This window comes from Pseudofrankia saprophytica, from assembly GCF_000235425.2.
Taxonomy (GTDB): Bacteria; Actinomycetota; Actinomycetes; order Frankiales; family Frankiaceae; genus Pseudofrankia; species Pseudofrankia saprophytica.
Window position 1 is genome coordinate 1342254 of record NZ_KI912267.1, and the last position, 115343, is coordinate 1457596.

The following is a 115343-nucleotide window of genomic DNA, read 5'->3' on the forward strand; positions in this document are numbered from 1 at the left end:
AATGCCTCTTCCCACTGCCCTAACTCCGACAGCCAAATTCCACGGTTGTTCAACGCGCCGGCGAGGCCAGACTGAAACATGGCCGGGTTGGCAGCGAACAGCTCGCGGTAGATCACTACAGATTCCTCGGTTGCGGTCAGCGCCTCCTTTCGTTTCCCAGCGTGAGACAGATGTGTGCCAAGGTTATTAAGCGAACCGGCGAGGTCGGATTGAAACGCGGCTGGGTTCGTGGCGACCAGCCCTCGGTAGATCTCTACAGATTCTTCGGTAGCGGTGAGCGCTTGGTCCCGTCGTCCCACATCGGATAGCCAGGCGCCAAGGTTGTTAAGCGTGCGGGCGAGGTGGTGGCTGAAGACAGCCGGCCTAGTGGCGGCCAGCCGGCGATATATCTCTACAACTTCTTCAACAGTGGCCACCGCCTTCTCACGCAGTCCCAGAGCCGACAACCGGGCGCCGAGGTTCCCCAAAATGCGGACCAGATCCGCTTCGAAGACGGCTGGGGCGGCAATGGCCAGCCTGCGGTAGATCTCCGCAGCGTCCTCAGCGGCGGTTAGTGCCTCGTCCCACCGTCCTATGTCCGAAAGTGCAATTCCTAGGTTGTCAAGGGAAATGCCGAGGTCGGGCTCGAAAGCGGCTTGGTTAGCCATAGCCAGCCGGCGACGGATTTCCACGGCCTCTTCTGCGGCAGCCAACGCCTCCTCCCGCTGCCCCAAATCAGACAGCTTGACACCCAAGTTGTTCAGCGAGCCAGCGAGGTCGGGTTCGAATGCGGCAGGGTTGTCGACGGCCAGCCTGCGGTAGATCTCCTCAGCGCTTTTGATAGCGGCCAGTGCGTCACCCCGGAGCCCTAGATCCGATAGTCCGATTCCGAGGTTGTTCAGCGAACTGGCTAGTTCGGATTCAAATGCGACAGGGTTAGCCGCGGCTAGCCGGCGCCACGTCTGCACCGCTTCTTCAGCAGCGGCCAGCGCCTCCTCTCGCCGACCCACAGCTGACAACCGAGCACCAAGGCTTCTCACCGCGCGGGCGAGGTGCGGTTCGAACACGGCAGGGTTAGCCGTAGCTAGCCGGCGCCACGTCTGCACCGCTTCTTCAGCAGCTGCTAGCGCCTCCTCTCGACGCCCGACGCCCGACAGCCCGATTCCGAGGCTACTTAGCGCATGGGCGAGGCGCGGTTCGAACGTGATCGAATTCGTCTCAGCAAGCCCGCGACAGATATATACGGTCTCTTCTATTGCGGCCAGTGATTCTTCCCGCCGCCCGGCACGCTGGAGCCGCCAAGCGACCTTTTCGAATAAGGGCACGCGCCCGGCCGGGTCGGCAGTTGTGGACAAACGATAGGAATGCAGACGCGTGGCGACAGCGGCAATACCTACATCAAGATCAACGTCCGGATAATCAGGAAAAAAACGCTCCAGCGCCACAAGCACGTCAGAACCAATTTTATCCCAAGTCGCCAAGGTAGTAAGTGCGGGGCCGCCTGCCAGTATTGCCAGGTTGGGGTTGTCTCGTAGAAGGGTATTGAGGTGCTCACCGACATGCGGCCAGCGTTTCGCAGCCTCCACGAGGACCGTTAACCCGCGGCCTAGCCACACCGGGCCGGGTTCGACGGACCCGGCTTGCAACAGCTGGGACAACGCTGACAACGCCCACGGATCTGAATACTCAGTGCTGGATTCGCCAGGCATTAGCAATGCGAGAAAATCTTCTCCCAGACGATCCGGATATAGCGGTTCCAGTACCAAAGATTGATCTGCTGGCGGATAGCAAACCGCATGATCTGCTAGAATTTGCCCCGCAGTTTCCGGCGATGAAACTATGCCGACCTGGCTAAGAACACCTACCGCGATGGTGTACGGTAGTGGACGTGTCACTGTTGCGGTGAAAACCGTGCGCCCCAGCACTTGCGGAGTGGTCAATACTCGCTGCTCGTGCTTGTCGTGAAGACGTTGCCAATGGTCCCGTTCTCGACGAAGCATATACCCAGACAGTCCAGCGGAATTATCGGGAATACTGCTTCGAGTATGCAGCGCATCGACTGCAGACAACGCCGCCATATGCACAGTTAGCACCAGCCCGTAGGCTTCGTCATTCAAGCCTGCCGGGGGCTGAACTTTCGATCTTTCCACTCCGAGTAGCTCGGCAAACCGGTCAGCCGCGGCGTTGAACAGGTCCGTCCGATTTGACTCAGAGGTCGCAATTGGTCCGAGTCGCTGATCCGATACCGCTACGTCCTGATCTTCGAGACGGTGCGCCAACGACTGCCACCACCCGCCAGCCGGCCGAGCTAGAAGCAACACTCGCACGGGAACGTCAGCAAGCATCAGCCGGTCTTGCATCAGAGCGCATAGATCAAGCAGCGGCCAACGCTCGGCATAGTCGACCAGGAGCAAAAGACCGTTGGCACCTGACAGCTCCGCCCGTTCGCCTACGAGCGTTGGCTTCTGCCTGCCCGTCCAGACGGCCCAGCCCACGGCAGCTGACTCCATGGCAAACTGTGCCGCCAACCTACTCTTCCCTTGACCCCCAGGACCGTGCAGAAGGCGTACTGCGATGTGTGCGCTGTCGTCTCTCCAAGCGGCCAGCGCCTCACGGTCTCCCGCCCTGCCGGCGAAAGGAACCAGCCGGTAGCGGACTGACAACAGCTGGCTTGGTGCAGCCGATGTAGGTGGCGACGGTGGTACCAGCGGGAAGCGCGCCAGCTCATACCCAGGCTCACGGTTGTAAAAATGCTGTTCTCGTGCCACATATAGATCACGGCCCGCGATATTGACCTGATCGCCAGATAACATCAAGCTTCCCGCTTCTCAGGCTTCAGGTCGATCTCCGTGGAAGATCTGAGCGCCTCGTTGTACTGCGTACACATCGCGGCCTGCCGTGTTGTTCTGTACCCAGGACTGATTGTCAACTGGTAGTGCCGTCTGGGTCCGCTCCACCCATGCTCGAAGCTCCTCGGCTGCCTCAGGGAACTCTGCAAGCAGATCCGCCAATCGTACCTGCCACACCGGTACCAACTCAGCCCGCAACCGCTCTCGCTCGACCCCAGACACAGCCTCCAGCGCTGCGGCATCCTCATCCAACCACTCGCCAGCCAGTTCCTCACGGCGCCGGCCCAATCGGCCGAACAGTTTCACTGCCCCATCTCTTGCAGACTCCCACGCATCCGTCGCGGCGGCGGCTACTAGCGCTCCACTCCCGGATGCTGCCAACGGAACGATCCACTCTGCTACCATCGCGACCCCCGTTGTTGACGAACCTCACCAGGCGCCACAGATCTACCACATCACAAGCCGAGGTGGTACGCCGCTCGCAGTGCGGTGTGCCGCCTCGGTGCCGGAGCGGCTTGGCTGCAAGCAACCGGACGGCCCGGTCGGTGTCAGGGCTGCGATCTGCACCGACGAACCGTGTCGAAGATCGATGCACCAAGGCATCTAGGATCTCATGAGCCGCTGGCCGATTGGACTTGAGGCCCATTAGGTGACAGCCAGTCTGACGGGCGAGCCCGCGGACGACGGGGGAAACCATGGACATCACCGAAAGATCGAAATCAAACTGCGGAGCAGAAGATTCGTGTCCGGGCCGGCGCGCGCTATCGGTATCGGATCCGAGGTGGCACAGCCGTCGGGTGCATGCGCGCTACTGAACCCAAGCGTGTAGCCGAGCCGGCGGACGTCTCTGGACGATGGCGGACGTCGTCGGAATCGCGGGGCTGATCTCGCCGACCGTATGGACAGCTGTGGACGTCGGTGGACGACTCGCCCTCTCCTCTTAGCCGCGATTTTAGGACGAGTAGCTGTGCCGTTTCCGTTCCTCGGCGCTGGCGCGCCTGCGGTACGGGTCGACTTGCCCACGGAGATCTTGTCGACTGGCCGTAGGTGGTACAGAGTCGGAGGTCGATGGCGATCATGCCCCGCGTTGGCCGCAGCTCCGGCCGATGGCAGCCAGGTTGGCAGCCAAGCCGGCAGGTGGCAGCGGACGAGTGTGGACGCCTACGGAACCCGGCGCCCGTCAGACCTGGACCAACGGACGTCGGTGGACGGATACAGACGAGTACTCGGGAATCTCATAATCCTCCGGTCGTGGGTTCGAGCCCCACCCGCCCCACCGCGATTCCCGTTCTGGCAGGTCAACGGGCCGAAGTGGATCAGACTGCGTCTTTGGCTGCTTCTGGCAGCCACCGCCCTGGCCTTGGCTTCAAGGGTCTATCTGATCCATGACCAGGCAATACGCGAGTCCTGAGTCCCGGACAGCGCTGGCACAGCGGGGTAGTCGTAAAGATCGCCAAGGACCGCTTCGAACGTCAAGTCGACCCTGACGGAGTGCTCCCACCGAGGAGGACCCTCGGCGTTTTGCCTCCGCCCGCCGCGAGCCACGCGCAAGTCCGCCCAAGCCGGCGCCGCTGGCGGGACGAAGCACGGCGCCGTGCTCGCCGCCATGGAGGAAGGGCGTGAGGCGGTGGCCGCCGTGGTCATATCGTTGCTGCTGGGTGTATTTCGATGGTGACTCTAACGAGGGAGGGACGGCCAGGTGACTCGCCGACGATCTGACGCGGCAGGCGCCTGATCGGCCGCCCGCACATACGGTATTAGGCGACCGCGCCAGCGATCCGATCATTGTGGTAGGCGAGACTCTCGTCGGAAATATAGTGGCCGGCAGCTGGGCGAATGCTCGCACGGTCGAGGCGTATAGCGCCATAGTCGCACAGGGCATGGTGATTCGGACAGAGTACGATGATATTCGAAGCGATATCCGGGCCATTGTGCTTCCCGCCGAGCGGGATAATGTGGTGCGCCTCGGAGTATGTCTGAGACGGCGATACCCAGAGCGCTTCACCGCACAACTGGCACCGGTCCCTGTGCAGTAGTTTTACTTCACGGGCGAGTGGCGTATCGCGCAGGACCCGGTAGGTCAATTGTTTCGCGCGCACTGGCACGAGGTTCCCAACCAGAAGATCGATCCGAAGGTCGACGGCGGCGGGTGTCTCAGTGACAGCCGACCGTAGGCCCCACACACCGCGCCCAAGACCTTGCACTGAGAAGAACAGATCCTCATGGTGCTTGAAGCCGGCCGAGTCAGACGACCGATCCTCCACGACCCGTCGAACAACATCTTTCCAGGTCCGCGGCAGATTCGGCCGCAGCTTGGCCACCTCCGCGTAGATGTCGCTGTACGTGCCCGATCCGCCGAGCCTCTCCAAGGCAGTCACGATGTCTTCAGCCCACGTCGCCACACGACCACGCTAGCGATGCCCTCCCGTGCGCCTCGCGGCGGCATGGAGGCCAACGTGGCCGCCCGGCTGCCCCGCATTGCGGCCATCTCGACCGAAAGAGGCAAGGCCCGCTGCCAGCCAGTCAGCAGAGGAGGCGCTGGACGGCGGCAGACACCGGGAGACTGCCATCCCCGCCTCCGTCTGCCCAACTACGCCAGGACCGCCTATGGAGCGCGACGACAGTCGCACCAATAATCGCGATCTACGCCTAGATCCGCGATCTCCATCACATGTCTCGCACTTCGCCTACCTCCGTACAGCGGAGTATTCGACGCTCCACGGTCGCGCGCGACCTGCATCGATCCAGCTCAGCACACCGCATAGCCGGATAGTCCTCATAATCCTCCGGTCGTGGGTTCGAGCCCCACCCGCCCCACAGGCCCCCGACCTGCATGTTCTCATCAGGGCACGGGGCTTCGCATAGAACGAAAAGGCCTTCGGAGGCCGTTCCGGGTACGAACCGGGTACGTTGCGACTGCAACTACCTTGAGCCCCTCCGCTGCCAGCTACGTTGCGTAGCCGCCATGCTGGTGCGGAGCCCGCCGCCGACATCGCTGTCCGGGCACGACCTATCCCGTATCCACATGGAACGAGGACGCGCGGGGTTTTCTACGTAGGAGTTTTCCGGCGCGCCACGCCGGTCACAGGCCGAGGTCGGGTCCGTCGAGTTCTGGCCCATCGTGGTCGGGGGGCGGGTCGTGGTCGAGTTCGTCCCAGCCGGCGGGACGGCGGGTGCGTGGAACGATTCTGGCGGCGGCTTCCGCGGCTTCCCGCCTGGTTTCCTCGAACAGGGTGGTGTAGACGTCGCCGGTGATCTGGATCGAGGAGTGGCCGAGCAGGTCGGAGACGGCCTTCATGTCGCGGGTGGCGCGATAGACGATGCTGGCCGCGTGATGACGCAGGTCGTGTAGCCGTGTCGGTGGCAGGGGGCGGTTGTCGAGCGCGACCTGGATCGCGGCGGCGGGCATGCGGTGGCGGCCTGCCAGGTAGTCGACACTCCAGCCTCGGTCGAGATGTTCGCGGCGGATCGTGGTGTAGCGGGCGACGAGACGGTCGAAACGCTGGCTGACCCCGTCCGGGCTCAACGCGCGGCCGTCGGGATGGGTGAACACCCGGCCGCTGTCGATCCATCTGTCGCCGGCAGTGGCGCGTTCCGCCGCCTGGCGGTGCCTCCAGATCCGCAGCACCCTGACCGTCACGTGGTCGAGGGTGACCAGCCGATCGCTGGCCTCGCTCTTGGTTTCGTCGTACTCGTCGTCCTCCTCAAGGCCCTCCCCGCCGGTGTCCGGGTCGTTCTCCAGGATGTAGGCACTGCCGGCCGCCAGGTCGACCTCCGCCCAGCCCAGCGCGACAGCCTCACCACGGCGCAGGCCACGCTGGGAGATGAGGTGCCACAGCGCGTAGAGCCGGTCGTCGGCGACGAAGTCCAGGAACGCCCCTGTCTGCGCCGGCGTCCACACCATCACCTTCGACGGGCGCCGGCCGCTGTGTTCCCACGCCGCGACCCGCGGCGCGGTCCACAACAACGCACGCTGGCGACGGGGCCTGGGCCGCTCGGCGTACTGCGCCGGGTTCGCCCGCAACGGCACATTCGGGCGGCGCACACCCGCGTTCAGCGCGCTCATCGCGGTCGCGTGCACCAGCTTGATCGCCGCCGCGCTGAGCGGACGGCGATACTGCGGCCTGTCCCTACGGACCTCCAGCAATCGCGCGAGCAGGAACGACGGCCGCTGACCCTTCAGATCACGACCGATCAGACGCATCGCCTTGTACAGCTCATCGAAATGGTCGTCCCGCAGCTCCGTCAGCCGCAGGTATCCCAGGCCGGGCTTCAGGTAGAGCCTGATGTGGTTCTCATAGCCGCGGCGGGTGGTCGGCTTCAGGCTCGTCTTGCTCGCGATCCACCAGTCGAGGTATTCACCGAAGGTCTGATCCTTGCCATCGACGCTCGGCCTACCCAGATTGAGCCCGCTCAGCGAATCCGCCAACGCTTGCCCAGCCTCGGTCTCTGTCCGGAAAGGACCGCCACCGGCCGTGCGCCGCCGGCCGTCAGGCCTGGCGGGATGTCGTGCCGGTACCACCAGCCCCCATGATCGGAACGGGTGGATTTCGGGCCGCTCTTCCCGAGCTCCTTACCGGTGACCGGGTCGGTGCAGTGACACCGCTTGAAAACCGTACCCTTCACCGGACAACACCCCGCGTCACCCAGGTCCGGACGGGCCACTGACTCGAGCCTCGACGACCCGGGCGTGACCGGTCGAAGAAAGACCGGTCGGTCGTGATGAAAGAAGAGGTCATAACCGGCACGCTCAACACCGGAGACATCGCGACAGCCATCGTCACAGCCCTCGCCATTGCCATCCTCGCAAGCCACGTCTTCGCCAGCCATCGCTCTCACGGCGACGGCGCACACGTCACCGCCCCATCGCCGGAGGCCGAGACCAGGTTCCGCGAGGTCGCGCACCTGGAGGCCCCGCCCGAGCACCGCGCCGAGGCCAGGAACAACAGCTCTCGAGCACGCGGTTGCCCGCCGTGCTTCGACCGGACGGCGCAACGTGCAGGACGATCAGATGCATGGCTGTACCGAGATCCGGTGTCAACGCGATCGACGTCGGCGGGGCCCCGATGCTTCTCACCGTGACCGGTGGTGGCGACGCGATCCATCTCGCTCGCACCGCCGACTCGTCGTCACCCGGCCAAAGCGCGGTCCCCGACTTCTACTTCGACACGTCACGACGGTGGGACTCGACCGCGGTCGCCAACTACACCGCGGCCGAGCTCCTGGCGCCCCGCTGGGCCGAGACAACGCTGTGCGGCAGGGTCTGGGCTGTCATGGCCGGCGGGGAGGGCGGGCCGCTGCGTGAGGATGGCGAGGTCGCGTTCGCACCTACCTGCCGCCGCTGCCTCACGCTGATCGACCGCTACTACCCGAAGCCCCCCGCAGACCCCAGGTTCTCACTGGTCGCACAGCTCGCGGCCGATGTCGTCTGCGAACAGGGATTCGCGGAGGTACGCGGCGTTCCAGGCGACCAGCAGACGGAACTGCGGAAGGAGATCCGGAAACTGGTACGCGACAGAACCGGTCACACCACCAAGACGTTCTGCCGGGACAGCACCGTCTACATAGAATGCCGCGAAGTGTACAGCCAACACGCCGCAGAACACGCCCGCGCCGGGGCCGAAGCCATCAGCGAGTATCTTGCCGCTGACGGCGAACCCCGCCCACGAAGGCCCGCCGACTGGGTTGTCTCCTGGGAAACCTGGAACGTCGACTGAACCGACCAAGGTCGGCGGGCAGGGTCAGATGCGAGCGCCCTTTTCCAGGTTGCAGCGGCGGCAGAGGAGCTGGAGGTTGTTGACACTGGTCGCGCCGCCGAGGCTGTGAGGGATGACGTGGTCGAATTCCAGGTACTCGGTCGCGTGGCACTGCGCGCAGGCGCCGCCGTCTCGTTGCCAGACGGCGGCCTTGACGTCGGGTGGGATCGAGCGGGTGTCTCTTTGGCCTGGGGCGAGGACGAGGCGTTTGGCGACCCGGAGCGTGCCCGCGAGTACGGCGGCGGCGTACTCCGGGTCGGACAGCAGATAGATACCGCCGCTGCGGGTGGACGTCGAGATATCGACCCCGCCGCGGCTCGGTGTGACCGCGAGGATCTTCGCCCAGGCCGTTTCGGAGCCGCCGGTGCCTGGCGAGATGCAACGCAGCTTCTTGTTCGAGGCGACGAGTCGGCCGGGGGTCTGGCGTGGACCGGAGGCGAGATGGCGGACGTGGGTCGCGGGCATGTCCAGGTGCAGGATCTCGTCCATCTCCAGGTGTAGGGACGGGTTCTGGATCCGGGGCAGGTCGCCTTCCAGGCAGGCCGAGAGCGCCCGGCCCCGTTCGAGCCGGGCGCGCATCCGGTCCACGGCCTTGTCGTGGATGTTCAGGACGGTGACGGCGGCGTGGAAGGCGGCCAGCTCGTGCTGTTCGATGACGCCGTCGGCGAAGGCGAACGCGACAACACGTTCCAGGTGAGCCAGGCCCGCCTTCCGGACGACGTCCTGGGCGCGGCTTTCGGGCACTCGTTGGAATCGCAGCTCTGTCCACAGCCGGTCCAGCGCCGGCCGGGACGCGCCCTCCCGCGCGAGCACGTCGGCGAGCTGGTACTGCCATTGCGCCAGTACTCCGCGGATACGGGCCTCGCAGTCCGCGCACCGCGCCGTGCCCAACCCAAGCCGCTTGCGCTTGGTCGCGCCGCAGCCGCCGCAGGTGGATTCGGTCTCCCGCCATGTCGGCGCGTGGTGCTCGGTCCAGCTGGTGCCGTCCCACCAACGCAGCGCCGCCGGGTCCGCCGGGTCGGGATACCAGTCAGCTCGCGACCCCGCGGCCGGGGCTGGGACGGCCGGCCGGCTGCGCCCGACCGGGCTTGGGGCGGCCGTGTCCTGTGGCGCGGGGTCGGGTTCGTCGTCGACCTGGATGCCGTAGCTGGTGGCGAGGCCCGCGAGGCCGCTGTCCCAGCCCTGCCCGCCCGCCCGGAACTTCCACCCGCCGCCGCGTCGGTAGAGCTCACCGAACACCATCGTGGTCACCGGCTGCGCCCGGTTCGGCGCGAAATGAGCCAGTAAGCCGCCTGGCTCAGCCAGGATGTTGACCCGCAGCTCGGAGATCTCAAGGAAGGCACCGGTGTCGACCGACCCGGCGAGCACGATCGTCTCAATGTCGGGTTCGACGTCAGGCAGAGAGGCCGTGAACGAACCGGCGCTGACCCGGACAGCGCCGGACGGGTGAACGGGCTGGTTGAAGAAGACCAAGTCCGCGTCAGAGCGCACCTTGCCGGTACCGGCCACCAGGACCGCGCACACGTCGATCTCCGGCCCGTCGCGCCGTTCCAGTTCCAGCCGCACCGGCCGAGTCGGCACCTCCATGTTCGCGCCGGCGCTCAGGCTCAGGGCAACGGCCATCGGAACTCCCCCAGTTCTCGGTTGCTCGGCGTCCGCCACCCGCGATACGCCGTCGGCAGTATGCAACCCCCGGGCGGGAATCCGAAACCTGCCCGTCATTCTGCCGAACCGCGGATGTCCTCCCGGCCAGCCCCCGGTCGGCAGGCAGCAAGAAGCGGGATGGGATTCGAGGTTGACCTTCCCAGCGAGCCAGTCGTCGAGGTACTGCGCGACTGTCAGGCTGGCGGTATCCCAACCCGGAGCCCAGCGTTCAGCGCCGCGAGGGAATCCATCAGAGGTCATCCCCGACGACGTCGTGGTGGCATCGCCGAGGCCATCGTGACCGGCATCCGGCCAGCCATCGAGGGCACACGGTCCTCCGACCGCGCATCGCGATGATCACAGGCGACCCGTGGCCGGACGTCGCCGGTCGCGGTGCCGCACGAGAGTCACGAGATCCTCAGGCCGGTCGCCGGGTTGACCGGGGTTATACAGCGATCATCCAGCTCTAGATCATTGCGTCAGATGGCTGCTTTCTGGCCCGTGGGTAGGGCGAGGGCGGGCAGGCGCTCGCCGAGATCCCGGACGGCTGGTAGGCGGGTCCAGTCCGGGTTGGCCGTCAGCCGGCGGTAGATCTCCCGGGCGCGGGTGGTCGTGCGGGGGTGGTCGTTGCCGGCCGCTGCGTGCAGCGCGTGCTCGACGGCGCCTGCGGCCTGTTCCGGGTCCGGCACCGGACGCCGGATGAAGGCACGTGCGAGGGCGAGGTGGGTTCCGGCGAGTTGGACGTACCGGCCTGTCTGTCGCAGGAGGGTGAGGGAGTTCCGGCCGTGGGGTTCGGCTTCGTCGCCGCGGTGGAGGTAGCCGAGGGTGACGGCGCTGAAGGCCTCGTAGGTTTCTTCGTCGCCGGGCTCGGGGCCTGGTAGCGGCGGTCCGGTCCAGATGTTGTCGCGCATGGTCCGCAGTGCGGTGAGTGCGCCGTCGGCGTCGCCGGTCTGCGCGAGTGCGCGGGCCAGTGAGCTGGCCAGCGTCGGCACGATGTAGGAGTGCGCTCCGGGCTGGGCCCGGCGGGCGATGTCCGCGGCGGTTGTGAACTCGCCGGCGAAGAAGGCCAGTGCCGAGCGGATCACGGCGACTGATCCGGTCAGCAGGCTGTCTCGGGCGGCCTCGGCGTGCTGGCCAGCCAGTACGAGGAACGTCAGCGCCGTTTGGTCGTCACCCATGTCGAAGGCCAGATGGCCGCGGTAGAAGGCGTACTGACCGGCGACGAGTTCCAGGTCGGTGCGGGTGGGGCCGGTGACGCGGCTGTCCAGGAGGGCTTCGGCGGTGGTCCAGGCCTGTTCGATTGGGGCGACCAGGTCGGCGTGCGGGGTGGTGGCGTAGCGGGTCGTCAGTTGGTGGATGCCATGTTGGAGTTGGGCGAGGGTGAGCGGGTCGGGTGTCGAAGCGGCGATCGCGCGGGAGATACGGGCTGCCTGACTGACCGGCCCGAGCGCGGTCGCGGACGTGGTGAGCAGCAGGCCGGTGGCCAGCAGGTCGCGGCGGTCCACGAGAGTCACCACCTCCTCGTCGGCGCAGAGATCTCCATCGTCGCTCCCGCCGGCGGGCGTGGTCCGCGAATCGGGCAGGCCCGCCGGATCCAGGAGATGTCCGCTGGGCGGCGCGAGCAGGGCTACGGCGGGGCTGTCGAACATGGCTTCGAGGACGCGGCAGGACGCGGGGTGTGGGAGTGAGGGCAGGCGGCCGGCGACCCAGCGGGTTGCCTGGCGGTGGCTGATGGCGTGGTCGCGGCGGTCGGGGCCGGAGCAGCGGCCGGCACGGTTGAACTGGCGGACGAACTCCTCCACGGTCCAGTGCCGTTCGGTGAGTAGGTGGGCGAGCAGGGTTCGGGGGACGGTGGCCGAGGGCATGGGGCGCCTCCCACATGGGCGGGTCGAACCGGGCAACCCTCACGATCCGCACCAGCTGGCGCGTTGTCACGGCACCACAGCGCGCCGTGTCGAGACGTCGGTGAGAAGTCCACCGGACGGCATCCGAACGGCACCGGCGCGTCCCGCCGGTGGCGTGCTGATGACCTGGTCGCAGCCGTCTCGGGCAGGGCGGCGGCGTGTCTTCATGGGTCGTGGAGGTGTCGCTGGGAACGACGATTCGGCACGGTGATCGTGGCGAGCGCGGGCCCGACTGGCGGCCACCCCATGCGGCCAGTCAGACCCGCCCACGCGACGGTCGGAGGCCCCGATGCACGTGTTGATCGATATTGACGGTGGGCCGGGTTTCCTGGACGCCGTCGATCTGAAGCCGTTCCCGTTGTCTGCCAGGCCCGGGGTGGTGCTCGACCGGCCGGGCGGAGCGGGCCCGGTATTCGTGGCGTCGCATCCGTTCCCGCCGGAAAGCGCGGCCCGGTCGCTGGCCGCGATGCGCGGGGAACGGGTGCTGGTCTGCTGCCCGTCGCCTGTCTCGCCGGCGCTGACCCGGCTGGCCCTAGCCGTCGGCCGCATCCTCGCCGCCACGCGCGAGGCCGGCGCGCACGGCCCACTGCCGGTGGTGCTCTGCCCGATCCGGCCGCACTGCGCCTGGCAGTCCAGTGGGGTCGCCGTGCCGCACCTGGTATCGGTCGTGACCGACGAGGCGGTGCAACTGCGGGTCACCTGGGAGATCACCGATCACGACCGGATCCTCGGCTGGCTTGCTGGCGCGACCCCGGTAAGTGCGCCGTCCACGGCGGTCGCGGCGTGACGCCGATACAGACGGTCCCTGCCGACCGCCGATCGGCAGGGGCAACGCCGATGGCGACGCCTCCGCCTAGCACTGCCGCCGCTGGCCGAGGTGGTGGGAGGACTGGGCCGCGGTCGCTCGGGCGCTCAACATGCGGATGGCGCTGCGTCGGACGGGCCAGCGCCAGCTCGCCGAGGTGTCGGGGATCTCGGTGGCGACGATCCGGCTCCTCCAACGCGGCGCGGGCGGGCGTCGGGCCCGTGACGAGACCTTGGCCGCGCTGTCGCGGGCGCTCGACTGGCCCGCCGAGCAGTTGGTTCTCGTCCTGCTCGGCGGCGGGCCCGCTGAGGACGACCGCGCACGGCCACGGGCCGTTCGCACCGGGATCCGCCCACGGGGCCGGGCTCACCAGTCGAAGACGCGTCGATCAATAGCAGGCGGCGTGGTGGATGCGTGGCAGCCCGGCGGTCGCGTCAGCGATCGGCGGGCTCTGGCCGCCGTCGCCGAGGACCTGGCCGACGTCGCCGACCTGCTCGGCGAGGTGCTGGGCCGGCTGGCCGTCGCCACCGCCGAACAGCCGCAGGCAGACCGGCCGTGAGGAGGAACGACGTGTCCGACAGTGCGGACGAGGAACATCTTTTCGGTGTCGTCAACTTCGCCGATCCACAGCGTGCGACAGCATTGGGAGTGCATCTGCCCTTCGAATCGCCAGCGGCGGGCCATGCCTACGCGCGCCGGCACGGCCTGACGAACAGCCTCGTCAGCCCACTGGCATTCGACACCGACACGCCCGACAGCGGCGACGGCGACGGCGACGGCGACGGCCACCTCGTAGCCGCTGGCCACGGCGAGCTCGAGCGGGCAGGCGGCCCTCTGCCAGTCGTTCCCACGGGCGGCTCGAGCAGGGTACGGCTGACCGTGGACGGCGACGTCGAGGTCACATTTGCCCCCGGCGACGACGTGGCCCAGCTGACCGCTGCCCTCGCGGGTTTGCCCGCTGGGCTGCGCTTCACGGAGGCCTACGGTGACGTGGAGATCTTCCTGCGCTTTCGTCCCCTCCACCCGGCCAGGCTCAAGTAGCCAGGCGAGAACCACCACTCCGATGGGCGCGGCCGCGGCGGACCTGAGCTCTGGAGCATGTTCCGAACGGGGCGGGCGACGATGCCGCCGATGCCCGCACGCCGACCCTCGTCTGGCCCGTGCCCCGCGCGGTGACGCTCGCGAGGTCATCAGTGATGCACGAAGTCGCCACCTAGACCGGCGATGTCATGCGCGATGTCGCCTGCGATGTCCTCCGCGAGGGCTTCAGCATCTACAGGGGTCCGCTCTGGGTCGGATAATTGCTGGCCCTTGCGAGCCGGACGAGGAAGTAACCGGTGCGGAGTGACGGGGGCGGTCGCTGGAACCGAGCACCGGCAGCGCGGGTCGACGCCGGCCGTCTACACCTACGTCTAGGTCGATGGGCGGAGTAGGGCGGGGAGTTCGGTCAGGGAGTTGATGCGCCAGTCTGCGGCGTCGAGGACGGTAGGGTCGTCGGCCCACAGATGGCCGGCGGGGCCGCGACGGATGTGCGCGGTCCGCATCCCTGCTTTGCGGGCAGGGAGGATGTCCTTGTCTCGCTGGTCGCCGACGTAGACGATGTCCGGTCGGGCGGCGGGAGCGAACTGGGCGACGCGGTCGAAGAACGCCTGGTCGGGTTTGGCTGCGCCCCATTCACCCGAGGTGGCGATCGCGTCGGCCGGGAGGTTGAGGGCTCGCAGCAGCCGCGCGACCTTGGCGGTCTGATTACCGACGATCCCGACCCACAGGCCGCGTGTTCGCAGTTCGGTGAGGGCGGGGCGGACGTCGGGGTAGAGGTCGGTGTCCTCGATCGTCTCGCCGAGTCCGGCGTCCTCGCGTCGCTGCCGTTCGGTGGCGAGGTCGAAGCCGGGACGGAAGTACTGGAAGGTCTCGGCGTTGTTGCGACCGGCCGCGGTGACGGCACCGAGCACCGCCGAGAAGGTGTGCCGCGGGACACCGAGCCAGTCCGCCCACGCGCCGTACTCCCGGGTGTCGTCCAGCAGCGTCTCCCCGACGTCGAACACCACCGCCACAACCATGATCCACTCCCGTCTTGGCAGTGCCGTCATGGATGACCGTAGCCAGCAGGACGGTGGCAGACCCGGACACGGCGCTGTGATGAGCCAGCGATGCACGGCCCATCAGCCTCCACCCACCGACGCCTCGCGCGGGGATCGCTCGCAATACCGACCGCGATGCATGAGGGCGCCGTACAACCTGGCGATGTCGCGCGTGGTGTCGCTCGCAATGTCATCGGTGGTGCCCGAAAGCGCCGTCTCGATCGGCGATGTCGTACGCGATGACGTTCGCGATGTCCTCCGCGATGACCGCACTCGCGACCATCGGCGCTTCGGCGCCCGCTGGGCCCCGCCTCGCCTGGGCCGAACGGGCGGCACCGGCGTGGCGCGGGAGGGGACATCGCACCGCCGAACCCCGCCTCGGCCCGGCGACGCTTGCCGCCGGAACCGGTCGAGATTCGGCCAGGCAGGGCAGCGGCGCGAACGGCGCGCTCAACCGCGCCGCGCCGACCGCGCCCGCCGGCGCGGACCGCAGCACGGCATCGCCCGCCGCCGTGGCCCCAGCCGCAGACACCGCAGCCGAGTCCACGCAGACAAACACCAGCCGGGACCGACGCGCGGTGGTGAACGCCCACCGGCAAGACCGGCGACGGCCCGGATGGGCATCGGCCACCACACCGCGTTCGACGAGCCGAGGCTCGGGTTCGGCAGGAACCGCGCCTGCATCGGCGCGGAACGGCGGCAGCGCATAGACGTAGGACCGCCGAGTCCAAGGGCGCGACGGCAAACATGGCGCTGTGGGCCGCGCCGCCAAGCTCGCCGCACTCCTTGGACGCGCCGCCGCGCACCGAACCGGCCACATCATCCGCGCCGAGCGCGCCCATCGCGCCGTCGGCCGCGGCGCGCACCGCGCCGCCACGCGCCGTGTCTCCGCGCCAAGCGCTGCTCCGCCGCGCCGAACACACGGCCGAAGCCGCACAACGCGCCGCCACCCTCGCCTACTCCGCGCGCTCCTCGCCCCCTTTGCGCCTGCCCAGCGGGCTGAACCGGCACCAGTTGGCATGCGCGGGACGCTCCGCCCCTGGCCGACGCGGGGATGAGACTCGTGCACCTGAAAACCGCACGGGACCGTCAAACCAGCCACGCCGTCCTCGCCACCATCGAATCCACCAACGACCTCGCCGCGCTGCGCGGCACCGACTCGAGGGATTGGTAGCCGCGCGGTGGAACGAGGCCTACCGCTGTAGCGGCCCACAGGTATGCCACTCAAGGAGCGCTACACAGTCGACATGTAGGCAGCCGAATATTCACGCAGCCAACACAATCATGAACTCGCTTCTAATCGTTAGATTTGATTCAGGCCTCCACCAGAGAGTCACTCGCGGGAGCGGCTCCCCCTCAACGACCTACCTGCTGACCAGCCAACGGCCGACCGAACCTGACCCGCACGGGACGGCACGTACAACCCCACCCGGGTCACCGCCATACCCTCCGGCACCTATGGGGGTGGCGGCTCCGCCGCCACCCCCAAGGACCCTCAGCCACAGCACCTGCGGACGCCCCGGTCACAGCTCGACGTCTATGCGGCAACCATGTCAACCCGCCGCCTACTGAACGACACGCCAAGACCCGAATGTCCCGGTCCCGTCCGGTCTATCCGACCTACAGTGCGAGTTCCACATGCGAGTTTTTCTTGGAATCCGTTGAGCCGCTCAAACATCCTCCACATCGACTCGTTCCGCCGCTTCTAGCAAGTGCAGAGGAAGTTTCGAACTGGCCGCCAGCACCTCGATACCGAGGAGGCGCCCATTCTCGTCAAAGTCAAGATTAATCATTCCCCCGACTTTGACAGGATCACAGGGATACATATGCGCCACCCTCTGGCGCTCTTGCGGCTCAACGAGGTAGACGTATGCCGCATTCGCCTTTTGATCGTACGTAACTCGGACATCCACCATGGTCAGCGCTCCCCCTGGAGGCGATTTACATATGCTTGTTCGACGTCAGTCATCACGGTGTTGATGTTCCCATCAATCGTCTTGGCGACAAACACCTTGGAGTTTGGATCATAGTACCCAAGCTTCCACTGACCTTCGTGACGGTACGAGAACGGCTCTTTCCCAAGAACGGCCGAAGCATCCTCCGCCGAAACCCCGCGTTCCTCCAGACGCTGTAGGGCATGACCCGTGAATTCATCAGCCGGGCCCGCGACGTTAGGACGCGGAATGACTGGCTCACCCCAGTTACAGTAGCAGTCGGCTGCATGAGTAAGATCGCCGCACGCGTTGTGAACGAGGATCTCGTCGTTGCCGACGTGGTAGGTGTGGATCTCGTGGACGCTGAGGTTGTAGGCCAGCCCGTCGTGGGCGGTGATCGGTTGTAGCCCGGTGACGGCCACGACTCGGTCGTTGGCTTGGAGGACGTTCTCACCTGGGGCAAGTTCGCTGGCTGGTTCGAATCGCTGGTCGTCTGCGGACCAGTATGGGTGGTCCTCGGTGGTAGTCAGGACTGTGCCGTCGGCGAGGTCGAGGTCGGTGAGTTGATCGTGGTGGATCCAAATGTGGGTTACCGTTTCGGGTTTCTGTTCCCCGGTCTCTGGGTCGGTGGCGAGGACCTTGTCTCCGACCTGGATCTGGTCGATGGGTTTGGTGGTGCCGTCGGCCATCAGCACGGGGGTCGCACCGGCGAAGCTGCAGGCGTGTACGAGGTCATCGCCGACCCTGGCGGCGGCGCCTTCACCCGCGCGTGCGGCGGCGGCACCACCTTCCCCGCCCCTTATGAGAAGTTTTCCTGCTGCTGCAAGATCTTGCCCGACCCCTACCCCGCCGGCTCCGGGAATCGGCACCAGCACCGACGCCGCGATGACAGCTCCGCACTGGAGGGCGCCGTGGCAGTCCTTGTCTGACCATGCCTTGTAGTACTTGCTGAAGTGGTTGGGGTCCTGGTCGTCGCAGTGTCCGTACTTGCCGAAGTCGCAGGTGCCCCAGCCCAGGTCGAAAAGCCATGTCGGCAGGTCGTACTCACGTAGGCATTGGTTGGAGCCGGCATAGGTGCCGCAGACCTGGCGGTTGCCGGAGGCGGCGGGGGCGGTGCCGAGGGTCTTGGCGTACTGGTCCAGTTGCGCGGGTGTGGTCGTGTTGGAGGCGGCCGTGGCGCGTTGCTGCTGGTCCCATTGCTCGGTGAGCTTGACCGTGTCCAGTACCGTTGCCGTGTTTGCGCGGACGGCAGCGGCGGCGCTTTGTTCCCGGTCCCATTGTTCGGTCAGCCGGACCGTGTCGAGCACCGCCAGCTTTGCCGCGTTCATGGCGTTGTAGGCGTTGACGCCGGCGATCCACTTCTGGTCGCCGTCCTGGCCGAGGGCGATCATCTCGTCGTAGGCCTTGGGCGGCAGGCCCGGGTACTTGGCCATGTAGGCGTTCTTGTAGGCGACCGCGGCCGCGATCCCGGCCCAGAGTTCGGCATCCGCGCGTGACTGCTGTACCGCCTGCTTCTGTGCCGCGGCCTGTTCTTTCTGCTTGTTGTCGATTTTCGCCGACATGACAGCCATCTGCTGAGCGGCGACCTTGGGATCGGATACCAGGCCGGTGGGGTCGCTGTTGGTGAGCGGGTTCGCGGCGGCGTAGGTGTAGCGGTTGTCGGCGGCGGTGCCGGTCCAGGGCAGGGGGAACGTGTCCCGTGACAGGAATGTGGCGGTGGTCGGGTCGTACCAGCGGGCCTGGGCGGCGACGAGGTGGGTGTCGGGGTCGGTCCAGTTGCCCTGGAAGCCGACCTGTAGGTCGGTGCTGACCGGGCCCTGGGGTGTGCCGAACGGGTCGTAGCTTCGGCTTTCGGTCACCGACGCTCCGTCAGTCGTGAATGCAGCCGCCACATCCCCGTGGGCGTTCTCCAACGTCACCCAGTCACCGGAACCGGTACCAGCACCGATCAACGCACCATCCGGGCCCCGCGCGAACGCCGATGTCCCGTCGGTCGAGGGTTCCTTCTCGACGCCGTTGTAGAGGAAGTTGTACGCACCGCCATGGGTGCGGGTCGCGATCCGGTCGAGGCCGTCGTAGGTGTAGGACGTCGTTGTGGTCCCGACGGTGTGCGAGACCAGCCGGTCGAACGCGTCGAATACTGTCGTCGTCACGTTCGCCCCGGCGGTCTTGGTGGTCAGGGTGCCGCGCGCTGTGTAGGCGTAGGTCGTGGAGCCGTTGGAGACGAGCCGGTTGCGGGCGTCGTAGGTCGCGGACGTCCCGCCGGCGGAGATACGGTTCCCAGCCCCGTCCCAGCCATATGCCGTGGTGGCGCTGGCCTGGTTGGTCCAGGACGTCAGCCGGTTGGCCCAGTCATAGCCATAGCTCTGCGTCCCGGCCCCGGCGACCCCGGGCCCGCTGATCGTGGTCGAGGTCAGGTTGTCGTTGTCGTCGTAGCCGTAGCTCTGCGTCCGCAGGGTGCCCGACGGGCCGGTCAGGGTGTCGGAGGTGATCCGGCCGAGCTGGTCGTAGTCGAAGGTACGGATCGCCCCGGTACCGCCGTGGTAGTCCACCGACGTGAGCTGGCCCGCGTCGTCGTAGTCGTAGACCCGGGTACCACTCGTCGCCCCGCCATCGACCGCCGACAGCAGGCCGCGGGCGTCGTAGTCGTAGTTGCTCCAGGTCGAGCCGTCGGCCCGCTGGGAGAGTCGGCCGTCCTCGTCGTAGGTGAACGACGACCCACCCAGGTCACCCCAGCTGTCCTGGAGCAGGCCGCGGTCGTTGTAGGAGAACTCCTCGTCACCGGCCGCCGACCCGACCGAGGTCAGGTTGCCGGCCAGGTCGTAGCCCATCGACCGGGCCGCACCAGTCACCCCACTGCCCGAACCCGTCTCCAAGGTGAGCCGGCCGAGTTCGTCATAGGTGGCGGAGCGGGTGACGCCACCCGGCTCGGCCAGGGTGACGGGTAGGCCGCCGCTGTCGTAGGTGGCCTGCCAGGTCCGGTCGGCCAGGTTCGGGTAGGCCGGAGTCGACGGTTCGATCGTCTTCTCGGGCAGGCCCAGTGCGTTGAACGTGTAGACGGTCGGATGGCCGTTGCCGTCGGTCAGCCGGGTCCGGTTACCCGCGGCGTCATAGCCCGCGCTGGTCGTGATCGACACTCCGGATGACGCCGGAACCGTGATCGTGCGTGGCTGGTTGAGTGCATCGAACGTGAAGGTGCTGGTGTGGCCGTTCGGGTCGGTCTGCGAGGTGAGGTTGCCGGCCTCGTCGTAGCCGAACCCGGTCGTGCGCAGCTCGGTGTCGGTGTCCGAGTAGTCCGCGGTGCCAGTCAGCCGGCCAGCCCGGTCATAGGTCGAGCGGGCCTGGCGGCCCAGCGGGTCGGTCGTCTCCATGAGCCGGCCGGCGTCGTCGTAGCCGTAGCTGGTCGTCTTGCCGGCCTCGTCGGTCGTCTCGACCAGATCGCCGACGTTGTTGTAGGCCGACACCACCGACGCGCCGCTGCCGAAGTTCGACGGACGCAGAACCCGGGTGACCTCACCGGCGTCGTCATGGTCGTAGTAGGTCGTGAACGCGGCGAGCGGGCTGCGCTCGGTGGTAGACGAGGCCCAGCGCCGGTCCAGGTCGTCGTAGGCATAGATCGTCCACGCGCCGTTCTGGTCGACCGTGTCCAGGAGGTTCCCGGTGTCGTCGTAGACCATCCGCGTCACACCGGCATCGGGCGCCCCGGTGACCTGTGGGTCGGTGACCGCGACCGGGCGGTTGCGCCTGTCGTAGGTGGTGGTCGTCGTCTGGCCACGCAGGTCGGTGTGGGTCAGGACGTTGCCCTTGGCGTCGTATGTCCACGACTCGGTCGGCACGATCGGCGACCCGCCGGGTGGGGTGTAGGACGGGTGAGTGGTCTCGGTGGCATGGCCGAGCTCGTCGTAGGCGGTGGTGGTCACCTCGCCGCGGGCGTCGCGGGTGTCGGTCACCTCGCCGAACGTGTTGTAGCCCACGGCACTGGTCGGGTTCTCGTCGGACGCGGCGCCGCCGTTCTCCTCAACCGCCACCTCGGGATACGTCGTCTCCGACACCCGGCCAGCCGGGTCCGCCAGGTAGCTCGTCGTGAACGCCGGATCCGGCGAGCCGAGCGGGTCATGGCCACGCGGGTCGGTGACACCGGTCAGGACGCCGCGCTGGTCGCGGCTGTAGTTCGTCGTGAACGCGTCCGGGCCGTCGCCGTGAACTGTCGACCAGGCCACGCGGTTCGCGTCGTCGTAGCCGATCTCGGCGGCCGTCGCCTCGTTCTCGCCGGTACCGGTCGTCGTCGCGGCCAGGTTGCCGTTGGCGTCGTAGCCATAGGAGGTCCAGCGGTTGACGCCGCCCTCGTCCTGGGCGACCCGGTTGGGCAGGCCGTCGGGGTTGTAGTACGTCTTGGTCCAGCGCTGCCAGTTGGCGGTGCCGGTGTCGGTCTCGTGGCCGGTGCCGTCGTAGTAGTGGACCTCGAGGGTGATGTCGCGGGTGTCGGTGTCGGACAGTTCGCCGATGGTGAAGTCCGGGTTGTGGTAGCCCTTGAGGATCTTCTGGTGGAGCAGGCCGTCGTGGAAGTAGACCAGCTCGGTTGTACGGCCGAGGGTGTCGGTGACGGCGGCGAGCCGGCCGGCCGGGTCGTAGGCCCGTGACTCCAGCAGCACGTCACGAGGCGAGGAGCCCGCGACCGGGTCGTCGACGAAGTCCTTCAACGTCGTCGTCGCAAGCTGGTCGCGGGGGGTGTAGGTGAACTCGGTGACGGCGCCGTTCGGGTCGGTGGACGAGGCGACGTTGCCGTTGCCGTCGTAGGTGACCGTGCTGGTCGCCTCCACGTCCGTGCCCGCCGCCACGGTCGTGGCTACCCGCCGGTTGGCGTCGTCATAGTCGAACGTCGTCGTGCGCGCCTCGTCGCCGCCGGTGGCGTCAGAAAGGACGGTCTCGGTGATGTTGCCGTTCGTGTCGAAGCTGTTCGTCGTCACCCGGGTGTGGGTGACCGACGTGATCGGGTTGGTCACGCCGGGCTCGGTCGTCGTCGCGACGGCGCCCAGCTCCGAGTAGGTGTAGGTGGTCGTCAGCCCGCCGGGGTAGGTGTCGGAGATCTCCGTCGACGTGAGACGTCGTCCGAGTTCGTCGTAGGTGTATTCGTGTGTGAGGCCGACCGGGTCGGTGTCGCCGCGCAGGTCGCCCTTCGAGTCGTAGGCGTATGTCGTCGTCTTGCCGGCCGCGTCGGTACTGGTGGCGAGCATGCCCGCGGGCATGGTCTCGCCGCCGACCGCCGCCTCGGCACCCGTCGTGTAGGTCGCGGTGGTGGTGCGGCCGGAGGGGAAGTCGTCGGTAGACGGCGCGGTGGTGGTCACCAGCTGGCCGTGGCTGTCGTACTCGTAGGTGGTGAGGTAGGTGTCGTCGTCGGGGGCGGCGGAGTTGCCGTTGCGGTAGGCGATGACCTGGTCGGTGCGTGGGTCGCCGGGTGGGCCCTCGAAGTAGTCCCAGTACTCGCTGACGGTCCAGTCGTCCGCCCGTGGGGTCCGCTTGGCGAGGACGTTGCCGTGGTCGTCGTAGTCCTGCTCGACCGTGTGGTTGTTCTCGTCGACGGTCTCGGTGAGGTAGCCGTCGTCGTTGTAGGTGTAGCGCTGCGAGCCGGCGTAGTCGGTGCGGGTGACCAGCTGGCCCCAGGCGGAGTACTCCCAGACGGTGCTGTCGCCGTTCGGGCTGATCGTGCGCACCAGGGTCGTCGGGTCGGACTGCAGCTCCTGGAACCGGGTGCGGTCGCCCTCGCCGTTCTCGCTCCAGGCGACGGTGCCGTTCGGGTTGTAGCCGATCTTCGCGGTGATGTTGCCCTCAGGCAGGGTGATCTCGGTGAGCCGGCCGTCGTCGTTGTAGTCGTACTCGGTCGGATCCGGGCTCTGCGGGCCGGTGACGGTCTCCAGATTGTTGCCGTCGTAGGTGTAGGTCCAGCTCAGCGGGCCGGAGTGTGCCGCGACCGACGGGGTCTCGACCGTCTCGACGTGCCGGCCGTCACCCGTCCAGGTGAATTCCAGTGACCGGTGCGTCGTCTGGTTCGTCGCCGAGGTGAGCTGCGCGCTGGTGTTGTAGGCGTACTCGACCCGGTTGCCCACCGGGTCCGTCGTCGAGACCAGCCGGCCGTCGGAGCGGAACGCCGAGGACAGGCCGCCCTTCTGCGTCAGCGTCGTCGCCGCCGAGACGGTGACGTCGTCGATCCGGCCCACCCCGCCGGCGGACTCGGCGAACGGGCCGGCCCGGCCGCCGTAGAGCAGGGCGGGGTCGTCGGCGGTCATGATCTCGGTGCCGTTGCGGTACACCCGGATCGACGTCCCAGCGGTGACGATCTTCATGGTGTCGGCGGCGGTGCAGCACTGGCCGGTGGCGTCGGAGACGACGGAGTCGACTCCCTCGACCGTCTTGACCAGCAGCCACTGGTTCGTCGACGGGCTGGCCTTCAGGCGCCAGTAGTTGTCCTCGTCCACGGCCCGGAACGCCAGGCCCAGGCCGTTCTGGGCGACCGGCATCATGAACGTGAAAGTCCCGTCGGGAGCGGCACCGATCGTGCTCATCGTCCGGCCGGACGCCGACACGGCACGGGCCCGGTTGGTGTCGGTGCCCCAGGTGCCGCCGCTGTCGACCCAGCCCTCGCCGTCGTCGGTCGAGCCCAGCCCGGAGGTGGAGTTCGGGTTGGTGAAGCTGTCCCGGTGCTGGTCAGGGGTGATCACCAGCGAGTCGACACGGCCCGCACCGGTGGCGACACCGAACAGGCCAGCTCTCGTCGCCGTAGCCACGTAGCTGTCAGTCACCGTGCCGACCACTCGGTCGTTCCGGTAGACCGCGATGGTGTTGCCGGACATCCGCACGCCATAGGTGTCGCCCGGGTCGCAGCACGCCCCTGTGTACGTCGCGACCACCGAAGGGAAACCGAAGCTGCGTTTCGCCAGGACAAGGGCGTTCGTCGACGGCTGGACGTACAACATCCACATGTTGTCGACGTCCTGCACCCGGAACGACACCCCGAGGTAGTCCTGGGCGACCGGCGCGGAGAACTGGACCGTTCCATCCGACGGCGCCGGCATGACCGCGACGCTGCGCGAAAAACCACCGGCGGTCGTCAGGTAGGCCTCGCCGTCCTGGACACCCCACGTGCCGGCGAGGATCTCCCAGCTCTCGCCGGTGTCGGTCGCGCCGAGCACGCTCGTCGAGTTCGGGACGGTGAACGACGCGATCCTGGGCTTCGAGGCCTGCAGGAACGCGTACTGGCCGCGCGGCGAGTCATAGGTGCCATCCCCGCCCCGGCCGAACACGTTGCGCTGGCCGTCGCCGTAGCGGACCTGCATGTCACCCGCGCCCTTCGGCACCGGGGTGACCGCGGTGTCGAATGACGACGTCCAGCCGACGCCGAAGATCCCATCGGCCGGGTCGGAACTGTTGTAGGTGCGGGTCACTTCCATGCTGGGACCGGCGCCCTTGATCACGGCGTCGGTCACCGACGCCGTGTAGTTCTGCGTCATCGGATGCACCTGTGCCACCGACGGCACATACGGGTTCCAGCCGAAGTCCCCGGCGTCGCCGTTGTAGTTCACCGGCTCGAACGCGAGCGGCTGCGTCCACGGACTGGTGTGCGTGCCATCCTTGACCTGGCCGCGCCAGTAGTAGACGTGCCCCCAGGCCAGCGCGTCCCTGGGCGGTGACCAGCTGTTCGACGCCTGCCAGCCCGACGTCCAACAGGTACCCGAGTTCGCGTCCGTCCCCGTGCACAGCTGGAACTGGTAGCTCATCGGGCTCGGGCCGCTGTCGGGGTCGACCCCGCTCAGGGTCAGCGGCGGCCGCAGCGACGCCACCGCCGTGCCCGACTCGGGCGACACCGCGGCGACGTACGGCGTCTGGTTGGTCGGGCTCGCCAGCGGGAGCTCGGTCGAGGCCATCGGCACGCCCTGGCCCGAGAACCAGGACGTCCCGGACTCCTCCATGTCCCACCGGATGTGATATGTCCCGGCGGACAGGCCGGTCAGGCTGACCGACGCGGTGAGGTCGATCTGCTCACCCGGATCCACGTCGGTCGGGATCGTCGTCTGCAGGCCCTGGTGGACGACCTCGGTCGTGTCCGAGCTGTTGTAGATGTGGTACGAGAGCTTGAAGTTCCCGTTCGCCGGCCAGGTGAACTGCCCACTGTTCGTCACCCGCACCACCACCTGCCCGGGGCCCGACGTCGTCGGCTGCGAAAGCCACGTCGGCGTGCCCGACGGGTAGCCGTAGGTCGCGCCATACGGCGTCCAGTCGATGTCGAGACGGGGCCGCAGGTCACTGCTCGGGACGGCCGGGTTGCAGGCACAGTCCGTCGACGCGAACTCCTTCAGCCAGCTCCCGGTGCTGTCCGACGTCACGATCGCCAGGCCGAAGTTCTGGTCCGGGTCGTGCGTCCAGGTGTTGGCCAACTTCCGCAGCCGCTGGTCGCCGCTGCCGATGAGCTCCTCGCCGTTCTTGCAGATCAGCCAGCCGGCATCGTGCGCGAACGACTTCGTCGCGACCTCGTCGCCGATCACCGCCCCCGGCCAGGTCATCGACGTGCCCCACCACGGCGCCTTCACCTCACGCAGCGACACCGGGTGCGCGATACAGCCACTCGCCGACGCCGTGTTGACCAGCCGTACCTTCGCGTCGACCACCGTCGCGTTCGCCAGCGCCGGGTCGTTCGGGAAACGCAGATAGCCGTGCAGGACGTCACCCGAGGCGACGCCGGCGCGGATCACGTCCGACGACGAGTAGTTCGTCGTCGGGTTCGCGCTCGACACGTAGGTGTCCTCGACGTCCGCGGTCACCTGGGTCAGCGTCGGGTCCACCCGCACCGGGAACACCCGGTCCTTCGCCGCCAGCCACCCGGTGTCGAGGTCCATCCGCAGCGCCGGCCGCCCGTCCGCCGTGGTCGTCAGGCTGTAGGCCACGCCGTCGGAGGTCGCTGCCATCCCGTCCGACGACGGCCGGCCGTCCGTCATGTAGCCGGCCGGGATGACCGCCCGGACCTTCTCGGCCCTGTCGACGAGGACGACCTGCCGGCCATCGACCTTCGCGGTCAGCCCGGTCAGCGCCAGCGGGTAGACCCAGCTCGTCGGCGCCGCCGCCGAGCCCAAGACCAGCACCTCCTTGAGGCCGCCGGCGGTCGGCACGAGCTCGAGGTCGGCGTCCTGCGCGATCCCGGCGTAGGTCGCCGTCGAACCGTCCACCTTCGCCTCGACCGGCCGCGCACCCTCGACGCCGAACGCGACCGACGTCCCGTCACCGAGGTCGAGCCGGCCCAGCGCCGCGTCGTCGGCGCGCGCCGCGACCTCGGTCGACGTCTGGGTCGAGCGCGCCCGCAGCCTGCCCTTGTCCCCCACCACCAGCGCCGTGTCGACACCGACCCAATCACCCTTGGCGTTCTTGAACCGGCTCGCGCCACCCAACGCCACCTCGGTCGTGTAGGTCCCGTCCCGGTTACGGAACACCTCCGCATCGGCCGTCCGCAGCGACGGCACCTCCACCCGCCCTGCCCGCGCCCCCGTCGCCGGATCCGCCGCCGGCCGCTCGGGAACCACCAGCGTCGTGTCCCCGAACCTCGCCTCCCGCGGCGCGGACCCGACCGCCGCCACCTCGGCCGCCGTCGGCGGCTTCGGCACGAACGGCTGCGCATGTAGAGGCTTCGGCTGCGTTCCGGTCGTTGGCACCGTGCCTGGTAGCTCCGTTACCTGGCTTCGGCCGCTCACCGGGCCGCCCCTGGCTCCGGCGTCCGCCTCGTTGGCTGGCACCAGATGCTCGCGGTCGGCCGCGCTTCCCGAGGTCGACTCCGGCAGCTTCACGTCGCTGTCGAGGAACGGGTTCTGCTCCGAGATCGGCACCAGGTTCGGATGCGTCACCCGGTCCAGGACCACGAGCGCGACACCGGTCATGACCAGTACGGGAACGAGCAGCAACGCCACCCGGCGCAGCCACCGAGGCTGCCGCGCCAGACGGCGGCCAAACGACAGAGAGCGACGCGGGGAATGGTGCCGGCCGGTCATCACAACTCCGAACGCGTACAGGGAACAGGCACGAGCCACGCAGAACACGACCGATAGGCAGGGCCACAGCCCCACGGTCATACGCATCCGGTCCGATCAAGGTGACCTCGCCGAAGGCAGGCGGAATAGGCACGGCAGGCCCGCCGAACTACGCGCACCACGAAGTACGGATCGCGGGAGAGCCTGGCCGCACCGGCCACGGGGCATCCGGATGCGACAACACCTGCCACCGGCAGGCGATAAAAGCCGACGACAACGTCGGCGACCTGCCCGGACACCAGCCAACGAACGGCCGACGATATGCAGGGCAGCGCAGATCAGCTAAGGGGACGGCGGAGGTAACGACGAGAGGCCGGCACAGCGCCGTGCACAGCAAGAACCCCCACCAGCGCCCCGGATGAATCCAGAGAGACCAGCAGGAGAACGACAGCCACACCCACGCGACCGAAGCCACGCGGGCGGTGCGCCGGGAAGCATCGCACGCTTCACAGCACACTCACAAGTAGTTCCCATACATCCCTGTAGAGGATCAACATCGGCAGCCAGGAACCCTGCCACCTCAAAGGAACCAGGTGCGCGGCTACCACCCACAGAGGCAGTCAGTCAACGGCAGGAATAACTAGTCCGATCACTGATTGCCTCCAGGTTTCGTTACGGAGAGCGAGCGTCGCTACTCAGCGAAACATCGGACCGGACGCACACAGAAAGAGACACCGCACTCACGGCCGAGTGCGGGATTTCTCGCCAACCGCTGGTCAGACCGTCGACGGTCTGCCATAGTGGCTCACCGATCCCAGAAGTCCTCGCGCCACGAGCGCCATAACCCGGATACGCCCATCCCGAGAACCCGCCAGACATGGCTGGGTAGACAAGGCTGCCCGAACCCGTTCAGCCCGCGAAGCCCCACGGTCGTCAGGCCCCATCGACCGCCCGGCCATACCGCATAGCGCCCTGACAACGCGCCCGGCCATTCCGCCCGCCGGGCACTTCGGCCTGCCTACCAGCCGCCGCAGCACACTGCCAGGCGACAGACGAGACCATAAGAGCCTTCACGCCGGCGAAGCCGGACCAGTCACCGTCCACCGCCGGAACGGCCACCTCACGGCCTTTGCGGCCGGCAATGCCACGCCGCCGCCGCGAGGACGTGGTCTGCATCCATCGGAGACAGGAAGGAGCTGACGCGGGTGAGCCAGCACGACAGCCACCTCGCCGGGACAGACGAGCCAGCCCTCTCCCCGCCGTCAGCTCCCGAACACGCAGCACCGCCCACGACCCCCGCACCGCCGGCCGTGCCAGACGATGCTGTCCGCGACCCGCAGCCCTCAGCCACCAAGGCCACCAGCCCCACCGCGGACACCGCGGACACCGCCGACCCCAACGCCGCCTCCGCCGCCAGCATCAAGGACAGCCACGGCGCAAACCCCATAGACACCGGCCCCCAGATACCGGACGCCGACGAGGCTCCACCCCGTCGACAGCGAGGCCGGCACCGCCGCCGCCAGTCACGGACACGCACGACCGGCCTGCTGCACGCCGTCGGCCTGCCCGCCCTCGGGATCCCGGCCCTCCTCATCGCGCTGCTGTCCGGCGCCGACGCCCCCCTCGGCATCGGCAGCCACAGCACCTCGACCGCGCCACCCACCGCCAACAGCGGCTACATCCTGCCGCCACTGGGTTCAGGTGCCCTACCGGTGAGCCTCACGACCGCGGACGGCGCCGACGCGACCAGTCAGGTCCCCACGGACAACCTCGCCACCGCCGCCGCCTCCCCCGGCATCACCGGCGGCCTGATCCGGCTCACCGCCACCGAACGCCAGATCCCCGCCCGCGTCCTGACCGCCTACCAACAAGCCGCCAGCACCCTCACCACCGAACAGACCGGCTGCCACCTGCGCTGGCAACTCCTCGCCGGCATCGGCAAGATCGAAACCAACCACGCCACCGGCCGCACCATCACCCCAGAAGGCACCATCACCCCCGCCATCGTCGGCCCCCGCCTCGACGGCGCAAGCGGCTTCGCCCGCATCCGCGACACCGACCACGGCACCCTCGACCACGACACCACCTACGACCGCGCCGTCGGCCCGATGCAGTTCCTCCCCACCACCTGGACCAGCAGCGGCCGCGACGCCAACCACGACAACACCAAGAACCCGAACAACATCGACGACGCCACCCTCGCCGCCGGCAGCTACCTCTGCGCCTACCACCGCGACCTGTCCAACCCCACCGACCTCTACGCCGCGATCTACGCCTACAACCCCTCCGACACCTACGTCCGCGCCGTCCTCGCCTGGACCACCGGCTACACCAACACCACCCCGATAACCACTCCCACGCCGGTCACCACGCCCGCCCCGACGCCAACCCCGATCCCGACCGCACCGACCACCACCACCGACCCGACGCCCTTCCCGATCATCAACCTGACGCCACGAACTACCCCGGCAGCCACATCCGCCGAACCCACCGCGACGACGTCCACCTGCGCGCCGATCAGCCTGACAACCACCAGCCTCACCGCGACGACAGGCGCCACCACCCTCGACATCACCGGCCGCTACACCACCGCCACCGGCGCAGGGCCGACCGTCATCCACGCCGACGCCCGCGACACCACCGGCCACACCCTCACCACCACCGACACCACCCTCCCCACCACCCCACCGACCAGCCCTACCCTGCTCACCCGCCTCCCCCTCGACCACCTCACCACCCCCGGCCAGACCACCACCATCACCGTCACCCTCACCACCACCCCGACCGGCTGCCCAACCCAAACCCTGGTCGCCCTGACCGTCACCGGCATCACCCGCCCAGGCACCCCTGCCTCGCCAACCCCCATCCTCAGCAGCCCAGCAGCACGCACACCGACCAGCCCAAGCCCCGAAACTCCGACCTCGACCCCGACGACGCCATGACCACCACCCTGCTGGCCCCTTTCTCGCCGGTCGTCCGCGACGCCCGCGGACCGCAGGTCTCACGGTGAAATGAAGATCTTTCAGCTTGGCTCGATGCAACACCACCCATCCGATCGGGTCCTCGCCGCCACGAGAGCAGTCACCCGGCAGCACCGTCGAATCTCCTCGCGCCGAACCGTCGAGCGCGTGATTGGCTGCCCATGTGGCTGCGTCCGACGTTGATGTGCCGGCGAACTGGCACGGCGGATTCTACGAACTCGCGATCAACCTTGGACCACCCGACGACGCCCGCCTCGAACACGCCCTGACCGCGACGTGGGCAGCAGCAGGAGTGGTCGGCTGTCTCGCACCGGACGGAGACGCGGAGCATCGTCCGGCGCCGTGCACGTTGGAGGGGCTGGAGAGGTTCGGCCACCTCCACGGCGTGGTGAGGCTTCCCGACGGCGGCGCCACCGTGTGCGGCGCCATCGCGATCCGCGAGGACGACGGCGACGACTGGCTCGACTTCTATATCCCACTGGGCGCGCTCGCCGACCACGACCCGAGAGTCGGAGGATTCCCCTTCGGGGACGACGGCGGCGACGTCTCACGCGCCTGGCGCGAGCCGATCGACGCCTGGCTGGCCGACGTCGGGGCATCCGTCCACGAAAGCGTCCGCTACCGCTATGCGGTGATCGGGTTCGAGGCCGCAGGGCTGTCACTCCAGGAGGTCGCTGGCGGGCCCGACCGGTACTTCCACGTCCTGCACGACACCAGCGAAGGCCTTGAACGACTTCCCGTCACCCGGTGGGACTTCGGTATGCCGCCGTAAAACCTGAAGATCGACTTCGGGCGACGTGGATGTCTCGGCGTCGGTGTTGGCCGAGTGGATGATGGATGTGATGACCATCGACCGGCGGACACGTGCGTTTGACGCTCTACACGGGCTGGCTCTCGGGGATGCGCTGGGGTCGCAGTTCTTCGTACCTGCCCACCGTGACGCCCTGTCGCGACGCGGTCTTCCGCCCGGTCCGTGGCAGTGGACCGACGACACCGAGATGGCCTGCTCCATCGTCGCCGTACTGCAGCGGTGTGGCCGCATTGATCAGGACGTGTTGGCGGCGAGCTTCGCCGAGCATCACGACTTCGACCGTGGCTATGGCCCGGGGATGAACCGGCTGCTGCGGCTGATCCGGCACGGCGGCGCCTGGCGGGAACTCGCCGTCGGGCTGTTCGACGGCCAGGGCTCCTGGGGCAACGGCGCCGCCATGCGCGTCGCCCCACTCGGTGCCTGGTTCGGCGACGACCCGGCCGAGGCGGCGGCACAGGCGGCGCTGTCAGCAGAGGTCACGCACGCCCATCCGGAGGGCGTGGCCGGCGCGGTCGCCGTCGCGGTCGCCGCCGCACTGGCCACCCGCCCCGGCACACCCGAACCGCGGACCTTTCTCGACGAGGTCCTCAGCTACGTTCCGCCCGGCCGGGTGCGGCATGGTGTCTGGGCCGCGCGCGGTCTGGCGCATGTTCCGCACGCGCAGATCGCGGTCCGCGAGCTGGGCAACGGGCGGCACACCAGCGCGCAGGACACGGTGCCCTTCGCGCTGTGGGCCGCCGCCCGCCACCTCACCGACTACGAACAGGCCTTCTGGACAACCGCCGCCACCGGCGGCGACGTCGACACCACCTGCGCGATCGTCGGCGGAATCGTCGGAGCGCACCTCGGGGTCCAAGGCCTGCCTGGCGATTGGCGCACGACCATCGAGCCGCTTCCGGACTGGACCGATGTCGCCAGCGTCTCCGCTGGCAGGGAAGACGACCAGTAGCCCCTGCGCCGCCGCCGGTGCACGGGTGAAGGAACGAATCGGCGGGGGCGTCCGGGGCCGCCATCGGACCGGCTCGGTGTCATCGGCCAGCAGACACGGCGACCCGCGGAAATCAGCGACAGCAGGTGATTCCGCCATCGGCCACGACCATGACGCTATGTGACGTTGATTCATCACCGGATGTGCGAGAGAGCTGAAAATGGAACGGAGCCGTTGACCTGAAATTCCCAGACTTGGGAGCAGGGGCACATACGTCTCTGCCCGCGGAGCCGGCGCAGGCGCGTCAGCGGGGCCAGGCGACCGCGTTGGCACCGGTTTCGCGGCTGATGCTGGAGCCGGTGTCGGTCCAGGTTCCGAACTTCTCGCGGTGTAGGTGGGCGAAGAAGTAGCACATGGCTTCGCACTCGGCGTCGAGGATCGCCATTTTGGGGTTGGTCGTCACAACGTCGTAGAAGGCGCGGCCGAGGGCGACGATGTAGCCGCGGCAGTAGAGGAAGCCGTCGTCGGAGCCGTCGGTGACCTCGTGGATGTCCGCCCGGTCGATTTCGTGGAGCTTGCGTTCGAGGACCCGGTCGAGGGCGACCAGGTCCTCGCTCGGCAGGGCTTCGGAGAGGCTGCGGAGCGCGTCGAGGAACGGGTCCAGACAGTCGTCGATCGCGTAAGGGTCCGCGAGTTCGTCGTCGTTCGGGTCGCGCTCGATCAGCGCGTGGCGCAGGGCCAGTGGTTCGGGGCCGAGGCTGGTCCAGGCCGTCTCGATCAGCGCCCAGAACCTGGCCTCGTCGGCCGCGGTCGGCAGGATCCCCTGGGCGCTCGGCGGCTCCGTCATGAGCCGGATCGTAGCGAGCCGGGCGACGGACACGGGGGCTGTCGCCGGAGACGACGGAACAGGCGATCAAAGCGCTACAGGCGGCGCGCCGGGCACCCGGTTTCGAGTGGCAGCCGTCGTTGTGAGAGACGCGGACGTTGGTGCGTGTAGCGTGCCAGAATTCGATTCGGGTGCCTGGCCTGCGGTTTCGCTGTTTGACCAGGCGGCGCGGTGGTATTCGATGATCACGCCCCCGAGGATCTTGCAGCGCCGGACGGAGCCGTCGACGAACCACTTGGTGCATCACCCGTCCGCCGACGTTGCCGTCAACTACTGCCGTCAAGACCCAAGGACGCCCCGCCGGAACGTACTCCGGCGGGGCTTCTCCACGTTCACCAATAAAATCACACGGTCAAGTATGAAGATACTCAAGGAGGTCGACGAACGACGCTATTTATGCCGAACTCCACGAACCAACAAAGAAGTATTCGATTTGTAGATCCGCCCTGGAATCTGAGAGGCCGACAGCTTCTGTCATCGACAGTAGATTGTGCACACACCTCACGAAAGAATGCACATCCGAGCGAAGCAAATGGTCTAGGCCGCGGATCACGATCGCAACTGGAGCCTCGTCGCCTGACATTTGCAGATCCCAAATGCGATCGCTATATGCAGCCCAACTTCCCGCCCCGAGTTCGGAGAAATGAAGCCTCTTGGTGAGTTCCTTCAGGAGCTCTTCCTCAGGATTTCCCGCATCTCGTGGAAGATCCACGTAGACCAGACGGAAGCCTAGCCTAACAACGGTCTCGACCAGGATTTTCTCGTCATGCCCATCCACAAAGAAAGGCTTAGACCTCAACCATGGCAGGTTAGCCACCATGTCGACCCACAACTTCGGCGCTTTTGGCGTTTCAGCATCCACACTGCGGCCCTCGGATTTGAACGAATCCATCTTTGTAGTGTCCTGTATACCAGATTTCACCCTGACCCTCGAACACAGTCGACCGCTTTCCGGCCGATGGCTCCCAGGCATAGTCGGCAGGATATCCGTCTCGACATAGCAGTTTGGGTGACGCCGCCGACAGAGTCCCGTTCTCATCATCGACCTAATCACATTCTCGGCGTAAGGATGGAGATCCTCAGGAGCACCGCCGAGATTCACGTGCCCCGTAAAGTTCACCTTAATTATGCACCAAGACCGGCGTACCACGTTCACCATCCAGCCCGGCCCCGGCAGATAGGGAAAGCAGGACGCCGCCCCTCAATGTGCCGCGGGGTCGGCTATTCAGATCCTTACGGAAGGTGGCTGCCGCCGGAGTCGGGGCGGCGCTCGACCGGTGCCAAACCGGTGACGAACTGCGGCGCAGCCGACGGCACGAGCCGTCACCAACCGACACAAACAGCGATCACACCAGCCGAGCCGCGCACCCGATTGCCAACCGCCGCAGCACAAAACGGCTGTGAACGGCATCCCACGTCAGCCGACGACAGTAGCCCAGCCGGCCGGAAAAGAAGACTCATAATCCTCCGGTCGTGGGTTCGAGTCCAATGCCACTTGATTAGCGGGATGGTCGTGTTGTCAATTTCAACACACCAATAGACTGTCCAGGTTAGGGCAACCCGGGCTGGTCATTTGTCGAAGATGGACAACGCGCTCCGTCGGCGCGTTGATCCTGGTCCTCGTAGAATGGGTGGTGTGGCGCGTCTTTCGGAGACCTTTGAACTACCTGCGGTCGCTGGCGATCGGTTGACAGATCGGATTTCGATCGGTGTTCTCGCGCGGGTCGTTCCACGGGATGTCGTCGACGAGGTTCTCGCCGAGACGCGTCGGTTGGAACAGCGGACGAGGTCGCTGCCGGCGAGGGTCGTCGTCTATTTCACGATGGCGATGTGCCTGTTCTTCGAGGACGACCGCGAAGAAGTGATACGCCGACTCGTCGGAACCTTGCGGTGGCTGGGCTCGTGGAAGACGGAGTGGAAGATCCCGACGACAGGGGCGATCTCCCAGGCCCGGGTACGGCTGGGCGCGGAGCCAGTGAAACTGCTGTTCGAGCGGGTCGCGGTACCGGTCGCCGGGCTGGGCACGAAAGGTGCATGGCTCGGGTCGCGGCGGCTGATGGCCATCGATGGTTTCCAACTCGACGTCGCCGACACCGCCGAGAACGCCGAGGAGTTCGGCCGGTCCACGAACGGGCCGAAAGCGGCGGCATTCCCGCAGGCCATGGTCGTCGCGCTCGCCGAATGCGGCACCCACACGATCGTGGGCGCCGCGATCGGAGGCTGCCTCGGCGACGAGCGGTCACTCGCCGCACCCCTGCTGGATACCTGCGAGCCGGGGATACTGCTGACGACCGACGAAGCCTTCTATGGCTTCGACCTGTGGCGCCGCTTCGCGGCGACCGGCGCGGACCTGCTCTGGCGGGTCAACTCGCTGCTGACCCTGCCCGTCATCAAAGCCCTTCCCAACGGCTCCTACCTGTCGCTGCTGATCGACCCGAAAATCCCCGTCGCCAAACGAGGCCCACTGATAGCAGCTGCCCGCGCCGGCAACCCGCCACCTACCAGCACAGCGCTACCAGTCCGAGTCATCGAATACTCGATAGCAGACTCCGACACCCGCGGACCAAGTGAACTGATATGCCTGATCAGCACTGTCATCGACCACACCGACACCGCCGCGATCGAACTCGCCACCGCCTACCACGAACGCTGGGAAATCGAGAACATCTTCGACGAGACCAAAACCCACCAGCGAGGCGACAAACGCACCCTACGATCCAAGAAACCCGAGCTCGTGAAACAGGAAATCTGGGCGCTCCTGCTCACCCACTACGCCATACGCACCCTCATGACCCAAGCCGCCGACGAAGCCGATGCCGACCCCGACCGGCTCTCCTTCATGAGAACACTGCGCATCATCCGCCGCCAGGTCACCGACTAGGCGGACTTCCCCCCTGACCGACACGCCCACGCACTCCACCAGACCTACCTGGAAATCCGCGAACGCCTCACCCCCACCCGCCGCCACCGCAGCTACCCACGCGCCGTCAGACGAACCCGATACAACGGCTACCGCACCAAACGCCCAACCGACGTCGAGACCCGGTTCGCCACCCCACCCAAGATCATCCTTGCGCGGGCAGCTTAACTAAGCGGCATTGGGTTCGAGCCCCACCCGCCCCACACTCACTTCTGATGTTCCCGCAGGGTCAACGAGGTCGATGTGGATCAGCCTCGTCGGCCGGCGACCGGCTCGGGCAGCTCGATCGGCAACGAGTCTCCGCCGATATCGTCGAATCTTGCATATTTCGTTATCAGGCAAGATGCGGGCATCTCATCCGGACAGTGCTCCTACAGCAGGGGATCAGCAAGATCGAGAAGGTCTCAGACACCTACCTCGATCACAACCTCCTCCCGCAGCGCTTGGTCATCCTCGGGCATTCCACTCCTGCGCTGCATGGCAGGCACTGCTTCCTGTCACGCCTACCCTGGTCCCCGTCGGTCGGTGTATGGATTCCTCAGAGTCATCGGGGTGCGCGCGATGTCGAGCGCGAACTGAGGGAAGCGGGGGCCTGCCGTGTAGTAGCGGGCCCGGGTCCGGCCGACCGGTACCAGGACGTTAGCCGTGGTGAGGTCGCGGAGGTCACGTTGTGCCTGCTGCAGGCTCAGGCCTTCGGCGTGCTCGTAGCGTGAGCGCCGGACGCGTCCGGCCATGGCGACGTCGTGGAGGGCGGTCACCACTCGCTCGTCCAGGCCGTTGCCGCCAGCGAACTCCGAGAGCGCGCGCCATACCTGTCCGGAGCGGTCGAGCCGGCCTTGAACTGTCTGGGCCTGCTGGTGGTAGGCAGTCAGATTGAAGCCGACCCAGCTGGCGACGTCCTGGTCGGGAACGTACGTCGGGCCCCGATCGGCCAGTTCACGATAGTAATCCCAGGTGTTGCCGGGGCGGCCGAGCCACGCCTCGATAGACGAGAACTCCGGCGCGAGGACACCTTCCCGGGCGATCATCAGCGTCTGGAGCGAACGGGACATCCGGCCGTTCCCGTCAACCCAAGGGTGGATCGACACAAGGTGTAGATGTGCCATAGCCGCCCGTACGAGCAGGTGGGTGTCATCCTCGGTGTCGAGCCAGTCGACGAGCTCCTCCATGAGGGTCGGGACGTCGTTGGCGTCGGGGGCGGTGTAGGCCGCGATGCTTGGATCGCGGGCGTCCGTGACGTAGACGGGACCCCGGCGCCATTGTCCGGCCGGCTTGCGGGCGATATGACGATGGCCCTGCAACATCCAGTGCAGCGCGTTGAAGAGACCCTTGCTGTAGGCGAAGTCTTGGGCATCGTGGAGCGTCTGGATGTAGGTCATCATCCGCTGGTAGGCGAGGGTTTCTTCACGGTTTTCGTCTGAGACCTCGACGTCTCTCTCGCCATCTATCAAGTCCTCGACATCGACTGTGGACACCTTGAAACCCTCGATGGAGTTCGAGGCCGCGACCGCATCGGCGGTCAGGAACTTCCGGAGCCCAGCGGTCCATTTCGCCGGTGTGGCCTGGATTTGGTGCCTCAGCGCCTGCCGCATGGCGTCGATCTCGTCGAGCGCGCGCTCGTCGGCAGGCGCGAGCGACGGCGTGGGGTAGAGCATGCACAGATGATATGTTGACGCAGTCATCACGTCAAAAGATCGCTACCGTTCGAGTCAGACCGGCCGGCGGATCTAGGGCGCACGTCGGACGCAACCTGGGCCTGCGGCCCGCTCTGGCCCGCCAGGTGACCTGTCCAGCATGTGACGCCCACCATGTTGATCACTCAGACGGGCTGTCGACCAATCGCGATACAGAGGAGTATTCGACGCTCCACAGTCACGCGGCGGCAATGAGGGACGAACGGCTCACACCGCCGCGAGCAACCGAATGACCTGATCACAAGAAGATCTACGATCACGATCACCCGACTCGGCTCAACGCAACATTCCCCCGCCGCTGGCCCCGACCACCGGGCGCGCCCTGCGCACACACAGGGCGATGCGCCCACGCGGGAACTATCTACTCCGCCCCGGCGACCCGCCCGGCTCCCGCCACCAGTGGGAGACGTGGTTCCGCGCCGCACGCACCGCGATCACCCACACGGCGATCATGATGCCCGGCGCCCCCGACCGAGCCGGCGATCGACACCGCCTCCGTACATGCCAGCTGCCACTGCCGACATCCAGCCGGCCAACCACCTCAACGAGCCCCTCAACGACCACCGCCCCACCAGGGACGAGACCAGCGTCCACCGAACCACGATCCAGCGATCGTCACCTCATCTCGACGGTCCAGTCCACCGCCACCAGTCCTCGGAGGCGTGATCAGCGACCACCACCGCGCCGCCTGACCCGGCGGCGCGGTTGTCTGCCCAACTCGATCGCTGTGACCTTTTGCGTCTCCACTCCGAACTGGAAAACGACTCATCGCAGGTCAGGTAGGTTGCTGCGCATGCCCGACCTCGCACCCGCCTCGCCTGCCGACGCGTATGCGGCCCTGCTGGAGGGCAACGCGCGGTTTGTGCATGGGGAACGGCTGCATCCCAATCAGGACGCCGACCGCCGATCAGCGGTGGTGCCACGGCAACGCCCGTTCGCGGTGCTGTTCGGATGTTCCGACTCCAGACTCGCCGCCGAGATCATCTTTGACCGGGGGCTGGGCGACCTGTTCGTGGTCCGTACCGCCGGCCATGTCGCGGGACCCGAGGTGCTGGGCAGCATCGAGTACGGCGTCCACGTGCTGGGGGCACCGCTGGTCGTCGTCCTTGGTCATGACTCGTGCGGCGCCGTCACCGCCGCATCCGAGGCTGACCGGGACGGGGTCGCACCGGCTGGCTATATCGGAGACGTGGTGGAGCGGGTCATGCCCAGCATCCTGTGGGCGCGCGCGGCAGGATGCACCGACATCGACCAGTTCGTCGAGGCGCACATACGCCGGACGGTCGACGGACTGGTGGGACGGTCGGCCCTCCTGGCGACCGAGGTCGCGGCAGGCCGGTGCGCGATCGTCGGGCTGTCCTACCGCCTGGCGGACGGCACCGTCAGCGTCGTGTCCGGTAAGGGGCCTCTCCCCCAGGTGGTCCGGTGATCCACACGAGTGCCCCGATCCGCGCGGATGACCGAGCGCCCTGACGGCGGGAGCGGTGTCTGCTGGCCGCGCCGGGCGCAGACCGGACAGCCTTGGATGCTGTGAACAGGGTCTGACCGGGCATGTCGACGATCGCGACGCCGCCCGGCCGTGCCGCCGCAGCCCGGCCGACAGAGGGTTCGCCGACGAGACATAGTGCGCCACGAGGCGCTTGGCCGTATCCCGGCTCAGCTGGAAGGGGACTCGAAGGGAGGTCCCTGGGTCCGATGGCTCACCCCGACCGGAGGCACCAGCGTGACCCATGGCGCTCCCGAAGGAGCACCAGACGGCGCAGGTGTACTCAACGTGTCGATCCGCGGGTCCGCATGAACAGACTTCCGCCGAGCGCCGCGAACCAGGCGGCCAGGACGATCTGGCTGCAGGTCACCGCCGCGACCGAGAACAGCCACGGGTAGGCGGCCACCAGCTGGAGGATGCCCGCGATGACGCCCAGCACGCCCAGGGCTGCGCCCCTCTCGCGGTCACGGATCATCGCGACTCCGATGGTGAGGCCGGCGACCATCAGGATGAGACTCACCGCGTGGGCTCCCCCCGCCCAGGTGGTGACGACGAGTGCCAGGGCTGATGGATCGCCGGCGACGTCCATGCCGTAGGCGGGATAGACAAGCCGGCCGTACACGACGCCGAAGACCACGCTCACCGGGGTGGTCAGTGCGATCAGCGCGACTCCCACAGCAATCCCCGGCCGACGGCGAGCGCCCATACCCTGCCACGCCCCGACCACACCCACGGCGAGCAGCGCCGCGCCGATGACGAGGCATTCGTCAACCAGGGCGAGCGTCAGATGATGGGACTCGGTCCACATCGACAGCTCCTCGGCTGTCGAAGGTGGCCATGCCGTGGCCTGGAGCACGGCCGCCGCGCCGGCGAGGAGCCCCGAGAGGACCAGCGCGAATCCGGAAATACGGAGGATACCTTTCTCTGGCGCAGAAGCCTTGCCGATGAATCCACGGTCAGGTTGTGGTTCGACTCGCTCAGCATGAGCCGCCGACATCCGTCTTGCCGATGATGGAATGTCAATCACGACCTTGCGACTCCTTTCCTGAATTGCGGCTCTCCCGGTGCCAAAGGTGCTGCCCACGCACAGGTCCACCTCGGCCGCCCGGCTCGCAGCGGATCGCCGAACGCGCGCGAAAGACCTCGACAAACGAGCCGAGGGCCTGCCGTGCAAGAATCCTCGCTCGCGCTTTGCGGCAGATCTGGTGAGCCAGGCCGATCCTTTGGCCATGCTGAAGGCCGCGACGCGCCAGCCGTCGCATGGTCAAGATTTCCGGCCGGTCATGAACGCCCGCGCACCCGCACCGCTCCCACCGACGCCGTCTTCCCTGGTCGCCGCCGGAGACAGGCTGAAACCGTGGGTCGGGGCTCGATGACAAGTTGTCGACAGCCATGGCGGCTTGGTCCGGAGCCTCATCAACACCCATCACCCGGGTCCCGGCCTCCGTCACGCCGACGCCGATCTCCTGCACGACGCCTCGGGAGCCCCCGACCGCGACCCGGCAACCAGCAAGACCCCCTCAGGCATGCCTCACTCATGGAACTAACAGTACCGTACTTGGTATTGATGGTACCGTACATGGTACTGCCCTGCTAGGGTGGGCTCATGCCACGGCCGCGCATGAACGACCGGGAGATGGAGCGACGGATGCTCGATGCCGCCGTCGCGCTCGTGCACGAACAAGGCATCTCCACCGGCCTGGAGGGGATTGCGTTCGACGAAGTCGTCCGACGGGCGGAAGTCTCGCGGACGTCCGCATATCGCAGGTGGCCCAAGCGCGACCAGTTCTACGGCGAAGCACTCCTGAGGCTGGCAAGCGGCACCATCCTCCCCGCACCAGAGACGAGCGTCACCGGTCCTGCGGCCAAGGTCGTGGTGGACTATGCCCACCGGCTGAATTCCCCTCAGGAGCGCCGCAACCTCGTGGTCGAGCTGCTCCGCGTGTCCATCGGCAAGGACTACGAGGTGGTCAGTACGGCTCCTGAGTGGCGGACCTTCACCAGCCTGCTGGCAAGCCACCAGCGCATCAGTAACGAAGATGTACGCGAAGCGGTCGCCGCCGAGCTGGTCGCCACGGAACGTCGCGCCGTCGAGGTACGAGCCCGAGCGTATGCGTTGTTCACCGCACTACTCGGATACCGCCTCGCCCCACCGCTGGCTGGACCCGACGGATTCGAACTCATGAGTCGCGCGGCCGGAGCCACCATGACGGGTCTGCTCACAAAGCTCAATCTCAGCGATCCCGACGGTCAGGTTCCGCGGCGTATGCGAGCCTTCGGAAGCACCGAGTACGCGGAATGGACGCCCGCCGTATACATAATCACCTCGACCGTCCTCGGTTACATCGAACCCGATCCCGGGATCGAATGGAGTCCGGCCCGAGTCGACGATCTGCTGACCGCCATCACGGGTTTCACCTCGCAGGCCTGACGTCATGGGCAGGATCGGTGTGCGGGGCGTGGCTGACCACGGCCCGGTCGAAGCTGTCGATCCGGCTCCAGGCCAGCAGGGTCTCGAGCTCCTCGCGGTACTCGGCCACCAGGTCGTCGCCGTCGGCGGCGAGCAGCGGGGACAGCAGCTCGGCCATCCGCGCGGCGACCGCGTAGGTCGACGAAAGCCTGCCACCACTGCCCACGCGGCAGGGACCAACCACGCCCGAACTCAGCCGACCGCAATCATGACCGTCTGAGGACCCTTCAGCGGATCGGGTCGAACCACCCTTCATGACAGCACCGAGGCGCGACATGATGTCCGACACATTTGGACTCCCGTGAGTAGCCGGGAGGGATTGCGTGAACCTGCCGATTCACACGGCTCCCGTCGTCCCGTCGTCCACGATCACGACTTGCGGAGCCTCCAGCGGTCGAAGAGCCCCGGGTAGAGCCTCGCGATCCTGCCCAAGGCTCGCCCATTCCGGCTCCACCTGCCGCAGGGTTGATCTCCTTCGCGAGCTCGACACTCGTACCCGAGGAGGATGCAAGAGGCGTGTTCGGACGAGCCACGCCTCGTGTCGGCCCGGCAGTACACGATGCGGGTTCCACCCGGATGGAGCTCCAACCCCCCGCGCTTGGCCAGACGCCGCGGGACCGCGTCACGCACATGACGCGCTTCGGTCTCGCCGGCCGAGAAGACCGCCGCCGAGCGAGACCGACTCCGAGACCAGCCGCAGGAACGCCAGCAGCCCGGCGCCGTTCGCGTCCGCCGTCCTCGCGGCCAGCGCCCACTCAGCCTCCTGACTGTCCCAGAGCTGGGGCCGCGGCTCCTTACGCGGCGGCTTCACCAAGTGCCCGCGGGACCTGCCATGACGGGAGCTGACTTTCCCGGAATCCGTGGTCGTGCGACCGGGTAACCGGGCAGAATGAGTTGGCAACGGAGTATCCCGGGACTCGGGAAGTGACTTCAACGATCCCGACCATGCCGGCCGGCCCCGTTGCCTGTGCAGGCACCCATCTTCCGTCACGGTCCGTCACCCTGACCGGAGGCAGTTCGCCACCATCACATCAGCCCGGCCATCACACCCTGTCACTGAAATCGGGTCGCGGTCTATGCCGCCGCGCGCATCAACCTCTCCCGGCCATCCTCGCGAAGATCACATGAAGCGCTCTGACTTGCGATTATGGCTCCTTCCTCAACCCTGTGCGCCTCCTTGGAGCAGCCCGCGACCCCCATGACTCCAGGAGTGCCCGACGCCGCACCTCAGGAAAACGAGAGCGGTCCGTGATCACCATTCACAACCAGGAGACAGGCCAAGACGCGATGAATGGCGAGCAGATCCTCACCGTGCACGAAGCTGCGCGCTCCTGGCAGCCGAACAGGAACGCTGCCGAAGCCCTGGCGCACACCGTCGAATGGCTAACCTACTTCCAGGTCTACACGCCCCGAGCTGAGAGGTACGCCACACTTTCAGCCTGGGTGTACCCTCTGGCCCCGCTGCCGGAGTTGGAACTCGCTTGCGACATCAGCAGCTTCTTTCGGATCTACGACGACTTCACGGACGACCTGGCGGCGGATATCAGCCGCATCAACGTGATCAGCGCGGAGCTCACCGGGATTCTGTACGGGAGACCCCCGAAGTCCCACATGGGGATGATCTTCAGTGATCTGTGGACCCGGCAGATCATCAGTTCGCCGGACCAGTGGGTGGCTCGGGCCAGCGAGCACTGGGAATGGTATTTCAACACGCAGGCCACGTACGCGGCGATGCGGGACCGGCGGCTGGACACGACGGTCGAAGAGTACTTGGAACTACGCCAGGGAAACGGCGCGGTGCCGCTGTGCCTGGTGCTCGGCGAGAAGGTGAACTTCACCTACCTGGCGCCGTACATCCACCACTGCACACAGTTGCGACTGCTGCGCAAGTTGGCCAGCGACATCATCGTGTACTGCAACGACGTCTACTCGTCGGTCCGCGACGCGAAGCGTGACGACCCGCGCAACCTGATCACGATCATCCGCGACCAGGACGGCTGCGACTGGCAGGAGGCGAGAGCCCGCTGCGAGCGGGAGATGCGAACGCTCGACGAGTCGATGCACACCACAAAGCAGCGCCTTGACACGGCCTGCGACGTGCTGCAGTTCACCGACGCGGAACGCGCCCAGGCCCGGATGGGAGCGCGGATCGTCGACGACTGGAACTGGGGTTACCAGGCGTGGGCCGCCGCCAACGAGCTGCTGATGGACACGGATCCGCCGCGCGAGGAGATCTCTCGCATGCTCACCTCACCGCGGGCGGCCTAGAGGGCCCAAGGATGTGCGAAAATGATCTTCTTTCGCGCATCCGGGCGGCCGCTGTACCCAGAGTCACTGATAGGTGCGTCGGAAACAAAAGAGTGGCGCCCGGGAATCGCTCCCGAGCGCCACTGAGCGGTACGTCAGCCGACCGCGAAGACCCTAGCGCCGACGGCGGAACAGGCCGACCAGCGCGGCCCAGAAGCCACCGCGGGTGTCCGACTCGGCCTGCGCTTCGGCCTCGGCCACCGCCGCCAGCGCGTCCTTGGCGGCACTCGGCTCGACCGGGGCGGAGGCCGCCGGGGCGGCTGGCGCAGACCGCAGGGCCAGGCGGCGCTGCGGGGCGAACGTGACCGGGAGCGCGTCAAGGTGCCGGGACCAGGTCGAGGCGGTCCAGGTCAACTGGTCCTCCGGCACCGCGAGGTGCAGGTCGGGCAACCGGTTGAGCAACACGTCGACGCCGGTGTCGGTGATGGCGCGGGCGATCTCCTGCCCCGAGCACTCGTGCGGGCCCCGGCTGAACGCCAGATGCGAGCGGTTGCCGTGCATCGGCGCGCCGGGATCCGGGCGGATCTCCGGATCCGCGTTGCCCGCCGCGATGCCGAGCAGCAGCATGTCGCCCTCGCGAATCTCCTTGTCGGCGAAATGCATGTCGTGCGTGGCGAACCGCGCCGGGCAGACCAGCAGCGGCGGATCGTCCCACAGCATCTGCTCGACCGCGTCCGGCAGCGTCATGAGCCCACCGGTGAGCGACGCGCGGAAGCGGGGGTCGGTCAGCACCATCCGCAGCGTGTTCGAGACCAGGTTCGTCGTGGTCTCGTAGCCCAGCACGATCACCACGCGCAGGTGGTTGAGCACCTCCTCGTCGGTCAGCCCCGAGGGGTGCTGGATGAACCAGGACGCCAGGTCGTGCGCGGGGGTTTTGCGCCGCGCCTGGGTCAGCGACTGCAGGGTGCTGATGATGTACTGGTTGTGCGCGTACGCCTCCTCGCCACCGCTGACCATGCCGACGATGGCTTCGACCAGTTTCCGGCCGTACCCCTCGCTCAGGCCGACCAACCGGCTCAGCACGAGCATCGGAAGGTGCGCGGCGAACTGGGTCACCAGGTCCGCGCGGCCGTCCTCGACGAAGCCGTCGATCAGCTGGTTCGCGTAGCGCTGCACGTGCCGCCGGGTGCCGCCCCGGTCGAACCTGGTCAGGCACTCGTTGACCGCGGCGCGCAGCCGCTGATGCTCCTCGCCGTCGTAGGACACGACGTCGGGACGCCATCCGATGAGCTGAAGCAGCGGGTCGTCCGCGGCGATCCTGCCCTCGTTCCAGTCCCGCCAGAGCCGGGCGTCCCGGGTGAACCGGCTCGGGGTGCGCGCGACCTCCATGTTCTCCCGGTAACCGAGCACCAGCCAGGCCGGGACGCCACCCTCGAGTTCCACCGGGGCGATCCCGCCGTGTTCCGCGCGGAGCTTCTCGTAGACCGCGCCGGGATCGTGCTGCGCTTCCGGGCCGTAGAGCGCGGTCAGTGCGGCACCCTGTGCGAAGGCCGCGTGCGCCGGACACCCCGGCGGCGGGATCGCAGCGTCCGATTCCGCGCCTGATGACTGGGGTATGACTGTCGACACGCTTACTCCGTGGCGGCTGAGGCGGCCACCGGGGCCGCGGACTGGGTGGACAGCCGGTACAGGTAGCGCATGAGGGCCAGCAGGGTGTCCCGGCTCGAGGCCCGGCTGCGCGCATCGCACGCGACGATCGGCACGGCGGCCGGCAGATCCAGCGCGGCACGCACCGCTTCCAGCGGGTGGGTCGGGGCGTCCGGGAAGACGTTGACGGCCACGATGAACGGCACGCCGCCGTCCTCGAGCCGCCCGATGACGTCGAAGCTGGCCTCGAGCCGCCGGGTGTCGACCAGCACGACGGCGCCAAGGGCTCCCTCGAACAGACCGGTCCACAGGAACCAGAAGCGCTGCTGTCCGGGCGTGCCGAACAGGTAGAGCACCAGTTGCTCGTTGATGCTGATCCGGCCGAAGTCCATGGCCACGGTGGTCGCGTCCTTCTGCTCGACCCCGCGGACGTCGTCCACACCGACGCTGACCTCGGTCATCGTCTCCTCGGTCGTCAGCGGTCTGATCTCGCTGACGGAGCCGACCAGGGTCGTCTTGCCGACGCCGAACCCACCGACCACGACGATCTTGACCGCGGTGGTGGCCGAGGCGGGCAGCGCGTCCTCGCGCGCCGGTCCGACGGCCAGCTCAGAGCCTCTGGAGTCCATTCATCACCGCCTTGAGCAGTTCAGGATCGCCGAGTCCGTCCATGCGCACCGAGGCGCGCACCTCGACGAGCGATTCCCTGAGCAGGTCGGAGACCAGGATGGCGACCACGCTGAACGGCAGCTTGAGGTACGCCGAGATCTCCGCCATGGACAGGGGCCAGTGGCACATGCGCAGGATGGACGCGTGCTCCGGCTGCATCTCCGGCCGGGCCGCGGCCCGCGCCACCACGAGGGTGATCAGGTCGATGTCGGCCCGGCGGCCCGAGGCGCCGCGCCCGCCGGTGAGGACGTACAGGCGCTCGGGGCCGCCCTCCTCCCAGGCGGAGGGCGCGTCGTTGATCGGGGACGGGGTCACCCGGCCGTCCTCTCCTCCATCCGCGGCGGACTGGTGAGATGCTCACCGATGCGTGCGACCAGGTTGCGCATCTGCTGCCCCATCAACCCCGCGTCCACCCCTTCGTCAGCCAGCACCGCGAGGTACGCGCGCGCGCCGGCCGCCATGAGGTAGAAGAATCCCCCGCCCACCTCGATCACCACGAGCCGCATGCGCTTGTCCCCCTGCGGGAACTCGGCGCCGACGGCGGCGGACAGGCTCTGCAGTCCGGCGCACGCGGCCGCGAGGCGGTCGGCGGTGTCCACATCTGTGTTGTGCTGGGCCATGCGCAGGCCGTCCGCGGTCAGGACGATGACATGCCGGGTGCCCGGCACGCTCTCCGCAAGGTCCTTGAGCATCCAGTCCATGCTGGGCCGCAGGTGGTCCATCGACTACTCGCCTTCCTTGCTCGACGCATCGTCAGTCAGGGCGTGCTCGGTGCTCGTGCCCTCGCCGGAGACCGCGTTCTGGAACGCGGCGAGCCACAGTCCCGGCGGCGGGGACGGCGCGGCGGGAGCAGATCCGTTACTCGATACGGGCGGAGTGGGGGTGGCGGACTGCGGCGCGGTCAGACTCCGCTGGCTCCCGCTTCCGGCGAGCGGGGCGGCGACGCCGCGCCTGCGCTGCGGCAGGCCGTTGTTGTTGATCTCGATGTGCCGCGGCTCCTCCGGCTGCAGGGCGATGGCGGGCACCGGCTTGTTCGGGTTCGCCCGGACCGCGGCGCTCGGGTTGGCCGCGGACAGCGGCACGGCGGTGGCCAGGTCGCGTGGGATGATCAGCACGGCGCGCACGCCGCCGTACGCCGAGGGCCGCAGCGAGACCTTGAAGCGGTGGGTCTGCGCCAGCCGGCCGACCACGGACAGACCGAGGCGCGGGTTCTCGCCGAGGTCGGCGAGGTCGAGGCCCGACCTGACCTCGCCGAGCACCCGCTCGGCGCGCAGCCGGGCCTCCTCGCCGAGGCCCACGCCGCCGTCCTCGATCTCGACCGCGATCCCGGACTGCACCTCGACCGCCGTCATGTGCACGCGCGTCTGCGGCGGCGAGTACCGGGTGGCGTTGTCCAGCAGCTCGGCGAGCGCGTGGATGAGCGGTTCGACGGTGGGTCCCGAGATGGCGACCTCGACCACCGAGTGCAGCTCGACGCGCTGATAGTCGGTGATCCGTGACATCGCGCCGCGCAGCACGTTGAACAGCGGCACCGGATGCTGCCACTGCCGGCCGGGGCGAGATCCACCGAGCACGGCGAGCGAGTCGGCGAGCCGGCCGATCAGCGCGGTGCCGTGGTCGAGACGGAGCAGGTCGTCGAAGACGTCGGGGCTCCCGCCGTGCCGCTCCTCCATCTCGCGCAGATCCTGGAACTGCTGGTGCACGATGGCCTGGACACGGCGGGCCACGTTGACGAACGCACGCTGCGAGGAGTCGCGCAGATCCTCTTCCGCCTTGACCGCCTCGAGGACCGAGCGGACCACGTCGTCGTGCGCCTTGATGAAGGCGGCGCCGAGGGCGGGCGACTGGCCGGGGCCGGACAGCGCCTCCTCGATCGAGTCGCCGCGGTGCAGCCGGCTGATCGCGGCGGGCAGCACCTCGACGGCGAGGCGGCTGGTCTCGGCCTCCTGCATCTCCAGGCGGCGCACGAGCTCCCGCTCGGTGGCGGCCTGCCGACGGCGCAGCTGGACGATCTCGTTCCCGCGGCGGCGGATCTCGGCGCAGGCCAAGCCGACCGCGACCGCCGCGACCAGGCCGCACACGGCAACGCCGCCCCGGGCGCGCGGAGCGACGAGAAGGACCGCGGCCACCGTACAGAGCGCGGTCAGGGCTGCTGCTACCAGGGCGCCGAAGACGACGGAGGAGCCGCCTTCCGAGCCACGAGGTGACGGTCGCTTGCGTTTCATTCGCAGAACCTTGGTCTGATTGTGGGCGTGTGTCGGTGACCGACGGGGACAGGAAGAGAAGTCACGGATGCGGCCCGCGGAGAGACTCGCGCGCCGCCGAGGGCCCGACGGCGATGTCCTGACAGGGCACGCGGCCACCTTGCTCAGTGTTCGAATACGGCGCGGTTCTGATATCTCTCCGGACGGGACTGACGTTATCTCAGGCCGCCGACGCGACAGAAATGCGCCCGCGCTTGGATGTGCCGGGCGCACGCCGCAGGGATCCGCGTGGCGGGCGGCGACAGCACGGACTGCAAGGACCATCCGCTCTTGGTCCGTGGGTTCGGCGTTCAAATCCCCGGCGGCGCACCCGTTCCGACCTGGCCATATAGCCCGCGCCGCCCGACGAGTTGGTCGGGCATCCGGCGCCACACCGCCCGCCGACTCGTCAGCCTGACTCCATGTGCCCGACCGGCGCTCCGCCCTTCAACAGATGACGCCCAATACGGCAGCCGTTGTTTTACGACCAGTTGGGTTTGGTGGCCTCGGTGTCGGTCGTGGTTAACCTCGGGTCCGAGTCTGGTGACCCGAACTACGGCTGTGATGTCAGGTGCCCCGCGAGCAGGGAACAGCACACCGGCCGGCGTCGCCGTGGCTGGGTCTCGTGGTGTCTGACCGCCGACCGCCAAGCCGTCGCCGACGGGACCGGGCCGAGCCCGCCGCGCGGACCTCACCCTTGGCGACTCAGTTTGACCTGCTGCTTGGTGACGTGCCCCTTTCCCCTTCGGTCCACCCGCGGGAGGGGCCCACAGCGGTGTCGTGAAGGTTGGGCACCCTAGGCGAGGCCGGCGCGGGTCAGCCAGGTCGAGACCTGCTGGTCGGCGTCGGCGTCGGCGACGGTCTCGCCGAGTACGGCCAGGCCGTCGCGGATGGTGCCTCCGCGGCAGGCGCGGCCGTAGTCCTCGGCGGCCCTGCCCAGGCCGCTGACGGCGTAGGTGACGACCGGATGGACGATCTTGCCGGTGAAGTCGAGCGCTCCGGTGAACGTCCACATGATCATCGGTGGTCGTACGTTCCAGATGGGGCCGGCGAGCAGCACGACGTCGTACTGGGCGATGGATGGCAGCGGTTTGGCGATCGCCGGGCGTGCGTCGGCGTTCTGCTCGCGGACGTTGCGCGCCACCGTGGCTTCGTAGTCGTCCGGGTAAGGGTCAGCGGCCTCGATGCGGTGGACGTCGCAGTCGATGCGGGCGGCGATGCTGCGGGCCAGCACCTCGGTGTTGCCGACCGTGAGGTTCCGGCGGCCGCCGTAGTAGTAGTTCTCGCCGGCCCGGGAGAAGTACGCCAGCAGCACCCGTCCCGACCGTGCGGAGTCAGGGGCGGCCGTCACGGTTGCGCTTCCTTTCGCGGTGGCATCGTCGCGGGCGCCCGGCTCCGGGTCGGATGCGGACGTGCAGCCGACGAGCGCGGCGCCAGCGGTGGCCGCCAGCGCCGCGCCGAGCAGCGCCCTGCGGGTCGAGAGCTCGCTCATCGTCCCGCCGGCCCGTGCGACGGTCAGGCTTCGGGGATGTCGCGGCCGAAGGCCTGGAGGGTGACGTCCTCGGGCTCGGGGCCGCCGCGGACACCGGTGTCCAGAGCATCGAGCGCGTCGAGCTGGGCCGGGGTGAGGTCGAAGTCGAACACGTCGAAGTTCTCGGCGATACGGGCGGGCTTGGTCGACTTCGGGATGACCGATCGGCCCTGCTGCAGGCCCCAGCGCAGCATGACCTGCGCGGGGGACTTGCCGTGCTCGGCGCCGATCGCGGCGATCGTCGGGTTTTCGAACGTGCTGATGGCGCCCTCCTTGCCGCGGTAGGAGGTGATGCCGCCGATGGGCGACCACGCCTGAGTGAGGATGCCGTGCCCCGCATCGGCGGCCTGGACGGCGGGCTGCGTGAAGTACGGGTGGACCTCGACCTGGTTGACCGCCGGCACGACATCAGTTGCCTTGAGCAGGGCGTCTAGATGGTCGGGCATGAAGTTGCTGACACCGATCGCGCGGACCTTCCCCTCGGCCAACAACTTCTCCAACGCCTGGTAAGCGGCCACGGTCCGGTCGAACGCCGAGGGCAGCGCCTGGTGGAGGATGAACAGGTCGATGACGTCGACACCGAGCTTGCCAGCGCTCTTGTCATACGCGTGCAGCGTCTGCTCGTAGCCGTAGTCGGAGATCCAGACCTTCGTCTCGATGAACACCTGCGACCGGTCCACGCCGGAATCGGCGATCGCCTGCCCGACCTCGCGTTCGTTGCCGTAGGCGGCGGCGGTGTCGACGTGCCGGTACCCGGTCTCCAGCGCTGCCTGAACCGCGGCGACAGTCGCCCGCGGAGGGGTCTGGAACACGCCGAAGCCGATGGCGGGCATCTCGACCCCGTTGTTGAGGGTCAAGGTCGTGACGGTCATGACGAACCTCATCTCACTCGGATGACACGCCGATCCACGCCGCGACGGCGGGTCGGCCCGGACAGCCCGGACGGCCCGGGCTGGCTGTCGCTGGCCTACCCGGTGACGCGCGAATCGTTCAGGGCCTGGCGGTGCGCGAGTTCTCCCAGGCCGCGCCGCTGCCGGGCAGGGTGCGACTGCCGGCCCAGCTGGCCAGGAACCGCAGCGCATCCTGTGCCGGGGAGTCCGGCGCGGCGGTGAACACGTTGAGGTTCATGCCGATGTCTCCCGGCAGCAGGAGCACCTGGTAGGCGAGCTCGATCTCGCCGACAACCGGATGACGCAACTTTTTGGTACCCGCGACGTGGTGACGCACGTTGTGCGATGCCCATCGGATGCGGAACTCCTCGCTGCGGGTGGACAGCTCTCCCACGAGATCCGACAGCGGCTTGTCGTACGGGTGGCGACCGGCTTCGGTTCGCAGGCTGGCGACGATGTCGCCCGCGGCTGTGGGCCAGTCGACGAAGAAGTCCCGCGCTCTCGGATTGAGGAAGGTGAACCGTGCGACGTTCGGCGGCTGCACGGTCTCGGCGTGGATGTCGCTGTACAGCGCACGGGCAAGCTTGTTCGACGCGAGAATGTCGCGACGGCCGTTGCGCACATCCGCCGGCGCGTCGGTGATCGCGTCGAGCACCTGCTGAATACCTGCCGGCACCCGCGTCCGCTCAGCGCCCGCTCGGGATCGGGCGGAAGCGGTGGCGTTCGCCGCACGGGCCAGGTGGAACAGGTGCTCACGCTCGGCCTCGTCGAGCTGCAACGCGCCGGAAACCGCGTCCAGCACCGATTCGGAGACCCCGACGAGGTTCCCACGCTCCAGGCGGGTGTAGTAGACGACGCTGACGCCGGCGAGGGCCGCGACCTCCTCCCGGCGCAGGCCGGGCACGCGGCGGTTGCCACCGAACGCGACCAGCCCCGCCTGTTGCGGGGACAGCCGCGCCCGCCGCGAGGTCAGGAACTCGCGCACCTCGCCGCGGTGGTCACCGGCGCTCCCTGTCATGCGTCCGACGGTAGGCGCCGGTTCGGCGGCGTGGGAGTCACCGCTGGTATCCCTCACCGCCGTGTCTCCTCCCATCCATCCGGGCAGGTCGGTGTCTCCACCTCGTTTCCTGAGCGTCACCGCGGCGGCTATACCGCCGGGAGCGTCAGCCGGTAGACGAGACCGGCCATGTCGTCGGTCACATAGATCGACCGGTCAGGTCCGGGAACCGCGTCGACGGAGCGCCCCCAGCGGGAACCATCGGCGTCCTGGAACCCCGTGACGAGCACCCGCGCCTGCGTGAGGACCTTGCGGTCCTCGTCCCACGCGCTGTAGGCGACGTAGGGCTCTCGGGGCGGCTGGCGGTTCCACGATCCATGTGCCGTGATCAGTGCGCCGTTGTCGAGCGCGTCGGGAAGAGTGGAGCCCGTGGTGAACACGAAACCAACCGGCGCGCTGTGAGCGGGCAGACCCAGCTGCGTTCGGCCGATGCGATCGCAGTCAAGCGCGTCCCCATCCGCGTTGCTGGTCGGATCGTTCACGTAGCCGAGGTTCGCCAGGTCGTCCGGCCCCCGCGAGTCCGGCACGCAGTAGGGCCAGCCCATGTCGGTGCCGGGGGTGATCCGCGAGACCTGGTCGTTGGGGTGCTCGTTGATGTAGGCGCGGACCGTCTGCCCGTATTGCCCACTGGAATCCCGAAACGGGTATGGCTGGTTGTCGGCCTGGTTGATGGCGGCGAACAGCGTGCCGTCGGGAGCGAAGGCCAGACCCTCGCCGTTGCGCACACCGACCGCGAGCGTCCGACCGCCCCACCCGTCCAGTCCCACCTGGTTACTGATCATGTCTGTGGCCCTGACGCGCGCGGCCCGCGGTCCGGCCCAAGTCCTCCCAAGGACCGCGGCCGGGCTATGGGCCGGGGCGTCGGCTGGACGGCTCGGCCCGCCGCCCGCGGTGGCGGTCGTCAGGCCGGTATGCCTGAGGTGCGCTTGATGAGGGTGTCGAAGACCCTGTCCGGCAGGATTCTGCTGAGGAAAATGAGCGGGCGGGCGCCGAAACCGACGGTGTAGCGGGTGCGGGGGCGGCGGGCGGTGGCGGCCTTGATGACGGCGTCGGCGATGACGGTGGGCGGCGAGGTCCGGCGCGCGTCGGGCCGCGAGCCCTCCTCCAACGAGGTGGCGATGGCGTCGGCCTGTGCCGCGTAGGGTCCCTGCCCCGAGGTGGCGCGGAGCTTGTCCGCGGCGATGGCGCCCCACTCCGTTCGGATCAGACCGGGCTCGATGAGGATGACGTCGATGCCGAACCGCTTCAGCTCCAGGCGCATGGCGTCGCTGAGACCTTCGACGGCGAACTTGCTGGCGTGGTACCAGGCGCCCAGGGGGGTGGCGAACCGCCCGCCCATCGAGCTGATGTTGACGATGGTGCCGCTGCCCTGGGCGCGCATGGCCGGCAGCACCGTCCGCGTGAGGTGCGCGAGCCCGAACAGGTTGACGTCGAGCTGCGCGCGGGCCTCGGACATCGGGACGTCCTCGACCGCGCCATACGAGCCGTACCCGGCATTGTTCACCAGGACGTCGATGCGGCCCTCGGCCGCGAGGATCTCCTTGACGGCTTTCTGGGTGGACACCTCGTCGGTGACGTCGAGGGCGATGGTGTGCACGCCCGTGGCGGCGAGCTCCGCCATCCGGTCGACGCGCCGGGCGGCGCCGTACACGACGAAGCCGGCCTCGTGGAGGCAACGGGCCGTGTTCTCACCGATGCCTGAGGAGGCGCCGGTGACCAGGGCGACCTTGCGGGCCATGACGGTTCCTTTCTAGGGAAGACGGAGGGGTGGCGATCGCCGACGTCAGAAGTCGGGTCGACCCACGCGACCGCGTCGGTGGCCTTCATGACACGTCCCTCCGGTGCGAAGTGGGTCGTTGGACATCACCGACGAGCCTCGGTTCCCGGCAAACTGGAACAGACCATCGGTCTCTTACAAGATAAGAGACCGATGGTCTGTAGTCAAGAGACCGCCGGTCTCCTAGACTGGGTGCATGGCAGGCTTCCAGCGCGCGCGCAGCGAGGTGCAGCGCACCGAACGCCGGGAGGGCATCCTGCGCACGGCGGCCGCGATGCTCGACGAGATGCCCGTGTCGGCGATGAGCCTCAACGAGCTCAGCCGCCGCGTGGGACTGGCGAAGTCCAACGTCCTGCGCTACTTCGAGTCGCGCGAGGCCGTCCTGCTCGACCTGCTGGCCAGCACCGCCGCCGGGTTCCTCGTCGAGATCACCGAGAAGCTCCCGCCGACGGTCGACCCGTTCGCCCCGCTACCCGCTCGGGCAGGCGAGCTGGCGTCCGGCCTCGCCGCGTCGTTCGACGCCCATCCGATGCTGTGCGAACTGATCAGCGCCCAGGCCGCCGTCCTGGAGCGGAACGTCTCCACAGATGTCGCACTCCGCTACAAGCGGGGGGCGCGGGACAGCCTGGTCGGGCTCGCCGCCCTGCTGCGCGGTCTCGTTCCCGAGCTCGACGAGCCGCGATCGGCGCAGGCGGCCGGTCTGGTCATCGCTCTCGTCGGCGCCCTGTGGACCCGCGGCCATCCCGCGCCGGCCCTGGTCGCCGCCTACGAGATCGACCCAGACCTGGCATTCATGAACCCGCCCTTCCGCGAGTCCCTGGACGCCGCGATCGGCACGGTCCTGCTCGGCCTTGCGGCACGGAGCGACGCCGCGGGGTAGTCGCGCCCGCCCACCATCTGAACGCCGAGTATCCGAGTGCTGGGCGCGACCCGGCCCGGTCCGGGAGGGGGACGAGTCGCGCCCGTTGAGACGATCGGTGAAGATCGGTGAGGTTCGGCGGCGGCCCGGACGTCCGGCACGCTGGTCATCGCGTCGGTAGGGCCCACCGGGCGGGTGGCTGGCCCGTTCCTATTCGCCCAGGCCGCGGCCAGTACGTTGGCGGACCAGCTGAGCCGCGTTGTTCCACGGGTACTAGAGCAGACTGACGTCGCACAGCCGCACGATGCCGTCATGATCGCCGCTGGCCAGCAGCCCATCCGGACCGAACGCCACCGACAGGACCGGGCCAGTGTGGCCCGTGGGGAAATCGCCGAGCGGGCGAGGCGCGTCCGGTGCGCTGGCGTCCCACAGCCGCATCGTGCCTCCGTCGCTGCCGCTGGCCAGCAGGCCGTTCGGACCAAATGCCATCGCCGAGAACACGCCGGTAAGGCTAGCGAGTAGCTACGACGTGCCAGCGAGGGTCTTCACCACGTTGCCGCCCTCGGCTCGACGCACACCGAGGTAAAGCAGCAGGTCGCGGGCCTGAGATCCTGTCGTGAAGATCATTACGTCAACCCTCTAATACAAAGGTTGACGTCAGCCTCAGTCTTAGTTACCTTCCTCGCGAGTGATGCACCACACACTCGCGCGGCTCGGAGGGGTGTGACGCCGCCGCGCCCGGAGACCTGTATCGAAAAGCGGGGAACCCATGCGGTCACCAGGGAAGCCGCCATAAGCCATCGTTGGTGTCGGCCTGGGTCAATCCCAGCCCTGCCGTTCGGCGGGTTCTGGGAATCCGGGTTCGGTCGCATTCACAGTGCCGGGAACAACCGCACCGTAATGGCTGTCCCCACTCGTCGAACGAGTGTCCCCCACTTCTGTCGGCGTCCTGCGTCGACGTGCTCCAGCAGGCGTCTTCAGTGCCGTTGCCCTCGGGAAGCAGGTCAGGAAATGAGCGAACTCAGCAGGAGACGTGTCCTGACTCTGGGCGCCGCGCTCGGTCTGGTCGGCGTCGGGGACGTGGTGGCTCCGACCTGGAGCTGGGCGGCGACGGGGTCCGTCGCCGGCACCGGCACCGGCACCGATCCCCAGTGGGTCTGGGACGACACCATCGACCGGGTGATGGCCTCGGTCATCGACAACGGTCAGGTGCCCGCGGTCAATGCGGCCATCCTTCCATGGACCAACAACAACGCTCCCCTCCCGACCGGGCTGCCGGCCGATCTCGCTTCCTACTTACAGCAGGCCACGAAGTTACCGTCGTGGGCCGACATGAGCCTGCTGCGTCGCGCGGCCGACTTCAACAGGCGCAAGGACACCTATCTGTTCATGCTGTACGGGCTTGGCAGTGGAATCATGAGCACGGTCATCCCGCGCGAGGCCAGGGCGGTGTACTGGTCGGAGGGCAGCGCCGACATGAAAAGCCGTGCGGCGAAGACCTTCACCTTCGGATATGACCTCAGCCAGTCGAACGCGTTCGAGCCGAACGGGCAGTTCGTCGTCACCGCGAACAAGACGCGCATGGTGCATGCCGCCGTCCGTCACCTCCTGCCGCAGTCACCGCAGTGGAAGGCGGCGGCGACCGAGAACGTCCCGATCAGCAACGGCGACATCCTCGTCACCTTCCACAGCCTGGGCACGTTCGTGCACTCCAAGCTGCAGCAGTGGAAGGTCCCGATGTCGAAGGCCGACGAGAATGCCTTCCTCCACATGTGGCAGGTGGCCATCTCGCTGCTCGGCGTGAAGGACGAGTACATCCCCAAGACGTGGGCCGACACCCACGCCCAGTCGGCCCAGGTGCTCTCGCCGATCCTCATGCCCACCACCGAGGGCAGAAATCTCGCCGAAGTCCTGCTCGGGCTCGTCTCGGAGGTCGACCTGGGCGTCACGCGCGGCTTCCTCAACGAGTTCGCCCGCTACGTGCTCGGCGACGCGGTCGCCGACTCGCTCGGGCTGCCACGCGACCTGGTCTCGGCCGGAATAATCAAGGTCGGCTGGCCGACGTACATCCTGTTCCGTGAGGGACTGCTCCCGATCATGCCGGTCAACTTCTACCTCTTCGACCAGTTCATACGAGCTGTGGCCATGGCGTTCCTCAACGGGGGCACCTCGACGCAGACCACTCCCATCACGATCCCCGACATCAACCGTCCCGCGGCCTGACGCCCCTCGCCAGGCGCGCGCCAGCTGCCCCGCGGCGCCATGTCCGCGGGGCAGCTGATGTGGCGGCGGGTCGGTCGCGCCGTGGTCATCACGTTCCGACGGACACGATCCCGCCCGCCCAGACGGCGCCGCCCGCCCAGACGGCGCCCTCCGCCCTTCGCGCGGCTGCTCGCGTCACAGGCCCAGGTCGCGGCCGACGATCTCCTTCATGATCTCGGTCGTGCCGCCGTAGATGGTGGTGATGCGCGAGTCGACGTAGTCGTGCGCGATGCGGTACTCGGACATGTATCCGTAGCCTCCGTGCAGCTGCAGACAGCGGCCGACGATGTCGACCAGCTGCTCGGTCGTCCAGAACTTGGCCGCGGCGGCCTCGGCCGCCGTCAGCTCGCCGCGGGCGTGCCGCGCGACCAGGTCGTCGAGGTAGACGCGGCTCACCCGGGTGGCGGTGACCATCTCCGCCAGCTCGAACCGGGTGTTCTGGAACGAGCCGATGGGTCTGCCGAACGCCCTGCGCTCGGTCACGTAGGCGAGGGTGCGCTCGAGCACGCCCTCGGCCGAGGCCACGGCGCCGACGGCGATCGAGAGCCGCTCCTGAGGAAGGTTCCCCATCAGCCCGGCGAATCCGGAGCCCTCCTCGCCGAGGAGGTTCGCCACCGGTACCCGCACGTCGTCGAAGAACAGCTCACTGGTGTCCTGGGCGTGCAGGCCCATCTTCTCCAGGTTGCGGCCGCGGCCGAATCCTGGCGCGTCGGCCTCCATGACCAGGAGGCTGAGGCCCCTGTGCGGGTCCTGGCCGGTCCGCACCGCCGTGACGACCAGGTCGGCGTTCTGCCCGTTCGAGATGAAGACCTTGCTGCCGTTCACGACATAGTGGTCGCCCTGGCGCACCGCGCTCGTGCGGATGCCGGCCAGGTCGCTGCCGGTGCCCGGTTCGGTCATGGCGACGGCGACCACCAGCTCGCCCTTCGCGATTCCCGGAAGCCAGCGGGCCTTCTGCTCGTCATCGGTGAGGTCGGTGAAGTACGGGATGACGATGTCGTTGGACAGCCCGATGCCGGCCATGCCGTCGGACACCGGGTTGCGGCCGAGCTCCTCGGCGACGATCGCGTTGAAGCGGAAGTCCCGGGTGCCTCCTCCACCGTGCTCCTCGGGAATTCCGAAGCCGAGGACGCCCGCGCTCGCGGCCTCCTCGAACAGCCATCGGTCGACCTTCCCCTCGGCCCGCCAGCGCTCGGCGTTGGGCGCGGCGTACTTGTCGACGAAGGCGCGGACGGTCGCTCGGAACTGCTCGTGCTCGTCGTCATAGAGGGCGCGGCGGGTCGCGAACACGCTGGTCATCGGTTTCTCCGTTCAGCGTTTCCGTGTCGTGTTCGGTCGTGTTCACTCGATCGGCTCCGACGGCGTCGGGCCCCGCGCGAGGGGCACCGCGGCGCTCACTCGCGTTCCAGGCCCAGGTAGATCGCCGGTCACGCGGGCTGTCCGTACAGCCGGTCGATGACGTCGGCGTACTTGCTGCCCACGACCCGGCGCTTCAGCTTGAGGGTGGGTGTGAGCTCCTCGCTCTCGACCGTCCACTCCTGGGCGAGCAGCTCGAAGGCCTTCACCTGCTCGGGCCGCGAGAGCCGGGCGTTCGCCGCGTCGACGGCCGCGGCCACCGCCGCGCGGATCGCCGGGTGCCGCGCGAGCTCGGCCAGGGAGCCGGCCTGGACCCCAAGCCCTCGCGCCACGACCGGCGCTACCTCACCGTCGAGCGTGAGAATCGCGACGAGGTAAGGATGACCGTCGCCGACCACCATCGCGTGCCCGATCAGCGGGCTCTCCTTGAGCGCGTTCTCGATGGTCGACGGCGCGATGTTCTTGCCCGACGAGGTGATGATGAGCTCCTTCTTGCGGTCGACCACCCGCAGGAACCCGTCGTCGTCGAGGACGCCCACATCGCCGGTGTGCACCCAGCCGTCGGCGTCGAGCAGCTCGGCGGTCGCCTCCGGCGCCCGGTGGTAGCCGGGCGTCGCGATGGGTCCGCGCACCAGGATCTCGCCGTCGTCGGCGAGCCGGAGCTCGACGCCGGGGTGCGGGCGCCCGACCGTGCCGAGGCGGAACGAGCCCGGGCCGCAGGCCGTCGCGGAGCTGGTCGTCTCGGTCAGGCCGTACACGTCATAGACGCGCAGGCCCAGGCCGGCCAGGAACCGGGCGACGTCGACGGGCATCGGCGCGGCGGCGCTCGCGGCCCACTCCACCCGGTCGAGACCGAGGGCGGCGCGCAGCGGTCGCAGGACCGCCGCGTCGACCGCGTCGAACCGTGCCGCCAGCTCCGGCGACGTCGTGTGGCCGGTCTGCGTCGACTCGACGTAGGACAGCCCGACGGCGAGGGCCCGCTCGACGGCCGACCGCCTGGCCTCGTCGGGCTCGGCCGCGAGCCGGGCGGAGACGCCCGTACGGATCTTCTCCCAGACACGTGGCACACCGAAGAACCGGGTGGGCCGGACCTCGAGCAGGGTGGGCACGAGCTGGGACGGGTCGTCGATGAGATGGACGTGGCCGCCCCGCAGCTGCGGGATGTACATGCCGAGGATCCGTTCGGCGATGTGCGCGAACGGGAGGTACGACACCGAGACGCCCGGGCCTTCCAGGTGGGCGGTCCGGGCGGACGCGACCGCCTCGAAGCAGATGTTGCGGTGGGTGAGGACGACGCCCTTGGGCGCGCCGGTCGTGCCCGAGGTGTACAGGATCGTGACCGGGTCGTCGGGCCTGACCGCCTCGCCCCGGGCGAGCAGGGCCGGTCCCTGCCATCCCAGCGCCGCCGCTCCCTCGGCCATCGCCTCCGACCACGTGACGGCGCGCGCGTCGGCGTCCGGCGTGGCGTCGATGGTCACGACACGGCTGATCTCCGGGCGGTCCGCCAGCGCCACCGACCAGCGCCGGGCATGGTCATCGGTCTCGAGCACGACGATCCGCGGGGCCGCCTGCGCGGACACGTAGCCGACCTGCTCGGGCGAGAGCGTGTTGTAGACCGAGACGGGGACGCCGCCGGCGAGTACCGCGGCGAGGTCCGCGACCACGTGCTCGATCCGGCTGGAACACATGATCGCCACCACGTCGCCCGGCTCCAGGCCCGATTCCAGGAACGTCGCGGCGAGCTCGCGGGCGCGGTCGTGGACCTCGGCCCAGGTGACGGTGCGCCAGCCGGTGCCGCCGCCGGATCCGCCGGATCCGGCGGATCCGGCGGATCCGGCGGCGACGCGGCGGTCGGAGTAGGCGGGTTCGGCGCCGCGCTCCCGGGCCGTGCGCCGCACGGCCTCGACGAGCGTCAGGCCCGCTATCTCGGCCTCGACCGTCGTGCGCTGTTCGTCGATGTCCGGCATGCTCGTTCCTCCAGGACTGCGCTAGCCGAGCCGAGCGGCCAGACGGTTGGCGTTCATGTGGGCGATCGCCTCGATCGTGATCATGGGGTTGACACCCGGTGACGTGGGGAAGCAGGACGCGTCCGCGACGACGACGTTCGGCAGCTCCCAGGTGACGCCGTCCGGATCGGTCGCGCTCGTTTCCCTGGAGTCGCCCATCCGCGCCGTGCCCATGAGGTGCAGCGCGGCGATCGCGCACTGACCGGGGCCGTAGCCGGCGGCATGGCAGGCGGAGACGAACTCCTGGTAGGAGCCACGTCTCCCCGGCTCGTAGGACGGGCCGGCCTGGTGCGCGGAGTAGATCCTGCGCGCGCCCGCGGCCTCGATGATCCGGGTCGCCCCCTCGACGCCCGCCTTCAGGTGCGCGGCGTCGTAGCCCGAGAGCCGGTAGCGCGGAATCGGTTCCCCGTCCCGGCCGACTCCGACCTCGCCGGAGTCGCGGTCACGGGTGATGACGCCGACACCTCCGGTATGCGCGAGGTCCTTCATGGTGGCCAGATGCGCGGCGCCGCCTCGCCAGTTCATGAAGCCCTGGAGCGCGGCCGGGTTGCCCGGGCCGGTCTCGTAGATCACCCCGTAGCCGGAGCCGTCGAGATCGCCGTGCTCCCTGGAGTAGCGGGTCTGCAGGCCGCCCTCCCACGGCCGGATCTCCTCGTCGTACACGCCCCAGACGGCGGTCGCCGGATGCAGGCGCAGGTACCGGCCGATGTTCGGGTTGGCCAGCCCCGAACGGCGCAGTAGCGCCGGTGTCTGGATCGCGCCCGCGGCGACGACGACCGACCGGGCCCGCACCGTCACTGTGTGGCCGTCCCGGGTAAGGCCCTGGACGCCGACGGCCCGGCCCCCGCGCACGGCGACCCGACGGGCGTCCACGTTCACGACGAGTCGGGCTCCGTGGGACTCCGCGTCCGCGAGCCAGGTCTTCGTGACCGACTGCTTGGCGCCGCGACGACAGCCATAGCCGCAGCGCCCGCAGTCGACTCCCATGTCGCAGTCGGTCACGTTGCGCGCCGTCGCGTCGACGTGCCAGCCCAGGGCACGCAGCCCGCGCTCCATCACGGCGTCACGGGCGCAGGCGTCGCTGTTGTCCACGTTGACCGACAGCCGTCGGGACACCGCGTCCAACGCGTCGGAGAACTCCGGGAGGTCGAACTGCTTTACCCCGAGCGCCGCCCATTCGGCCCGAACCTCCGGAGGGGTCGGGAACGAGGTCGTCCAGTTGACGACCGTCCCCCCGCCCAGGCAGGAACCGGCGACCAGGGAGACCTGGCCCTCCGCGGTCGTGGCCGGTCCCGCCGCGTACAGCCGGCTCAGGCCGGACAGCTCGCCGCCGTCGAAGTCCGCGTCGTCGTAGTAGCCGCCACGTTCGAGGACGACGACGTCGAGACCGGCGCCGGCGAGGACCGCGGCCGCGGTGCCGCCGCCCGCGCCCGAGCCGACGACCACGACGTCACAGTCGTACGCGGTGTCCGACGTCGGGGTCAGGGGCGCGAGCGGGCGGCGGGGGGCTTCCGCCAGCGCGCCCAGGGGTCCTGGGTAGCCGATCGATGCCCAGACCGGCGACGAACCGGTGGGTCCTGGCGCGAGGAGGTACGACGACGTGGCCAGGCCGCGCAGGGCCTGGAACAGCACCCGTCTCCGCTCCGCCGGGGACTCCCCCAGCCGCAGGAGCGCGTCCTCTCGGGCGGCGGGTCCCAGCGCCGAGAACCGCCGCGGGCCCGCACCGAGGAACATGCCCATGAGCCGCGTGTCCCACAGCGAGAGCAACGTCGAGAGCTGTCGGCGGTCGGCGGCGCGGGGCAGTCCCGCCGCCAGTGCCTCGGCGATGTCGACCGCGCCGAGAGCGCTTGCGGCGGGGATGCTCGCGCCGTCGCCGGGAGCGAAGGTGTCGCAGATGGCGGCGAGCGCCGCGCGTTGCCTCGCCCCGAGCGTCATGAGGACGGTCCGGGAGCCCGGCCGACGATGTCGGACAACGGCGTCAAGATGCCCTCCTTTGACCTGCCCGGTGCGGCTCTGTTCGGTTCGGTTTCCGGATCAGCGGCCAAAGTAGGCTCGCTGGATTCGCGCCCGGTCCGCACGCATCGCGGCGGCCGGGCCCTTCAGGGCGATGCGGCCGTGGTGGAGGACCACCGCGTCGTCGGCGACCGACAGTGCCTGGTCTATGTGCTGCTCGACCAGGACGATCGCCGTCTTCTTCTCGTCGGCGAGGCTGCGCAGGACGGGCAGGATTCCCTGAACGGCGATGGGCGACAGACCCATGCTCAGCTCGTCCACCAGCAGAACGCGCGGCTTTCGCAGCAGCGCCTTCGCGATCGCGAGGGTCTGTTGCTCGCCGCCGGACAGCAGGCCACATCGCCGGTTCATGAGCCCACGAAGCTGGGGGAACCGCGCGAGGATCTCGTCGAGGTCGCCACGCGGCCCGGCGAGCCTGAGGTTCTCGGCCACGGTGAGGCGGTGGAAGACACCCCGGTTGTCGGGGACCAGGCTGACGCCGGCGCGCGCGGTGCGCTCCACCCTGCCGGTGACAGGCGCCCCGAGCGCGGTGACCGTGCCGGCCAGCGGTGCCAGGACTCCGGCGGCGGCCAACAGGGTGGTCGTCTTGCCGGCGCCGTTGGGGCCGAGCAGCGCGAGGATGCGGCCCTGGGCGACCTCGATGCTGATGTCGCGGACGGCGGGCACGCCGCGGTAGCCGGCGCTGAGACCCTCGATCGCCAACGCGGCTGTCATGGCGTCACCTGGCTGCCGAGATAGGCGGCCACGACGCGTTCGTCGGCGCTGACGTCCGCGGGCGTTCCGGTCGCGATGATCCGGCCGAGGTCCATGACGTACACCCGGTGGCACACCTCCAGCACGAGGGTCATGTCGTGGTCGATGAGCAGCACGCCGAGACCTGTCGCGCAGATCCGCCCGAGCTCGTCGCCGAAGGCCGCGCTCTCGTCGGTGTCGAGGCCTGCGGCCGGTTCGTCCAGCAGGAGCGTCCGCGTCGCGCCGACGAGCGCGCGCGCCACGCCGACGAGCTTCTGCTCGCCCAGCGTGAGCTGGTCGGGCCGGCGGTCGGCCAGCGCCGACATCCCGACCATCTCCAGCGCGGACAGCACCACCCGGTCCGACCGTCGACGACGGGAGAACACGTCGGCGAGCGCCCCGCGCACTCCGGCGCCCTCGACCGCGACGGCCAGGTTCTCGGCCACCGTGAGGTCACCGAAGAGCTCGCCGGCCTGCCAGGTGCGCGCGAGGCCGGCCTGGCGGCGCCGATGCGGGCCGGCGCCGTCGAGGCTCGCACCGTCCAGCTCGACGCCGCCCGAGTACCGGCTGAAGCCACTGACCGCGTCGACGAAGGTCGTCTTGCCGGCACCGTTCGGACCGATGAGACCGACGATCTCCCCTGGCCCGACGGCGAGCGTGACGTCGTCGTTGGCCCGTACGCCGCCGTAGCGGACCGACACGTTCCTCGCCGCGAACAGCGGCGGGTCCGAACCGCGGTCAGCCGACATCGACGGACTCCGCCGCGCTGAACGGCGCTACGCCTGCCGACGTGTCGGTGGCGGTGGCGGAGACGGGCCTTCTCCGCGCGCGCCACGCCGCGAACCGCTCCTGGACCGGCCCGCCGTGCGGCGGAAACACGACGGCGCGCACCAGCATGGCGAGTGCGGCGATGAGGGTGTAGTACCTGCTCAGATCGAGCGTCTGGGTCAGGACCAGGAAGAAGACACCGAGCGGTCCCGCCAGCCCCGCGATGACGGCGCCGGACATACGCGTGATCCCGCCGACGTACGTCGTGGCCAGGATGGTGAGCCCGACGAGCACCGTGAACGACGCCGATGACAGCTGGCCGCGGCTGTAGCCGATCAGGCAGCCGCCGACGCCGGCGAGGAAGGAGGCGATCGCGAAACCGAGCAGCTTGGTGGCGGCCACGTGCACTCCGGCCGCCGCCGCCGCTCGCTCGTTGGAGCGCACCGCCAGGAAGGCCCGGCCGGTGCCACCGCCGAGGAGGCGGGCCACCACGATCAGGAGCAGCACCACGATCGTCAGCACCATGTAGGCGAAGCGCAGCGTGATGACGTCGGTCCCGTGGCGTACCGCGAGCGAGTAGCCGAAAAGAGACGGGTCCCGGATCCGGTCGCCCGAATACGACGTCAACGCCGGATTGTTGAAGACGAAGCTTTCGATGGCCAGGGCGGCCGCGATCGTGGCGACCGCGAGCTGGGCGCCGCGGATGCGCAGCGCGGGGACGCCGACGACGATCCCGAGCGCGGTCGCGACGAGCGCCGCGAGCAGGATCGAGAGCGGGAACGGCACGCCCGCGTTCGTCGTCAGCTTCGAGAGCGCGAACCCGGCGGTTCCCGCGAAGGCCATCGTGGCCAGCGAGATCTGGCCGAGATATCCGGTGAGCAGGACCACGGAGACCGAGATCAGCGTCAGGATCGTCGACATCACGACGCTGAACCGCCACGTTCCGGACGTGGTGGCGATGACCACCGCCACGACGACCGTCGCCGCCGCCGTCGGTACGAGGCGAGGCCGCGGCCTCGACACCGGCGGGAGCCGCGCCCGGTCGGGACCGCCACGCTCCGGAATGCTCCTGCCGAGCGCGAAGAGGGCGACGACGACGATGGCGAAGGGAACCGCGTCGCCGACCCCCGACTGCGCCCAGGAGGGCCACCAGCTCTTGGTGGTCAGGAACAGGAGGACCTGCTGGAGGGAGCCGAGCACCAGTCCCGCCGCGCAGGCGGTTCCGATCGAGGTGAGCCGGCCGACGAGGGCGATGGCCAGGGCGGGGACGACGTAGAACATGTAGCTCGTCGGATCCAGGCCACCGATGGCCGGAGCGGCGAGGATCACGATCAGCCCCGAGAAGAGCCCGGTCGCTCCCCACACCAGGGTCGCGAGCCGGTCGGGCGAATAGCCCATGAGGCGCAGCGCGCGCTCGTCCTCGGCCCCGGCACGGGTCGCGATGCCGATCTTCGTGAACCTGAGGTAGCCCCAGCCGGCGACGGCGATCACGATCGCGATGCCGGCGAGCACCAGGTTGCTCACCGCGATGACGCCGCCGGCCAGCGTGATGGTCCCGGACGGCAGGATCGGTAGCGGAACCAGCGCGGACGGGTCGAGCCCCAGGGTGTCGCGGTCGAACCTGAGCGTCACCAGTGACTGAAGAAACAGCATGACGCCCACGGACGCGACCACCTGGCCGAGAACCGACGATCCGCGCAGCGGGCGAAAGACGAGGACCTGCGCGACGAGCGCCCAGACCAGGCAGCTTGCCGCACCGATCAGGACGGCGGGCAGCACGCCTGTCGGTCCGTGTCCGAGCCTGAGGCTCCCGAGCGGGAGCACCAGCGTTCCGTTGGCCCGGAGGGCGGCCGTCTGCCAGACGCCCCACAGCGCGAGCGAGCCCTGCGCGAAGTTGATGACGCCGGTGGCGACGTGGACGGTGACCAGGCAGGACCCCAGCACCGCGTAGACGGCGCCGGTCGAGAGCCCGAGGACGGCGAACTGCAGGAGCTCGCTCATGCGGACCTCGCCACCGGAGTCATCGGCCACAGCCACAGCCACGTCCGCGCCGCGTCACGCGGCGCGGACGTCTCGCTCGTTCCGCTCAACTCGCACCCGGAATGGTGGAGAGGATCGCCGGTAGCGGAGTGATCCAGCCGCCGCTCACGGGCTTGAGCGTCAGGTCCTTCTCGACGGTGAACAGCAGCATCTGCGTCGTGCAGTCGGGGGTGGTGGGGATGCCACAGGTGATCCGCGGGCCGAGGAAACTCGGGAAGTCCTTCAGCGACCGCAGCGTGGTCAGGACGGTTTGGCCGGTGAGCTCATCGGTCGACGCCGCCGTCGCCAGCCCCTTGGCGAAGTCCACCACGGTCGCGAACTGGCCGTACGCGTAGTAGTCAGCCGGTCCGCCCGCCTTGTCGATGTACTTCGTAGCCAGCGCGATCTGCTGTCCTACCTCGGCTGGAGCGTTCTTCTCCGACCCAGGCAGCCAGATCGAGGAGTACAGCGTCGCGCCGGGCGCCGACGCAGGGTCCGACTTGATGAAGGCGGTGCAGGCCGCGACGAAGACCGCGCCCTTGTAGCCGATGGACCGCAGGTTCCGCACCAACTGGGTGCAGATCGACTCACTGGGCGAGGCGATGAGCCCGGCGACGTCGGGACTGGTCGACGCGATCGTGGAGGCCACGGCGCTGAAGTTCGGATTGGTCGGCGAGAAGTAGAGTCCGGTCGCCTTGATCCCCATCGCGGCGGCCAGCGGCTTGAGCTCGGTGTCCACCGTGTTGTGACCCGACGGCGTGTCCTGCACGGTCAGGGTCGCGGACGTCATCCCCTCGGCCTTGAATCCCTGAAGCGCGCCGACGAGGAAGGACGCCTGCGGGGCGCCGAAGAACAATCGGCCTTCGGCCTTGCTTCCCGTCGTCTGATCGAACGGGATCTGGCCGATCAGCGGGATCTTGGCCGCGACGAGGGTGTCGACGCCCGCGCTCGAGCTGAGGTTGAAGCCGTCGAACGCCGCGACGACGCCGTCCTGGACGAACTTGTTGGCGCACGAGATGGTGGTCTCCGGCGTGCCGTCGATCGAGCAGTCCTCGACCGCGATCGGGTGGCCGTCTATCCCGCCGAGCTCGCCGTTGACGTACGAGACGGCCGCCTTCATCCCGGCGCCGACCCCGGGGAGGGTGGCGACGCCCGAGTCTGGCCGGAAGAATCCGACCTTGATCGGCGTGCCGGTCGCGGCGTTCTCGTCCGGCATGCCGCTCGAACCGCTCGAGCCGCTTCCGCAGGCCGCCATCGTCGCGAGCGCGAGACCCAGGCCCAGGCCGACGACGACCCACGGTCGCTTCCTTGCTAATCGCATGGGTTCCTCGCATCTCGATCGGGATTCCGGCACGGCGCCATGGCACCCACCCGGTGATTGGGTGTGAAGCCCGTCCGCGGCGAGGAAGTTATCTATAACTGAGGATGACGTCAACCTCTTCCTTGGGTTGGCCGACGCGCCCCAGCTCATTCATCAAGATCACATCCTCACGGCCCGGGATCTTGACCCGGCGGGGCGACGACGGTCGGCGCCGGATTCGATGGTGAGCACATTGGGTGTCCGAGAGAACGCTTACAGCGACGACGAGGCCTGGGAAGGTGGGCTCGTACTATCGCTACAGGTCGCGGATGGCGCGGATGTCCGCCCGCGGGCGGACATCCGCCCGCGCCGCTCTCACCAGGTCGAGATGAGGTGTGGTTGTGCCGACGTCGGCCGCCGGTCGGAATCGGGCGAACGCCTCCGAGAACCCCCGGCGCAGACGGAACGATCCTCGCCGCGAGACCACGCCCCGACGTCTCGTGGAGGCGGCCCGCGTCGTCTTCGAGCGTGACGGCTTCTACAACGCCCGTCTCTCGGACATCAGCGCGGAGGCGAAGGTGGCCTCGGGCACGCTCTACAACTACTACCGCTCGAAACACGACCTCCTGCACGAGGTGATGAAGGACGTGTCCACCGAGCTGACGGCACTGGCGCCGAACCATGTCAGCGCCCAGCTCGACCCGGTGGGCCGCATCGAGGAAGTCAACCGTGTCTACATCGAGGCTTTCCAGCGCAATGCTCACGTGTTGCGGGCGGTGTACCAGGCCCGCGACGACGACGAGCGGCTGAAGGTCCAGTGGGACGAGGTGGCCGAGCATTTCCAGGGCAGGGCGACCCGAGCCATCACCAGGTGGCAGGCGGCGGGACTGGCCTTTGCCGACCTGGATCCCCGGCACACCGCGCACGCGCTGACCCTCATGGTCGAGCGCGTGGTCATGGCGTGGTCCTACGAGGGCGTGGAGTACGACCGGGAGACGTTGATCGACACGGTGAACAAGATCTGGGAGAGGTCCCTGGGCCTACCAAGAAGATCGGACGGTTCAGGCTCGCGCACCTGACGAGACGGATGTTTTCCGCTGGCCACCGCTAGTCCTTGCGCCCGGTCGCGGCGACCGTGACGCCCAGCCCGACCATCGTGAGCCCGCCGAGCCCGCCGACCAGGGAGAGCCGCCGCGGCGATCGGGCGAACCAGCCCCGCGCGGTGGCCGCGACCAGACCCCACGCGCTGTCGGAGACCACCGCGATGACGTTGAAGACCAGGCCGAGCAAGAGCATCTGCGGCGCGACGTGCCCCTGACCCCGGTCGACGAACTGCGGCAGCACAGCGGCGAAGAACACGATGGTCTTGGGGTTGGCGGGCGGGCGCCGGGTGGCACGCATCGCAGTCTGCCGCGACCACCCTGATTCCGGTCATTTTGCGTATGGATTCCTCAGGGTCATCGGGGTACGCGCGATGTCGAGTGCCGGCTGAGGGAAGCAGGCGCCTGCCGTGTGGTAGCGGGCCCGGGTTCGCCAGACGACCCGGCCCGGCCGTGGTCCAGAACAGCGGCAGCCGAGCGCACAGGGACGGGACCGCCGAGGGCGGCGAGTTCGGCGAGCCAGCGGTCCGCCAGCTCGGCATGCCGCGGCACGCTCGCGCTCGCCGTGAACCCGGCGCACACCTGCGAGCCGAGGCCGAACAGCCCAACCGTGAGATGCGCCCGGCCGACGAACAGTGGCGACATGCCAATCAGCGTGGAGACCTTCCGGCCCGCGACGGAGAAAGGGCCGCGCATCGTCCCGATGTTGGTCGCCGTGAGTGCCATCTCCTTTGGGCGTATTCCGGCGGTCGCGGCCTGGGCGAACATCTGGGGCGGTAGGCCCGGCGGAATCCTGTCCAGGGCCCGCCGCAGGACCACGGCTACGCTTCCACCTGCCTTGGCACGCCGGGTCTCCGCGGCGACCCGAGCCAGTCGCCGGAATGGGTCAGGGTCCGCGCACGGTAACGGAATCCGGGTGCCGAAACTGAAATTGGACAGCATCTCGCGCTCGCTGGGGGTGCGCAGGCTGATCGGCATTACGGCGTGGATGGGGCGCCGACCGTGCCTCCACTCCGGCAGCGACCATGAGCGCAGCGCGCCGGCGGTGGCCGCGAGGAAGACGTCATTGATGGTCACCGCGTTCCGGCGGGCGATCTGGCGCAGCGTCTCGAGTTCGGTGATCGCCCAGGTGTGCCGCGCCCGGCCCCGCGGTGGGCCGCCCCAGGAGGCCAGCTGGCGCGTCCGAGGGATCCCGCGCAGCAGCACGGCGACCATCCGGGCGTAGTCCCGCGCGCGCGGCGCGCCGAACGTCGACAGATTCCGCATCGCCGGTTCGCGATCGGGTCCGAACAGCAGGTGCAGCGCCTGGTGCAGGGCCCCGCCATCCTGGTGGATGTGGTTGATCCGGAACACGACGGCGACCCTGTCGGAGGTGTGCCCGTGCAGCAGCCAGAGCCGCCACAGCGGGCGGTTCAGGTCGAGCGGCCAGGCGGCGAGTCGGTCCAGCGCTGCCCGCAGGCCGTCCTCCCCGCTACCGGGGAGCAGCTCCTCGGCGCCGACGTGGTAGTCGAGGTCCAGCTCGTGGTCGAGTTCCCAGACGGTGTCGTCCCTGGACGCGGACGCGGACGGCCGGGAGAGACGCTCGGTGAGCGCCGGCGCCTCGCGCAGCCGTTCCGCCACGTGCGCCCGCAGCTCGGCGACGGTCAATGTCGGGTCATCGACGTACAGCACCACCCCGTATTCCAGACCCTCCCCGGGGTTGAGCCGGCTGAAGTGCAGGAAACCGCGGTCGCCGGCGCTCAGCGGTCTGGTCTCCTCGCTGCGCGAGGCAACGTTCACGGATGTCTCTAGCACGAGGAATCCCTCCGGTATCGCCCACGCCTGGCTTGCTGGCGATCGATCCGATCGGAGAATCTTGGCGTGTTGGGGCAAAACTACCAAATGCGGCAAACGGAGCCGTCGGCGCGTGGTCGCGCGTCGCCGTCGACCCCTGGGAGCCAGCGGCATGCGGTAGCGGCCCGCTGGTCGTCTTCGTAGGCTGGAACGAGGCCGCGGTCCGCCGCGAAAGGTCTGGCCGCGGACATCCGACAGGGCGGTGTCAGGTGCGCCAGCTCTTGATAATTTGTAGCTGACGATTCGTCCGGGCGCGCGCCTGTCATGGCCGGTAGATAGGCGCTTTCGGAAGAAGGTGGTCAGTGAGCGCGGACCCGGAGCCCGTCGCGAGCCGGCCGTGGATGTATGGCTCGACGCTGAGTCCGGGGTTGCTGCCCTGGCGCTGGGCAGTGGCGACACTGAGAGACGCCGCGCATTACTGGATCGCGACCACCAACGCCGACGGTCGACCCCACACCCGGCCGGTCTGGGGTGTTGTCGTCGACGGCACCGTCTTTTTCTCGACCGGGTCGAAGGCCGTCGAGAACCTGGCCCGCGGATCGGCGATCAGCGTCCACACCGAGAGCGCGACCCGTCTCGTCATCCTCGAAGGCACTGCCGAGCAGGAGCACGACCGAGCGACCGTCGAGCAGATCTGCGCCGACTACGCGGCCAAGTACGACGAGCGGCTCGACCCTGACGACCTGCCGGGGCCGTTCTGGGCCGTCCACCCGTCAGTCGCCTTCGGGTGGCTGGCGGAGCCGAACTTCAGGGACGGCGGCGCCACCTTCCATGGCACCGCCACTCGCTGGACGCCTCGGGGCTGACCGGCCCCCGTTCGCCGAGCAAAAGCGGCGCGGTCCGTAACGGGGCCTGGTGGATGCGGACCTGGGCGACCAGCTCCCGGGCCGAGCACCACCGTGCCGTCAGCGATCACCCCGAGCGCTGTGATGCCCCGCGCCCGCCCCACAAGCAGCGAATACGTCGGCATTGAGCCTCGGCGCACTGCGTGGCTTTGCTACCGGTGACGGCCATGGGGCGGTGGGCCCCTGGTGAGGTGAGTTCGTTGAGAACCGGCCGTAATCGCGCTGGAAAGGATGTGCGGCGCGGGTCGTTCACATATCGTCTGGCCTCGTGAGGCATCAGGTTGTAGACGCCCGGGGGACGAGGATTCACTGCGTCGAGGAAGGGTCCGGCCCGTTGGTGCTGTTCATCCACGGATTCCCCGAATCGTGGTACTCGTGGCGTCACCAGTTGCCAGCGATCGCCGAGGCAGGGTTCCGGGCCGTGGCGATCGACGTCCGGGGGTACGGGAGGTCCTCCGCCCCCGTCGAGGTCGAGGCCTACGGGATGCTCCAGCACGTCGTCGACAACCTCGGGGTTGTGGAGGGGCTCGCCGGCCGAGGCTCGCCGGCGATCGTCGTCGGCCACGACTGGGGGGCGCCGATCGCCGCCAACTCGGCCCTGTTGCGACCGGACATCTTCACCGCGGTAGCTCTGCTGAGCGTCCCGTACAGCCCCCCGGGCGGTCGGCGGCCCACCGATGCCTTCGCCGAGATGGGAAGGCGGGCCGGCCCGGACGAGGAGTTCTACATCAACTACTTCCAGGAGCCGGGACGGGCCGAGCGGGAGATCGAGATCGACGTTCGATCATGGCTGCTCGGCGGCTATCTCGCGTCGTCAGGTGACGGGGCGACGTCGGCGTCGGACGAAAGCACCGCCGGCACCGTGACACGCGGAAAGATGCTGCGAGACCGCTTTCCCGCTCCCGACCGCCTCCCTGCCTGGCTCACCGAGGACGACCTTGAGTTCTATGTCGAGGAGTTCGAGCGGACCGGATTCCGGGGAGCCCTCAACCGCTACCGCAACGTGGACCGGGACTGGCAGGATCTCCAGCCGTGGAGAGGCGCGCCGGTCCGGGTTCCATCCCTCTTCATCGGCGGGGAGAAGGACAGTCCGACCCTGTGGGGAAGCCGGGCCATCGCCCGCTTCCCCGACACCCTGCCAGGCCTTCGCGGCAGCCACATCCTCTCCGGCTGCGGTCACTGGGTTCAGCAGGAACGAGCCGCCGACGTCAACCGGCTCCTCGTGAACTGGCTGAAGACGCTGTAGCCGTCGAGGCCAGCAGAACCCCAGATCCCGGACCCCGCCCGCCTCCGGCCACGCCGCGAACCAGGGAGTCATCCCAGCGAGGCGACGGCGGGCCGTTTTCTCCGGGCCGCCCCGGCGGTCGCATCCGGCCTTAAGGCGAACTGGCCGACCACCGAGTTGTAGGAGGAGAACGTCTCCGCTTCGCGGTAGACCTGGCTGGCCTCCTCGTGGCCGGTTACGGCCACCACGCCGAGGTGAGGTAACGGCAATACGGACAGGCCTCGCGGAGCGCATCGAAGTACGGGTAGGGGTCCGCGACGACCGACTGATCCGTGAAGTAGTCGATGGTCTTCCAGTCACGCACCATGACTCCTTTTTCCGATGCCGATCGCACCGATTCTCGACGTTGTGCCATACATACGTATATCATGCTTGCTATACGTATGTATAGTCCTGCCATGGGGCGCCGGTCTGACCGCCGACGACGATCATGGACTACGAACGGGCGGGAGAGTGGCGTGCGGATCGGCTTGACCGGCGGGAACATCAGCGGAAAAGGTCGTCCATCAGGCCCAGCAAGCGGAGCGGGACGGCTTTACCTCGCTGTGGTATTCCAGCGCGGTCATGGGTGACCCGCTCGTCGCGATGGCGATCGCCAGCCGGGAAACCACCTCGATCGAGCTGGGGACCGCGGTTCTGCAGACCTACCCGTGCCACCCGTTGCTGCAGGCGAACCGGGCGTCGTCCGTGGTCGCGGCGATGGGCCGCCCCGGTTTCGCCCTCGGGATCGGACCGTCACACGAGCCGCTGGTGCGGGGCGTCTACGGAATGTCCTACGACCACCCTGGTCGGGCCACGGAGGAGTACGTGCGGATCCTCACGGACCTGCTCCGCGGCCGGGACCTCGACGCCGACGGCGAGGACTGGAGCGCCCACAGTGCCGGGATCATGGCGCGGGCGGCGGACCCGATCCCGGTCCTGGTCGCCGCGCTCGGGCCGCGGTTGCTGCAGGTGGCTGGTGAGATCGCCGACGGGACCGTGCGTGGATGGCGCCCGCCCGCGCCATCGAGTCCCACGTCGCTCCCAGGATCCATGCCGCGGCGGCCGCCGCCGGCCGCCGGCCACCGCGCATCGTGGCCGGTCTGCCGGTCGCCGTGCACGACGACGAGGCGGAGGCCCGGTCGGCCGCCGCGACATACTCGACGGCATACGCGGGCAGGGCGAACTACGAACGGATCCTCGGCATCGGCGGCGTGTCCACTCCTGTCGAGGCCGCCATCGTCGGCGACGAGAAGGCCGTCAGCGCGGCTCTGCGCGGTTTGCTCGACGCCGGCGCGACCGACATCTGGGCAGCCGTCTTCCCGGTCGGCCGCGACAGACAAGAACGGGCGGAATCGACGCGGCGAACGACGGACCTCCTGCGTGAGCTGGCCACACGGTAGACCCCGTAGCGCAGGGCACAGTCCGTGATCCCTGCAATCGTGGAAGGTAGTCGATGACATCGTCGCGTCGCGTCGGCGCCGCAACGTCGAAGACTCGGACGCTACTGCTGGACGGTGCCGAGCACCTCATGCTCGCTCAAGGTTATGCGGCGGTGACCTACCGGGGTGTCGCCACCCAGGCCGGCGTCACCCCCGGGCTCGTCCAGTACTACTTCCCGGCGCTCGACGACCTCCTCGTTGCCCTGGTCCGACGCGGCATCGAGCAGAGCCTGGCTCGGCTGGCCACCTCGCTCGAGACAGAACCTCCTTTGCGCGCCGTCTGGGAGGACGCCGGCGACAAGGCTCGATCGGCCCTCATGGCGGAATTCATGGCCCTCGCCAATCATCACAAGAAGATCCGAAGCGAACTCGTGAAGGCGGGAGAACAGGCGCGCACACTCGCACTCGCCGCGCTGTCGGCCCGGTCGAGCGAATACCCGCGGTCACCGGATTCACCCTCCCCGGAAGCGCTCCTGTTTCTTATGATCAGTACTCCACGGATGATCGCGATGGAGGAGACGATCGGCCTCTCGACATTCCATGCCGAGACGGTCGACTTCATCGAGCGTTACCTCGACCGGGTCGAGCCCCGGCCGCGAGCCACTCCGAGACGGTATCGAGACCAGGTTCTCGCGAACGACAGGAAACATGATCGACCACGTGGGCCGGCGGCGGCCGACCCGGGCTCCCTGTCGAGGCCGACATGAAAGGGTGCCCGGGTTGGCCGCCGGCTGATCAGTCGGCTCAGTCGGCTCAGTCGGCCGGGTGGGTCAGGACTGGGCCGGGAGCACGTGGTCGCCGACCTTGTCCGTCGAGAGGTCGAGCGAGCAGATGTAGGCGTCGTGCGTCTGGCACCTGACCATGTCCGGCCGTTCGTACTCCTGCCGGCAGACGTGGCAGGTGAGGGTCTCGCCTGACGGGTTGCCGTACTCGTCGTACATCGGCAGGTCGATGCCGTCGTCCGTGCGGCGCAGGTAGTACCTGCCCCTCGTGGCCACGGCCAGGATCGGTGGCAGGACGAGGGCGAGCACGATCGCCACGAGCGGCGAGTAGGGCTTGAGCCCGGAGCCGAGGCCGCCGTAGAAGTCGATGATCGAGATTCCCGCGGCCAGCACCATCGACCCGAACCCGACCGGGTTGACGGCGTAGAGCATGCCGCGGCGGAATTCGGGCTTCAGCGGCGAGATCTTGAGCAGGTACTTGTTGAACACGATGTCGGAGGCGACCGCGACCACCCAGGCCATGCCACAGTTGGCATAGAAGGCGAGGATCGTGTTGAGGAAGCTGAACATGTCGGCCTCCATCAGGATCAGCGCCACGAGCAGATTGAAGCCGAGGAAGACCAGCCGGCCGGGGTACGTCTTCGTGATCCGGGTGAACGAGTTGGTCCAGGCCAGCGAACCGGAGTAGGCGTTGGTCACGTTGATCTTGACCTGGCTGATCACCACGAGCGCGACGGCGAGGGCCAGCGCGCCCCAGTGCGGCAGGAGGTCCTGGTAGATCTCCAGGAACTGGTGCACCGGCTGGTTGGCCACGCCCGCGCCGTCCGCGACGTTGGCGATGATGTAGACGGCCAGGAACATGCCGATGATCTGCTTGATGGCACCGAAGACCACCCAGCCCGGACCGGCCAGCACCATCGCGGTCCACCAGCGGCGCGAGTTCTCCGGCGTGCGCGGCGGCATGAAGCGCAGGTAGTCGATCTGCTCGGCGATCTGGGCGATCAGTGAGAGACAGACGCCGGCCGCCAGGAAGACCGAGCCGAGGTCGAACCCGCCCTTGCCGTCCTGCCCGCCGTAGTCGAAGAACGCGCCGATCGAGTCGGGGTGGCGGATCAGCAGGTAGGCGAACGGCAGCACCATCAGCACCAGCCACAACGGCGTCGTCCAGAGCTGGAGTGTGGAGAGCAGCTTCATGCCGTACACCACGAGCGGGAAGATGACGATCGTGGAGGTCGCGTAGCCGATCCACAGCGGGATGTGGAGGCCCAGGTTCAGGCCCTGGGCCATGATCGAGCCCTCCAGGGCGAAGAAGATGAACGTGAAGGACGCAAAGATCACGTTCGAGACGACCGAGCCGTAGTAGCCGAAGCCGCTACCCCGGGTGATCAGGTCGAGGTCCAGGTTGTAGCGGGCGGCGTAGAAGGCCAGCGGAAATCCGGTCAGGATGATCACAACGGCGAAGACGGCGATGCCCCACAGGGCGTTCGTCGTTCCGTAGGAGATGCCGATGTTGGCCCCGATGGCGAAGTCCGCGAGGTAGGCGATGCCACCGAGGGCCGAGATCGCGACCATGCCCGTGCCCCACCGCCGGTAACTGCGCGGCGCGAACCGGAGCGTGTAGTCCTCCAGGGTCTCCTTGGCGGATCCGGTGCTGGGTTGGTGGGTTGCGGGGTCGTGCGGGAGGCTGACGGTGCTCATCGCGGACTGCCTTTCTGCGGGCGCGGGTCCGAGGCCGCCGGAACAACGGGCGACGGGCGACGGGGGCGGCGCTGACCCCTGCCGATCAGCGAACATCCGGCCGCTAAACAACCGCCAAGCGACGACCAAGTGCCCTGGCCACCGCCGAAAGCGGCGGCGTCAACCCCGCGCGCACGGCGACGCCTTCAGCGAAGCGTGCGCAGGGCTACGGCGACGCGTTGGTGCTCGGCGACGATCTCCCGCACCAGCGGGTTCACCTCGCCCGCGGCGCCGGGGTGGGTCTCGACCTCCTGGCACAGCCGGGCAAGGTCGGTGGCCCCGAAGGTGGCACCGAGGCCTTTCAGGGTGTGCGCGGCTCGCCGCACCGAGTCTGGGGCGCGACCGGCCGCGGACAGTGTGTCCACCAGCCCCGGCGCGTCGGCGAGGAAGTCGGCGATCAGGCCGGACAGGGCTGTCGCGTCTCCGCCGAGAAGCTCACTCAGCCGCTCGAGCGCGGCCGGGTCCAGGACGGGCCGGCCAGCCGGTGGTCGTGCCCGTGCCAGCGCGGCGACGAGGTCGGGCGGCACCAGCGGCTTGGTGAGGTAGTCGTCCATGCCAGCCGCCAGGCAGGCCTCCCGCGCGCCCGGCTGCGCGTTGGCGGTGAGCGCGATGATCCACGGTCCGCCGCCGCCGAAGTGGGCCCGGATCCGGCGGGTGGCCTCCAGGCCGTCGAGGTCGGGCATCTGGACGTCCATGAGGACGACGTCGTAGCGCCCGCGCCGCGCCGCGGCCACCGCCTCGGCGCCGCCGCTCACCAGATCGGCACGATGGCCGAGTCCGGTGAGCTGAAGGAGCACCAGTCGTTGGTTCACCGCGTGGTCGTCGGCCACCAGGAGCCGCAGGGCACCGACGCCGGCACCGACACCGTCCGCTGCCCGCTCGGGGACCGCGGGACCGGCGGTGGACGCGGCCAGCGACGTCGTGACGGCGGCCGGGCGGGCGGCCGCCGCGGTCATCGCGCGGAACAGCGCGGCTGGGCGGATCGGCCGGGTCACCACCGAGACACCTTGCGGGGCGTCGGGGCCGGGGAGCCGGGCGAAGGAGGTGATCAGCACGATCGGCACCCGCTCCGCGGCGGGGATGGCTCGCAGCGCGCTGGCCAGGGCCAGGCCGTCCATCCGAGGGGGGCGGTGATCGAGAACCACCGCGTCGTACCGGCGTCCGGCGCGCAGCCACCGAAGCGCGGTCTCGGTCGATGCCGTGATGGTGATCCGCATGCGCCAGGACCGGACCAGCCAGTTCCCGACCAGGGCGCGGGTCCGGGAGTCGCTGCCCACCATGAGCACCTCCCTACCGGCCAGGGCGGAGATGTCCTCGGGTACCGGGTCCCGTCGCGCCAACGTCGCCGCCGCCGCCGGCATGGTGACGGTCATGGTGGTGCCGGAGCCGGGCTGGGAGGCGGCGGTGATCGTCCCGCCCATGAGGGCGGACAGCCGGCGGCAGATGGCCAGGCCCAGCCCGGTGCCGCCGTAGCGCCGTGAGGTGGACGTGTCGACCTGGGTGAACGAGTCGAAGATCGACTCCAGGTGCTCGGGTGGGATGCCGATGCCGGTGTCGCGCACGACGAAGCGCCACTCGTGCGTGCCTTCGGCGTCGCCCGGGGACGCGCCGACCGTGACGGTCACCTCGCCTCGTTCGGTGAACTTCACCGCGTTGCTCAGCAGGTTGAGCAAGATCTGCCGGACCCGCGTCGGGTCGCCGACCATGGCCTCCGGGGTGCCGGGTTCGATGTCGCAGACCAGTTCGAGGTCCTTGGTGCCGGCGTCGGCCGAGACGAGGTCGATCGCGGCCTCCACGCATTCGGCGACGTGGAACGGCACCCGTTCCAGGCGGAAGCGGCCGGCCTCGATCTTGGAGAAGTCGAGGATGTCGTTGATCAGCAGGAGCAACGAGTGCGCGCTGTCGTGGACGACCTCGGTGAGGTGGCGCTGGCCGGGGTCGAGACGGCCGTCCAGGAGCAGCCCCGACATGCCGATGACCGCGTTCATCGGGGTCCGGATCTCGTGGCTCATCGTCGCCAGAAAGGCGCTCTTGGCGATGTTGGCGCTCTGGGCGGTGGAGGCGGCGTCGCGCAGCGCGTCCGCGGTGCGGACCCGGTCGGCGACCTGGCCGAGCTGGGCCGCCACGTCCGACAGGAGAGCCAGCAGCGCGGCGTCCGGGGCGGCGGGGCCGGCGGTGAGGAACTCCAGCACGGCGACCACCTCCGCGCTCTCGCCTCGGCCGGTACGCACCGGAACGGCGATTCCCGCGCCGGGTCCCCGTGCCGTCCCGTGCTCGGCGGAGAGCTGGGGCAGCCAGACGGCCTCCCCGGTCGCGAGAACCCGGCCCGGCAGGCTGGACGGGCCGGGCGCGGCGGCGCTCGGGCGCAGGAGGTCGGCGGACGTCGTCAGGGGCACCAGCCGGTCGCCGTATCGGTGGTAGGTCCGGCCAACCGGCCATCCGGTGTGCGCGCGGACCAGGTCGACCACGTCCGCGGCGGCCGCGGAGAGGTCGGTGGCCCGATGCGCCGCGGCGGCGACCTGGTGCAGCAGCCGCAGCTCGGCGGAGCGCCCCTGCACCCGTTCGGTCATCTCGTTGTAGCGCCTCGCCAGGGAACGCAGCTCGCCGACTCCCGCCACCCGCGCCCGGACGTCGGCCTCGCCGGCGGCCATCCGGGCCGTCGCGGCATCGAGCTCCGCGACCGGGCGGAGCACCGCCCGGCGGGTCACGACGACGAACACCGCCATCCCCGCGAGGAGCAGCAGCGCCGCCACGATGGCGCCCACCGACCAGACCCGGGCCTGGTCCGTGGCCCGCGCGGTCTCCCCGGCCGTGCGGGTGTCGACGAGCGCCAGCACCTGCCCGATCGGCTGCATGATCCCGTCCTTGGCCCGCAGGTAGGACGCGTCGAAGAGCATGTCCGTCGCCCGCTGACGGTTGGCCGCGCCCCCTTGGGCGGCCAGGTCGAACGCCCGCTTCTCCACGGTGGCCAGGGCGTCCGACCGCGTCTTGGCCGCGGCGAGCAGGCCCAGCTCCTGGCGGGTGAACCCGGCCCCGGCGGCGAGCCCGGCGAAGGCCGCCGGAGGACCGAACGGTGTGGGACGCCGACCGGTGTCGGTCACGACGTCCCAGTAGATGTTGCCGTAGTTGCGCGGTCTTGGCGCCGTGCCGTCGCGGATCTCCAGGATCTCCTGGAACCAGGCGCGGTAGCGCGGCTGACCGGTGACCACGTACGTCCGCGCCATCCGGGTCAGGTCGTCGGAGGTCTGCCGCAGCTCGTAGGCCAGGCGTAGCGACTGCGACCGCCGGGCCTCGGCCGTCCCCGCCTGCCGCGTGCTGCTCTCGGCCTTCAGGCTGACCAGCAACAGCGCGGCCAGCAGGACCACGCCGACGCCGGCACCGCTGCGGACCACGCCGCGCAGCGACATCGGTCGACGGTTCACGCGTGTTCGGGCCCGGTGCCGATCCGAGCCTGGGAGACCTCCGCTCGAAGCATGGCGATCTCGGTCCGCAGGGCTGTCTCCCGCTCGGCCGCCGACCGCCTGGCCTGCAGCGAGGAGCGCAGCCGGGCCCGGAGCATCGTCGAGCTGTATGGCTTCGGCAGGTAGTCGATCGCGCCCAGCTCGATGCAGCGCACCACGCTCTCCAGCTCCGGCACTGCCGACACCATGATCACCGGGACGTCGGCCAGGACGGGATCTGCCTTGATCTCGGCCAGCGTCGCGTACCCGTCCAGCACCGGCATGAGCAGATCCAGCAGGACGATGTCGAACCCGCGCGGATCGTCATCGGCGGCCCGCAGCATCTCGAGCGCCCGGTGGCCGTTCTCCGCCGTCTCCACCTCGTGACCGAGCTGGGCCACGGCGGACGCGAGGAGCCTGCGATTGATGGCGGTGTCATCGACCACCAGGACTCGGCCGCGCCGATCCGCGGGCGGCGGCTCGTGGTCCGGCGTCGCCACCTCGGCCGGGGACGTCGACGCGGACGCGGACATCGCCGTAGACGTGGACGTCGCCGTGGGCACGGGCACGGGCGGCGGCGGCCGCCAGGCCAGGACGGGGTCCTGCCGCAGCACGGCCTGCTCCAGTTCTCGCAGCCCGGCGCCCGGCTCGAGCCCCAGTTCGTCGTTGAGCACCCGGCGGGTCTCGCGATAGGTGGCCAGCGCCTCCACCTGTCGCCCGCACCGGTACAGCCCGAGCATCAGCTGTGCCCGGAGGCGCTCTCGCAGCGGGTGCCGGCGCACCCACTGCTCGAGCTCCGCGACGAGCGCGGCGTGCCGACCCAGGGAGAGCTCGGCGTCGATCCGGGCCTCGACCGCGCCGAGGTGCAGTTCCGTCAACCGGGCCGCCGCGGCCCGGACGAACGGCGTGACCGGGACGTCGGCGAGTGCCGGGCCGCGCAGCATCGCCTCGGCGCGCAGCAGCAGCCGTGCCGCCCGCTGCGGGTCCCGGGCGTCGAGCGCCTCCCGGCCACGGGCGACCAGGTCGGTGAAGACGTGCGCGTCCACGGCCTGGGGCTCGATGTCGAGCAGGTAGCCGGGAGACGCCGTGACCAGGACGGTCGCCGTGCTACCGCGGGAACGCTCTGGTTCGAGTACCCGGCGCAGCTGCGAGACGAAGACCTGTACCGTGGCGGCCGCCCGGGCCGGCGGCTGCTCCGGCCACAGGTCGTCGATGAGCTGATCGACCGAGACCACCCTGCGGACTCGGAGCAGGAGTGAGGCGAGGACAGCCCGCTGCTTGGGGCCGCCGACGTCCACCGGTTGCCCGTCCCGGTACATCTCGACGCGGCCAAGCAGCCGGAACTCAAGGCCCACCATCCGTCGATCGTCACCAGTAGGTGTTCACGACACGTAAGCCTTGGATTACGTTCGCATGGCCGGGCGTCAGGCACGGCGCGGGCGTCCCGCGGAGCTACCCGGGGAACGGGCCGGCCCGGCCGAGGAGCACGGGCACGTCGTGACGTCGGACAGGGTGCGACGAAAGGCGGGAGCCACGATGGACAGGTCCGCGACGCCGCGCCTCCCGGCCACGGTCGCCCGGGTGCTGGACGCCGCCCTCGCGTCGCGGCCGGGCGCCACCGCGGTCGACGCGGTCTCCGGCGCGTGGTCGTACGCCGAGCTCGACGAGCAGGCCGGGCGGGCCGCTGGCGCTCTGTGGTCACTCGGCGTCCGCCCGGGCGACCGGGTCGCGGCCTGCCTGCCCAACGACCTGGACATCGTCGCGGCCTTCCACGGCGCGCAGCGGATCGGGGCGGTCTGGGCGGGGATCGGAGAGGCGCTGGCAGGAGGCGAGCAGGAGGAGCTGCGCGATATCTGCGAGCCGCGCGTCGTGCTGGCCGGGCCGCGCTGCCAGCTGAGCTCCCCCGGCCGCGTCGATCCCGACCGGTGGGCGGTGCTGCTGGCCGGCGCCGAGCAGGCCCCGCCGGTCGAGGTGGACGCCGACGCGCCGGCCGGGATCGCGTTCACCAGCGGGACGTCGGGGCGGCCGAAGGCGGTGGTGCACAGCCAGCGCAACCTGCTCCTGCCGGGCGCGGTCCTCGTCGCCACCCGCGGCTGGGGCCCCCAGCTGCGCAAGGGCGACAGTTTCCCGTTCACGATCCTCAACCTGATGGTGCTGTCCACGCTGCTCACCGCGCAGGCCGGTGGGTGCGCCGTCGTGATGAACCGCCGCGACGTCGATGGCGTCGCTGAGTGGATCTCGACTCGCCGGGTCACGGTGTGGAACGGGGCGCCGGCCCAGCTCCACGACCTCGCCAGACGCCCGGAGGCCGACCTCAGCTCCCTCGAGGAGGTGTGGAGCGGAGGAAGCGACACCCCGGACGCGCTGCGCCAGGCCTTCGCCGACACGCACGGGCTGCTCCCCCGGGCCACCTACGGCCTGACCGAGGCGCCCACGGTGGTGTCGATCGACCCGCCGGGTAAGGAGTGGCGCCCAGGCGCGAGCGGCCGCGTCCTGCCGCACTACGACGTCGCGGCCTACGACGACGAGGGGCGCCGGCTGCCGGCCGGCGAGCCCGGTGAGCTGCGGCTGAGCGGGGCCGCCACCGGCCCGTGGGCGGGAGCGTGGCACCCGACGCTCGGGTACTGGGAGCGGGGAGCCGTCCGCCCGCCGGAACCGGGACCCGTCGCGACCGGTGACATCGGGACCGTCGACGGCGACGGCTGGCTGCGGGTGCTGGACCGCAGGAAGCTGGTCATCATCCGGGGCGGGGCGAACGTCTACCCGCTCGAAGTGGAACGGGTCATCTCGGCGCACCCGGACGTCGCCCGGGTCGCGGTGTGCGCCGTGCCCGACGACCGTCTCGGGCAACGGGTGGCCGCCCTGGTCGAGAGCGCGGGCCCGGCGGCGCTGGATCTCGACGCGCTCGCGGCGCTGTGCCGCCGCGAGCTGGCTCCTTACAAGGTCCCGGAGATCTGGTCCCAGGTCGACGCCCTGCCGGTGAACGCCATGGGCAAGGTACGACGCACCGGCCTGCTGGAGCTCGCGGGCCTCGACCGGCACCCCGAGGGCAACTGACCTCGACCGGCACCCCGAAGGCACCCGGCCTCGATGGCGGGGCTCTCCCGCCGCTCGGCCAGCTTGTGGAAGACACCGGAATACCGATCCGACGCGGTCCTGTCCACGCGACGCACCTATCACCAACGGTTGTCCGCCTGACGATGACCCTGTTGGCAACAACAACCACCACCGTCACCCATCCTTTCGTCACTGCCGGTGCCCACCCGCGGAGGCGTGAGCAGGGCGGCGAGCCGAGCGCCGAGGTGCTCCCAGGTCCAGCGGGCACGCATCCAGGCGCGGCCGGCCTCGCCCATGCGGTATCGGCGGACCGGATCGGCAAGAAGCATCTTCACGGCCGCGGCGACCTCGATGACATCCGCGCCGTCGACCACCAGGCCCGTCTCACCGTGACGGACGACGTCCGGCGCTCCACCCGCGGCGCCGGTGATCACCGGTAGGCCGGCGGCCGCGGCCTCGAGGGCCGCGAGGCCAAGGCCTTCCCGACCGAGGCCCATGGCGTGAGCGCGAGACGGCAATGCGAACACGTCGGCCGCGTCCAGGTAGGCGGGCAACGCATCGGCGGACACAGCGCCGGTGAAGTGCACGCTCGCGTCGACACCGACGCTGCGGGCAAGGTGCCGCAGCACGCGAGCGTCCGGGCCTTGGCCGATGATGAGCAGCAGAGCACCCGGGTGACGGCGCAGCACGGCCGGCCACGCGCGGATCAGCATGTCCTGACCCTTGCGGGCGACCAGGCGGCCGACGCACGCCACCACAGGCCGCCCGCCCCAACCATGGACGCGACGGAGGTCCGCGCCGCCGGCATCGGGCCGGAACCGGTTGACGTCAACACCGCCGGTCAGCGGCTCGAAACGTACCGACGGCGACACCACCGTACGAAGTCGCCGCAGGCTGAAGTCCGTCACGTATGTCAGGACATCGACCCGGTCGCCTACGGCGCGCACGACCGACCGGCCGACCGGGACGTACGACCAGCCGAACTCGTGTCCGTGCGTCGAGCCCACGACCCAGTCGACGCCGGCTCGCCGGAGGGCGGGCGTGACCAGGGCGCGCGGTGTCGCGGACGGAAACCAGGCCGCCGAGCAGTCCGCCGCGGCGGCGAGTCGTCCCAGCCGACGCCCGGCGTCCGGAGAGGTCATCGCGGCCGCGGAGCTGCGGATCACCGAGAACGGCGCGGCCGCGTCCTGGCGCTCGGCGTCCGGATGCGGGGGCGCGACGACCACGAGCCGGTCCGCCGGTAGCGCGGCGGACAGCTGCCGGGCGAACGTCTCGATGCCTCCGATGACCGGGGGAAATTTGTCCGCGACCACCAGCGTCCGCGGCATCGTCCACCGCTCGGGGCCGATGGACGGGCGAGGACCGGTTGGCCCGCCCGGAGCGGTCAGATCCGACCCGAAGGAGTGCTCCATACCTTCCCAGCATTGACACGGCTCATGAGGCCACGATGTGAGGCGAAGTCAGCCAGGCGGTCCAATCCCGGCACGGCGACCCGGCCGGGGCGGATCTGGCACGCGTCATCCGACGACATCTCCGTCGAAGGTGAACCCCTCACCGGGCGGCCCCGGCGCGGCAACGCGGCGGTACGCCTCTCGTCCTCGACCACCGGCACCCGCATGGCCGCACGTTAGGACCGCCACGATGTGAATTCGATGTGTGTACCGCCGATCCAGGGCAGGCCCTGGCGGCTCGCGATCCGGCCTGGCGCCGCGCGGCGTCAGCTCGGTGAGGTTTGACCAGATCGACGTCGGCGACCCGGTGACGCCGGCGCTCGGGCCGAGGCGACGAGGCGAGGAGGCGGCGAGGGCACGCCGAGACACGGAGGAACGACCTCCACGAACAGTCGCCAAACTTTTCGTGAAGCAGGTATGCGACCTGAGTCGGGCGGTTAGCCTCCGAATCGGACATTCGACGCGAATGCGGGGTTACCGATCCTGACACTGGGCGGGTCCGCGGCCAACGACCACCCGAAGAGCATCGGGACGGGCGGGCAGCCGCCGGCGCCCGACCCGTCCAGCCCAAGCCCGTCCAGCCCCGCCGAGCACGGGGCCTTCCTCGAATCCTGGCGGCGGTCTTCACCCGGTCCCCGGCCGCGCGGCGCGATCCCCCGGCGCGTCTGGCTGGCCAGCATCGCGACAGCGGGGTTCGCCGCCGCGGTGACCGCGATCATCCTGATCGCCGTTACCGCGAACGACGGCTCGGCCATGGCCACGAACGACCCCGCACCGACCACGTCCGCGGCGAGTCCAAACCCCGACCGGCCCGCGCGGCCTGGGGCGACGGCCACACCGAGCACCGGGAAAGCACCAGCCGACCTCCCCAGTACGCAGGCAGAGCCAGGAAACGAGGCCCCGCCGCGTTCAGGTGGTGGTTCCGACGCCGGCGCGCCATCTCGGCCGGTCGGTATTCAGCCGCCGCCAGCGGTCCTCTCGACCCACGCCGACACCATCGCGGGCGAACCACCGGCCGCCGCGCCCGGACAGCAGGCAGCATCCACGCAGGGATCCGGATCCGGTGCCGGCTCGACCGCGAACTCGGGATCCGGGGCGGGTTCGGGTTCGGGTTCCAACTCCGGTTCGGCCGGTACCACCACCACCACCACCTCCACTCCCAGCGCGGCGAAGACAAACCCCTACTCCGCCGCCCAGGTGTGCGGCTCCGGCTACTCCCAGGTCGACAGCCACACCCTCACCAACGGCTCCACGACGGCCAAGATCTTCCTCATGTACGACGGCAGCAACAACTGCGTGGTCACGCTGAAGTCCGGTGCCGGCGTGGGCACGGCTCAGTCGATGTCGGCCTGGGTGCAGGCGCGCAACGGTTCGTCACAGGTGGTCGACGCGGGCTCCTACCAGTACTACGCGGGTCCGGTGAGGGCGTACGCGAAGGCGATCTGCGTGAAATGGGGTGGCAGCCTCGGCAACGTCTCGTGGAGCAGTGACTGGTCCCACTGCGGCTGACCCGCCTCCGCCGCGTGTCGCCACCTGCCGCGCTACGCCCGGATGCTGGTACCGCCGCCGGCACCAGGCGAGCCCATCGGGGCCGGTCCGCGTTGGCAGCGCGGGCACCAGTAGGTGACGCGCCCTTCCTCGGGGGCGTCCGACTGCGCCTGCTCAGCTACCCGGATGGCCGTACCGCACCGACGGCACGGCCGCCGGCCGCGGCCGTAGACCCACAGGTGCTCCCCCGGCCGCGCCGACCCGGTCGTGACCCGCGTGGGCCGATCCGCGTTGACCAGGATCATCTGTCGGGCTCGGTTGACAAGCCTGCCGAGATCGGGAACCTCGCCGACCCGCGTCCACGGCGAGACGCCGGCGACGAAGCACGCCTCGATCCGATAGATGTTTCCCAGGCCCGCGAGCACGGTCTGATCCAGCAGGACCATGCCGATCTCGCTCTCCGGCCGGGCCAGCGCGGCCGCCAGCACACGGTCGAGGTCCCAGTCCGGCCCGAGCACGTCGGGACCGAGATGACCCACGACGGCCGGTTCGTCAGCGGTCCGCAGGATGTCGAGAACGGGCAGCCGATAGCCGACCGCGACGTGCCGCGCGTTGCCGAGCACCACCCGGATCTGCCAGCCGGGTCCGCCACGCCAGGGCTCGCCGGCGGCGAAGGTGCGCCACGCACCCTCCATCCGAAGGTGGGAATGCACCGTAGTACCGCCGGAGCAACGCATCAGCAGGTGCTTGCCGCGAGGCACCACCTCGAGCACCGTGCTGCCGGTCAGGTCGACCGTCGCGTACCGCGGCACCCTGAAGTCGCTGACAGACAGCACCTGACCAGCCAGCGCCTGGTGCAGCCGGCGGGCGGCCTGGTAGACGGTGTCTCCTTCTGGCACAGGTGTCCCCCTCGAACGACTCCGTCTTCGATTCTCGCCGGCCGGCCGTCGAACCGGCGAAGCCCGGACCGCCGACGTCATCTGATCCACGTCGAGGTGGCCGTCGAGGCGGCTGACCACAGCCGGCGTGAGGGACCCGTCCGGCGACCAGTGGCCGAGCCTTGACACCCCTCCGTTCGTCGGTACATTAGTCAAGTAATGAACCGACCAACCATCGGGACGGATGGGTACGGCCGAGGAGAGGGGCAGGGGCGTGCTCGACGACAGCAGCCCGATCTTCGCCCAGATCGCCGAGCGGCTGGCCGACGAGATCGCGGACGGCACGCTCCCCGAGGGCGGGCGGGCGCCGTCGAGCAACGAGCTCGCGGCCTTCTACCGGATCAACCCGGCCACCGCGGCGAAGGGGCTCAACGTGCTGACCGAGGACGGGCTACTGGAGAAGCGCCGCGGCGTGGGCATGTTCGTCGCCGCGGGCGCCCGCGAGCGCCTGGTGGAACGCCGCCGCCAGGCCTTCGCCCAGCGGTACGTGGCGCCCATGGTCGACGAGGCGAACCGGCTCGGTATCGATGCCGAGGCTCTGCTCGCGCTGGTCCGCCAGGTGAGCGAGGGCCCGCCCGGCGCCGCCCTCGATGAGACAGAACCCAGATCCGCCAGGGGAGGCATCACGGTATGACACCCACCATCGCGGTGAGTGGCCTGACCCGCCGCTATCGCGGCCACGTCGCCCTCGATGACGTCACCGTCGACATCGAGGACGCGACCATCACCGGTCTGCTGGGGCGCAACGGCGCCGGCAAGACCACGTTCCTGCGGATTCTCGCGGCCCAGGAGTTTCCGTCGGCCGGCGAGGTCCGGGTCCTCGGCGCGAGCCCGATCGAGAACGACGCGGTACTGCGTCGGATGGTGCTGGTCCGCGAGGACCAGTCCTATCCGGACGTCAGGGTTGGGCATGTCCTGCGGGCGGCGTCGTGGTTCTACCCCGACTGGAGCGGCGAGCTGGCCGACGCCCTGCTCCGCGCGTTCGACCTGCCGGTCGGCCGGCCCGTCAAGAAGCTCTCCCGCGGGATGCGCTCCGCCGTCGGGATCGTCGTGGGCCTGGCCGCGAGGGCCGAGGTCACGCTGTTCGACGAGCCCTACGCCGGCCTCGACGCCGTCGCCCGCCAGATCTTCTACGACCAGCTCATCGCGGACTACACCGAGCACCCACGGACGGTCCTGCTGTCGACGCACCTCATCGACGAGGTCTCCGGGCTGCTGGAGCGGGTGGTGATGATCGACCGCGGGCGGGTCGTGCTCGACGCCGACGCGGACACCGTGCGCGGCGCCACGACGGCCGTGAGCGGAGCGGTGCCGGCGGTGGACGCGTTCGCGGCCGGCCGGCGCGTCTGGGACCGTCGCACGCTCGCGTCCCACGCGTCGGTGGTGGTCGGCAGCCCGCTGACCGACGGCGACCGGGCGTGGGCCCGCGAGCTGAACCTCACCCTCACCCCCCTGTCACTGCAGCAGGCCGTCGTCCACGCCAGTGCCGGGGCGGCCGGCGAACGAACGGAAAGGTCACACGCGTGAACACCGCGGCCCCCACCGCCAGCACTCTCCGCACCGCGATCAAGGTCGCCCGCTACCACCTGCTCGACCGAGTCGCCTACCTCGTCGCGCCGGGCGCGGGGCTGGTCTTCGCCTTCACGGTCGATGTGATCGTCGTCGGCCTGCTCCCCAGCAGTGACCAGGGCGATCACTCGGTCGGCGGCCTGGCGGCCGTCTGCGTGGTCGCCTTCGTCATCGGTCTGCAGAGCATCACCAAGGGGCTGTCGTTCGGACTCGCGCTGGGCCTGTCCCGGCGCAGCTACTACCTGGGGACGGCCCTCCTCGCGGTGACCTACGCCGCGGTCACCGGCGTGATCCTCACCGTCCTGCGGGCCGTCGAGGGCGCGACCGGCGGCTGGGGCCTGTCGATGCGCATGTTCCGGCTGCCGTACATCCTCGACGGCGCCTGGTACGAGGCCTGGCTGACGTCGTTCGTCGTTCTCACCCTGCTCTACGTCTACGGCTGCTGGTGGGGCCTGGTCTACCGGCGCTGGTCCCTCATCGGCCTGATCGCCTTCTCGGCCGGGCAGGTCACCGTCCTGCTCGCCGGGGCGCTCGCCACGACCTGGTCCCACAGCTGGTCCGACGTCGGGCACTTCTTCACCACGCTGTCCGCGATCGGGCTCACCGGGGTGCTCGCCGCCGTGGCGGTCGCGCTCATGGCCGGCGGCTTCACCACCCTGCGCCGCGTGACGATCTGACGGACTTGCCAGCCGGGCCCGCGTCAGTGGTCGCGGCCGGCCGCCAGCAGGACGGCCAGATCGGTCCACGACGTGGCCGGAACGGCCCACGGAGGCACCGGTTCGGAGGCGGTTCGTTCCGGGGCGTCGCCCAGGAACAGGTAGCGGTGCGGCACGGTCGTCATGTGGACCAGGACGTCGAGGCGGTCGTCGATGAAATGGGTGATGCCGAGGCGAGCGCAGACCGGGGCCTTCTCGGGGCGGCGGCGGACGAAGTGCAGGTTCGCCGACGGGATCCCAGTGCGCTCGAAGAACTCGTGATGCCCGAGCCACTCGCGGGTGAGGGCTGCGATCTTCGGACCACACTTGGAGACGATGTGGATCCGGCCGGCGAACGGGCCGGCGGCCAACGTCGTCAGCGCGTCGAACGCGCCGGCGACCGCCGGTGTCAGCATCGGCTGGGAGCTGAAGAACGACGTGTCCTGGTCGTCGGCGGCCCGGCTCGTGAGCACACCGCCGACATCGACGCCAAGCATCGGCAACGGCTCGGGCTCCGGACACGGCACCGGCCGGGCATCGGGAAAACCAACGGGCGGCTGAGCGTCTGGTTTCCGTCCGCGACCTTCGAGGTTCACGTTCTGTGTAGATACATCCATCATTCTGAGCACCACGATAGCCGCGGGGCTTCCTTCACGCCCGCCTTTATTTTTCACCCGCGGCAGTCGAGCTCTCGCCAGAAGACGCGCCAGGATTCTCGATGCCTCGTGCAGCGCATCGGGAGCCGCCGCCGACGAGTCAGGGCTCCGCTCAGCCGGGGCCAGGACGGGAGAAACGGGGGTCGAGCCGGCCAAGGAACAGACCGGCGGCGGCCAGGCTGGCAAGGCCGAGCGCGGTGAGGGCGCCCAGGTCGAGCAACAGGGTCTCCGTCGTGTGCCGCCAGAGCGGATCAGGAGAGACTCCCGGGTTGAGGCGTGGGTCAGTCAGCTTCTGGACGTCGATGAGGTCGGTCAGCGAGGCCGCGGCGGCGTCGCCCCAGCGGCCGGGCAACAGCCAGGACAACTGGTTCAGCCCGGGGCGACCGGCGAGCGAGATCAGCGGGCCGGCCAGCACCAGCTGTGCCGCGGAGAGTACGACCAGCGGCGGCATCGCCTTGTCGGCGTTGTCGACCAGCGCGGACACCGCGAGGCCCAGCATGGCCGCGGTGGTCCCGGTCGCCGCGACGATGACCGTCATCTCCACGATCGGATAACTGGTGAGCAGCCCGTCGGCCGGGAGCCGCCCCGCGAAACCGATGACGGTGATCACGATGCTCTGCACCGAGGTGATCATGGTCAGGACCAGCGCCTTGGAACCGAGATAGGCGGTGGTAGACAGGCCGATGGCGCGTTCACGCAGGTAGACGGGCCGTTCCTTGACGATCTCACGGATCGCGTTGGACATGCCCAGGAAACTCGCCACGAGCGTGACGACGAGCAGAACGCGGATCGCGTCCCGGTTCGGCTCTCCCGTCGGCACCGCGCGTAGCCCGTGCGGGGTCTCGACCAGCCGCGGAAGGAGCCCCAACAGGAACGGATAGGCGACGATCATGCGCAGGTAGGAGTGATCGGCGGCGATGATCCGCCCGTACCGGCGGCTCAGGGTCAGCAGCTGGGAGAGCATCGACTGCTGGCGTGGCGTCGGCAGCGGCGCGCGCGCTCGCCGGACGACCGGCGGGGCGGGGGGCGGGGCGACCGGCGTGGCGGGCGGGTTCTTCGCGAGGTGAACCGAGGACCGGTGCCGGCGGGCGAGTCGAGCCGCGCCGTCGGCGCTCTCGAGAACTCCGAAGGCGTCCGCCCAGCTGGCCTGGCCGAGGAAGGGCAACGCGCCCTGAGGCGGGCCGAAGTAGGCCACATGCCCGCCCCGGGTGAGAACCAGCAGGAAGTCGCACAGGTCGAGCTGGGCCACGCTGTGGGTCACGACGACGACCGTCCGCCGGTCGTCCGCGAGTCCGCGCAGCGACCGCATGACCTCCTGGTCGAGGCCGGGGTCCAGTCCGGACGTCGGTTCGTCGAGATAGAGCAGGGTCGGTTGGGTGAGCAGCTCGAGCGCGATGCTGGTCCGCTTGCGCTGGCCACCGGACAGCGTCGCTACTCGCCGGTCGGACAGGTCGACCCCGCTGGGCAGCGTCCACTCACCGGTCGCGGTGGCGTCGGCGAGGTCGAGCTTGTCCGCTCCGCGGGTGGTGAGGCCGAGCTCGGCGAGCACGGCGTCCACGCGTGCGCCGCGCTCCGCCCAGGTGGTCTCGGCGGGGAAGCGCAGCCGCGCGCCGTAGTCCAGGGCCTGGCGAACGGTGAGGGTGGTGTGCAGGATGTCGTCCTGCGGCACGTAGCCAATGCGCCGGCGCAGTTCGTCGTACTCGGCGTACAGGTCGCGGCCGCCGTAGCGGACGGTTCCGGCGCCGGCCGGGCGGAACCCGGTGAGCGCGCCCAGCAGCGTCGTCTTCCCCGCCCCGCTGGGCCCGATCACCCCGAGCAGCGACCGCCCGGGCAGGCGGAAGCTGATGTCGTGCAACAGCCGGGCCCCGTCGACGTCGACACACAGGCCCTCCACCTCGAAGGCGACGTCGCCGGTGTCGAGGTACTCGGCCAGCCAGGTCGGGACCGCCCGCGGGTCATCGGCGTCGCCCGCGTCGCCGACGGCCTGGAACACGTGGTGGCCGACGGCGATCAGGTCACCGGCGCGCAGCGACGCCTGTTCGACCCTGCGGCCGTTGACGTAGGTACCGTTCGCCGAGCCGAGGTCGACGACGCGCACGCCGTCCGGGCCGACGGTCAGCTCGGCGTGCTTCCGGGAGGCGAGCAGGTCGCCGACGACCAGGTCGTTCGTCAGCGCACGGCCGACGGACATCCGACCGGGCCGCAGCGGGTGGACGTGGCCCGGGCCGCCGAGTTCGGGCACCGCGGCGGGACCGGGCCCCGTGGATCCGAGCCGCCGGCCGGTCAACGCGCCGAGGTCACCGATGTGGACGGTCACCTCCTGGGACCGCGCGGGCGGCGTCGGCCGCCGGATCGGCATGGTGGCGGGCGCCTCCGCCTCCGCTTCCATCTCCGCCTCCACCGCGGCCCGGGCCGGGGCCACGGTGATACGCGGCCCGTCCACCGAGCCCAGGCGGAACTCGGACTGGGCACGGACCGGCATCCGGCTTACCCGGTGCCCAGCCATCCACGTCCCGCCGCTCCCTAGGCCCACGACCTCCCAGCCGTCGGCCGTCGGCTCGATCAGCAGGTGACGCCGGGACACCCGCGGGTCGGCGACCACCAGATCGGCGGTGGCGTCCCGGCCCACGAGGAACGACTGGCCTGGCTCCACGACGAAGACCTCGTCGCGGCGGCGAACCGTCAGAGCAGCCGACAAGTCATCCCTCCGCACGCTCTGGCGCCATGACAACTGCTCAGGCCACTGATCGTCGATCCCGACCGGTGGCCGCCTGCCTCGTCCGGCGGCGCGGGAACCACGATCCGACCCGGATTCTCCGTGGGCAGATCTACCTTTCTAGACCATTGTCGCAACAGCGGCGCGCCTTGCTGCGCCCGACGGCGCGGATCACCACCCACGCCAGCCACACCCGCGCGTCGCGGTCGACGGTGCGGTACGCGGCCGGGGCCGCCGACGCGATCACCACCTCGACGATCATGCTCACCAGGCGGGCGGAGGCGTCTGGACCTGCTAGATCACCAACAGTCAGATCTTCAAAAAATGGTTGGCGAGGAATTCGATCTGGCGTGAGGATGCCGTCGCCCGCGTCGACAGCCGCGGCTACGACCGCGGATGCGGCATCTGTCGAGGGAGAACCGTGACGAGCATCGATGCCGGATCGGTTTCCGCCGGGCCCGCGCCTCAGGTCCGCCTGGCGGCCGGGACCCTGCGTGGTAGCCGGGAGGGGGGCCTGGCGGTCTTCCGCGGTGTCCCCTACGCCGCGCCGCCGGTCGGCGAGCTCCGCTTCGCCGCGCCGCGGCCGCCACAGACCTGGGACGGCGTACGGCCGGCCGTGTCGTACGGACCGCCACCCCCGCAGGCCGACGCGTTCGGCCAGGATTCGACCGCCGCGGGCACGGCGGACGACGACTGGTTGACCGTCAACGTCTGGTCGCCCGAGCCTGAGCCCGGCGCGCGGCTTCCGGTGATGGTGTGGATCTACGGCGGGGGCTACGTCTTCGGTAAGTCCAGCTCGCCCGAGTACGAGGGCGGCCACCTCGCCCGGGACGGCCGGGTCGTCGTCGTGACGTTCAACTACCGCCTCGGCGCGGAGGGTTTCGCCGAGATCGTCGATGCACCCGCCAACCGTGGGCTGCTCGACCAGGTCGCCCTCCTGGAATGGGTACGCGACAACATCGCCGCCTTCGGCGGTGACCCCGACGAGGTCACGGTCTTCGGCGAGTCGGCGGGCGGCGGATCTGTCGCGGCCCTGCTGGCCATGCCCCGCGCGGCCGGGCTCTTCCGCAGGGCTATCGCCCAGAGCGTGCCGGGCACGTTCTTCTCCCGGCGGCTCGCCGCCGACATCGCCGCCGCCTGTGCCGACGAGGTGGGGATGCGTCCTACCGTCGCGGACCTCGCGAGCGTGGAGCCGGCGCTGCTGGCCGCCGCCGGTGACCTGGTCGCCGCCGGGATCGTCGAGCGGGCCGGGCGCTGGGGCCAGGCCGCGCATCGGTCGATCCTGTTCGCCCCCGTCGTCGACGGCGAGGTCCTGCCGACCACGCCGTGGCAGGCCTTGGCCGGTGGCGCCGGTCGGGGCGTCGGTCTGCTCGCCGGGCACACCCGCGACGAACAGCGGTTGTTCACCGCCATCACCGGCCTGCTCGGCCAGGTGACGCTCGAACAGGCGACGGAGGCGCTACAGGTCTTCGCGCCCGGTGACGACGGTGCCAGCCGCTACCACGCCGCCTATCCGCAGGCGAGCCCCGACCAGCTGTACGAACTGGTCCATTCGGACTGGCTGTTCCGGATGCCCTCCCTGCACCTCGCCGAGGCGCAGGTCGCGGGCGGCGGCCACGCGCACGTCTACGAGCTGGCCTGGGCCGCCCCCGGCATGGGCGGCGCCTTCGGCGCCTGCCACGGCCTCGACGTGCCACTCGTCTTCGGCAACCTCACCAGCGGCCAGCCCGCCATGCTGATCGGCGAAGGTCCCAGCCCCGAGGCGGTGGCGTTGTCCGCCGAGATGCGGACCGCCTGGACGAGGTTCGCCATTCATGGCGACCCGGGCTGGCCCGCCTATGACCCCGACCGGCGCCTCACCCACGTCTTCGACAGCACCTCGGCCGTCACGAGCTACCCGGAGGAGCGATCCCGGTTGATCTGGCAGAAGCACTCCTTCCTGCCCCTCCCACTGCTCGGCACCTAGTTTCAGGCCGAAGGAGTAAAAGCGATGAGACGGTAGCCGAAGGCGGCCTAAAACAGAAGGAGACTGGGTATCACGCGGGTATGACAACAGTCGACCCGGTACCAGACGCACGGCCACCCGAGACAGACCCGGCGCCGCCCGCCGTCCCGCAGCATGTCGTGCGCCCGACCCGTCTGAGCCGGGCCTGGTCGGCAATGATCTTCTCCGCGGTCATCCTCGTGATCCTCTTGATCTTCATCTTGCAGAACGGCCAGCGGGTCAAGGTCTCGTTCCTGGGCGCCCACGGCCATCTGCCGCTGGCGGTCGCGATGCTGTTCGCCGCGATCGCGGGTGCCCTGCTGGTCGCGATTCCCGGGACCGGCCGCATGATCCAGCTGCGCCGGGTGGCGCGTCGCCACCGCATCGCCGACGCCCAGCCGCCGCAGGTCCCGGTACCGCCGCAGGTCCAGACAGCGCCGCAGGTCCAGACAGCGCCGCAGGTCCAGACAGCGCCAGCACCGGTGCCCGCACCACCGGCAGCACCGGCGCCGCCCGCCACGCGGGTGCGGACGCGGTGGCTCCGAGGCAAGGTGGACCAGGACGCGCCGCGGGTGTGACCGCGACATCGGCGGATCCTTCCGCCGGATACCGCGCCTGGCTGGCGTGCCGGACTCGGCCCGCCGGCGGGGGCTCGGGGGGGAAATGCGGTCATGTCCCGTACCTATGTGGTCACCGGCGCTGCCTCCGGCATCGGCCGGGCCACGGCCGAGCTTCTCCTCGACCAGGGTGCGACCGTGATCGGGGTCGATCTGAAGGACACCGAGGTCACGGTCGACCTGGCGGCCAGGGCGGGGCGGGAGGAGCTGGTCGACCGGGTTCGCGAGCTCACCGGTGGCCGGCTGGACGCGGTAGTCGCCTGCGCCGGTGTCTCCCGGCGCGACCCGCGGACGGTGCGCGTCAACTTCTTCGGCGCCGTCGCCACCTTGACCGGGCTGCGTCCGCTGCTGGCCGCTGGCACGAACCCGGCCGCGGTCGTCGTCGACTCGGTGGCCTGCCTACATCCGGCCGACCCGGCGATCGTGGCCGGCTGCCTGGCCGCGGACGAGCCGGCCGCCGTCACCGCCGCACAGGCCGCCGTCGACCGTGGCGCGGGACAGCTGCTCTACCTGGCCTGGCTGGCCGGCCCGCACAACAGCCATGTCACCGGACAGGTGATCTTCGTCGATGGTGGCGCGGACGCGGTTCTGCGCGGCGACAGCGTGTGGTGAGCGGGCAAGGGTAGCGGCCACGGCCCGAGCGGAGACGCGGGGCGTGGTCAGGAAGGCACGGGGGCGTGGCCGGTCAGGCGGGGGTCAGCCGTACGGGGAGCGCGGAGACGCCGCGGACGGAGAGATGCGGCCGGTAGGGCAGCTGTTCCGCGGCGATCTCGATCCGTTCGACCCGGTCGAGCAGCGCCGTCAGCATGATCTCCGCCTCCAGGCGGGCGAGCGGCGCCCCGAGGCAGTAGTGGATGCCCAGACCGAAACCGAGATGGCGCGCGGCCGGTCCGGCGTAGCGGGTGATGTCGAACCGGTCAGGGTCCGGGAACACCTCGGGGTCGCGCTGGGCGCCGGCCAACAAGGCGATCACGCCGTCTCCGGCGCGAAGCGGCTGCCCGCCGAGGTCCATGTCGGCCAGCACCGTGCGCCCCACATACTGGATCTGCGGGTCGAAACGCAGCGTCTCCTCGATCGCCGGCGACACAAGCGCGCGATCGGCCCGCAGAGCCGCGTACTGCGCCGGATCCCGGGCGAGCGCGATCACGGCGTTGGCGACGAGGTTGACGGTCGTCTCGTAGCCGGCGACGAGCAGCAGCACGCACAGGTCGAGCAGCTCGCGGACCGACAGCCGGTCACCCTGCTCCTGGACGGCAATGAGGTCGCTGAGCAGGTCGTCGGCGGGCGCCGCCCGACGCCTCGCGATCAGGTCACTGGATTCGATCGTCATTTCGCGGTCCTTCGGACAGCGCCCGGACAATGATCAGGGACGGAGAAACCACCCGTCGACCGGGTCGGCGAGAATTCCAGCCGGAACGTTACCTCCCGATTAGGGAGGACGACAGCAGGGCGGAAGGAACAATGGACTCGATTCAAATTTCGTATCGGGCGATCGAGATGCCGAGAAATCCCGCGGGCGGGCCGTGGGTGAGGACGTCGTGGATCGCGGCCCCCACCACCTCGGCATTCACCGCCTCGGCGATCGCCGCGTCACGCGGGCGGGGGCGTGCTCGGCGGCTGCTGGCCGAGGACCAGTCCGGCGCCGATCCGCCGCAGCACGGCGACGTTGACGGGGGTGAAACTGTGGGCCTCCACCGCGAGCAGGGCGCCGCTGGGCGTGAGCCAGGTGAGCAGACCGCCGTAGCGGTAGCTCGTGTCCCGGAGGTGAAGATTGGTCACGGCGCTGAGGTCGTTCTGGGCGAAGGCGGCGGGCTGGTCACCCACCGTCGTCTCCGACACCTCGGTGTCGCCCACGACCTCCGGCAGCTGTTTCAGTTGACTGCGCAGCTGTCGGGCCGTCGCGACCGACGGGTCCGACGGCTGCCAGATCACGGTCACCCAGACGGCGGACGGCTCGTCCGCCACGGGCGCGACCGCCGTGGACGGCGCGACGAACTCGCTGGTGAACGCGGCGATGTTCTGGTCGTAGGAATCTTGGCTGAAAAGGTGAGCGGCGATGCTGATGGGCGGGGCTCCCGGTAGCGCCCCCACGGCCCCGTGAAGAACCGACTGGGACTCTATGTCCAGCTGGTGAGCCATCGGGACGGGCAGCCAGGTGATGGTCATCCCGCCGTAGGTGTACGGGGCGGCCGGCGACGAGGCCGCGGGAGGCATGTGGTCGTTCCCACCACCGCGGTGGCTCACGGGGACGCCGATGCCCACCACGATCGCCAGGACGAGCGCGGCGACCCCGGCGACGCGAGCGCGTGACCGGCGACGGCGAGCCCGGGCGCGCACCAGGTCGAGGAAGACGCTGTCGACGCCCCGGCGGGGCATCTCGGCCCGCAGCGCGCGCAGCTGCGCCGCCAGGTCCTGGGTCGGGCCGTCCACGACGTCACCCTCCACGACGTACCGCGGCTGCCGCGTGCCGGCCGCGGCCTGGTCCCGCGGGGTGAAGTTGCCTCGGCGGCTCGCTCCGGGCGGGTCGGTACGCCCGTTTCCTGCTGTGCTCACAGCTTCTTCCCCCTCACCGGGTGGGTCGCGGCGGAGGCGAGGCGAACGCCCTCGATGACGACGGAGCGCGGCCCCCCTGCCCCATCTCGTTGGTCAGGATGTCGGGGTCTCCCGCGCCACGGCGGCGTGTCCTGGGGGCGCGGACGGCGCCGAGCGCGGCCAGGTGCTCGCTGCCGCGCAGCCGGGCGAGGCCCCGCGAGGCCTGGCTGCGCACGGAGCCGACGGAGCAGCCGAGTGCGGCGGCGACCTCGGATTCGGGCAGGTCGTCGAAGTAACGCAGGACCACCACGGCCCGCTGCCGGGGCGGAAGCGATCGCAGGGCACGGACCAGGCCCTCGCGCTGGGACAGCCGGTCGGCATGGTCGACGCCCACCTCGACGACGTCGACGGTCCACTCGCCGTCGACGATCAACGGCACCTCGGCGACCCGGGCCCGCAGCCGCCGCCACCGGCTCGTCGCGCCGTTGACCAGCGCCCGGCGGACGTACGCCTCCGGCTGGCCGTCCGCGATCCGCGACCAGTGCCGGTAGGTGCGTTCGAACGCTCCCTGGAGCAGGTCCTCGCCGGCCGCCCAGTCCCCGCCGACGAGCAGGACCGCGCTCAGCAGCAGCCGGTCGGCGGCCCCGGCCACGAATCCTTCAAAGGCCAGCTCCTCATCGGCACGCACCCTCGCCTCCTCCGTGTCGGGCTCGTCCAAGTCGAAACGCGCCCGACCCGGACCACGATGAGTGCCCGGCCGCGGCCGGCGGCGGAGAGGCGGCCGCGGAGCCGTCGAGGTCTGGGTTCAGCTGGGCGGTCAGGCCCCGTTGACGGTGAAGAAGGGCAGGTCGAGCGGGGTGACGAGGCCGGGTGGAGCGGCGCAGACGGTGGGGATGGCGTTGAGGATGCGCATCGCGGAGCCGATGAGGCCAGCCTCGGCGTGGTCGCCGCCGCCGTCGAGGCGGGGCTCGAGCTCGAGCGTGAACGACGGGTGGCCGGTGACCTCGACGCGGTAGCCGGAGCGGCCGCCGGCCAGGATCGGCCAGTCCGGGCCGATGTCGTCGCGCAGCCGGTTGACGTGGGCGGCGACGATCGCGGGCCGGCCGCCGACGACGCCCGTCACGTCGAAGCGGACGGCCGCGGTGCTGCCCTGCTCGATGCGGCCCATCGCCGTATGGAACGTCTCCGGGGCGGGAAGCCGCTCGTGCTCCTCGCGGATCTCGTCGAGCGTCCAGCCCAGCGCGTCGGCCAGGAGCCGGACGATACCGCCCCAGCCGAAGGTCACCGCTCCGGGCTCGAACAGCGCGGCCGGGTGGTCGAGCGGCAGGCCGAAACCGAAGACCTCGCCGGTGAAGGCCGGGTCGGCGTACTCGCCGTAGTTCATCAGCTCACTGACCCGTATCGAGTCGACGCGTTCGCACATCTGTGCCACCAGCAGCGGGACCACGTCTCCGGACCAGCCCGGGTCGATGCCGGAGGTGAGCAGCGTGGTCCCGCCCTTCTCACACGCTTCCGTGAGCCGTCCGCGGGTCGCGTCGTCGAGGAACGCCGGATTGACCAGGAAGACGAGCGCGGTGTTCACGACGTTCTTGCCGGCGGCGAGGATCATGCACAGTTCGTCGAGGGTGTCGTCGATCCGGGACTCGCCCTGGACCGTGTAGGACACGCAGTCGGCATCGAGGGCCAGCAGCGCGTCGATGTCGTCGGTGGCGACCACGCCGGTGGGCTCGCTCAACCCGCACAGTTCGGCCGCGTCCCGTCCGATCTTGGCCGGCGAGTGGGCGTGCACGCCGACCAGCTCGAGATCCGGCCGCCGGATGATCCCCCGTAAGGCGTGCCGGCCAACGTTCCCGGTCCCCCACTGGATCACGCGTAGCGAGCTCATCAACTACCTCCGGTCACGACCTCAGCCACCGAAACGTCGGCGAACGGTAGCCATGATCGGTGCTGCGCGGGATACCCGCCAAGGGTCTCTCTCACCCGAGCCGAGCGGCGCGGCACGAGAGTGAGCGGATAACCACGGAGGGTGGGAATGTTGGTTGGCCGCCACGGAGGGTAGGGCAAGGTCGTCAGATCTTGAAGGGCCAGCGGCGGGGTCACCCGCCTCAACCCCGCGCCGGCCCCACCGCTGGGGGCACGCCAGGAAGGGAGACCGATGAGTACCACGATCAAGGACCGGCTCGCGCACGTCACCGACGCCGTCCCGGTGAGCGCGATTCCCGACGCGGCCCGCTCCGCCGCCGACCACGTGGACCGGGCCGGGCACGCCGTCGCCGACGCCACCGTCAGGGCCAGCCACGGCGTCGCTGACGCGACGGTCAAGGCCAGCCACAGCGTCGCTGACGCCACGGTCAAGGCCGGTCAGGGGGCGGCCCGGGCGGGGCAGACCGCCGCGACCGCCACCCGGGACGCCGGCAGCGCGCTGGCCGGCAAGGTGGCGGACACGTCGAGCGCCGGCGCCGACGCGGTCAGCCGGAAGGCCGGCAAGGCGGCGAAGGTTCCGGCCCGGACGGCGGCCAAGGCGACGGCCGTCTCGGGTCGCGCCGGCCGGCGGCTCGAGAAGGCGCGCGGCGCGGCGGAGCTCTCGGCCGAGCACGCCCGCGCGGCCACCGAGCTGCGGATCGAGAAGGCCCGGTCCGGCCGGGCCATCCGGTCCGAGCGCAAGGCCAGGGTGCGGGCCGACAAGGCCCAGCTGGTGCTGGAGAACAAGCTCGCGAAGGCCGAGCGGAAGCTGAGCCGGGTGCACCGGCGACGCCGCCGCGGCCTGGGCATGATGCTGCTGGTGGGCGGCGGAGCGGCGGCCACCGTCGCGGCCCGCAGGTACCTTGCCGGCTCCGGCCAGCAGGACGAGCCGAGCGCGCCGGCGAGCACCGTTCACGACGAGAGCCTGACCTCCTCGACGCCGCCGGTGACCGCGAGCACCGGGACACCGGCCGGTGCCGAGACCGGGGCAGGGGCCGGGACGCCCGATCGTCTGTCGGCCACGCCGTCGACCTCGATTCCGTCCACGTTCGACCCCAGCTTCCCGGCGTCGATCAACGAGGAGATCGCCTCGGACGCCACCGCCGGCGGGCTGGAGGAAATGCCCGGCGTCGACTCCTCGCCGCGCCGCTTCTGACCAGGACGCGATGCCCCTGAAGAGGTGAGACCCGCCGCCCACGGCGGCTCCGCACGCCCGACCGGCCGGGTGCGTCCGCACCCGGCCGGTCGTCTCATGTCCGGTCCCGCGTCCGGTCCGCGTCCGGTTCCGCCCAGGTCGTCCGGGTTCGGCCTCCCCCGACGGTCTCGCCAGACCGCGCCGCGGTCTCGGCCAGACCCCGCCCCCGGCCGCCGCTCCGGTTACTCGGCATCCGGGGCGGTGGTCCCGCCCGTGCCTGCGGATCCGAGGATCGGATTGGTTTCCATACCGCTTTCAAGCACCCTGAGGCCTTCGGAGATCGCGCTCGCCAGATCGCCACCGTTGAGGAACCAGTTCGTCTGGGCCGCCTGGATGACTCCACCCACGGCCCCGGCGAGCATCGTGGGCAACAGGGCGTCGGCGGGCAATCCCAAGCGAGAACGGAGGAAGTCGGCGGTCACCCTGTGCGTGTTGAGCTGAATGCCGCCAAGCACGCCGCGCAGTAGCGTGGGAGTAACCGCGATGACCGCTATCCAACGCCGAAGCCGTTCCGCATCCTCCGCGGCGAACTCCTCCTTGAGCGCGAGACGCAGGGAACGCATCGGCGGTTCGGTGGTGGAACAGGCCGCGAGTCTTGCTCGGAGGGCTTTGCTCCGCCGCTCGATCCTCACCTGCAGGACGTCTTCCTTCGAGGGGAAGTAGCGGTAGAAGGTCCGGACGGAGATCTGCGCCTCCGCGGCGATCTCCTCGACCGTGGTCTCGATGAACCCACGCTGCTCGAAGAGCCTGAGCGCGACGCCCTCCAGCTCGGAGATCATCATCTCGGAGCGCTGCTCACTCAGTCGCAGCGCAAGCGATTTGGACGCCACCGCCGGCCTCCCGCCTGGTGCGAGGCGCTGAACCCGGACGCGCCGGGCGCGTCCGGGTTCAGCGCGTGAGAATTCCTACTTTCCGATCTGCGAGCGTATCGCGGCGTTCTCGAGCTCCGCCGCGTCAGCGGGGCGCAGGAAACCGTGGATGACGCCGTCCGCCACCGACCGGCTCCATTGCGCGACGAACTGGCCGTGGTTCTTGTAAAGACCGGCGAGTTTGTCCGCGCTGAACGGCACGGTGGTGCCGAAGAGGCCGCACAGGACGGGCGTGTTCCCCACGCCACCGAGGGCCGCGATGGGGGCGTCGACCTGGGGGGACCGCACGCCGCCGAGGGTGTTGCCGTTCGCGTCCTTGGCGAACACCACCGGTGACGCGCTTGTGGTCTGTAGCAGCTGCCCGCGAGGGGGGTTCACGCGGTTCACGACCCACTGGTTCAACCAGTACACCGCCGCGTCGAGCACCCAGTGCGCGCCACCGGTGTTGACCGGGAGCGTGCACGTGCCAGCCGAGGTGACGGTCGGCGGGTTCTGCATGGCGGCCAGGCTCGCGATCGCGCCCTGCCCGTCGCCGGTGTCCGTCGGCCCGATCTGCAACCCGTAGTCGTCGAAGTGGGCCGTCCCCGCCACCTCCCACGCGCGGAATCGTCCTGTGTCCGGCTGGCGGGCGGTGAGGTTGCTGAAGACGACGTCCGTCTCGGTCTGGAAGACGAAGACGGGGACGTTGAGATCGTCACGGATCAGGACCGGGGAGGGCGATGGCACGACGGGGGTCAGCGCGGGCGGTGCCACCTGCGAGAGGGCCGCGCCGCTGGCAGCGCGACTGTGTACGAGGAACCCGTCATAGACGCGCGCGAGCGGGTGTACCCCGTCGATGTACGTGACAAGGCGAGCCGCCGACTGCGACTCTCCGGCCGCGATCAGCTTGCGCGGCTTCAGGCCGCCCAGCAGCTGCGCGGAGTTGCCGCGCAGGGCCTGTCCGGCCTGCGAGTAGATGTCGTACGAGTAGCTGTCACCGGGGTGGGACAGCGGCGCGTACCGCACCGGGTTTCCCGGGAGCGTCCCCGGGTTGTTGCCCTTCGCCGTCTGGACGCCGGTCCACTGCGCCGAGACCCCGACCCAGGCAAAGCCTTCCCGTACGAGCTCGTTGTGGGTCAACGTCCAGTCCGGCCCGGCGTCGGCCCCGCCGCTCACGTTGAGCCATTCGACGATGACCGTTCCGTTGAACTTCTTCGGGTCGACGGGGCGCCGGACCACCGCACGGGTCGTGTAGGGCGCGGTTCCGTTCGGTGTCACGGCCCACTTGCCGTCACTCGTCAACGGGGTGGCGGAGGTGTAGCCGCTCGCGGTGCCCGACAGGAAGAACTCCGACTCCCGGTAGCCGACCTGGGCCAGGTCGAAGCTGGTGGAGAACATGAACTCCGCCGGAGTGCCCCCCGCCACCGGCCCGGTCACGGTCGGGGCCGGGGTCGGGGCTGGCTCGGCGGCCGCCGCCGTTCCCGCGCCCAGGAGCACGGCCGGTAACGCGGCGAGCGTCACCGCTAACGACGTTAATAACCCAGAAAAGACGGCATGGCGACGTTTCCTCATCCGATTTCTCCCACCAGTCATCGCCCATCACTGCATTTCCGAGAGAAGCGACGACCAGTGCGGAATGGCCAGCGCTGCCGTTGCCACTCGCGGACGAAACGTGGATGAAACGGAACCGTAAGGTGTCGCCCATCCAATGTCAATGACTGACAGCGATGGCACATCGTGCCATGGCCGGCAGGACACGCCCTCGACGCGTCCTGGACGCGCCTGGGACCCACCCAGGACACGGAACGCGATCAAACGCGATCAGAGGAGTCCGACCCACGGCGCCACCGGGTAGGCCGATCCGGCTTTCGCCGGATCGGCCCGCCGTTGTGCCTGCTCAGGAGTGGTCGGCGGCAGGGGCCGGAGTAAGCAGCTCGTCGAGCTCGGCGAGGGCTTCGCGCAGTCGGTCGGCGAAGGCGTGCATTCCGGCGGCCACCGGGCGGGGGGTGCTCAGGTAGATGTTCAGCCGGTCCGGCAGCAGCACGTAGGCGATGCCGATGCACTTCCCGCTGGTCGACCCGAAGCCGAAGTACTCGATGTTCACCGACGGGGCGGAGCTGGTGCTCAGGTAGTCGTCCCGCATCACCAGCCAGCCCGGCGACTCGTAGAGCGGCGGCGCCGTGGGCGCACCGAGCTCGGCGCCGCGGCGACGCTGGATGAAGGCCAGCTCCCAGAGGTGCTGTTCGGGAGCGTCGCCGCGCTGGCACTCGCCGGCCCGGCGCACATGGGCGTCGGCCGCCGCGCGCAGCGCCGCCCGGCGAGTGGCCGGATCCGCCGCCGGATCGTTCATCGTCGCGACGAAGGTCAACACCTCCGGCGTGACGACTCGCATCGCCTCGGTGCGTCCGTACCGCCACTGCCGGGTGGCGATCGACTCGTACGTCGCGCCGATCTGGCCCTTCGCCCGGTGGTGCGCGAGCTGGTAGGCCAGCTGCACCAGCGCGTCCGGCGAGATCCGCAGCGCCTTGGACCGGTCGGCGCCGTGCTCCGGGAACGACAGCGCCAGCGCCACGGTGTCCGCACCGAACTGGGCGAACGACTCCGACGCCGCCTGGATGTCCGCCCGCAGCGCCGCGTCGAGGACGAAGGAGACGGGCCGGACCGACGGGTGGCCGTGTTCCCGCGCACCCGAGCGGGCCGAGAGCTCGGCGGGCGGCGCCGAGAGCAGCGCGTCGACGAAGCTCAGGATGGTGGTGCCGTCCAGCCCGCAGTGCTCGACGTTGATCCCGGCACGCCCGTTCGGGAAGACGACGAACGAGACCGCCTTGTCGTACCACCGGTTCGCGGCGCTGCCGTGCAGCAGCTGGTCACAGGTGGCCAGGGTGTCCGGCGGGACGACGTGATCCAGGCAGACGCAGAACAGCGCCCGCTCGACCTCCTCCAGGGCGGCCACGTTCGCCGGATCGTGGGCGAGCAGTGCCGCCCGGCTCTGCGCCCACGCCGCGCGGGCCTTGGTGGTGAGGTGCCCGACCGCGGTGTCGTCCGGCGCCGGCGCGGGACCCGCGGCGGCCACCACGGCCGTGAGCCCGGCGGCGAGCTCCGGGAGGGTGTGCGGGGTGCCGTCCGGGCCGAGCACGTCCAGCCGGAACAGCTGGCCGTGCCGGAACACCACGACGTGGCGGGCGTCCGACGGACCCGGCCACGCGGCGCTGTAGGGCACCCGGACGGTGTCCTGGTCGCGGCCGGGGATGCGGGTGGTGGAGAACAGGAACCGGTTCTGCACCATCGACTGCGGCTGGCCCCGCCGCAGCAGCGGTGGGATGCGCTCCGCGTCCAGCCGGATCTTGTAGTCGAGCGCGGCGGCGATCAGGCCCGCGGCCCGCTCGACCTGCGGGTCGCCGGCCGGGAGGTCGCCGACTGGAGAGTCGCCGGCCGGCGTCGCGGCGTCCCGGAACAGGAAGAAGAAGTTGGCGTTCAGCGCGATCCGGTCCCGCCGGCCCAGATAGCGGGCGGGCCAGAACTCGTCGAGCCAGCTGTGCACGCCGTCGCTCGCGTCGAACCGGGCGAGCTCGGCGTGCAGCGGCCGCCCCGGTCCGTCCGGCGCGAGGAAGTCGCCCACGGCCGCCTCGGTCGCGGCCAGCTGCTCCGCGGTGAGCAGCGGGGCACACCATTCCAGGAACCGTGCGCAGCTGTCCGCCAGGTCCGGTAGCGGGACTCGAGGCAGGCTGTCCTCGCTGTCGAAGGTGCCCACGGCGGGCTCCGTGCCCGCCCCGGGCCCCGTCTCGGCCGTGGGTGTGGCGGCGGTCGTGGCGGCGGTCTCGCGGCCGGTCTGGACGGTCATCCTGGTCGTCTTCCTCGTCGTGGTCGTGGATGGTGAGCCGATCATGACGCCAGTCGCGTCATCCCGGCGGTTGCCAGGCCGCCGCCCGTTCCGTGCTCACCACGATCGGATACCCGGCGAGAACTCGGGCGGACGGGAGATGAACAGCTGGGCGTACAGCGATCCCTCGGCCTCCAGCCCGCGCGGATCCACCCCGACCCCGCCGAGCGTCGTCAGCACCTGGTCCCGTTCCTGTGGCGAGGCGAACCGGCGCTGTTCGAACAGCCGGTCCACCGCCTCCGTCCGGTATCCGAACCCGGCGAGGGTCTCGGCAATCGGGTCGAAGGGAAACATGCGCAGCGTGAAGTGCGCCATCCAGGGCAGAGCCGGCCCGCCGCGTCCCGCCGTCTCGTCGGGCCCGGGAGCCGGGTCCGGGCTGGCGGCCGCCGTCACGATCTGGGTGAGGGTCCGATCGGTGACGTAGCCGAGGCAGCCGGTGGAGATGACCAGATCCACCCCGGCGAGGCGGGCCCGTTCCGATTCCGTGAGTTCGCGGGACTCCAGGTCCGCGTGCAGCGCGTCATCGAGGAACCCGGCGTCGAGGGCGTAGGCCACCGCGGGACCGGAGACGTCGAGGCCAATCACCTCGATATCGGTGGCGCCCCCGCGGGCCGTTGCCAGCGCCCGGTCGCCGGCCACCAGCGCCGCCCGGCTTCGCGGGTGGGCGTAACGCTCGTACAGATCGTCCATCGCGACGTCGAGCTTCAGCAGCGCCGCGTTGATCCCGTAGGAGCATCCGACGTCAAGCACTCTCAGCCGCCGGTCCGGGCGGCTTTCCTGGCACTCGTCGATGACTTTGGCGAAGTACGGCTTGGCCAGCTGAGGTAACCGGTAGTCGAGTGCGCGCAGCGTGCGGAAGTAGGCACGCGGGTCGGGCTGGTTGTAGACGTGCTCGAGTGAAACCTTTCCGGTCGCGTCGAAGTCCATGGTCGGTGCTCCTCTCGATACGCCCAGCGGCTGGGCGATCAGGGCGGGCATCGGTCCGGAATGCTCGGTCAGGAATGGGTTGGCGGGAATGAGCGGGCCGGAACGGGCGGGCTGCAATGGGCGGTGGAGTGCCCGTCGAAGGACGGAGGGCGGCGAACGGCGGCATCGACGCGGGGGCGCCCGCGCCGGCGGACCCCGGTGGTGCGACGCGGGCGGCGGTCAGTCGAGCAGCGCGTCCACCCGGACGGGCCGGTCGGCCGCCTTCTGGTGTTCCGGCAGCACCCGGCCGAACAGCTGCCTGGTCCGGGACAGGCTGCCGACCACGCCCGGCCGCGCGCTGTAGGCGAAGATCGCGCTGTGCCGTTGGGCCAGGCCGGTCACCCGGCTCACCCGATGCAGCGAGTAGCGACCGAGGAAGAGCTGGAGATCTCCGGGCCGCAGGCGCAACCGCCGGATGAACCTGTCGCCTCGGCCGGCCAGCACGGCCGCCACGTCCTCGACGTTCTCCTCGGCCGCGGACCGGATCCCCGGGCAGTACTCGAACTCGCCACCCTCGGATTCCTGGGTCAGCAGACTCACCGCGAACTCGTTGGTGTCGAAATGCCAGGGATGCTCCCGCCCGGGAGCGACGATGTTGACGCACAGGCCCGCCAGCGGGTCCGCCAGTTCGTACACGGCGGGCAGCTCGAAACAGGCCGCGACGAATGCCTGGAAAGCGACGCTGGTGTAGAGCCGCTGGACGGCGTGGTCGGGTGGGATGCGGTCCCGGGCCACGAACGCGTTGCCCCGCGGCATGCTGACCCGCCCGGGATGGTCTGGCGGCAGCGGCGTCTCCGGCGCGATGTTGTACGCGTTCACCGTCTCGTCGCCGTAGTAGGCGAGCGGCGCCAGCGCCGCGCACTGGGTGCGCAGCCGTTCCAGCGCCTCCGGCCTGACGAATCCCGGAAGCACACAGCATCCGGACTCGGCCAGCTCCCGCCGGACACCCAGGACGAGCCCATTCCAGGCCGCGCTCCCCGGTGGCGCGAACAGCGGGTAGGACCCGGTGTTCACGACGGCCTCGACCGCCGTCGCCGTCGCGCGGTCGTCAATGACGGTCTCGGGCCGGGTCAAGGGAATCCCTCCATCTACCGTCCACACCACGCGCCGTCCGGGAAACCCGGCGCCTCGAAGGAACCCAGCACAGTTTTCCGGCCGGTATCCGCCGAACGTCCGGCAATGTGACAGGTAACACGACCGTCATCTCTCGGCCTCATGCCGGACCCGATCCCGCCCGCGGCGGCAAATGCGCAGGTAGAACGGGTCGCCAAGCGCGGATTCGTCGCGCGAGCGCGAGAGATGGTCCGCCCCAGCGGCCGAAGCATGATCGAAAGACGGCCCGGAGTCCTGGTCGGCGGCGATGACGAGCCGAACCCGGTCGCCGACCGTCCACGCGCCCACGACCATCCATGATCACCACAAGCGTATCGCCACGGTCGCGATGTGGCCGAATCCACGACCACGGCAACACGGAGGCAGCGATCTATCAGTCGCGCGCTTGCGGCAGGTTGGTACCAGCAGCTGCATGAAAATGGTAGCGATGACTGTGGCAGACTGGTACTCACACCCGTGTGGTGCCGGTAGCGTGGTCTCCGGCCGGTGGATCCGAGGTGGTTGTGGCCAGTTCATACCTCCCCCGGCTGGTGGACGCCCGGATCGGCGAGATGCTCTCGGAGCTGCCGGCGGTGCTGATCGTCGGGCCACGGGCGACAGGCAAGACCACCACGGCGGCACGGCATGCGCGGACCATGATCCGCCTGGACGAACCCGCCGAGGCGGTCGCCTTCCAGGCTGATCCCGACGCGGCGCTGCGCCAGTTTCCCGAACCTGTGCTGCTCGACGAGTGGCAGGCCGTTCCGGGTGTGCTGGGCGCAATCAAACGGACGGTGGATGTCAGCCCCAGGCCAGGACGATTCCTGGTCGCAGGTTCCGTGCGTGCCGACCTGCAGGCCGAGAACTGGCCCGGCACCGGCCGCCTAGTCCGGGTCGCGATGACCGGCCTGTCCATGCGCGAGATCGACGGACGGATCGACGGGCCCACATTCATCGACCGGATCGCCGACACCGGCCCGGACACGCTGCCCACCCCGGCCGACCCGCCCGACCTGCCCGGCTATCTCGAGCTGGCGCTGCGAAGCGGCTTCCCTGAACCCGCCCTGCGCCTCTCACCCGCCCGCCGCGAGGAATGGCTGGAAAGCTACCTCGACCAGCTCCTCACCCGTGACGTCGAACTCCTCGGTGAGTCCCGCGATCCTGACCGCCTACGCCGCTTCTTCGAGGTCCTGGCATTGAACTCCGCCGGCATCGTCGCCAGCAAGACCATGTTCGAAGCAGCCAGGATCAACTCCAAGACCGCCGATGCCTATGAAGGCCTGTTCAAGAACCTGCTCGTCGTCGACAGCCTGCCCTCCTGGTGGACCAACCGCCTCAAGCGACTGGTCCAGGTCCCCAAGCGTTATCTCACCGACCCCGGACTCATCGGCGCCGCGCTGCGCGTCGATGTCCGTGCCGTCCTGCGCGACGGCGACCTTCTCGGCCGCATCCTCGACACCTTCGTTGTTGCCCAGCTGCGCACCGAGATCCCGGTCAGCGCCAGTCGCCCCCGCCTCTACCACCTGCGCCAGGAAGGTGGCCGCCACGAGATCGACATCCTCATCGAGCTCGGTGGCGGACGCGTCATCGGCCTTGAAGTCAAAGCCGACGCCGCACCCAACCGCGACGCCGGCCGCCATCTTGCCTGGCTCCGTGACGAACTCGACGACCGCTTCGTCGCCGGCCTCGTCCTTCACACCGGCAAACGCACCTACCCGCTCGGCGCCAACATCACCGCCGCTCCCATCGCCACACTGTGGAGCTGACCTCGAGCCGGTTCAAGATCACAGAATCCACGCCGAAAACGGATGTGAGTTTCTTACCCGGGATCAGGCCGGTCCGGCTCCACGGGCCAAGCCAAGCCGATCCGACCCGGCGCACCTGGCCGGCTCAGAGCAGGCGGAGGGACGCGGCGGGAAGCGCCTGGTCAGACTCGGGCAGAAACCGCCGGGTATCCGGTGACACCGGCGCGGCGAGATAGCCGGTGAAACCGTCGATCGTCATGCTGACGAACGGGCCGAACGGAACAACCCGCTCACCGGCCGCGATCGCCTGCTCGCGCCGCGCGGCGGAATGCACGCTGAGCTCCTGGACCTCGCGGATGCGCGTCGTGCGGACAGGTTCCTCGACATGTGCCAGCAGCCGGCGCATGTCGTGGAGGAACTCGTTCTGGGACCGCTGGATCTCCTCCGGCTGGCCGAGGGCGCCTCGTGACTCCTTGCTGCGCTGGAGCTGCTCGACGAAGGACACGTAGAAGTTGTCGGGTGACTCCGCCAGCTCCAGCACTGGCAGCAGGTGGGCCTCGAACCGTGCCCGCAGGTCGTCCGGGTCGATGCGGGCCAACAGAAGGGCGCGCCGCTGCACCAGCTGGGGCATCCGGTGAGCGAAGATCGCCTCGATCAGACGCCGTTTCGAGCCGAAGTAGTAGTGGACGGCCGAGTTGTTTCCCGATCCGGCCCGTGTGGTGATCTGCCGCAGGGACACCCCATCGATGCCGTGCTCGGCGAACAGTCGTTCGGCGGTCAGCAGCAGTTGCAGTGCCATCGCACCCGTCGGCGCGCCCTGCGGCTGGGTCACCGCCGGCCCGCTCGCCGGCGTAGGTACCGGTTCACGCTGTCTGCTCCGCGATCAGTGCCTGTAGGTAGGCCTCCGGGTCGGTAGCTCGGGCGACAAGCTCCTGCTGGAGTTCGGGCACCGTCAGGACGAGGAACCGTCCGTGCGTCACGGCGTCGGCCGCCAGCTCGCCAACGGTCTGCGCGGGCACCACGGGATGGTCGGGGGCGCGTGGCGAGGAGGTCACCTGGCCGTAGGCCGTCACCTGCTCCAGGATGTTGGTGATCACCCCGGACGGGCACACGCACGTGACCCCGATGCCGCGTGGGCCCAGGTACAGCGCGAGCGCCTCGGACAGCCCGACGATCGCGTGCTTGCTCGCGACATACGGGAGGCGGTCGAACCCGTACGCGAGCAGACCCGACGCGGACGACGTGTTGACCACATGCCCCCGGCCCTGCCCGATCAGCAGCGGCAGGAACACCCGGTTGCTGCGCGCGATGCTCATCAGGTTGATCTCGAGTACCCGCTGCCAGGCCTCGTCCGGCAGCGACTCGGGCGCGCCCATGGCGAGCACGCCGACGTTGTTCATCACCAGGTCGACCTGGCCGAACCGCTCGAGGCAGGCGTCGCGCAGCGCCGCCAGGTCCGCCTCCCGCGTCACGTCGACCCGTACCGCGAACGCTTCGCCGCCGCCGGCGGTGATCTCGGCCGCGACGGCGCGTGCCCGGTCCAGGTCGAGGTCGCTCACCATGACCCGGGCACCGCGACGGGCGAACGCGAGCGCGGTGGCTTGGCCAATACCGCTGCCCGCGCCGGTGATGACGGCCGCGGATCCCATCAGGCGTAGGGGGCGCGTCATGCGATCGCCGCGGCCTTCGCACGGCCGAGGTTCGCCGACCTGCCTTGGGCTCCGGCCTCGTGGGTGGCGGGGAACGCGCGCCCGTGCTTACAGCCGGCGCTCTCCCGCCGCCCCTCGCCGCCGAGGTGCGGATGCACGGTCGGAACCATGCGATCGATGCCCACGGAAGCCCTCCCCCGAGTTAAAGCGACTGTCTTGAGGAGCAAGGTACTTGACTTGAGGAGCAGGCGCCCACCTTAGTGACCGCATGGCACCCACGACGTCCAGCGGCCCCGGTCCCGGACCCCGCCGCGTCAACAGCGGCGCGGGCGGCGGATGGCGATGACGGCCGCCGAGAGCGAGGCGTTTCCGCGGAGCAGCCTCAGGTGAGGTCGGGAGCGGCCGGGTCGGGGCCGCCCATGTCGAGCCGGAGCGGCGGGTAGCTGTCGGTCATCAACATCGCGTAGCCCTGGACACGCAGAGCCCACCGCCGCAGGCCCAGAACCAGGTCGTAGACGGACTGCGGGTAGCGGCCGGTGAACAGCACGATGACCCCGGCGAACAACGTCAGCAGGCCGGCCAGGGCGTTGCCGAGACGGCCGACGATCAGGTAGTGCGGGATGGCCAGCAGCCAGGACTTCACGAGGACCAGGCCGCGAGACAGCCGGTCCGGGTAGGCGACCGACAGCTGCGCCGGGTAGTCGGGGACCTCGCCGAGCGAGAACGGCGGGTAGCGATCGGTGGCAAGCGCGCCGTAGCTGTAGTAGTTCACCCGCCAGGACCAGCGAAGAACTCCGACATTGAACGAGAAGATAGAGCGCGGGTAGCGGCCGGTGAACAGGATGGCGAAGAACGCGCCAATGCTGAGCACCAGCACCGCTATCCAGAGGAAGAACAGGACGATGGCATGCGGGATGACCAGCAGCCACTTGACGAGCCAGAGCCACCGCGACAGCCCCGGGTCGGGCCCGGGCGCCGCGTCGATGCGGACCGGATAGGCCGGCTGGTCGGTCGGGCGAGGCTGGTCGGTGATGGCGGACATTGATTCACTACTTTCTTCGCTGGCGCCGGGAAGGGATCCCGGTCATGCCGGAAAGGGACGAACCCCGTTACCTCCTGATCCAACCAATGATTCGGCCCCGCCAACAGCCGGCCAGCCCCCGGCCCAGCCGTCCGGTCAACCCGCCGGCCAACGGGCGGCGGTCCCCCGGTCACCCGTCGAGCAGCCCCCGACCGGCTCGCTCGCGGTCATTTCACGCCGTCTCCGGATCGGCGGCTACCGGACGACGACCCGGACGCGGACGAGGTTCTGGACGAGGCCGTAGGGGCCGGTGGCGCCCCGCTGCCGGGAGGTGACCCGCACGACCGGGAAGTACGTGCCGGCCTTGGCGAAGGTGTGCGTGGTGGTCAGCCGCGCCTTCTGGGCGGGTTTGTCGATCTCGGACCGCTCCGGGTAGCCGCCCTTGCCGTCGAAGTCCCAGTCGGCTTGGTCCAGAAGTCTTCGACGTAGGTCGGGTCGAGGATCCGGACACCGCCGGCGACCGCGAAGAACGCTCCCCCGCTCATGTTCCGGTAGTCCCACCAGCCGCCGGGCGGGAGGCCGAGCCGGGTCGCCTCGCGCAGGACCGACTGCTGCTCATCGGTGAGCCCCGCATACGGATCGCCGCTGCCGCCTGGCTCCAGGGCGTCGACGATGCGCGGAAAGACGTCGCGCAGCACGCGCAGCGCCAGGAGCTCGACGGTCATGCTGCTGGGGATGGCGTTGGGGCTGCCGGGGACCATCGGCACACCGCCGTCCCAGACGCCTTCGGTGTTCTCGAGCGCGCCGATCGTCTGGTAGGCGCCCCCGCTCGCCCCGTAGATGTAGCCGCGCGGGCGGGCGTTGTCGCCGTAGACCTGCCTCGCGACCGTGCGGGAGAACTTCGCGGCCGCCGCGTTGACCCGGTAGCCGGCGATGTCGCCGGCGCCGGGCAGACCGCCGGCGTTGTTGGTCGACACGGCGTACGCGCCGTTGGTGATGGCGAACGCGACGGCGTTCGCCGCGGCCTCCTCCGTGGCCAGGGTGGGATAGGTGGACTCGAAGAATCGCCCCTGGTACCGCAGGGGAAAGTAGAGGGCGGACTTCGCCTTCGTACCGGTGAAGCCGCCGTGGATGTAGCGGACGTCGACCGTGACGTCCGCCGCCGTGTCGGTGACCTTCCGTTTTTCGTCCAGATCGACGTACGGACGGTTCAGAACCGGGTCGACGCATCGCTCGGAGGGCCAGGAGCCCGGCGGCGTCCTTGAACATGCCGCTGACCGGAACATGCCACTGACCGCGCACTGGACCATCAGGTTGCGCCAGTTCGGCTCGCGGCCCGGCGCGAAGGTCCAGGCCGGGACGGGCTGCCGGGCCAGGGCGGTGCGGCCGGTCGCCGCGGCCACGTAGCAGGTCGGCAACCTCGGCGCGTCCGCGGTGTTGCCGTAGGTGAGGAAGTCGGTGGTCATGAGGACGATCGGGGCGCCGAGAGCCACGGCGTAGCCGACCTCGAGGCAGGCTCCGTCGTCCAGGCTGGGTCCCTGCAGCAGCGCGAGCAGGCCGGTCAGGTCGTCCAGCCGCTCGCGTCCGGCTCGAACAGGCGGTGGGCCAGGTAGAACATCGCCTCAGCCTCCCTGGCGGGTCAACCACGACTTCCCCGATGCGTCAACCCCGACCCCACCCTTGGGGAGTACGAAACATAAGCGTTACAGGATCAGGGACTCAGAAACTACGGACGGTTGACCAGCGAAACCTTCTACTTCTAGCCTTCGACGATTACGCCCGGATCAGGCGCTTTTGGGTGATCGGTTCCCGCAAGGCGCCGATGCCGGCAGCACCGCGGGCGGAGCGTCCGAGGCAGACGAAGGGGAGACAGGTTCCTTGCGGGTAGACAGGCGTGTGCGGAGATTCGGCCACTTTCGGAGGATGACGGGACTCGTCGCCGCAGCCAGCGCGGCGGTGCTCGTCCTCGGGGCCTGTGGTGACGACGGGGGGGACAGCACGACGCCCGCGGGCTCCAGCGGCAGCGCCACTGCCGGGTCCACCAAGGTCGGCCTCGCGTACGACATCGGTGGCCGGGGCGACAAGTCCTTCAACGACTCGGCGGCGGCAGGCCTCGACAAGGCGGTCAAGGATCTCGGTCTCGGGAAGACCGAGCTGGAGGCCACCGAGAACGAGACCGACGCGCAGAAGGAGGAGCGGCTGCGGCAGCTCGCCGACGCCGGCAACAACCCGATCATCGCGGTCGGCTTCGCCTACGCGACGGCGCTCGGCGCGGTGGCCCCCGAGTACCCGAAGACCAGCTTCGCGATCATCGACGACGCCACGCTCGCGGATGTCCCGAACGTCGCCAGCCTGACCTTCGCCGAGGAGCAGGGCTCCTTCCTCGTCGGCGCGATCGCGGCCCAGGCGACGAAGGCGAACAACATCGGGTTCGTGGGCGGCGTCAACACCCCGCTGATCCAGAAGTTCCAGGCCGGCTACGAGGCGGGCGCCAAGGCCGTCAAGCCGGACATCAAGATCCAGGTGACCTACCTGACCCAGCCGCCGGACTTCACCGGCTTCAACGACCCAGCCAAGGGCCAGACCGCGGCGGCCGGTATGTACGACAGCGGCGCCGACGTCGTGTACCACGCGGCGGGCGGCTCCGGTAGCGGCGTCTTCACGGCCGCCAAGGCCGCCGGCAAGCTCGCCATCGGCGTCGACGCGGACCAGTACCTGGGTGCTGCCGCGGACGTCAAGCCGGTCATCCTGACCTCCATGATCAAGAAGGTTGACGTCGCCGTCTACGACATGATCAAGTCGTACGTCGACGGCAAGCCGCTGACCGGGCCGAAGGTGTACGACCTGAAGGCCGGTGGCGTCGCATTCGCGACGTCGAACAGCATCGTCGCGCCGTACACCGCCACGGCCGAGGACTACCAGAAGAAGATCATCGCTGGGACAATCACCGTCCCGACGAGCTGAAGCACCGAAGAACTGCCGAAGAACTGAGGAACTGAGGAACTGAACCCTGTCAGGCCCATCCGAACCACCGGATGGGCCTGACAGGGCCGTTTCATCCATCCCACGAGGAGCGTCTCCTATCGGCACCGAGGGCAGAGAGGCGTCAGCCGCCGACGACACCGGAGCGCCGGTCGCGGGGGCAGCCCCCGGCGACGACGCGGCGACGGCGGGCGGAGCCGCCGAGGCCGCCGGCACCGGGCCGGAGGTCTTCGCCGTCGAGCTCCGCGACATCACCAAGACGTTCCCCGGCGTGGTCGCCAACCGGGACATCTCCATCCGCGTCCGGCGCGGCTCCGTGCACGCGGTGGTGGGCGAGAACGGCGCCGGCAAGTCGACGCTGATGAAGACGCTGTACGGGATGCACCGTCCGGACTCGGGGACGATCCTCGTCGACGGCACGGACGTCACGCTGCACAGCCCGGCGGACGCGATCGCCCGCGGCATCGGCATGGTGCACCAGCATTTCAAGCTCGCCGACAACCTGACCGTCCTCGAGAACGTGGTGCTCGGCGCCGAGCCGCGACAGCGCGGATGGCGCCGGTTCCTGCTCGATTCTCGGCAGGCGCGGACCCGCATCAACGAGATCGCCACCCGCTACGGGCTCGACATCCGGCCCGACGCCTACGTCCGTGACCTGGGCATCGGCGAACGGCAGCGGGTCGAGATCCTCAAGGTGCTCTACCGGGGGGCACGCACCCTCATCCTCGACGAGCCAACCGCGGTCCTCGTCCCGCAGGAGGTCGCCGAGCTGTTCGGTGCGCTGCGTGACCTGGTAGACGAGGGCCTGTCCATCATCTTCATCTCGCACAAGCTCGACGAGGTGCTCACCGTCGCCGACGACATCACCGTGATCCGGCGCGGGACGACGGTCGGCACCGTCCGGCCCGCCGAGGTCACCGCGCGGCAGCTGGCCGAACTGATGGTCGGCAGCGAGCTGCCCTCGCCGGAGACCTCGGAGGACACCGTCACCGACGACGTGGCGCTGACCGTCGAGGGGCTGTCCGTCGACACCGAGGACGGCCGCCGGGCCGTCACCGACGTCAGCTTCACCGTGCGGCGCGGGGAGATCCTCGGCATCGCCGGCGTCGAGGGCAACGGCCAGGCCGAGCTGATCGAGGCGGTGATGGGCATCCGGCCCGCCGCCGCCGGCCGGGTGCTGCTCGGCGACGCCGCCAACGGGTCCGACGTCACGGCGTGGCCGACGCGGCGGCGCCGGGAGGCCGGCGTGGCGTACGTGCCCGAGGACCGGATCCGCTCCGGCGTCCTCGTCGACTCCTCCCTCTGGGAGAACCGCATGCTCGGCCATCAGACCCGGCCGCCGAACTCCCGCGCCGGCCTGCTGACGCCGTCCGCGGCGCGGGCCGACACCCGCAGGATCGTCGCCG

At 69.4% G+C, this 115343-nt stretch carries 85 protein-coding genes and 2 pseudogenes (2 of these 87 cut by a window edge); 30 read left to right on the forward strand and 57 right to left on the reverse strand.

The genetic code is table 11. The annotated features are described in order from the left end of the window. From FRCN3DRAFT_RS52385 to FRCN3DRAFT_RS56910, 4 genes are all read right to left on the reverse strand, one after another. A protein-coding gene (locus FRCN3DRAFT_RS52385) for a tetratricopeptide repeat protein (RefSeq protein WP_198536217.1) crosses the window boundary here: on the reverse strand, positions 1-2393 show its 5' portion. It extends 682 nt beyond the left edge of the window; the window shows 2393 of its 3075 coding nt (coding positions 1-2393); it begins with the start codon at positions 2391-2393; its stop codon lies beyond the left edge, outside the window. 2192 nt (positions 2394-4585) lie between these two features. Continuing rightward, positions 4586-5230, reverse strand: a complete 645-nt coding sequence (locus FRCN3DRAFT_RS52390; protein ID WP_035931224.1) for an HNH endonuclease — start codon at positions 5228-5230, stop codon at positions 4586-4588. A 680-nt stretch (positions 5231-5910) separates the two neighbouring features. After that, a complete protein-coding gene (locus FRCN3DRAFT_RS0240135) occupies positions 5911-7257 on the reverse strand; it encodes a tyrosine-type recombinase/integrase (protein ID WP_007506796.1) in 1347 nt (448 codons plus the stop codon). Then, positions 7242-7733: a hypothetical protein gene (locus FRCN3DRAFT_RS56910; protein ID WP_232794407.1), complete on the reverse strand. Its 492-nt coding sequence runs from the start codon at positions 7731-7733 to the stop codon at positions 7242-7244. The genes FRCN3DRAFT_RS0240135 and FRCN3DRAFT_RS56910 overlap by 16 nt, the downstream gene beginning before the upstream one ends. A 110-nt stretch (positions 7734-7843) precedes the next feature. On the opposite strand from FRCN3DRAFT_RS56910, the gene FRCN3DRAFT_RS48650 reads away from it, so the two are divergent. Beyond that, complete coding sequence (locus FRCN3DRAFT_RS48650; RefSeq protein ID WP_007506799.1) at positions 7844-8545, forward strand: hypothetical protein; 702 nt, start codon at positions 7844-7846, stop codon at positions 8543-8545. 24 nt (positions 8546-8569) lie between these two features. On the opposite strand, the gene FRCN3DRAFT_RS0240145 is transcribed toward FRCN3DRAFT_RS48650, so the two are convergent. After that, on the reverse strand, positions 8570-10207 hold the full coding sequence (locus tag FRCN3DRAFT_RS0240145) for a TerD family protein (protein WP_007506800.1): 1638 nt from the start codon (positions 10205-10207) through the stop codon (positions 8570-8572). A gap of 500 nt (positions 10208-10707) precedes the next feature. Beyond that, entirely contained in the window at positions 10708-12093 is a 1386-nt protein-coding gene (locus FRCN3DRAFT_RS48655; protein ID WP_007506801.1) for an NsdA family TPR-like regulatory protein, read from the reverse strand. Between the two features lie 328 nt (positions 12094-12421). On the opposite strand from FRCN3DRAFT_RS48655, the gene FRCN3DRAFT_RS48660 reads away from it, so the two are divergent. The 3 genes from FRCN3DRAFT_RS48660 to FRCN3DRAFT_RS48670 all read left to right on the forward strand — a co-directional run bounded on the left by FRCN3DRAFT_RS48660 (position 12422) and on the right by FRCN3DRAFT_RS48670 (position 13978). Then, complete coding sequence (locus FRCN3DRAFT_RS48660; protein ID WP_007506802.1) at positions 12422-12919, forward strand: hypothetical protein; 498 nt, start codon at positions 12422-12424, stop codon at positions 12917-12919. Positions 12920-13055: 136 nt separating this feature from the next. Then, positions 13056-13496 (forward strand): hypothetical protein, encoded by a 441-nt coding sequence (locus FRCN3DRAFT_RS57515; protein ID WP_051467495.1) that lies wholly within the window; start codon positions 13056-13058, stop codon positions 13494-13496. Positions 13497-13507: 11 nt separating this feature from the next. Beyond that, entirely contained in the window at positions 13508-13978 is a 471-nt protein-coding gene (locus tag FRCN3DRAFT_RS48670; protein ID WP_007506804.1) for a hypothetical protein, read from the forward strand. A 371-nt stretch (positions 13979-14349) separates the two neighbouring features. Here the strand turns inward: FRCN3DRAFT_RS48670 and FRCN3DRAFT_RS0240170 are convergent, their stop codons facing one another. The 3 genes from FRCN3DRAFT_RS0240170 to FRCN3DRAFT_RS48675 all read right to left on the reverse strand — a co-directional run bounded on the left by FRCN3DRAFT_RS0240170 (position 14350) and on the right by FRCN3DRAFT_RS48675 (position 26899). Beyond that, positions 14350-14997 (reverse strand): HAD family hydrolase, encoded by a 648-nt coding sequence (locus tag FRCN3DRAFT_RS0240170; protein WP_007506805.1) that lies wholly within the window; start codon positions 14995-14997, stop codon positions 14350-14352. 1691 nt (positions 14998-16688) lie between these two features. Continuing rightward, a complete protein-coding gene (locus FRCN3DRAFT_RS52400) occupies positions 16689-16934 on the reverse strand; it encodes a DUF2283 domain-containing protein (protein ID WP_007506809.1) in 246 nt (81 codons plus the stop codon). A gap of 2 nt (positions 16935-16936) precedes the next feature. Continuing rightward, the gene (locus tag FRCN3DRAFT_RS48675; RefSeq protein WP_051467498.1) at positions 16937-26899 is read right to left on the reverse strand and encodes a DNRLRE domain-containing protein; all 9963 of its coding nucleotides are present in this window, start codon (positions 26897-26899) and stop codon (positions 16937-16939) included. A 1265-nt stretch (positions 26900-28164) separates the two neighbouring features. Here FRCN3DRAFT_RS48675 and FRCN3DRAFT_RS50405 point away from each other — a divergent pair. The 3 genes from FRCN3DRAFT_RS50405 to FRCN3DRAFT_RS0240200 all read left to right on the forward strand — a co-directional run bounded on the left by FRCN3DRAFT_RS50405 (position 28165) and on the right by FRCN3DRAFT_RS0240200 (position 31700). After that, positions 28165-29901: a lytic transglycosylase domain-containing protein gene (locus tag FRCN3DRAFT_RS50405; protein WP_007506811.1), complete on the forward strand. Its 1737-nt coding sequence runs from the start codon at positions 28165-28167 to the stop codon at positions 29899-29901. Positions 29902-30103: 202 nt separating this feature from the next. Then, the gene (locus tag FRCN3DRAFT_RS48685; RefSeq protein ID WP_157845330.1) at positions 30104-30712 is read left to right on the forward strand and encodes a hypothetical protein; all 609 of its coding nucleotides are present in this window, start codon (positions 30104-30106) and stop codon (positions 30710-30712) included. A gap of 70 nt (positions 30713-30782) precedes the next feature. Continuing rightward, entirely contained in the window at positions 30783-31700 is a 918-nt protein-coding gene (locus tag FRCN3DRAFT_RS0240200) for an ADP-ribosylglycohydrolase family protein (protein ID WP_106410665.1), read from the forward strand. A gap of 283 nt (positions 31701-31983) precedes the next feature. Here FRCN3DRAFT_RS0240200 and FRCN3DRAFT_RS0240205 read toward each other — a convergent pair whose 3' ends face one another. Both FRCN3DRAFT_RS0240205 and FRCN3DRAFT_RS54615 read right to left on the reverse strand, forming a co-directional pair. Then, the gene (locus tag FRCN3DRAFT_RS0240205; RefSeq protein WP_035931963.1) at positions 31984-32526 is read right to left on the reverse strand and encodes a DUF4240 domain-containing protein; all 543 of its coding nucleotides are present in this window, start codon (positions 32524-32526) and stop codon (positions 31984-31986) included. A 433-nt stretch (positions 32527-32959) separates the two neighbouring features. Further along, a complete protein-coding gene (locus tag FRCN3DRAFT_RS54615; RefSeq protein ID WP_131803563.1) occupies positions 32960-33457 on the reverse strand; it encodes a hypothetical protein in 498 nt (165 codons plus the stop codon). Positions 33458-34201: 744 nt separating this feature from the next. Here FRCN3DRAFT_RS54615 and FRCN3DRAFT_RS0240215 point away from each other — a divergent pair. Further along, entirely contained in the window at positions 34202-35446 is a 1245-nt protein-coding gene (locus FRCN3DRAFT_RS0240215; protein WP_027141368.1) for an IS4 family transposase, read from the forward strand. A 542-nt stretch (positions 35447-35988) separates the two neighbouring features. On the opposite strand, the gene FRCN3DRAFT_RS0240220 is transcribed toward FRCN3DRAFT_RS0240215, so the two are convergent. Then, positions 35989-37140: a Fic family protein gene (locus FRCN3DRAFT_RS0240220; RefSeq protein WP_007506817.1), complete on the reverse strand. Its 1152-nt coding sequence runs from the start codon at positions 37138-37140 to the stop codon at positions 35989-35991. Between the two features lie 832 nt (positions 37141-37972). On the opposite strand from FRCN3DRAFT_RS0240220, the gene FRCN3DRAFT_RS0240230 reads away from it, so the two are divergent. Beyond that, positions 37973-38608: a carbonic anhydrase gene (locus tag FRCN3DRAFT_RS0240230; protein WP_007506818.1), complete on the forward strand. Its 636-nt coding sequence runs from the start codon at positions 37973-37975 to the stop codon at positions 38606-38608. A gap of 340 nt (positions 38609-38948) precedes the next feature. Here FRCN3DRAFT_RS0240230 and FRCN3DRAFT_RS0240235 read toward each other — a convergent pair whose 3' ends face one another. Further along, entirely contained in the window at positions 38949-39749 is an 801-nt protein-coding gene (locus FRCN3DRAFT_RS0240235) for a hypothetical protein (protein ID WP_131803564.1), read from the reverse strand. 564 nt (positions 39750-40313) lie between these two features. Between FRCN3DRAFT_RS0240235 and FRCN3DRAFT_RS0240240 the strand changes: the two genes are divergently transcribed. Beyond that, positions 40314-41096 (forward strand): TetR/AcrR family transcriptional regulator, encoded by a 783-nt coding sequence (locus FRCN3DRAFT_RS0240240; protein ID WP_198536218.1) that lies wholly within the window; start codon positions 40314-40316, stop codon positions 41094-41096. Here the strand turns inward: FRCN3DRAFT_RS0240240 and FRCN3DRAFT_RS0240245 are convergent. Continuing rightward, the gene (locus FRCN3DRAFT_RS0240245) at positions 41080-41301 is read right to left on the reverse strand and encodes a hypothetical protein (RefSeq protein WP_027141369.1); all 222 of its coding nucleotides are present in this window, start codon (positions 41299-41301) and stop codon (positions 41080-41082) included. The genes FRCN3DRAFT_RS0240240 and FRCN3DRAFT_RS0240245 overlap by 17 nt on opposite strands. Before the next feature lie 1082 nt (positions 41302-42383). Here FRCN3DRAFT_RS0240245 and FRCN3DRAFT_RS0240255 point away from each other — a divergent pair. Further along, a complete protein-coding gene (locus FRCN3DRAFT_RS0240255) occupies positions 42384-43403 on the forward strand; it encodes a terpene synthase family protein (protein ID WP_007506822.1) in 1020 nt (339 codons plus the stop codon). A gap of 153 nt (positions 43404-43556) precedes the next feature. On the opposite strand, the gene FRCN3DRAFT_RS0240260 is transcribed toward FRCN3DRAFT_RS0240255, so the two are convergent. From FRCN3DRAFT_RS0240260 to FRCN3DRAFT_RS0240305, 10 genes are all read right to left on the reverse strand, one after another. Beyond that, complete coding sequence (locus tag FRCN3DRAFT_RS0240260; protein ID WP_007506823.1) at positions 43557-45011, reverse strand: cytochrome P450; 1455 nt, start codon at positions 45009-45011, stop codon at positions 43557-43559. 2 nt (positions 45012-45013) lie between these two features. Continuing rightward, positions 45014-45658: a GTP-binding protein gene (locus tag FRCN3DRAFT_RS0240265; RefSeq protein WP_007506824.1), complete on the reverse strand. Its 645-nt coding sequence runs from the start codon at positions 45656-45658 to the stop codon at positions 45014-45016. After that, positions 45639-46013: a DUF742 domain-containing protein gene (locus FRCN3DRAFT_RS0240270; protein WP_007506825.1), complete on the reverse strand. Its 375-nt coding sequence runs from the start codon at positions 46011-46013 to the stop codon at positions 45639-45641. Before FRCN3DRAFT_RS0240270 ends, FRCN3DRAFT_RS0240265 begins: the two co-directional genes overlap by 20 nt. Continuing rightward, positions 46010-46420 carry a roadblock/LC7 domain-containing protein gene (locus FRCN3DRAFT_RS0240275; protein ID WP_007506826.1) on the reverse strand — a complete coding sequence of 137 codons (411 nt, stop codon included), beginning with the start codon at positions 46418-46420 and terminating at the stop codon, positions 46010-46012. Before FRCN3DRAFT_RS0240275 ends, FRCN3DRAFT_RS0240270 begins: the two co-directional genes overlap by 4 nt. A 3-nt stretch (positions 46421-46423) precedes the next feature. Then, positions 46424-47923 carry an ATP-binding protein gene (locus FRCN3DRAFT_RS0240280; RefSeq protein ID WP_007506828.1) on the reverse strand — a complete coding sequence of 500 codons (1500 nt, stop codon included), beginning with the start codon at positions 47921-47923 and terminating at the stop codon, positions 46424-46426. 814 nt (positions 47924-48737) lie between these two features. Beyond that, the gene (locus tag FRCN3DRAFT_RS48690; protein ID WP_007506829.1) at positions 48738-49433 is read right to left on the reverse strand and encodes a flavodoxin; all 696 of its coding nucleotides are present in this window, start codon (positions 49431-49433) and stop codon (positions 48738-48740) included. 23 nt (positions 49434-49456) lie between these two features. Then, positions 49457-50344 (reverse strand): aldo/keto reductase, encoded by an 888-nt coding sequence (locus FRCN3DRAFT_RS0240290; RefSeq protein ID WP_007506830.1) that lies wholly within the window; start codon positions 50342-50344, stop codon positions 49457-49459. Positions 50345-50462: 118 nt separating this feature from the next. Next, a complete protein-coding gene (locus FRCN3DRAFT_RS0240295) occupies positions 50463-51380 on the reverse strand; it encodes a helix-turn-helix transcriptional regulator (RefSeq protein ID WP_035931227.1) in 918 nt (305 codons plus the stop codon). A gap of 128 nt (positions 51381-51508) precedes the next feature. Then, positions 51509-52201 carry a PQQ-dependent sugar dehydrogenase family protein gene (locus FRCN3DRAFT_RS48695; RefSeq protein ID WP_007506832.1) on the reverse strand — a complete coding sequence of 231 codons (693 nt, stop codon included), beginning with the start codon at positions 52199-52201 and terminating at the stop codon, positions 51509-51511. Positions 52202-52320: 119 nt separating this feature from the next. Then, complete coding sequence (locus FRCN3DRAFT_RS0240305) at positions 52321-53157, reverse strand: oxidoreductase (protein WP_007506833.1); 837 nt, start codon at positions 53155-53157, stop codon at positions 52321-52323. A 235-nt stretch (positions 53158-53392) separates the two neighbouring features. Between FRCN3DRAFT_RS0240305 and FRCN3DRAFT_RS0240310 the strand changes: the two genes are divergently transcribed. Next, positions 53393-54076, forward strand: coding sequence for a TetR/AcrR family transcriptional regulator (locus FRCN3DRAFT_RS0240310; protein ID WP_007506834.1), 684 nt, complete (start codon positions 53393-53395; stop codon positions 54074-54076). A gap of 252 nt (positions 54077-54328) precedes the next feature. Here FRCN3DRAFT_RS0240310 and FRCN3DRAFT_RS0240315 read toward each other — a convergent pair whose 3' ends face one another. After that, positions 54329-54556 (reverse strand): WD40 repeat domain-containing protein, encoded by a 228-nt coding sequence (locus FRCN3DRAFT_RS0240315; RefSeq protein ID WP_027141372.1) that lies wholly within the window; start codon positions 54554-54556, stop codon positions 54329-54331. Positions 54557-55066: 510 nt separating this feature from the next. Here FRCN3DRAFT_RS0240315 and FRCN3DRAFT_RS0240320 point away from each other — a divergent pair. Further along, entirely contained in the window at positions 55067-56278 is a 1212-nt protein-coding gene (locus FRCN3DRAFT_RS0240320) for an oxygenase MpaB family protein (protein WP_007506838.1), read from the forward strand. A 174-nt stretch (positions 56279-56452) separates the two neighbouring features. On the opposite strand, the gene FRCN3DRAFT_RS0240325 is transcribed toward FRCN3DRAFT_RS0240320, so the two are convergent. The 7 genes from FRCN3DRAFT_RS0240325 to FRCN3DRAFT_RS0240355 all read right to left on the reverse strand — a co-directional run bounded on the left by FRCN3DRAFT_RS0240325 (position 56453) and on the right by FRCN3DRAFT_RS0240355 (position 66532). After that, complete coding sequence (locus FRCN3DRAFT_RS0240325) at positions 56453-57616, reverse strand: acyl-CoA dehydrogenase family protein (RefSeq protein WP_007506839.1); 1164 nt, start codon at positions 57614-57616, stop codon at positions 56453-56455. A gap of 128 nt (positions 57617-57744) precedes the next feature. Beyond that, entirely contained in the window at positions 57745-59640 is a 1896-nt protein-coding gene (locus tag FRCN3DRAFT_RS0240330) for an AMP-dependent synthetase/ligase (RefSeq protein WP_007506840.1), read from the reverse strand. Positions 59641-59661: 21 nt separating this feature from the next. After that, complete coding sequence (locus FRCN3DRAFT_RS0240335) at positions 59662-61614, reverse strand: GMC family oxidoreductase N-terminal domain-containing protein (protein ID WP_007506841.1); 1953 nt, start codon at positions 61612-61614, stop codon at positions 59662-59664. A gap of 99 nt (positions 61615-61713) precedes the next feature. Further along, positions 61714-62406, reverse strand: a complete 693-nt coding sequence (locus tag FRCN3DRAFT_RS0240340) for an ABC transporter ATP-binding protein (protein WP_007506842.1) — start codon at positions 62404-62406, stop codon at positions 61714-61716. Then, entirely contained in the window at positions 62403-63173 is a 771-nt protein-coding gene (locus FRCN3DRAFT_RS0240345; RefSeq protein WP_007506843.1) for an ABC transporter ATP-binding protein, read from the reverse strand. Before FRCN3DRAFT_RS0240345 ends, FRCN3DRAFT_RS0240340 begins: the two co-directional genes overlap by 4 nt. Then, a complete protein-coding gene (locus FRCN3DRAFT_RS0240350; RefSeq protein WP_007506844.1) occupies positions 63163-65193 on the reverse strand; it encodes a branched-chain amino acid ABC transporter permease in 2031 nt (676 codons plus the stop codon). Before FRCN3DRAFT_RS0240350 ends, FRCN3DRAFT_RS0240345 begins: the two co-directional genes overlap by 11 nt. Before the next feature lie 85 nt (positions 65194-65278). Then, on the reverse strand, positions 65279-66532 hold the full coding sequence (locus FRCN3DRAFT_RS0240355) for an ABC transporter substrate-binding protein (RefSeq protein WP_007506846.1): 1254 nt from the start codon (positions 66530-66532) through the stop codon (positions 65279-65281). Positions 66533-67011: 479 nt separating this feature from the next. On the opposite strand from FRCN3DRAFT_RS0240355, the gene FRCN3DRAFT_RS0240360 reads away from it, so the two are divergent. Then, a complete protein-coding gene (locus tag FRCN3DRAFT_RS0240360) occupies positions 67012-67590 on the forward strand; it encodes a TetR/AcrR family transcriptional regulator (protein ID WP_232794408.1) in 579 nt (192 codons plus the stop codon). A gap of 28 nt (positions 67591-67618) precedes the next feature. On the opposite strand, the gene FRCN3DRAFT_RS0240365 is transcribed toward FRCN3DRAFT_RS0240360, so the two are convergent. Both FRCN3DRAFT_RS0240365 and FRCN3DRAFT_RS48700 read right to left on the reverse strand, forming a co-directional pair. After that, a complete protein-coding gene (locus FRCN3DRAFT_RS0240365) occupies positions 67619-67912 on the reverse strand; it encodes a LysE family translocator (protein WP_007506848.1) in 294 nt (97 codons plus the stop codon). Between the two features lie 56 nt (positions 67913-67968). Further along, the gene (locus FRCN3DRAFT_RS48700; RefSeq protein ID WP_007506849.1) at positions 67969-69405 is read right to left on the reverse strand and encodes a wax ester/triacylglycerol synthase domain-containing protein; all 1437 of its coding nucleotides are present in this window, start codon (positions 69403-69405) and stop codon (positions 67969-67971) included. A gap of 341 nt (positions 69406-69746) precedes the next feature. Between FRCN3DRAFT_RS48700 and FRCN3DRAFT_RS50410 the strand changes: the two genes are divergently transcribed. Continuing rightward, positions 69747-70250 carry a pyridoxamine 5'-phosphate oxidase family protein gene (locus FRCN3DRAFT_RS50410; protein WP_007506850.1) on the forward strand — a complete coding sequence of 168 codons (504 nt, stop codon included), beginning with the start codon at positions 69747-69749 and terminating at the stop codon, positions 70248-70250. Positions 70251-70557: 307 nt separating this feature from the next. Beyond that, positions 70558-71535, forward strand: a complete 978-nt coding sequence (locus FRCN3DRAFT_RS0240380; protein WP_027141373.1) for an alpha/beta fold hydrolase — start codon at positions 70558-70560, stop codon at positions 71533-71535. Between the two features lie 125 nt (positions 71536-71660). On the opposite strand, the pseudogene FRCN3DRAFT_RS52405 reads toward FRCN3DRAFT_RS0240380, so the two are convergent. Continuing rightward, positions 71661-71878: pseudogene (locus tag FRCN3DRAFT_RS52405) on the reverse strand (cytochrome P450); the annotation flags it as partial. A gap of 154 nt (positions 71879-72032) precedes the next feature. Between FRCN3DRAFT_RS52405 and FRCN3DRAFT_RS48710 the strand changes: the two are divergent. Both FRCN3DRAFT_RS48710 and FRCN3DRAFT_RS0240400 read left to right on the forward strand, forming a co-directional pair. Then, positions 72033-72956 (forward strand): annotated as a pseudogene (locus FRCN3DRAFT_RS48710) (TIGR03564 family F420-dependent LLM class oxidoreductase). Positions 72957-73009: 53 nt separating this feature from the next. After that, positions 73010-73702, forward strand: coding sequence for a TetR/AcrR family transcriptional regulator (locus FRCN3DRAFT_RS0240400; protein ID WP_007506855.1), 693 nt, complete (start codon positions 73010-73012; stop codon positions 73700-73702). Positions 73703-73765: 63 nt separating this feature from the next. Here the strand turns inward: FRCN3DRAFT_RS0240400 and FRCN3DRAFT_RS0240405 are convergent, their stop codons facing one another. The 3 genes from FRCN3DRAFT_RS0240405 to FRCN3DRAFT_RS0240415 all read right to left on the reverse strand — a co-directional run bounded on the left by FRCN3DRAFT_RS0240405 (position 73766) and on the right by FRCN3DRAFT_RS0240415 (position 80252). Further along, positions 73766-75415: a purine-cytosine permease family protein gene (locus FRCN3DRAFT_RS0240405; protein ID WP_007506856.1), complete on the reverse strand. Its 1650-nt coding sequence runs from the start codon at positions 75413-75415 to the stop codon at positions 73766-73768. Positions 75416-75600: 185 nt separating this feature from the next. After that, positions 75601-78861: a hybrid sensor histidine kinase/response regulator gene (locus FRCN3DRAFT_RS50415; protein ID WP_007506857.1), complete on the reverse strand. Its 3261-nt coding sequence runs from the start codon at positions 78859-78861 to the stop codon at positions 75601-75603. Between the two features lie 11 nt (positions 78862-78872). Next, complete coding sequence (locus FRCN3DRAFT_RS0240415) at positions 78873-80252, reverse strand: BTAD domain-containing putative transcriptional regulator (RefSeq protein WP_007506858.1); 1380 nt, start codon at positions 80250-80252, stop codon at positions 78873-78875. 178 nt (positions 80253-80430) lie between these two features. Here FRCN3DRAFT_RS0240415 and FRCN3DRAFT_RS0240420 point away from each other — a divergent pair, with 178 nt between their 5' ends. Next, on the forward strand, positions 80431-81951 hold the full coding sequence (locus FRCN3DRAFT_RS0240420; RefSeq protein WP_007506860.1) for a class I adenylate-forming enzyme family protein: 1521 nt from the start codon (positions 80431-80433) through the stop codon (positions 81949-81951). A 119-nt stretch (positions 81952-82070) separates the two neighbouring features. Here the strand turns inward: FRCN3DRAFT_RS0240420 and FRCN3DRAFT_RS0240425 are convergent, their stop codons facing one another. Next, a complete protein-coding gene (locus tag FRCN3DRAFT_RS0240425) occupies positions 82071-83363 on the reverse strand; it encodes a glycosyltransferase family 4 protein (RefSeq protein ID WP_063630339.1) in 1293 nt (430 codons plus the stop codon). Positions 83364-84599: 1236 nt separating this feature from the next. Here FRCN3DRAFT_RS0240425 and FRCN3DRAFT_RS0240440 point away from each other — a divergent pair. Further along, the gene (locus tag FRCN3DRAFT_RS0240440) at positions 84600-84911 is read left to right on the forward strand and encodes a hypothetical protein (RefSeq protein WP_007506864.1); all 312 of its coding nucleotides are present in this window, start codon (positions 84600-84602) and stop codon (positions 84909-84911) included. 32 nt (positions 84912-84943) lie between these two features. Here the strand turns inward: FRCN3DRAFT_RS0240440 and FRCN3DRAFT_RS0240445 are convergent, their stop codons facing one another. Further along, complete coding sequence (locus tag FRCN3DRAFT_RS0240445) at positions 84944-85789, reverse strand: DNA-formamidopyrimidine glycosylase family protein (RefSeq protein WP_007506865.1); 846 nt, start codon at positions 85787-85789, stop codon at positions 84944-84946. Between the two features lie 223 nt (positions 85790-86012). Between FRCN3DRAFT_RS0240445 and FRCN3DRAFT_RS48725 the strand changes: the two genes are divergently transcribed. Genes FRCN3DRAFT_RS48725 through FRCN3DRAFT_RS0240460 form a run of 3 tightly spaced genes read left to right on the forward strand, consistent with a single transcriptional unit; the run spans position 86013 to position 88074 of the window. Beyond that, positions 86013-86462 (forward strand): GntR family transcriptional regulator, encoded by a 450-nt coding sequence (locus FRCN3DRAFT_RS48725; protein WP_232794409.1) that lies wholly within the window; start codon positions 86013-86015, stop codon positions 86460-86462. After that, a complete protein-coding gene (locus FRCN3DRAFT_RS0240455) occupies positions 86459-87355 on the forward strand; it encodes an ABC transporter ATP-binding protein (protein ID WP_007506867.1) in 897 nt (298 codons plus the stop codon). The genes FRCN3DRAFT_RS48725 and FRCN3DRAFT_RS0240455 overlap by 4 nt, the downstream gene beginning before the upstream one ends. Next, positions 87352-88074, forward strand: a complete 723-nt coding sequence (locus FRCN3DRAFT_RS0240460; protein WP_007506868.1) for a hypothetical protein — start codon at positions 87352-87354, stop codon at positions 88072-88074. Before FRCN3DRAFT_RS0240455 ends, FRCN3DRAFT_RS0240460 begins: the two co-directional genes overlap by 4 nt. Positions 88075-88097: 23 nt before the next feature. Here FRCN3DRAFT_RS0240460 and FRCN3DRAFT_RS0240465 read toward each other — a convergent pair whose 3' ends face one another. From FRCN3DRAFT_RS0240465 to FRCN3DRAFT_RS54620, 3 genes are all read right to left on the reverse strand, one after another. Beyond that, positions 88098-88589, reverse strand: coding sequence for a hypothetical protein (locus tag FRCN3DRAFT_RS0240465; RefSeq protein WP_007506869.1), 492 nt, complete (start codon positions 88587-88589; stop codon positions 88098-88100). Positions 88590-88860: 271 nt separating this feature from the next. Then, positions 88861-91446, reverse strand: a complete 2586-nt coding sequence (locus FRCN3DRAFT_RS0240470) for an FHA domain-containing protein (RefSeq protein ID WP_007506871.1) — start codon at positions 91444-91446, stop codon at positions 88861-88863. 130 nt (positions 91447-91576) lie between these two features. Then, a complete protein-coding gene (locus tag FRCN3DRAFT_RS54620; protein ID WP_198536219.1) occupies positions 91577-91732 on the reverse strand; it encodes a hypothetical protein in 156 nt (51 codons plus the stop codon). A gap of 153 nt (positions 91733-91885) precedes the next feature. Here FRCN3DRAFT_RS54620 and FRCN3DRAFT_RS0240480 point away from each other — a divergent pair, with 153 nt between their 5' ends. The 3 genes from FRCN3DRAFT_RS0240480 to FRCN3DRAFT_RS0240490 all read left to right on the forward strand — a co-directional run bounded on the left by FRCN3DRAFT_RS0240480 (position 91886) and on the right by FRCN3DRAFT_RS0240490 (position 94677). Continuing rightward, positions 91886-93430, forward strand: coding sequence for a carboxylesterase/lipase family protein (locus tag FRCN3DRAFT_RS0240480; RefSeq protein ID WP_007506873.1), 1545 nt, complete (start codon positions 91886-91888; stop codon positions 93428-93430). A gap of 80 nt (positions 93431-93510) precedes the next feature. After that, the gene (locus FRCN3DRAFT_RS52415) at positions 93511-94026 is read left to right on the forward strand and encodes a LapA family protein (protein WP_083401664.1); all 516 of its coding nucleotides are present in this window, start codon (positions 93511-93513) and stop codon (positions 94024-94026) included. 93 nt (positions 94027-94119) lie between these two features. Then, positions 94120-94677 carry an SDR family NAD(P)-dependent oxidoreductase gene (locus tag FRCN3DRAFT_RS0240490; RefSeq protein WP_007506876.1) on the forward strand — a complete coding sequence of 186 codons (558 nt, stop codon included), beginning with the start codon at positions 94120-94122 and terminating at the stop codon, positions 94675-94677. Positions 94678-94750: 73 nt separating this feature from the next. Here FRCN3DRAFT_RS0240490 and FRCN3DRAFT_RS48735 read toward each other — a convergent pair whose 3' ends face one another. The 4 genes from FRCN3DRAFT_RS48735 to FRCN3DRAFT_RS0240515 all read right to left on the reverse strand — a co-directional run bounded on the left by FRCN3DRAFT_RS48735 (position 94751) and on the right by FRCN3DRAFT_RS0240515 (position 98482). Beyond that, positions 94751-95395, reverse strand: a complete 645-nt coding sequence (locus FRCN3DRAFT_RS48735; RefSeq protein WP_007506877.1) for a cytochrome P450 — start codon at positions 95393-95395, stop codon at positions 94751-94753. A 260-nt stretch (positions 95396-95655) separates the two neighbouring features. Then, positions 95656-96618 carry a hypothetical protein gene (locus FRCN3DRAFT_RS0240505; protein ID WP_007506878.1) on the reverse strand — a complete coding sequence of 321 codons (963 nt, stop codon included), beginning with the start codon at positions 96616-96618 and terminating at the stop codon, positions 95656-95658. 13 nt (positions 96619-96631) lie between these two features. Beyond that, positions 96632-97285 carry a SigE family RNA polymerase sigma factor gene (locus FRCN3DRAFT_RS0240510; protein WP_007506879.1) on the reverse strand — a complete coding sequence of 218 codons (654 nt, stop codon included), beginning with the start codon at positions 97283-97285 and terminating at the stop codon, positions 96632-96634. Positions 97286-97414: 129 nt separating this feature from the next. Beyond that, positions 97415-98482 carry an NAD(P)H-dependent amine dehydrogenase family protein gene (locus tag FRCN3DRAFT_RS0240515; protein ID WP_007506880.1) on the reverse strand — a complete coding sequence of 356 codons (1068 nt, stop codon included), beginning with the start codon at positions 98480-98482 and terminating at the stop codon, positions 97415-97417. Positions 98483-98752: 270 nt separating this feature from the next. Here FRCN3DRAFT_RS0240515 and FRCN3DRAFT_RS0240520 point away from each other — a divergent pair, with 270 nt between their 5' ends. Beyond that, the gene (locus FRCN3DRAFT_RS0240520; RefSeq protein ID WP_007506881.1) at positions 98753-99715 is read left to right on the forward strand and encodes a hypothetical protein; all 963 of its coding nucleotides are present in this window, start codon (positions 98753-98755) and stop codon (positions 99713-99715) included. Positions 99716-99936: 221 nt separating this feature from the next. Here the strand turns inward: FRCN3DRAFT_RS0240520 and FRCN3DRAFT_RS48740 are convergent, their stop codons facing one another. From FRCN3DRAFT_RS48740 to FRCN3DRAFT_RS0240550, 6 genes are all read right to left on the reverse strand, one after another. Beyond that, positions 99937-100584: a TetR family transcriptional regulator gene (locus FRCN3DRAFT_RS48740; RefSeq protein WP_007506882.1), complete on the reverse strand. Its 648-nt coding sequence runs from the start codon at positions 100582-100584 to the stop codon at positions 99937-99939. Between the two features lie 75 nt (positions 100585-100659). Beyond that, positions 100660-102123: an alpha/beta hydrolase domain-containing protein gene (locus FRCN3DRAFT_RS0240530; protein WP_232794410.1), complete on the reverse strand. Its 1464-nt coding sequence runs from the start codon at positions 102121-102123 to the stop codon at positions 100660-100662. A gap of 376 nt (positions 102124-102499) precedes the next feature. Further along, positions 102500-104443, reverse strand: a complete 1944-nt coding sequence (locus FRCN3DRAFT_RS48745; protein ID WP_007506884.1) for a choline/carnitine O-acyltransferase — start codon at positions 104441-104443, stop codon at positions 102500-102502. A 96-nt stretch (positions 104444-104539) separates the two neighbouring features. Beyond that, a complete protein-coding gene (locus FRCN3DRAFT_RS0240540) occupies positions 104540-105409 on the reverse strand; it encodes a class I SAM-dependent methyltransferase (protein WP_007506885.1) in 870 nt (289 codons plus the stop codon). Between the two features lie 219 nt (positions 105410-105628). Continuing rightward, a complete protein-coding gene (locus tag FRCN3DRAFT_RS0240545; protein WP_007506886.1) occupies positions 105629-106522 on the reverse strand; it encodes a HalD/BesD family halogenase in 894 nt (297 codons plus the stop codon). 126 nt (positions 106523-106648) lie between these two features. Then, positions 106649-106855, reverse strand: coding sequence for a hypothetical protein (locus FRCN3DRAFT_RS0240550; protein WP_027141378.1), 207 nt, complete (start codon positions 106853-106855; stop codon positions 106649-106651). A gap of 209 nt (positions 106856-107064) precedes the next feature. Here FRCN3DRAFT_RS0240550 and FRCN3DRAFT_RS0240555 point away from each other — a divergent pair, with 209 nt between their 5' ends. After that, entirely contained in the window at positions 107065-108306 is a 1242-nt protein-coding gene (locus FRCN3DRAFT_RS0240555; protein WP_007506887.1) for an ATP-binding protein, read from the forward strand. Between the two features lie 124 nt (positions 108307-108430). Here the strand turns inward: FRCN3DRAFT_RS0240555 and FRCN3DRAFT_RS0240560 are convergent, their stop codons facing one another. The 4 genes from FRCN3DRAFT_RS0240560 to FRCN3DRAFT_RS56920 form a co-directional block, all read right to left on the reverse strand. After that, a complete protein-coding gene (locus FRCN3DRAFT_RS0240560; RefSeq protein WP_007506889.1) occupies positions 108431-109117 on the reverse strand; it encodes a TetR/AcrR family transcriptional regulator in 687 nt (228 codons plus the stop codon). Positions 109118-109148: 31 nt separating this feature from the next. Further along, complete coding sequence (locus tag FRCN3DRAFT_RS0240565; protein ID WP_007506890.1) at positions 109149-109955, reverse strand: SDR family oxidoreductase; 807 nt, start codon at positions 109953-109955, stop codon at positions 109149-109151. 361 nt (positions 109956-110316) lie between these two features. Continuing rightward, on the reverse strand, positions 110317-110976 hold the full coding sequence (locus FRCN3DRAFT_RS0240575) for a DUF4389 domain-containing protein (RefSeq protein ID WP_007506892.1): 660 nt from the start codon (positions 110974-110976) through the stop codon (positions 110317-110319). A 365-nt stretch (positions 110977-111341) separates the two neighbouring features. Further along, positions 111342-112421 carry a hypothetical protein gene (locus tag FRCN3DRAFT_RS56920; RefSeq protein WP_342436254.1) on the reverse strand — a complete coding sequence of 360 codons (1080 nt, stop codon included), beginning with the start codon at positions 112419-112421 and terminating at the stop codon, positions 111342-111344. Between the two features lie 457 nt (positions 112422-112878). Between FRCN3DRAFT_RS56920 and FRCN3DRAFT_RS0240590 the strand changes: the two genes are divergently transcribed. Continuing rightward, the gene (locus FRCN3DRAFT_RS0240590) at positions 112879-113919 is read left to right on the forward strand and encodes a BMP family lipoprotein (protein WP_007506894.1); all 1041 of its coding nucleotides are present in this window, start codon (positions 112879-112881) and stop codon (positions 113917-113919) included. 289 nt (positions 113920-114208) lie between these two features. Then, on the forward strand, positions 114209-115343 hold the 5' portion of the coding sequence (locus FRCN3DRAFT_RS48755; RefSeq protein ID WP_007506895.1) for an ABC transporter ATP-binding protein. Its footprint extends 482 nt past the window's final position; 1135 of the gene's 1617 nt are visible here — the first part of the coding sequence; its start codon is at positions 114209-114211; its stop codon lies off the right edge, out of view.

Bases quoted from the DNA above. Each gene is read 5' to 3' on its own strand.
- FRCN3DRAFT_RS0240305 (WP_007506833.1), bottom strand. From the start codon at position 53,157: ATGGCCCGCAAGGTCGCCCTGGTCACCGGCGCCTCCTCAGGCATCGGT.
- FRCN3DRAFT_RS0240540 (WP_007506885.1), bottom strand. From the start codon at position 105,409: ATGGACTTCGACGCGACCGGAAAGGTTTCACTCGAGCACGTCTACAAC.
- FRCN3DRAFT_RS0240415 (WP_007506858.1), bottom strand. From the start codon at position 80,252: ATGGTGGGCCTTGAGTTCCGGCTGCTTGGCCGCGTCGAGATGTACCGG.
- FRCN3DRAFT_RS0240310 (WP_007506834.1), top strand. From the start codon at position 53,393: ATGGCAGGCTTCCAGCGCGCGCGCAGCGAGGTGCAGCGCACCGAACGC.
- FRCN3DRAFT_RS48690 (WP_007506829.1), bottom strand. From the start codon at position 49,433: ATGAGCGAGCTCTCGACCCGCAGGGCGCTGCTCGGCGCGGCGCTGGCG.
- FRCN3DRAFT_RS0240240 (WP_198536218.1), top strand. From the start codon at position 40,314: ATGCTCGATGCCGCCGTCGCGCTCGTGCACGAACAAGGCATCTCCACC.
- FRCN3DRAFT_RS0240275 (WP_007506826.1), bottom strand. From the start codon at position 46,420: ATGGACCACCTGCGGCCCAGCATGGACTGGATGCTCAAGGACCTTGCG.
- FRCN3DRAFT_RS0240515 (WP_007506880.1), bottom strand. From the start codon at position 98,482: ATGAGCTCGCTACGCGTGATCCAGTGGGGGACCGGGAACGTTGGCCGG.
- FRCN3DRAFT_RS52400 (WP_007506809.1), bottom strand. From the start codon at position 16,934: ATGGTGGATGTCCGAGTTACGTACGATCAAAAGGCGAATGCGGCATAC.
- FRCN3DRAFT_RS0240265 (WP_007506824.1), bottom strand. From the start codon at position 45,658: ATGGACTCCAGAGGCTCTGAGCTGGCCGTCGGACCGGCGCGCGAGGAC.
- FRCN3DRAFT_RS0240335 (WP_007506841.1), bottom strand. From the start codon at position 61,614: ATGACGCTCGGGGCGAGGCAACGCGCGGCGCTCGCCGCCATCTGCGAC.
- FRCN3DRAFT_RS0240420 (WP_007506860.1), top strand. From the start codon at position 80,431: ATGGACAGGTCCGCGACGCCGCGCCTCCCGGCCACGGTCGCCCGGGTG.
- FRCN3DRAFT_RS0240365 (WP_007506848.1), bottom strand. From the start codon at position 67,912: ATGCGTGCCACCCGGCGCCCGCCCGCCAACCCCAAGACCATCGTGTTC.
- FRCN3DRAFT_RS0240405 (WP_007506856.1), bottom strand. From the start codon at position 75,415: ATGAGCACCGTCAGCCTCCCGCACGACCCCGCAACCCACCAACCCAGC.
- FRCN3DRAFT_RS0240295 (WP_035931227.1), bottom strand. From the start codon at position 51,380: ATGACAGGGAGCGCCGGTGACCACCGCGGCGAGGTGCGCGAGTTCCTG.
- FRCN3DRAFT_RS0240345 (WP_007506843.1), bottom strand. From the start codon at position 63,173: ATGTCGGCTGACCGCGGTTCGGACCCGCCGCTGTTCGCGGCGAGGAAC.
- FRCN3DRAFT_RS0240145 (WP_007506800.1), bottom strand. From the start codon at position 10,207: ATGGCCGTTGCCCTGAGCCTGAGCGCCGGCGCGAACATGGAGGTGCCG.
- FRCN3DRAFT_RS0240575 (WP_007506892.1), bottom strand. From the start codon at position 110,976: ATGTCCGCCATCACCGACCAGCCTCGCCCGACCGACCAGCCGGCCTAT.
- FRCN3DRAFT_RS0240350 (WP_007506844.1), bottom strand. From the start codon at position 65,193: ATGAGCGAGCTCCTGCAGTTCGCCGTCCTCGGGCTCTCGACCGGCGCC.
- FRCN3DRAFT_RS0240230 (WP_007506818.1), top strand. From the start codon at position 37,973: ATGCCCGACCTCGCACCCGCCTCGCCTGCCGACGCGTATGCGGCCCTG.
- FRCN3DRAFT_RS0240355 (WP_007506846.1), bottom strand. From the start codon at position 66,532: ATGCGATTAGCAAGGAAGCGACCGTGGGTCGTCGTCGGCCTGGGCCTG.
- FRCN3DRAFT_RS0240490 (WP_007506876.1), top strand. From the start codon at position 94,120: ATGTCCCGTACCTATGTGGTCACCGGCGCTGCCTCCGGCATCGGCCGG.
- FRCN3DRAFT_RS0240320 (WP_007506838.1), top strand. From the start codon at position 55,067: ATGAGCGAACTCAGCAGGAGACGTGTCCTGACTCTGGGCGCCGCGCTC.
- FRCN3DRAFT_RS48660 (WP_007506802.1), top strand. From the start codon at position 12,422: ATGCACGTGTTGATCGATATTGACGGTGGGCCGGGTTTCCTGGACGCC.
- FRCN3DRAFT_RS48695 (WP_007506832.1), bottom strand. From the start codon at position 52,201: ATGATCAGTAACCAGGTGGGACTGGACGGGTGGGGCGGTCGGACGCTC.
- FRCN3DRAFT_RS0240330 (WP_007506840.1), bottom strand. From the start codon at position 59,640: ATGCCGGACATCGACGAACAGCGCACGACGGTCGAGGCCGAGATAGCG.
- FRCN3DRAFT_RS48650 (WP_007506799.1), top strand. From the start codon at position 7,844: ATGGCTGTACCGAGATCCGGTGTCAACGCGATCGACGTCGGCGGGGCC.
- FRCN3DRAFT_RS0240290 (WP_007506830.1), bottom strand. From the start codon at position 50,344: ATGACCGTCACGACCTTGACCCTCAACAACGGGGTCGAGATGCCCGCC.
- FRCN3DRAFT_RS48655 (WP_007506801.1), bottom strand. From the start codon at position 12,093: ATGCCCTCGGCCACCGTCCCCCGAACCCTGCTCGCCCACCTACTCACC.
- FRCN3DRAFT_RS57515 (WP_051467495.1), top strand. From the start codon at position 13,056: ATGGCGCTGCGTCGGACGGGCCAGCGCCAGCTCGCCGAGGTGTCGGGG.
- FRCN3DRAFT_RS54615 (WP_131803563.1), bottom strand. From the start codon at position 33,457: ATGGATTCGTTCAAATCCGAGGGCCGCAGTGTGGATGCTGAAACGCCA.
- FRCN3DRAFT_RS0240325 (WP_007506839.1), bottom strand. From the start codon at position 57,616: ATGACCAGCGTGTTCGCGACCCGCCGCGCCCTCTATGACGACGAGCAC.
- FRCN3DRAFT_RS0240200 (WP_106410665.1), top strand. From the start codon at position 30,783: ATGACCATCGACCGGCGGACACGTGCGTTTGACGCTCTACACGGGCTG.
- FRCN3DRAFT_RS0240565 (WP_007506890.1), bottom strand. From the start codon at position 109,955: ATGACGCGCCCCCTACGCCTGATGGGATCCGCGGCCGTCATCACCGGC.
- FRCN3DRAFT_RS0240170 (WP_007506805.1), bottom strand. From the start codon at position 14,997: ATGGTTGTGGCGGTGGTGTTCGACGTCGGGGAGACGCTGCTGGACGAC.
- FRCN3DRAFT_RS0240340 (WP_007506842.1), bottom strand. From the start codon at position 62,406: ATGACAGCCGCGTTGGCGATCGAGGGTCTCAGCGCCGGCTACCGCGGC.
- FRCN3DRAFT_RS0240220 (WP_007506817.1), bottom strand. From the start codon at position 37,140: ATGCTCTACCCCACGCCGTCGCTCGCGCCTGCCGACGAGCGCGCGCTC.
- FRCN3DRAFT_RS48745 (WP_007506884.1), bottom strand. From the start codon at position 104,443: ATGACCGTCCAGACCGGCCGCGAGACCGCCGCCACGACCGCCGCCACA.
- FRCN3DRAFT_RS50415 (WP_007506857.1), bottom strand. From the start codon at position 78,861: ATGTCGCTGCGCGGCGTGGTCCGCAGCGGTGCCGGCGTCGGCGTGGTC.
- FRCN3DRAFT_RS48725 (WP_232794409.1), top strand. From the start codon at position 86,013: ATGGGTACGGCCGAGGAGAGGGGCAGGGGCGTGCTCGACGACAGCAGC.
- FRCN3DRAFT_RS0240590 (WP_007506894.1), top strand. From the start codon at position 112,879: ATGACGGGACTCGTCGCCGCAGCCAGCGCGGCGGTGCTCGTCCTCGGG.
- FRCN3DRAFT_RS0240205 (WP_035931963.1), bottom strand. From the start codon at position 32,526: ATGACGGAGCCGCCGAGCGCCCAGGGGATCCTGCCGACCGCGGCCGAC.
- FRCN3DRAFT_RS0240455 (WP_007506867.1), top strand. From the start codon at position 86,459: ATGACACCCACCATCGCGGTGAGTGGCCTGACCCGCCGCTATCGCGGC.
- FRCN3DRAFT_RS0240400 (WP_007506855.1), top strand. From the start codon at position 73,010: ATGACATCGTCGCGTCGCGTCGGCGCCGCAACGTCGAAGACTCGGACG.
- FRCN3DRAFT_RS0240465 (WP_007506869.1), bottom strand. From the start codon at position 88,589: ATGCTTGGCGTCGATGTCGGCGGTGTGCTCACGAGCCGGGCCGCCGAC.
- FRCN3DRAFT_RS52415 (WP_083401664.1), top strand. From the start codon at position 93,511: ATGACAACAGTCGACCCGGTACCAGACGCACGGCCACCCGAGACAGAC.
- FRCN3DRAFT_RS56920 (WP_342436254.1), bottom strand. From the start codon at position 112,421: ATGACCACCGACTTCCTCACCTACGGCAACACCGCGGACGCGCCGAGG.
- FRCN3DRAFT_RS0240550 (WP_027141378.1), bottom strand. From the start codon at position 106,855: ATGGTCGTGGGCGCGTGGACGGTCGGCGACCGGGTTCGGCTCGTCATC.
- FRCN3DRAFT_RS0240520 (WP_007506881.1), top strand. From the start codon at position 98,753: ATGAGTACCACGATCAAGGACCGGCTCGCGCACGTCACCGACGCCGTC.
- FRCN3DRAFT_RS48735 (WP_007506877.1), bottom strand. From the start codon at position 95,395: ATGACGATCGAATCCAGTGACCTGATCGCGAGGCGTCGGGCGGCGCCC.
- FRCN3DRAFT_RS0240425 (WP_063630339.1), bottom strand. From the start codon at position 83,363: ATGGAGCACTCCTTCGGGTCGGATCTGACCGCTCCGGGCGGGCCAACC.
- FRCN3DRAFT_RS0240280 (WP_007506828.1), bottom strand. From the start codon at position 47,923: ATGAAACGCAAGCGACCGTCACCTCGTGGCTCGGAAGGCGGCTCCTCC.